This window comes from Streptomyces sp. 3MP-14 (genome assembly GCF_006334905.2).
GTDB lineage: Bacteria > Actinomycetota > Actinomycetes > Streptomycetales > Streptomycetaceae > Streptomyces > Streptomyces triticirhizae.
Genome location: NZ_VDLZ02000004.1, coordinates 1 through 111,741, shown reverse-complemented (window position 1 = coordinate 111,741; position 111,741 = coordinate 1). Strand labels below are relative to the sequence as shown.

At 73.3% G+C, this 111,741-nt stretch carries 109 protein-coding genes (1 of these 109 only partly in view); 68 read left to right on the top strand and 41 right to left on the bottom strand.

Going from position 1 to position 111,741, the window contains the following annotated elements; genetic code table 11:
• Positions 1-1,047, top strand: partial view of a glucose-6-phosphate isomerase gene (pgi, locus tag FH609_RS07290; protein WP_139666562.1) — the 3' portion only. It extends 615 nt beyond the left edge of the window; 1,047 of the gene's 1,662 nt are visible here — the last part of the coding sequence; its start codon lies off the left edge, out of view; its stop codon occupies positions 1,045-1,047.
• A gap of 48 nt (positions 1,048-1,095) precedes the next feature.
• On the opposite strand, the gene pgl is transcribed toward pgi, so the two are convergent.
• The 5 genes from pgl to tkt are packed head-to-tail and all read right to left on the bottom strand — an operon-like array spanning position 1,096 to position 7,638.
• A complete protein-coding gene (gene pgl / locus FH609_RS07285; protein WP_405378862.1) occupies positions 1,096-1,803 on the bottom strand; it encodes a 6-phosphogluconolactonase in 708 nt (235 codons plus the stop codon).
• Positions 1,804-1,841: 38 nt separating this feature from the next.
• Positions 1,842-2,864, bottom strand: a complete 1,023-nt coding sequence (opcA, locus tag FH609_RS07280) for a glucose-6-phosphate dehydrogenase assembly protein OpcA (protein WP_139666564.1) — start codon at positions 2,862-2,864, stop codon at positions 1,842-1,844.
• Positions 2,861-4,396 (bottom strand): glucose-6-phosphate dehydrogenase, encoded by a 1,536-nt coding sequence (zwf, locus tag FH609_RS07275; protein WP_139666565.1) that lies wholly within the window; start codon positions 4,394-4,396, stop codon positions 2,861-2,863. Before zwf ends, opcA begins: the two co-directional genes overlap by 4 nt.
• A gap of 7 nt (positions 4,397-4,403) precedes the next feature.
• Positions 4,404-5,522: a transaldolase gene (gene tal, locus FH609_RS07270; protein ID WP_139666566.1), complete on the bottom strand. Its 1,119-nt coding sequence runs from the start codon at positions 5,520-5,522 to the stop codon at positions 4,404-4,406.
• Positions 5,523-5,559: 37 nt separating this feature from the next.
• Positions 5,560-7,638, bottom strand: coding sequence for a transketolase (gene tkt / locus FH609_RS07265; protein ID WP_139666567.1), 2,079 nt, complete (start codon positions 7,636-7,638; stop codon positions 5,560-5,562).
• 386 nt (positions 7,639-8,024) lie between these two features.
• On the opposite strand from tkt, the gene FH609_RS07260 reads away from it, so the two are divergent.
• Genes FH609_RS07260 through FH609_RS07250 form a run of 3 tightly spaced genes read left to right on the top strand, consistent with a single transcriptional unit; the run spans position 8,025 to position 9,824 of the window.
• Positions 8,025-8,966 (top strand): heme o synthase, encoded by a 942-nt coding sequence (locus FH609_RS07260; protein WP_139666568.1) that lies wholly within the window; start codon positions 8,025-8,027, stop codon positions 8,964-8,966.
• 55 nt (positions 8,967-9,021) lie between these two features.
• The gene (locus tag FH609_RS07255) at positions 9,022-9,396 is read left to right on the top strand and encodes a hypothetical protein (protein WP_226961471.1); all 375 of its coding nucleotides are present in this window, start codon (positions 9,022-9,024) and stop codon (positions 9,394-9,396) included.
• Positions 9,397-9,443: 47 nt separating this feature from the next.
• On the top strand, positions 9,444-9,824 hold the full coding sequence (locus FH609_RS07250; RefSeq protein WP_139666569.1) for a glyoxalase superfamily protein: 381 nt from the start codon (positions 9,444-9,446) through the stop codon (positions 9,822-9,824).
• A gap of 277 nt (positions 9,825-10,101) precedes the next feature.
• Here FH609_RS07250 and FH609_RS07245 read toward each other — a convergent pair whose 3' ends face one another.
• From FH609_RS07245 to FH609_RS07230, 4 genes are all read right to left on the bottom strand, one after another.
• Positions 10,102-11,085: a COX15/CtaA family protein gene (locus tag FH609_RS07245; protein WP_226961470.1), complete on the bottom strand. Its 984-nt coding sequence runs from the start codon at positions 11,083-11,085 to the stop codon at positions 10,102-10,104.
• Between the two features lie 139 nt (positions 11,086-11,224).
• Entirely contained in the window at positions 11,225-11,998 is a 774-nt protein-coding gene (locus tag FH609_RS07240) for an ABC transporter permease (RefSeq protein WP_139666570.1), read from the bottom strand.
• A complete protein-coding gene (locus FH609_RS07235) occupies positions 11,995-12,930 on the bottom strand; it encodes an ABC transporter ATP-binding protein (RefSeq protein ID WP_139666571.1) in 936 nt (311 codons plus the stop codon). The genes FH609_RS07240 and FH609_RS07235 overlap by 4 nt, the downstream gene beginning before the upstream one ends.
• A gap of 79 nt (positions 12,931-13,009) precedes the next feature.
• Complete coding sequence (locus FH609_RS07230) at positions 13,010-14,311, bottom strand: Gfo/Idh/MocA family oxidoreductase (protein WP_139666572.1); 1,302 nt, start codon at positions 14,309-14,311, stop codon at positions 13,010-13,012.
• Between the two features lie 245 nt (positions 14,312-14,556).
• Between FH609_RS07230 and FH609_RS07225 the strand changes: the two genes are divergently transcribed.
• The 9 genes from FH609_RS07225 to FH609_RS07185 all read left to right on the top strand — a co-directional run bounded on the left by FH609_RS07225 (position 14,557) and on the right by FH609_RS07185 (position 22,422).
• Positions 14,557-15,438 carry a helix-turn-helix transcriptional regulator gene (locus FH609_RS07225; protein ID WP_405378850.1) on the top strand — a complete coding sequence of 294 codons (882 nt, stop codon included), beginning with the start codon at positions 14,557-14,559 and terminating at the stop codon, positions 15,436-15,438.
• Complete coding sequence (gene sufB / locus FH609_RS07220) at positions 15,435-16,856, top strand: Fe-S cluster assembly protein SufB (protein WP_139666574.1); 1,422 nt, start codon at positions 15,435-15,437, stop codon at positions 16,854-16,856. The genes FH609_RS07225 and sufB overlap by 4 nt, the downstream gene beginning before the upstream one ends.
• Positions 16,857-16,952: 96 nt before the next feature.
• Complete coding sequence (sufD, locus tag FH609_RS07215; protein ID WP_139666575.1) at positions 16,953-18,134, top strand: Fe-S cluster assembly protein SufD; 1,182 nt, start codon at positions 16,953-16,955, stop codon at positions 18,132-18,134.
• Positions 18,131-18,469 (top strand): non-heme iron oxygenase ferredoxin subunit, encoded by a 339-nt coding sequence (locus tag FH609_RS07210; RefSeq protein ID WP_139666576.1) that lies wholly within the window; start codon positions 18,131-18,133, stop codon positions 18,467-18,469. Before sufD ends, FH609_RS07210 begins: the two co-directional genes overlap by 4 nt.
• A 9-nt stretch (positions 18,470-18,478) precedes the next feature.
• Entirely contained in the window at positions 18,479-19,240 is a 762-nt protein-coding gene (sufC, locus tag FH609_RS07205; protein ID WP_139666577.1) for a Fe-S cluster assembly ATPase SufC, read from the top strand.
• 23 nt (positions 19,241-19,263) lie between these two features.
• Positions 19,264-20,520: a cysteine desulfurase gene (locus tag FH609_RS07200; RefSeq protein WP_139666688.1), complete on the top strand. Its 1,257-nt coding sequence runs from the start codon at positions 19,264-19,266 to the stop codon at positions 20,518-20,520.
• A 66-nt stretch (positions 20,521-20,586) separates the two neighbouring features.
• A complete protein-coding gene (sufU, locus tag FH609_RS07195) occupies positions 20,587-21,069 on the top strand; it encodes a Fe-S cluster assembly sulfur transfer protein SufU (protein WP_139666578.1) in 483 nt (160 codons plus the stop codon).
• A 31-nt stretch (positions 21,070-21,100) separates the two neighbouring features.
• A complete protein-coding gene (locus tag FH609_RS07190; protein WP_122181794.1) occupies positions 21,101-21,436 on the top strand; it encodes a metal-sulfur cluster assembly factor in 336 nt (111 codons plus the stop codon).
• Between the two features lie 155 nt (positions 21,437-21,591).
• Positions 21,592-22,422, top strand: coding sequence for a DUF1206 domain-containing protein (locus FH609_RS07185; protein WP_139666579.1), 831 nt, complete (start codon positions 21,592-21,594; stop codon positions 22,420-22,422).
• 131 nt (positions 22,423-22,553) lie between these two features.
• On the opposite strand, the gene FH609_RS07180 is transcribed toward FH609_RS07185, so the two are convergent.
• Positions 22,554-22,790 (bottom strand): hypothetical protein, encoded by a 237-nt coding sequence (locus FH609_RS07180; protein WP_139666580.1) that lies wholly within the window; start codon positions 22,788-22,790, stop codon positions 22,554-22,556.
• Between the two features lie 182 nt (positions 22,791-22,972).
• On the opposite strand from FH609_RS07180, the gene FH609_RS07175 reads away from it, so the two are divergent.
• The 3 genes from FH609_RS07175 to dapD are packed head-to-tail and all read left to right on the top strand — an operon-like array spanning position 22,973 to position 24,895.
• Positions 22,973-23,293 carry a DMT family transporter gene (locus FH609_RS07175; protein ID WP_139666581.1) on the top strand — a complete coding sequence of 107 codons (321 nt, stop codon included), beginning with the start codon at positions 22,973-22,975 and terminating at the stop codon, positions 23,291-23,293.
• Complete coding sequence (locus FH609_RS07170) at positions 23,293-23,895, top strand: TetR/AcrR family transcriptional regulator (RefSeq protein WP_139666582.1); 603 nt, start codon at positions 23,293-23,295, stop codon at positions 23,893-23,895. Before FH609_RS07175 ends, FH609_RS07170 begins: the two co-directional genes overlap by 1 nt.
• 10 nt (positions 23,896-23,905) lie before the next feature.
• On the top strand, positions 23,906-24,895 hold the full coding sequence (dapD, locus tag FH609_RS07165; RefSeq protein ID WP_139666583.1) for a 2,3,4,5-tetrahydropyridine-2,6-dicarboxylate N-succinyltransferase: 990 nt from the start codon (positions 23,906-23,908) through the stop codon (positions 24,893-24,895).
• Positions 24,896-27,078: 2,183 nt separating this feature from the next.
• Here the strand turns inward: dapD and FH609_RS32375 are convergent.
• Entirely contained in the window at positions 27,079-28,458 is a 1,380-nt protein-coding gene (locus FH609_RS32375; RefSeq protein ID WP_139666585.1) for a serine/threonine-protein kinase, read from the bottom strand.
• A gap of 117 nt (positions 28,459-28,575) precedes the next feature.
• Between FH609_RS32375 and FH609_RS07145 the strand changes: the two genes are divergently transcribed.
• Positions 28,576-29,691 carry a MerR family transcriptional regulator gene (locus tag FH609_RS07145; RefSeq protein WP_226961469.1) on the top strand — a complete coding sequence of 372 codons (1,116 nt, stop codon included), beginning with the start codon at positions 28,576-28,578 and terminating at the stop codon, positions 29,689-29,691.
• A gap of 23 nt (positions 29,692-29,714) precedes the next feature.
• On the opposite strand, the gene dapA is transcribed toward FH609_RS07145, so the two are convergent.
• Together dapA and FH609_RS07135 are read right to left on the bottom strand one after the other, a co-directional pair.
• A complete protein-coding gene (dapA, locus tag FH609_RS07140) occupies positions 29,715-30,611 on the bottom strand; it encodes a 4-hydroxy-tetrahydrodipicolinate synthase (protein ID WP_139666587.1) in 897 nt (298 codons plus the stop codon).
• Positions 30,612-30,729: 118 nt separating this feature from the next.
• Complete coding sequence (locus tag FH609_RS07135) at positions 30,730-32,604, bottom strand: endonuclease/exonuclease/phosphatase family protein (RefSeq protein ID WP_139666588.1); 1,875 nt, start codon at positions 32,602-32,604, stop codon at positions 30,730-30,732.
• Positions 32,605-33,029: 425 nt separating this feature from the next.
• Between FH609_RS07135 and FH609_RS07130 the strand changes: the two genes are divergently transcribed.
• Positions 33,030-34,637, top strand: coding sequence for a hypothetical protein (locus FH609_RS07130; protein WP_139666589.1), 1,608 nt, complete (start codon positions 33,030-33,032; stop codon positions 34,635-34,637).
• Positions 34,638-34,828: 191 nt separating this feature from the next.
• The gene (locus FH609_RS07125) at positions 34,829-35,830 is read left to right on the top strand and encodes an ArsR/SmtB family transcription factor (RefSeq protein ID WP_139666590.1); all 1,002 of its coding nucleotides are present in this window, start codon (positions 34,829-34,831) and stop codon (positions 35,828-35,830) included.
• On the opposite strand, the gene FH609_RS07120 is transcribed toward FH609_RS07125, so the two are convergent.
• Positions 35,805-36,338 (bottom strand): nitroreductase family deazaflavin-dependent oxidoreductase, encoded by a 534-nt coding sequence (locus FH609_RS07120; protein WP_139666591.1) that lies wholly within the window; start codon positions 36,336-36,338, stop codon positions 35,805-35,807. The two genes, FH609_RS07125 and FH609_RS07120, sit on opposite strands and share 26 nt — an antisense overlap.
• 150 nt (positions 36,339-36,488) lie before the next feature.
• Between FH609_RS07120 and FH609_RS07115 the strand changes: the two genes are divergently transcribed.
• Positions 36,489-36,923, top strand: coding sequence for a MarR family winged helix-turn-helix transcriptional regulator (locus FH609_RS07115; protein WP_139666592.1), 435 nt, complete (start codon positions 36,489-36,491; stop codon positions 36,921-36,923).
• Between the two features lie 71 nt (positions 36,924-36,994).
• Here the strand turns inward: FH609_RS07115 and FH609_RS07110 are convergent, their stop codons facing one another.
• On the bottom strand, positions 36,995-37,609 hold the full coding sequence (locus FH609_RS07110; protein ID WP_139666593.1) for a TetR/AcrR family transcriptional regulator: 615 nt from the start codon (positions 37,607-37,609) through the stop codon (positions 36,995-36,997).
• A 432-nt stretch (positions 37,610-38,041) separates the two neighbouring features.
• Here FH609_RS07110 and FH609_RS07100 point away from each other — a divergent pair, with 432 nt between their 5' ends.
• Together FH609_RS07100 and FH609_RS07095 are read left to right on the top strand one after the other, a co-directional pair.
• Positions 38,042-38,395: an ArsR/SmtB family transcription factor gene (locus FH609_RS07100; protein ID WP_139666595.1), complete on the top strand. Its 354-nt coding sequence runs from the start codon at positions 38,042-38,044 to the stop codon at positions 38,393-38,395.
• Positions 38,379-39,017: an SRPBCC family protein gene (locus tag FH609_RS07095; protein WP_139666596.1), complete on the top strand. Its 639-nt coding sequence runs from the start codon at positions 38,379-38,381 to the stop codon at positions 39,015-39,017. The genes FH609_RS07100 and FH609_RS07095 overlap by 17 nt, the downstream gene beginning before the upstream one ends.
• A gap of 107 nt (positions 39,018-39,124) precedes the next feature.
• On the opposite strand, the gene FH609_RS07090 is transcribed toward FH609_RS07095, so the two are convergent.
• The gene (locus tag FH609_RS07090) at positions 39,125-39,547 is read right to left on the bottom strand and encodes an Hsp20/alpha crystallin family protein (RefSeq protein ID WP_139666689.1); all 423 of its coding nucleotides are present in this window, start codon (positions 39,545-39,547) and stop codon (positions 39,125-39,127) included.
• A gap of 253 nt (positions 39,548-39,800) precedes the next feature.
• On the opposite strand from FH609_RS07090, the gene FH609_RS07085 reads away from it, so the two are divergent.
• Entirely contained in the window at positions 39,801-40,769 is a 969-nt protein-coding gene (locus FH609_RS07085; RefSeq protein WP_226961468.1) for an aminoglycoside phosphotransferase family protein, read from the top strand.
• 45 nt (positions 40,770-40,814) lie between these two features.
• Here the strand turns inward: FH609_RS07085 and FH609_RS07080 are convergent, their stop codons facing one another.
• Complete coding sequence (locus tag FH609_RS07080) at positions 40,815-41,696, bottom strand: sigma-70 family RNA polymerase sigma factor (RefSeq protein WP_139666597.1); 882 nt, start codon at positions 41,694-41,696, stop codon at positions 40,815-40,817.
• Between the two features lie 283 nt (positions 41,697-41,979).
• Between FH609_RS07080 and FH609_RS07075 the strand changes: the two genes are divergently transcribed.
• The 9 genes from FH609_RS07075 to FH609_RS07035 all read left to right on the top strand — a co-directional run bounded on the left by FH609_RS07075 (position 41,980) and on the right by FH609_RS07035 (position 52,493).
• Positions 41,980-42,696 carry a GntR family transcriptional regulator gene (locus tag FH609_RS07075; RefSeq protein ID WP_139666598.1) on the top strand — a complete coding sequence of 239 codons (717 nt, stop codon included), beginning with the start codon at positions 41,980-41,982 and terminating at the stop codon, positions 42,694-42,696.
• Positions 42,693-43,610, top strand: a complete 918-nt coding sequence (locus FH609_RS07070; protein ID WP_139666599.1) for a dihydrodipicolinate synthase family protein — start codon at positions 42,693-42,695, stop codon at positions 43,608-43,610. Before FH609_RS07075 ends, FH609_RS07070 begins: the two co-directional genes overlap by 4 nt.
• Before the next feature lie 35 nt (positions 43,611-43,645).
• Positions 43,646-45,415: an L-arabinonate dehydratase gene (gene araD, locus FH609_RS07065; RefSeq protein ID WP_264372757.1), complete on the top strand. Its 1,770-nt coding sequence runs from the start codon at positions 43,646-43,648 to the stop codon at positions 45,413-45,415.
• Between the two features lie 117 nt (positions 45,416-45,532).
• Complete coding sequence (locus FH609_RS07060) at positions 45,533-46,459, top strand: carbohydrate ABC transporter permease (protein WP_139666601.1); 927 nt, start codon at positions 45,533-45,535, stop codon at positions 46,457-46,459.
• The gene (locus tag FH609_RS07055; protein ID WP_139666602.1) at positions 46,456-47,349 is read left to right on the top strand and encodes a carbohydrate ABC transporter permease; all 894 of its coding nucleotides are present in this window, start codon (positions 46,456-46,458) and stop codon (positions 47,347-47,349) included. The genes FH609_RS07060 and FH609_RS07055 overlap by 4 nt, the downstream gene beginning before the upstream one ends.
• Complete coding sequence (locus tag FH609_RS07050) at positions 47,346-48,503, top strand: Gfo/Idh/MocA family protein (RefSeq protein WP_226961467.1); 1,158 nt, start codon at positions 47,346-47,348, stop codon at positions 48,501-48,503. The genes FH609_RS07055 and FH609_RS07050 overlap by 4 nt, the downstream gene beginning before the upstream one ends.
• A gap of 89 nt (positions 48,504-48,592) precedes the next feature.
• Entirely contained in the window at positions 48,593-49,921 is a 1,329-nt protein-coding gene (locus FH609_RS07045; protein ID WP_139666603.1) for an ABC transporter substrate-binding protein, read from the top strand.
• Between the two features lie 56 nt (positions 49,922-49,977).
• Entirely contained in the window at positions 49,978-51,330 is a 1,353-nt protein-coding gene (locus tag FH609_RS07040) for a polysaccharide lyase family 1 protein (protein WP_139666604.1), read from the top strand.
• 29 nt (positions 51,331-51,359) lie between these two features.
• Positions 51,360-52,493, top strand: coding sequence for a serine hydrolase domain-containing protein (locus tag FH609_RS07035; protein WP_139666605.1), 1,134 nt, complete (start codon positions 51,360-51,362; stop codon positions 52,491-52,493).
• A gap of 82 nt (positions 52,494-52,575) precedes the next feature.
• Here FH609_RS07035 and FH609_RS07030 read toward each other — a convergent pair whose 3' ends face one another.
• A complete protein-coding gene (locus tag FH609_RS07030; protein WP_139666606.1) occupies positions 52,576-53,532 on the bottom strand; it encodes a hypothetical protein in 957 nt (318 codons plus the stop codon).
• A gap of 142 nt (positions 53,533-53,674) precedes the next feature.
• Here FH609_RS07030 and FH609_RS07025 point away from each other — a divergent pair, with 142 nt between their 5' ends.
• The gene (locus FH609_RS07025) at positions 53,675-54,292 is read left to right on the top strand and encodes a DUF1349 domain-containing protein (RefSeq protein WP_405378865.1); all 618 of its coding nucleotides are present in this window, start codon (positions 53,675-53,677) and stop codon (positions 54,290-54,292) included.
• A gap of 44 nt (positions 54,293-54,336) precedes the next feature.
• On the opposite strand, the gene FH609_RS07020 is transcribed toward FH609_RS07025, so the two are convergent.
• Positions 54,337-54,762: a nuclear transport factor 2 family protein gene (locus FH609_RS07020; RefSeq protein ID WP_139666608.1), complete on the bottom strand. Its 426-nt coding sequence runs from the start codon at positions 54,760-54,762 to the stop codon at positions 54,337-54,339.
• An 89-nt stretch (positions 54,763-54,851) separates the two neighbouring features.
• Here FH609_RS07020 and FH609_RS07015 point away from each other — a divergent pair, with 89 nt between their 5' ends.
• A complete protein-coding gene (locus FH609_RS07015) occupies positions 54,852-55,643 on the top strand; it encodes a helix-turn-helix domain-containing protein (RefSeq protein ID WP_139666609.1) in 792 nt (263 codons plus the stop codon).
• Here FH609_RS07015 and FH609_RS07010 read toward each other — a convergent pair.
• A complete protein-coding gene (locus tag FH609_RS07010) occupies positions 55,640-56,608 on the bottom strand; it encodes a threonine/serine dehydratase (RefSeq protein WP_139666610.1) in 969 nt (322 codons plus the stop codon). The genes FH609_RS07015 and FH609_RS07010 overlap by 4 nt on opposite strands.
• Positions 56,609-56,679: 71 nt before the next feature.
• Between FH609_RS07010 and FH609_RS07005 the strand changes: the two genes are divergently transcribed.
• The gene (locus FH609_RS07005) at positions 56,680-57,174 is read left to right on the top strand and encodes an Lrp/AsnC family transcriptional regulator (RefSeq protein ID WP_226961466.1); all 495 of its coding nucleotides are present in this window, start codon (positions 56,680-56,682) and stop codon (positions 57,172-57,174) included.
• A gap of 891 nt (positions 57,175-58,065) precedes the next feature.
• Here the strand turns inward: FH609_RS07005 and FH609_RS07000 are convergent.
• Positions 58,066-58,902: an NAD-dependent epimerase/dehydratase family protein gene (locus FH609_RS07000; RefSeq protein WP_139666611.1), complete on the bottom strand. Its 837-nt coding sequence runs from the start codon at positions 58,900-58,902 to the stop codon at positions 58,066-58,068.
• A gap of 185 nt (positions 58,903-59,087) precedes the next feature.
• On the opposite strand from FH609_RS07000, the gene FH609_RS06995 reads away from it, so the two are divergent.
• The 3 genes from FH609_RS06995 (at position 59,088) to FH609_RS06985 (ending at position 62,868) form a co-directional block, all read left to right on the top strand.
• Positions 59,088-60,026 (top strand): 5-dehydro-4-deoxyglucarate dehydratase, encoded by a 939-nt coding sequence (locus tag FH609_RS06995; RefSeq protein ID WP_139666612.1) that lies wholly within the window; start codon positions 59,088-59,090, stop codon positions 60,024-60,026.
• Positions 60,026-61,246 carry a hypothetical protein gene (locus tag FH609_RS06990; protein ID WP_139666613.1) on the top strand — a complete coding sequence of 407 codons (1,221 nt, stop codon included), beginning with the start codon at positions 60,026-60,028 and terminating at the stop codon, positions 61,244-61,246. The genes FH609_RS06995 and FH609_RS06990 overlap by 1 nt, the downstream gene beginning before the upstream one ends.
• A gap of 170 nt (positions 61,247-61,416) precedes the next feature.
• A complete protein-coding gene (locus FH609_RS06985) occupies positions 61,417-62,868 on the top strand; it encodes an NCS2 family permease (protein ID WP_139666614.1) in 1,452 nt (483 codons plus the stop codon).
• A gap of 54 nt (positions 62,869-62,922) precedes the next feature.
• On the opposite strand, the gene FH609_RS06980 is transcribed toward FH609_RS06985, so the two are convergent.
• Genes FH609_RS06980 through FH609_RS06965 form a run of 4 tightly spaced genes read right to left on the bottom strand, consistent with a single transcriptional unit; the run spans position 62,923 to position 65,649 of the window.
• The gene (locus FH609_RS06980; RefSeq protein ID WP_152311266.1) at positions 62,923-63,558 is read right to left on the bottom strand and encodes a hypothetical protein; all 636 of its coding nucleotides are present in this window, start codon (positions 63,556-63,558) and stop codon (positions 62,923-62,925) included.
• Positions 63,558-64,130, bottom strand: coding sequence for a hypothetical protein (locus tag FH609_RS06975; protein ID WP_139666616.1), 573 nt, complete (start codon positions 64,128-64,130; stop codon positions 63,558-63,560). The genes FH609_RS06980 and FH609_RS06975 overlap by 1 nt, the downstream gene beginning before the upstream one ends.
• Positions 64,127-65,326 (bottom strand): hypothetical protein, encoded by a 1,200-nt coding sequence (locus FH609_RS06970; RefSeq protein ID WP_139666617.1) that lies wholly within the window; start codon positions 65,324-65,326, stop codon positions 64,127-64,129. The genes FH609_RS06975 and FH609_RS06970 overlap by 4 nt, the downstream gene beginning before the upstream one ends.
• Positions 65,323-65,649, bottom strand: a complete 327-nt coding sequence (locus FH609_RS06965) for a hypothetical protein (protein ID WP_139666618.1) — start codon at positions 65,647-65,649, stop codon at positions 65,323-65,325. The genes FH609_RS06970 and FH609_RS06965 overlap by 4 nt, the downstream gene beginning before the upstream one ends.
• 180 nt (positions 65,650-65,829) lie before the next feature.
• Between FH609_RS06965 and FH609_RS06960 the strand changes: the two genes are divergently transcribed.
• Positions 65,830-66,315, top strand: a complete 486-nt coding sequence (locus FH609_RS06960; protein ID WP_139666619.1) for an NUDIX hydrolase — start codon at positions 65,830-65,832, stop codon at positions 66,313-66,315.
• Between the two features lie 25 nt (positions 66,316-66,340).
• Here the strand turns inward: FH609_RS06960 and FH609_RS06955 are convergent, their stop codons facing one another.
• Positions 66,341-66,943 carry a TetR/AcrR family transcriptional regulator gene (locus tag FH609_RS06955; RefSeq protein WP_139666620.1) on the bottom strand — a complete coding sequence of 201 codons (603 nt, stop codon included), beginning with the start codon at positions 66,941-66,943 and terminating at the stop codon, positions 66,341-66,343.
• 112 nt (positions 66,944-67,055) lie between these two features.
• On the opposite strand from FH609_RS06955, the gene FH609_RS06950 reads away from it, so the two are divergent.
• Positions 67,056-68,012: an NmrA/HSCARG family protein gene (locus FH609_RS06950; RefSeq protein ID WP_139666621.1), complete on the top strand. Its 957-nt coding sequence runs from the start codon at positions 67,056-67,058 to the stop codon at positions 68,010-68,012.
• 81 nt (positions 68,013-68,093) lie between these two features.
• Here FH609_RS06950 and FH609_RS06945 read toward each other — a convergent pair whose 3' ends face one another.
• Positions 68,094-68,864, bottom strand: coding sequence for an IclR family transcriptional regulator (locus tag FH609_RS06945; protein WP_139666622.1), 771 nt, complete (start codon positions 68,862-68,864; stop codon positions 68,094-68,096).
• 164 nt (positions 68,865-69,028) lie between these two features.
• On the opposite strand from FH609_RS06945, the gene FH609_RS06940 reads away from it, so the two are divergent.
• The 4 genes from FH609_RS06940 to FH609_RS06930 all read left to right on the top strand — a co-directional run bounded on the left by FH609_RS06940 (position 69,029) and on the right by FH609_RS06930 (position 74,404).
• Positions 69,029-70,558 (top strand): aldehyde dehydrogenase (NADP(+)), encoded by a 1,530-nt coding sequence (locus FH609_RS06940; protein ID WP_226961465.1) that lies wholly within the window; start codon positions 69,029-69,031, stop codon positions 70,556-70,558.
• Positions 70,559-70,842: 284 nt separating this feature from the next.
• Entirely contained in the window at positions 70,843-72,819 is a 1,977-nt protein-coding gene (locus tag FH609_RS06935) for a PhoX family protein (protein ID WP_139666624.1), read from the top strand.
• A 251-nt stretch (positions 72,820-73,070) separates the two neighbouring features.
• A complete protein-coding gene (locus tag FH609_RS32090) occupies positions 73,071-73,199 on the top strand; it encodes a hypothetical protein (protein WP_264372755.1) in 129 nt (42 codons plus the stop codon).
• Positions 73,196-74,404 carry a methyltransferase domain-containing protein gene (locus FH609_RS06930; protein ID WP_193317810.1) on the top strand — a complete coding sequence of 403 codons (1,209 nt, stop codon included), beginning with the start codon at positions 73,196-73,198 and terminating at the stop codon, positions 74,402-74,404. The genes FH609_RS32090 and FH609_RS06930 overlap by 4 nt, the downstream gene beginning before the upstream one ends.
• A 1,328-nt stretch (positions 74,405-75,732) precedes the next feature.
• Here the strand turns inward: FH609_RS06930 and tnpA are convergent.
• Positions 75,733-76,164, bottom strand: a complete 432-nt coding sequence (gene tnpA, locus FH609_RS06925; protein ID WP_139666625.1) for an IS200/IS605 family transposase — start codon at positions 76,162-76,164, stop codon at positions 75,733-75,735.
• Between the two features lie 25 nt (positions 76,165-76,189).
• Here tnpA and FH609_RS06920 point away from each other — a divergent pair, with 25 nt between their 5' ends.
• The 3 genes from FH609_RS06920 (at position 76,190) to FH609_RS06910 (ending at position 78,494) form a co-directional block, all read left to right on the top strand.
• Entirely contained in the window at positions 76,190-77,398 is a 1,209-nt protein-coding gene (locus FH609_RS06920) for an RNA-guided endonuclease InsQ/TnpB family protein (RefSeq protein ID WP_139666626.1), read from the top strand.
• A 142-nt stretch (positions 77,399-77,540) separates the two neighbouring features.
• Complete coding sequence (amcA, locus tag FH609_RS06915; RefSeq protein ID WP_139666627.1) at positions 77,541-77,732, top strand: multiple cyclophane-containing RiPP AmcA; 192 nt, start codon at positions 77,541-77,543, stop codon at positions 77,730-77,732.
• 75 nt (positions 77,733-77,807) lie between these two features.
• On the top strand, positions 77,808-78,494 hold the full coding sequence (locus tag FH609_RS06910; protein ID WP_139666628.1) for a pentapeptide repeat-containing protein: 687 nt from the start codon (positions 77,808-77,810) through the stop codon (positions 78,492-78,494).
• Positions 78,495-78,567: 73 nt separating this feature from the next.
• On the opposite strand, the gene FH609_RS06905 is transcribed toward FH609_RS06910, so the two are convergent.
• The 3 genes from FH609_RS06905 to FH609_RS06895 form a co-directional block, all read right to left on the bottom strand.
• A complete protein-coding gene (locus FH609_RS06905) occupies positions 78,568-79,815 on the bottom strand; it encodes a hypothetical protein (protein WP_139666629.1) in 1,248 nt (415 codons plus the stop codon).
• Positions 79,816-80,047: 232 nt separating this feature from the next.
• Entirely contained in the window at positions 80,048-80,227 is a 180-nt protein-coding gene (locus FH609_RS06900; RefSeq protein ID WP_139666630.1) for a DUF397 domain-containing protein, read from the bottom strand.
• Positions 80,220-81,014 carry a helix-turn-helix domain-containing protein gene (locus FH609_RS06895; protein WP_139666631.1) on the bottom strand — a complete coding sequence of 265 codons (795 nt, stop codon included), beginning with the start codon at positions 81,012-81,014 and terminating at the stop codon, positions 80,220-80,222. The genes FH609_RS06900 and FH609_RS06895 overlap by 8 nt, the downstream gene beginning before the upstream one ends.
• 168 nt (positions 81,015-81,182) lie before the next feature.
• Between FH609_RS06895 and FH609_RS06890 the strand changes: the two genes are divergently transcribed.
• Complete coding sequence (locus FH609_RS06890; RefSeq protein ID WP_139666632.1) at positions 81,183-81,401, top strand: hypothetical protein; 219 nt, start codon at positions 81,183-81,185, stop codon at positions 81,399-81,401.
• A gap of 60 nt (positions 81,402-81,461) precedes the next feature.
• Here FH609_RS06890 and FH609_RS06885 read toward each other — a convergent pair whose 3' ends face one another.
• Positions 81,462-82,208, bottom strand: coding sequence for an SAM-dependent methyltransferase (locus FH609_RS06885; RefSeq protein WP_139666633.1), 747 nt, complete (start codon positions 82,206-82,208; stop codon positions 81,462-81,464).
• Between the two features lie 225 nt (positions 82,209-82,433).
• Positions 82,434-82,832, bottom strand: coding sequence for a hypothetical protein (locus FH609_RS06880; protein WP_139666634.1), 399 nt, complete (start codon positions 82,830-82,832; stop codon positions 82,434-82,436).
• Between the two features lie 121 nt (positions 82,833-82,953).
• Between FH609_RS06880 and FH609_RS06875 the strand changes: the two genes are divergently transcribed.
• A complete protein-coding gene (locus FH609_RS06875) occupies positions 82,954-83,538 on the top strand; it encodes a DinB family protein (protein WP_139666635.1) in 585 nt (194 codons plus the stop codon).
• Between the two features lie 121 nt (positions 83,539-83,659).
• Here FH609_RS06875 and FH609_RS06870 read toward each other — a convergent pair whose 3' ends face one another.
• The 4 genes from FH609_RS06870 to FH609_RS06855 all read right to left on the bottom strand — a co-directional run bounded on the left by FH609_RS06870 (position 83,660) and on the right by FH609_RS06855 (position 87,932).
• Positions 83,660-84,685: a LacI family DNA-binding transcriptional regulator gene (locus tag FH609_RS06870; protein WP_139666636.1), complete on the bottom strand. Its 1,026-nt coding sequence runs from the start codon at positions 84,683-84,685 to the stop codon at positions 83,660-83,662.
• Positions 84,686-84,688: 3 nt separating this feature from the next.
• Positions 84,689-85,606, bottom strand: a complete 918-nt coding sequence (locus FH609_RS06865; RefSeq protein ID WP_139666637.1) for a carbohydrate ABC transporter permease — start codon at positions 85,604-85,606, stop codon at positions 84,689-84,691.
• A complete protein-coding gene (locus FH609_RS06860; RefSeq protein ID WP_226961506.1) occupies positions 85,603-86,493 on the bottom strand; it encodes a carbohydrate ABC transporter permease in 891 nt (296 codons plus the stop codon). The genes FH609_RS06865 and FH609_RS06860 overlap by 4 nt, the downstream gene beginning before the upstream one ends.
• A gap of 158 nt (positions 86,494-86,651) precedes the next feature.
• Positions 86,652-87,932 (bottom strand): extracellular solute-binding protein, encoded by a 1,281-nt coding sequence (locus FH609_RS06855; RefSeq protein WP_139666638.1) that lies wholly within the window; start codon positions 87,930-87,932, stop codon positions 86,652-86,654.
• Between the two features lie 205 nt (positions 87,933-88,137).
• Here FH609_RS06855 and FH609_RS06850 point away from each other — a divergent pair, with 205 nt between their 5' ends.
• Both FH609_RS06850 and FH609_RS06845 read left to right on the top strand, forming a co-directional pair.
• On the top strand, positions 88,138-90,198 hold the full coding sequence (locus FH609_RS06850; RefSeq protein ID WP_139666639.1) for a beta-galactosidase: 2,061 nt from the start codon (positions 88,138-88,140) through the stop codon (positions 90,196-90,198).
• Positions 90,199-90,279: 81 nt separating this feature from the next.
• Positions 90,280-91,452 carry an arabinogalactan endo-1,4-beta-galactosidase gene (locus FH609_RS06845; protein WP_319789581.1) on the top strand — a complete coding sequence of 391 codons (1,173 nt, stop codon included), beginning with the start codon at positions 90,280-90,282 and terminating at the stop codon, positions 91,450-91,452.
• Positions 91,453-91,481: 29 nt separating this feature from the next.
• On the opposite strand, the gene FH609_RS06840 is transcribed toward FH609_RS06845, so the two are convergent.
• Entirely contained in the window at positions 91,482-92,492 is a 1,011-nt protein-coding gene (locus tag FH609_RS06840) for a DUF6745 domain-containing protein (RefSeq protein ID WP_139666695.1), read from the bottom strand.
• Between the two features lie 86 nt (positions 92,493-92,578).
• Entirely contained in the window at positions 92,579-92,905 is a 327-nt protein-coding gene (locus FH609_RS06835) for a hypothetical protein (protein WP_139666641.1), read from the bottom strand.
• A gap of 199 nt (positions 92,906-93,104) precedes the next feature.
• On the opposite strand from FH609_RS06835, the gene FH609_RS06830 reads away from it, so the two are divergent.
• The 5 genes from FH609_RS06830 to FH609_RS06810 all read left to right on the top strand — a co-directional run bounded on the left by FH609_RS06830 (position 93,105) and on the right by FH609_RS06810 (position 98,496).
• Complete coding sequence (locus tag FH609_RS06830) at positions 93,105-94,073, top strand: STM4015 family protein (protein ID WP_139666642.1); 969 nt, start codon at positions 93,105-93,107, stop codon at positions 94,071-94,073.
• Positions 94,066-95,259, top strand: coding sequence for an STM4014 family protein (locus FH609_RS06825; RefSeq protein ID WP_193317811.1), 1,194 nt, complete (start codon positions 94,066-94,068; stop codon positions 95,257-95,259). Before FH609_RS06830 ends, FH609_RS06825 begins: the two co-directional genes overlap by 8 nt.
• Before the next feature lie 97 nt (positions 95,260-95,356).
• Positions 95,357-96,208 carry an STM4013/SEN3800 family hydrolase gene (locus FH609_RS06820; protein ID WP_139666696.1) on the top strand — a complete coding sequence of 284 codons (852 nt, stop codon included), beginning with the start codon at positions 95,357-95,359 and terminating at the stop codon, positions 96,206-96,208.
• Positions 96,205-97,560, top strand: coding sequence for an STM4012 family radical SAM protein (locus FH609_RS06815; RefSeq protein WP_139666643.1), 1,356 nt, complete (start codon positions 96,205-96,207; stop codon positions 97,558-97,560). Before FH609_RS06820 ends, FH609_RS06815 begins: the two co-directional genes overlap by 4 nt.
• Before the next feature lie 36 nt (positions 97,561-97,596).
• Complete coding sequence (locus FH609_RS06810) at positions 97,597-98,496, top strand: STM4011 family radical SAM protein (protein ID WP_139666644.1); 900 nt, start codon at positions 97,597-97,599, stop codon at positions 98,494-98,496.
• A gap of 1,248 nt (positions 98,497-99,744) precedes the next feature.
• Here FH609_RS06810 and FH609_RS06805 read toward each other — a convergent pair.
• Positions 99,745-100,908: a PP2C family protein-serine/threonine phosphatase gene (locus FH609_RS06805; RefSeq protein WP_226961464.1), complete on the bottom strand. Its 1,164-nt coding sequence runs from the start codon at positions 100,906-100,908 to the stop codon at positions 99,745-99,747.
• Between the two features lie 172 nt (positions 100,909-101,080).
• On the opposite strand from FH609_RS06805, the gene FH609_RS06800 reads away from it, so the two are divergent.
• The 8 genes from FH609_RS06800 (at position 101,081) to FH609_RS32260 (ending at position 107,270) form a co-directional block, all read left to right on the top strand.
• Positions 101,081-101,614: a MarR family winged helix-turn-helix transcriptional regulator gene (locus FH609_RS06800; protein ID WP_139666645.1), complete on the top strand. Its 534-nt coding sequence runs from the start codon at positions 101,081-101,083 to the stop codon at positions 101,612-101,614.
• A gap of 251 nt (positions 101,615-101,865) precedes the next feature.
• Positions 101,866-102,750, top strand: a complete 885-nt coding sequence (locus FH609_RS06795) for an STAS domain-containing protein (RefSeq protein WP_139666646.1) — start codon at positions 101,866-101,868, stop codon at positions 102,748-102,750.
• Positions 102,747-103,157: an STAS domain-containing protein gene (locus FH609_RS06790; RefSeq protein WP_139666647.1), complete on the top strand. Its 411-nt coding sequence runs from the start codon at positions 102,747-102,749 to the stop codon at positions 103,155-103,157. Before FH609_RS06795 ends, FH609_RS06790 begins: the two co-directional genes overlap by 4 nt.
• Complete coding sequence (locus FH609_RS06785) at positions 103,138-103,608, top strand: anti-sigma regulatory factor (protein WP_226961462.1); 471 nt, start codon at positions 103,138-103,140, stop codon at positions 103,606-103,608. The genes FH609_RS06790 and FH609_RS06785 overlap by 20 nt, the downstream gene beginning before the upstream one ends.
• Positions 103,609-103,613: 5 nt before the next feature.
• Positions 103,614-104,684, top strand: coding sequence for an ATP-binding protein (locus tag FH609_RS06780; RefSeq protein ID WP_139666648.1), 1,071 nt, complete (start codon positions 103,614-103,616; stop codon positions 104,682-104,684).
• A gap of 42 nt (positions 104,685-104,726) precedes the next feature.
• Positions 104,727-106,001, top strand: coding sequence for a PP2C family protein-serine/threonine phosphatase (locus tag FH609_RS06775; RefSeq protein WP_139666649.1), 1,275 nt, complete (start codon positions 104,727-104,729; stop codon positions 105,999-106,001).
• Positions 105,988-106,773 carry a RibD family protein gene (locus FH609_RS32265; RefSeq protein ID WP_139666650.1) on the top strand — a complete coding sequence of 262 codons (786 nt, stop codon included), beginning with the start codon at positions 105,988-105,990 and terminating at the stop codon, positions 106,771-106,773. Before FH609_RS06775 ends, FH609_RS32265 begins: the two co-directional genes overlap by 14 nt.
• Positions 106,770-107,270 carry a deaminase gene (locus FH609_RS32260; protein WP_139666651.1) on the top strand — a complete coding sequence of 167 codons (501 nt, stop codon included), beginning with the start codon at positions 106,770-106,772 and terminating at the stop codon, positions 107,268-107,270. The genes FH609_RS32265 and FH609_RS32260 overlap by 4 nt, the downstream gene beginning before the upstream one ends.
• Before the next feature lie 90 nt (positions 107,271-107,360).
• On the opposite strand, the gene FH609_RS06760 is transcribed toward FH609_RS32260, so the two are convergent.
• Positions 107,361-108,131, bottom strand: coding sequence for a TioE family transcriptional regulator (locus FH609_RS06760; protein ID WP_226961461.1), 771 nt, complete (start codon positions 108,129-108,131; stop codon positions 107,361-107,363).
• 69 nt (positions 108,132-108,200) lie between these two features.
• On the opposite strand from FH609_RS06760, the gene FH609_RS06755 reads away from it, so the two are divergent.
• From FH609_RS06755 to FH609_RS06740, 4 genes are all read left to right on the top strand, one after another.
• Positions 108,201-109,427: an erythromycin esterase family protein gene (locus FH609_RS06755; protein WP_139666653.1), complete on the top strand. Its 1,227-nt coding sequence runs from the start codon at positions 108,201-108,203 to the stop codon at positions 109,425-109,427.
• 68 nt (positions 109,428-109,495) lie between these two features.
• The gene (locus FH609_RS06750) at positions 109,496-109,972 is read left to right on the top strand and encodes a DUF6153 family protein (protein ID WP_139666654.1); all 477 of its coding nucleotides are present in this window, start codon (positions 109,496-109,498) and stop codon (positions 109,970-109,972) included.
• A gap of 114 nt (positions 109,973-110,086) precedes the next feature.
• Positions 110,087-110,731 (top strand): DUF305 domain-containing protein, encoded by a 645-nt coding sequence (locus FH609_RS06745; RefSeq protein WP_139666655.1) that lies wholly within the window; start codon positions 110,087-110,089, stop codon positions 110,729-110,731.
• 170 nt (positions 110,732-110,901) lie between these two features.
• The gene (locus FH609_RS06740; RefSeq protein ID WP_139666656.1) at positions 110,902-111,486 is read left to right on the top strand and encodes a hypothetical protein; all 585 of its coding nucleotides are present in this window, start codon (positions 110,902-110,904) and stop codon (positions 111,484-111,486) included.
• Positions 111,487-111,741 lie beyond the last annotated feature (255 nt).

Genomic DNA, 111,741 nt, shown 5'->3' with positions numbered 1-111,741 from the left:
ACGACGCTGTTCATCGTCGCCTCCAAGACGTTCACCACCATCGAGACCATCACCAACGCCACCTCGGCCCGGAAGTGGCTGCTCGACGGGCTCGGCGGCGACGCCTCGGCCGTCGCCCGGCACTTCGTCGCCGTGTCGACCAACGCCGAGAAGGTCGCGGCCTTCGGCATCGACACGGCCAACATGTTCGAGTTCTGGGACTGGGTCGGCGGCCGGTACTCCTACGACTCGGCCATCGGCCTGTCGCTGCTGATCGCCATCGGCCCCGAGCGGTTCCGGGAGATGCTCGACGGCTTCCGGTTGATGGACGAGCACTTCCGCACGGCGCCCGCCGAGGAGAACGCGCCCCTGCTGCTGGGCCTGTTGGGCATCTGGTACGGCGCGTTCTTCGACGCCCAGGCGCACGCGGTGCTGCCCTACAGCCACTACCTCTCGCAGTTCACCGCCTATCTCCAGCAGTTGGACATGGAGTCCAACGGCAAGCGCGTCGACCGGAGCGGAGTGCCCGTCACCTGGCAGACCGGGCCCGTGGTCTGGGGCACCCCCGGCACCAACGGGCAGCACGCGTACTACCAGCTGCTCCACCAGGGCACCAGGCTGATCCCGGCCGACCTGATCGGCTTCGCCCGCCCGGTCGCGGAGCTGGCGCCCGAACTCGCCGCGCAGCACGACCTGTTGATGGCCAACCTCTTCGCGCAGGGCCAGGCGTTGGCGTTCGGCAAGACGCCGGACGAGGTGCGGGCCGAGGGCGTCGCCGAGGAGCTGGTGCCGCACCGGACGTTCCCCGGGAACCGGCCGACGACCACCATCCTGGCGGACGAGCTGTCGCCGTCGGTGCTGGGCCAGCTGGTGGCGCTCTACGAGCACAAGGTGTTCGTGCAGGGCGCGGTGTGGGACATCGACTCGTTCGACCAGTGGGGCGTCGAGCTGGGCAAGGTGCTCGCCAAGCGGGTCGAGCCGGCGCTGACCGAGGGCGCCGAGGTGCCGGGCCTGGACGGGTCGACCGCCGGGCTGGTCGCCCGCTACCGCGCGCTGCGCGGCAGGTGAGCGACGGCCCCCGGCGGTCTCCGGTCGGTCCGGTTGTGCGCTCGCGCGTCAGCCGGCCGCCGCCGCCGGGGGCAGCTCGACGGCCGCCGCCTGGTCGACGAGCAGCAGGGTCCGGTCGGTGCCCCGGGCGCCGGCGGCCGGGGTCTGGACCGGGTCGGTGGCGGTCAGCGCTGCGGCCGCCGCCTTCGCCTTGTCGGCGCCGGCCGCCAGCAGCCAGACCTGGCGCGCCGCGTTGATCGCCGGCAGGGTCAGGCTCAGCCGGGTGGGCGGCGGCTTCGGCGCCTCGCGCACCGCCACCACCGTCGCCGACGCCTCGCCCACCCCGGGCAGCCCGGGGAAGAGCGAGGCCACATGGCCGTCCGGGCCGACGCCCAGCAGCACCACGTCGAACGGGTCGGTGGCGCCGGCCAGTTCGGCGGCGTACGCCTCGGCCGCCGCCTCGGCGTCCGCGCCGTAGGGCCCGTCGGAGGCCGGCATCACATGGACTCGGCCGGGCTCGACCGGCACCGCGTCCAGCAGGGCCTGGCCGGCCTGGGTGTGGTTGCGGTCCGGGTCGCCCGCCGGCAGGAACCGCTCGTCGCCCCACCACAGGTCGAGCCGCGCCCAGTCGACGGCCTCCCTGGCCGGGGCGGCGGCCAGCGCGGCCAGCAGGCCGTTGCCGTTCCGCCCCCCGGTCAGCACCACGGACGCCGCGCCACGGGTGGCCTGGGCGTCCTGGATCGTGGTGATCAGCCGCGCCGCCGTGGCCTCGGCCATGAGCCGCTGGTCCCGGTGGACCAGCAGCCTCGGCGCGGTCACGAGGCGGCCTTGGCCGAGGCGCCCGCCTTCTTGCCCCTTGACCGGCCGCCGTTCCCCGAACTCCCGTCCGAGGCGCCGGCGTTGGCCCGTTCCCCGGCGGTGGCCGGCTCGCGCGGGGCGCGCACGGCCTGCGCGTATGCCTCGTCCGGGTCGAGACGGCGCAGCTCCTCGGCGAGCAGCTCCGAGGTGGCGCGCCGGTTGAGGGCCACATGCCGGTCGGGCTGGCCCGGCACGGCCAGGGTGGCCAGCGAGCCGTCGGGCCGGTCCAGGCAGATCTGCCCGTCCTCGACGGTCAGCCGCACGGCGGTGATCCCCGGGCCCTGGGCCGCGACCCGGGTGACGGGGACGCCGAGCCGACTGCCCAGCCAGAGCGCCAACAGCTCGGTGCTCGGGTTGTGTTCCTCGCCCTCGACCTCGGCGCCGGTGATCGGCGTGTGCTTCTGGTCCAGCGCCGCCGCCAGCACGCTGCGCCACGGCGTGATCCTGGTCCAGGCCAGGTCCGTGTCGCCCGGCGAGTACACCTCGGCGCGGCGGGCCAGCTCGGCCGCCGGGTCCTCGGCGGCCGCCGCGTCGGTGATCCGCCGCTGCGCCAGCGCGCCCAACGGGTCGTCCGACGGGTGCGCCGGCGCGTCCTCGGGCCACCACACCACCACCGGGGCGTCCGGGAGCAGCAGCGGCAGGACCGCGCTGTGCGCGTGCCCGGCCAACTCGCCGTGCAGCCGCAGCAGCACCGTCTCCCCGATGCCGGTGTCCCCGCCGACCCGCACCTCGGCGTCCAGCCGGGCCGAGGCCCGCTCGCGCGCGGAACGGCCCGGCCGCCCGATGACGACCAGGGTCCGCGAGGGGTGCTCCTTGGACGCCTCGTTGGCGGCCTTGAGCGCGTCGTAGTGGTTGCCCTCGTCGGTCACGATGACCATGGTCAGCACCATGCCGACCGCCGGCGAGCCGGTGGTCCTGCGGGCCCTGATCAGCGTGGAGTTGATCTGGCTCGACGTGGTGTCCGTGAGATCGATGTTCATGGCCGCCGCCAGCTCCGTCCGTCGCGCGCCAGCATGTCGTCCGCCGCCTTGGGGCCCCAGGTGCCGGCGGTGTACGGCTCCGGCTTGCCGTGGCTCGCCCAGAACTCCTCGACCGGGTCGAGGATCTCCCAGGAACGCTCCACCTCCTGGTGCCGGGGGAAGAGGTTGGCGTCGCCGAGCAGCAGGTCCAGCAGGAGCCGCTCGTACGCCTCCGGGCTGGACTCGGTGAAGGACTCGCCGTAGGCGAAGTCCATCGTCACGTCCCGGATCTCCATCTGGGTGCCGGGCACCTTGGAGCCGAAGCGGACCGTGATGCCCTCGTCCGGCTGCACCCGGATCACCAGGGCGTTGTGGCCCAACTCCTGGGTGTCCGTGGTGTTGAACGGCGAGTACGGCGCGCGCTGGAAGACCACCGCGATCTCCGTGACCCGCCGGCCGAGCCGCTTGCCGGTCCGCAGGTAGAACGGGACGCCGGCCCAGCGGCGGTTGTCGATCTCCAGCTTTATGGCCGCGTAGGTGTCGGTGACCGACGCCGGGTCGATCCCCTCCTCCTCCAGATAGCCCGCGACCTTCTCGCCGCCCTGCCAGCCCGCCGCGTACTGCCCGCGCACCGTGTGGGCGCCCAGGTCGGCCGGCAGCTTCACGGCGTTCAACACCTTGAGCTTCTCGGTGACCAGGGTGTCGGCGTCGAACGAGGAGGGCTCCTCCATGGCCGTCAGCGCGAGGAGTTGGAGCAGGTGGTTCTGGATGACGTCCCTGGCCGAGCCGATCCCGTCGTAGTACCCGGCCCGGCCGCCGATGCCGATGTCCTCGGCCATCGTGATCTGGACATGGTCCACGAACGAGCGGTTCCACAGCGGCTCGAACATGGTGTTGGCGAAGCGCAGCGCCAGGATGTTCTGGACCGTCTCCTTGCCCAGGTAGTGGTCGATCCGGAACACCTCGTGCGCCGGGAAGACGTCGTGCACCACCCGGTTCAGCTCCTGCGCCGAGGCCAGGTCGTGCCCGAAGGGCTTCTCGATGACCGCCCGCCGCCAGCTGTCGCCCGAGCCCTCGGAGAGCTGGTGCTTCTTCAACTGCCGCACCACCGTGGGGAAGAACTTCGGCGGCACCGACAGGTAGAACGCGAAGTTCCCCCCGGTACCCCGCGCCTTGTCCAACTCGTCGATGGTGCCCCGCAGTCGGACGAACGCGTCATCGTCGTCGAACGTCCCCTGGACGAAGCGCATCCCCTCCGACAGCTGCCGCCAGACCTCCTCCCGGAACGGCGTCCTGGCGTGCTGCTTGACCGAGTCGTGCACCACCCGGGCGAAGTCCTCGTCCGCCCAGTCCCTGCGGGCGAAACCCACCAGGGAGAACCCCGGCGGCAACAGCCCCCGGTTGGACAGGTCGTAGACGGCCGGCATCAGCTTCTTGCGGGAGAGGTCGCCGGTGACCCCGAAGATGACCAGGCCCGACGGCCCCGCGATGCGGGGCAGTCGGCGGTCCTGGGCGTCGCGTAGCGGGTTTGTCTGGTTCCCGTCACCGCTCACCGGGGTCTCAACCCTCCTCGCCCACCAGGCGCTCCAGCTCCGCCTTGGTGGACTCGAGAAGACCGACCCAGGCGGTCTCGAACTTCTCCACGCCCTCGTCCTCCAGCACCTGGACCACGTCGTCGTAGTCCACGCCGACCTTGGCCAGCGCGTCCAGGTCGGCGCGCGCCTGCTCGTAGGTGCCGGCGACGGTGTTGCCGGTGATCTCGCCGTGGTCCTCGGTGGCCTTCAGGGTGGCCTCCGGCATGGTGTTGACGGTGCCGGGCGCGACCAGCTCGGTGACGTAGAGGGTGTCCGGCAGGTTCGGGTCCTTCACGCCGGTCGAGGCCCACAGCGGACGCTGCACATTGGCCCCGGCCCGCTCCAGCGCCTGCCAGCGGTCGGCGGCGACGACCTCCTCGAACGCCTGGAACGCCAGCCGCGCGTTGGCCAGCGCCGCCCGGCCGCGCAGCTCGCGGGCCTCGTCGGTGCCGATGGCGTCCAGCCGCTTGTCGATCTCGGTGTCCACCCGGGAGACGAAGAACGAGGCCACCGAGTAGATCTTGTCCAGTTCGAGGCCACGGGCCTTCGCCTGCTCAAGACCCTTCTGATAGGCGTCCATCACCTCGCGGTAGCGCTCCAGCGAGAAGATCAGCGTCACGTTGACGCTGATGCCCCGCCCGATCGTCTCGGTGATGGCCGGCAGCCCGGCCCTGGTCGCCGGGATCTTGATGAACGTGTTGGGCCGGTCGACCAGCCAGGCCAGCTGCTTGGCCTCGGCGGCGGTCGCGCGGGTGTTGTGCGCCAGGCGCGGGTCCACCTCGATCGAGACCCGGCCGTCCCGGCCTTCGGTCGCCTCGTGCACCGGGCGCAGCACGTCGGCCGCGTCCCGCACGTCGGCGGTGGTGATCATGCGCACCGCCTCCTCGACCGTGACCCGGCGGGCCGCCAGGTCGGCCAACTGCTCCTCGTAGCCGTCGCCCTGGGAGATGGCCTTCTGGAAGATGGTCGGGTTGGTCGTCACGCCCACCACATGCTGCTGGTCGAGCAGCTCGGCGAGGTCGCCGGACGAGATCCGCTTGCGGGACAGGTCGTCCAGCCAGATCGCGACACCCTCCTCGGAGAGGCGCTTCAGTGCGTCAGTCATGGAATTTCGCGTCTCCTGCGTTTCGTGTGTGTCGGTGTCAGCGCTCGGCGGCGGCCAGGGATTCCCGGGCCGCCTGGGCGACGGCCTCCGGGGTGATGCCGAACTCCCGGTAGAGGGTCTGGTAGTCGGCCGAGGCACCGAAGTGCTCCAGCGAGACCACCCGACCCGCCTGTCCGACGTAGCGGTGCCAGGTGAGGCCGACCCCCGCCTCGACCGCGACCCTGGCGTGCACGCCGGGCAACAGCACATGATCCCGGTACGCCTGGTCCTGCTCCTCGAACCACTCGGCGCACGGCATCGACACCACCCGAGTGGGCACCCCCTCGGCCTGGAGGGCCTCCCGGGCGGCGACCGCCAGGTGCACCTCGGAGCCGGTGGCGATCAGAATCACCCGGGGCGCACCGCCCTCGGCCTCGGTGTGGACGTAGCCGCCCCTGGCGGCCTCCTCGTTGGGCGCGTAGGTCGGCACGTTCTGCCGGGTCAGGGCCAGGCCGTGCGGCGCGGGCGCGCTGCCGTGGCGGCGCAGGATCTCCCGCCAGGCGATGGTGGTCTCGTTGGCGTCGGCCGGGCGCACGATGTTGAGCCCGGGGATGGCGCGCAGCGCCGCCAGGTGCTCGACCGGCTGGTGCGTCGGGCCGTCCTCGCCCAGCCCGATCGAGTCGTGCGTCCACACGTAGGTGACCGGCAGCCTCATCAGGGCGGCCAGCCGCACGGCCGGGCGCATGTAGTCCGAGAAGACCAGGAAGGTGCCGCCGTAGATCCGGGTGTTGCCGTGCAGCGCCACGCCGTTCATCGCCGAGCCCATCGCGTGCTCGCGGATGCCGAAGTGCACGGTGCGGCCGTACGGTTGGGCCTCGCTCAGCGGGTTGCCGGCCGGCAGGAACGACGAGGTGGCGTCGATCGTCGTGTTGTTGGAGCCGGCCAGGTCGGCGGAGCCGCCCCACAGCTCGGGCAGCACGCCGCCCAGGCGCTTGAGCACCTGGCCGGACGCCTTGCGGGTGGCGACGTCGGTGCCCGCGTCGAAGGTGGGCAGCGCGTCCTCCCAGCCGTCGGGCAGCTCGCCCGCGCTGACCCGGTCGAAGAGCGCGGCCCGCTCCGGGTTGGCCTCGCGCCAGTCGACCAGCCGCTTCTCCCAGTCGGCGCGCGCGGTCTGGCCGCGCTCGACGGCCGCCCTGCCGTGCGCGAGCACCTCGGGCTCCACGGCGAAGTGCGCCTCGGGGTCGAAGCCCAGCACCTTCTTGGTGGCGGCGACCTCCTCGGCGCCGAGCGCCGAGCCGTGCGCGGCCTCGGTGTTCTGCGCGTTGGGCGCCGGCCAGGCGATGATCGAACGCGCCGCGATGATCGACGGCCGGTCGTCGACGGCCCGCGCGGCGAGGAACGCCTCGTGCAGCGCCGCCGGGTCCAGGTCCCCGTTCTCCCGGGGCGCGACCCGCTGGACGTGCCAGCCGTAGGACTCGAAGCGGCCCAGCACGTCCTCGGAGAACGCGGTCTGGGTGTCGCCCTCGATGGAGATGTGGTTGTCGTCGTAGAGCAGGACCAGGTTCCCCAGCTTCTGGTGCCCGGCCAGTGAGGCGGCCTCGGCGGCCACGCCCTCCTGGAGGCAGCCGTCGCCGGCGATGGCCCAGATCGTGTGGTCGAACGGGGAGGTGCCGGGGGCCGCCTCGGGGTCGAAGAGGCCACGCTCGTAACGGGCGGCCATCGCCATGCCCACCGCGTTCGCCACGCCCTGGCCCAGCGGACCCGTGGTGGTCTCCACGCCGACCGTGTGCCCGTACTCGGGGTGGCCGGGGGTGCGGGAGCCCCAGGTGCGGAACGACTTCAGGTCGTCCAGCTCCAGCCCGTAGCCGGCGAGGTACAGCTGGATGTAGAGGGTCAGGCTGGAGTGGCCGACGGACAGCACGAAGCGGTCCCTGCCGGCCCAGTCGGGGGTGGACGGGTCGTGCCGCATCAGCTTCTGGAAGAGCAGATAGGCGGCGGGCGCCAGGCTCATGGCCGTGCCGGGATGGCCGTTGCCGACCTTCTGCACGGAGTCCATGGCCAGGACGCGGGCGGTGTCAACGGCCCGTTGGTCCAGTTCGGTCCATTCGAGATCTGAGGTCGTCGGCTTGCTGCTCACCCTGCGTCAGGGCTCCTCTCCGGCAATGTGTAGCTGGTGACATGACGTTTCCGCCTGGCGGCGGAGTCGGCTCACCCGGCCGAGTCGAGCCTACCTCTGGCCAAGGGGCCGCCTCCGGGCGCTGACGGCATCCGGCTGACAGCTTCCGGAGGTGTGCCGCCGCCGTGGGGGCGTCCCCGTCGACGGCGGGCTGGGGCGGCGGCGCCAACACGGCACCCCCCGGGGCGGGCGGCGGGAGACGGGCGACTAGAGTGACGCGGTATGTGCGGACCTCACCGTCCGGCCCGGCGCCGACCGAGGCCCGCCCAGCCCGCCCCCGGCTCCACCTGCCCGCACGGGTGGGCGGATGCCCTTCGATCGCTGATGTCGCACATTCAGAGGTGCCCGTGACGGCCGTTGATTCCCGCCCTGTGGCAGGGTCCGCTTCGGGCTCCGACCCCTGGTCGGCGGGAGACCGGGTCAAGGCGTTCGTCGCGCTGACGAAGCCCCGCATCATCGAGCTGCTGCTGATCACCACCGTGCCGGTGATGTTCCTCGCGGCCGGCGACGTGCCGGACCTGTGGCTGGTCCTGGCCACCTGCGTCGGCGGATATCTCTCGGCCGGCGGCGCCAACGCGTTGAACATGTGGTTCGACCGGGACATCGACGCCCTGATGGAGCGCACCCGCAACCGCCCGCTGGTGACGGGCATCGTCTCGCCGGGGGAGTGCCTCACCTTCGGTCTGGTGCTGGCCGTGGTCTCGACCGCCTGGCTCGGCGTGACGGTCAACTGGGTCTCCGCCTGGCTGGCGTTGGGCGCGCTGCTGTTCTATGTGCTGGTCTACACGATGCTGTTGAAGCGGCGGACCAGGCAGAACATCGTCTGGGGCGGCATCGCCGGCTGTATGCCGGTGCTGATCGGCTGGTCCTCGGTGACCGGCGAGGTCTCCTGGGCGGCCGTGATCCTCTTCCTGGTGATGTTCTTCTGGACGCCGCCGCACTACTGGCCGCTGTCGATGAAGGTCAAGGACGACTACGCCCGGGTCGGCGTCCCGATGCTGCCCGTCGTCGCGGGGAACCGCGCGGTGGCCCGGCAGATCGTCGTCTACAGCTGGGTGATGGTCGCGGTCTCGCTGCTGCTGTGGCCGCTGGGCTACACCGGCTGGTTCTACCCGGTGGTGGCCGTGCTGGCCGGCGGCTGGTGGCTCTGGGAGGCGCACGCGCTGCACGCGCGCGCCCGGGCCGGGGTGACGGGCGCGAAGCTCAAGGAGATGCGGCTCTTCCACTGGTCCATCACCTATGTCTCGTTGCTCTTCCTCGCGGTGGCCATCGATCCCTTCCTCCGCTGAGGCCCCCTCCCGGTGCCCCGGCTTCCGGGGCTTACCGGCGGGTAGCATACGGGGCATGACTGACACCGCAGAGAACGCCGAGAACGGTTCGGTCCCCGAGGATGTCGTCCAGGACCGCGCGACCGAGCGCCGGACCGCGCGGGTGACCCGTCGACTGCGCGGCTTCGTCGCCCGCCACGGGGCGGAGACCGAGGGGCAGATCAGCTATCTGGGGGAGCGCGGCTACCGGCTGGTGCTGGTCGGTCGGGACGGCGCCTTCGGCGACCAGGTCGCGCCGGGCCGGGAGATCCTCGTCCGGGCGGCGGAGCGGGCCGGGATCACGCTGCGGGAGTCCTTCGACGGGGAGCTGGCGGCCCGGGTGCGCACCGGGCCCTACGAGTGGTCCCGGATGGCCGGCCTCCAGATCGGCGGCCCGTCGAACGGGGGCTGACCTGCGGCTTCGGCCGACTGTCAGTGGCATGGGCCATGATGCCCGGCATGAACGAGAACGTCGCCGTCGAGGAGGCCATCCCGATCCTGCGGGTGCGGGAGGTGGCCGCCGCGCTCGGCTGGTATCTGCGGCTGGGGTTCGGGCTGCGCTGGGAGCACCGCTTCGAGCCGGGCTTCCCGGTCTTCGCCGAGGTCGCGCGGGGCGCGCTGCGGCTCTTTCTCTCCGAGCACGAGGGGGACGCGCGTCCGGGCGGGCTGGTGTACCTGCGGCTGGCCGATCTGGACGCGGTGGCCGAGGAGTTCGGCGTCACGCCGAGGGACGAGCCCTGGGGCCGGGAGATCGAGCTGACCGACCCCGACGGCAACCGCCTGCGGATCTCGGACGCCCTCTCCGAGGGTTCCGGGGAGGGGGTCCGTCCGCAGAGGTGACCGGGGGTCTCCCCTCGGGGAGGGGCCTCCGGGGCCGTGAGGCTCCCGAGGAGGCGGCCCGTTGGGTCCGGGGGACGGCACGTCGGACCGGGGCGCGCTCCCGGTGCCCGGGCGGCGGTCCGCCGGGATCGGCGGAAGATCCGGCGGGGCCCGGCCGGTGCGGGAGGTCGCTGGGAGTCGTGATGACGCCCCTCGGGCGGGGGCCGGCTCGACGGCTGGGCGCCGCCCCGGCGCCCTCGGCCCGCGAAGCGCGGCGGGTGAGGCCGGGCCCGGCCGGTCAGGAGACTGTGGTCAGCGGCGGGGGCGCGGGGGCCGGCGGATCGTCCGTGGGGGGCGCGCCCTCGCGCTCCCGCGTGGAGAGCAGCAGCCGCAGCGTGGCGATCCAGACCAGGGTGGCGCCCAACAGGTGCATCCCGACCAGGAGTTCCGGCTCGTCGAGGAAGTACTGGACATAGCCGATCACGCCCTGGGCGAGCAGCACCAGCAGCAGGTCCCGCGCCCTGGCCAGCACCGCCGGCGGGGCGTCCACCACCCGCAGGCCCAGCCAGATGGCCAGGGTGCCCAGCACCACCAGCCAGGCCAGGGCCGAGTGAATCCGGGTGATGGTGTCCCAGTCGAACGGCATCCGCTCGATCTCGCTGTCGTCCCCGGCGTGCTTGCCCGAGCCGGTCACCCCGGTGCCCACGATCACCAGCGCGGCGGCCAGCAGCGTCAGCCCGGCGACCGCGCGGCGGACCGGGACGCCCACCAGCGGGCGGGGCGGCCCGTCGCCCTCGCGGGCGCGGACCCAGCTCACCGTGGTCACGGTCAACAGCGCCATGGCGGCGAGGAAGTGGGAGGCGACGATGAACGGGTTCAGCTCGGTGAGCACGGTGATCCCGCCGAGCACCCCGTTGAAGGCGATCACCCAGAACTGGGCCCAGCCCAGCCTGGTCAGCGAGCGGCGCCGGGGCTTGACCGACCTGGCCGCGACGATGAACCAGCCGGCGGCCGCCGAGACCACATAGGCCATCAGCCGGTTGCCGAACTCTATGGCGCCGTGGAAGCCCATCTCCGAGGTGGCGACCAGGCTCTCGTCGCTGCACTTGGGCCAGGTGTCGCAGCCGAGGCCCGATCCGGTCAGCCGGACCGCGCCCCCGGTCACCACGATGACCACGCTCATCACCAGCGCGGCCAGCGCCGCGCGCCGCACGGTCTCGGGCCGGGGCGTCCAGCGGGCGGCGACGGAGGCGAGGGGGTTTCGCACGACTTCCTTGAGCACCCGCTCATCGTAGGCCCCCGCTTGTGCGCGGATTCACGAGCCCCCGCCCCACGGGCCGTGGAGCGCGTCACTCCCGGCGGGGCGGGGCCCCTTGCGGCGGCCCTCCCTGGCTCCCGGCGGGCGGGGCCCTCGCGCCCGATCACTCCCAGCGGAAGAAGCGGGCCGCCAGGCCCAGGCCCGCCACCGCCCAGCCGGCCAGCACCGCCACGTCCGAGCCCGCCGGCCAGCCGCCCTCGCGCAGCACCTCCCGCAGCCCGTCCGCCAGCGCCGGCACCGGCAGCAGCTCCAACACCGATCGCACCCCGTCCGGATACTCGGTCAGCGGCACGATCACCCCGCCGAAGAACAGCAGCAGCACGAAGACCAGGTTGGCGGCGGCCAGCGTCGCCTCGGCCCGCAGGGTGCCGGCCATCAGCAGCCCGAGCCCGGAGAGCGCGGCCGTGCCCAGCAGCATCAGTCCGGCCACGGCCAGCGGGTTGCCCCTCGGCGACCAGCCCAGCGCCAGCGCGACCGCCACCAGCAGCACGGTCTGGAACACGAGCGTGACCAGCACCGCGCCCGTCTTCCCGACCAGCAGCGCCCAGCGCGGCAACGGCGAGACGCCCAGCCGCTTGAGCACGCCGTACCGCCGCTCGTAGCCGGTGGCGATGGCCTGCCCGGTGAACGCGGTGGAGAGCACGGCCAGCGCCAGCACCCCCGGCGCCAGGAAGTCGACCCGCTCGCCCGGGCCGGTGTCGATCACGTCGACCGAGCTGAAGAGGGCCAGCAGCAGCGCCGGAATGATCATGGTGAGCAGCAGCTGCTCCCCGTGCCGCAGCAGCATCCGCGCCTCCAGCGCGGTCTGCGCGGCGATCATGCGCGGCAGCGGGGCGGCGCCGGGAGCGGGGGCGTAGCGGCCGGTGGCGGCGGTCATGCGCGTAGTTCCCTGCCCGTCAGTTCGAGGAAGACGTCCTCCAGCGTGTGGCGCCGGGTGGTGATCCGGTCGGCCAGCACGCCGTGTTGGGCGCACCAGGCGGTCACGGTCGCCAGCAGCCTGGGGCCGACGTCGCCGGTGATCCGGTAGTTCCCGGGCGTCGGCTCCGTGACCTCGGCGTCGGCGGGCAGCGCGGCGCGCAGCGAGGCCAGGTCGAGCCCGGGCCGCCCGGCGAAGCGCAGCACGTCCGCGCCGCCGCCCCGGCACAGCTCGGCCGGGCTGCCGTCGGCGATCACCCGCCCGCCGTCCAGGATGGCGACGCGGTCCGCCAACTCCTCGGCCTCGTCCATCAGATGGGTGCTCAGCACGACGGTGACCCCGTCGTTCCGCAGCTCCCGCACCAGCTCCCAGGTCGCCTGGCGGGCCTGCGGGTCGAGCCCGGCGGTCGGCTCGTCGAGGAAGACCAGCTCGGGTCGGCCGACCACGGCCATGGCGAGGGCCAGCCGCTGCCGCTGCCCGCCGGAGAGCCGCCGGTAGGGCGTCCGCCCGCAGGAGCCGAGCCCCAGGCGTTCGCCGAGCGCGGTCACGTCGAGGGGGTGCGCGTAGAGGCTCGCCACATGGCGGAGCATCTCCCCGGCGCGCGCGCCCGGGTACACGCCCCCCTCCTGCAACATCACACCGATCCGCGAGCTGAGCCGTCGGCCGTCCGCGACCGGGTCGAGCCCGAGCACCCGCAGCCGCCCGGCGTCCATCCGGCGGTAGCCCTCGCAGGCCTCGATGGTGGTGGTCTTGCCGGCGCCGTTGGGCCCGAGCACGGCGGTCACCTGGTGCGCGGGAACGGTGAGGTCGAGGCCGTCCACGGCGATCCGTTCGCCGTACCGCTTGACCAGGCCGACCGCCTCGACCGCCGGTGGAACCCCCGCGCTGCGCATGGGGCGAGTCTAGGTCGGCCGGCGCGCCGGGCCGCCGCCCGGGTGCGCCGGCCGACCCTCGTCCGGGCCGGGGCCCCGGTCAGTCGGCCAGCCTGGTGCCCCCGTCGAGCAGCCGCACCGGCAGCCCGGTGCGGGCCGACTCGTTGCCGGCGACCCCGGTCAGCACGCTGCGGATGCCGGCCAGGTAGCCGGCCTGCCGGCGCAGCGGGTCCTCGCTCGCGCCCCGGAAGACGTCGTCCAGCAGCAGCCGGTCGCCGCCGCCGTGCCCGCCGGTGCCCTGCGCGATGGGCACCTCCTCCGGCGGCTGCCAGTGCCGGTGCAGGGTGAGGCGCTCCGCGTAGCCGTCGTCGTCGCCGTGCCCCCTGGCGCTGGGGTCGATCGCCGCCTCCCTGGACGCCCAGGCCCGCTCGGTCACCGCCAGCTCCAGCCGCCCGCCGGTGCCGTTGAACACCACCCGGTATCCCTCCCAGGGGGCGTAGGCGTGCAGCGCGTAGGTGAGTTGGGTCCCGTTGTCGTAGCGGACCAGCAGCGACATGGTGTCGGCGATGTCGATGCCGGGGCCGAAGACGTCCCGGTCGCGCAGGTAGCCGTCCTCGTGCTCGGCGTCCAGGTAGAGCGCCTTGAGGGTGGGGTCGGCGGCCAGGTCCAGCAGGAACGGGTCGCTGCCGAGGCCCGGCGCGCCCCGGCCGCGCTCCGGGCGCGGGCCCAGCTCGGCCGCCGGCGGGTTGGCGTCCCCGTAGAAGCGCAGCCCCTGCTGGGCGAAGACCAGCTCGGGGCCGGCGTCCAGCCACCAGTTGACCAGGTCGAAGTGGTGGGTGGACTTGTGGACCAGCAGCCCGCCGGAGTTGCGCGCCTCCCGGTGCCAGCGGCGGAAGTAGTCGGCGCCGTGCAGGGTGTCGAGCGCCCACTCGAAGTGCACGGCGGTCACCCGCCCGATGGCGCCCTCGGCGAGCACCCGGCGGACGGCTGAGTTGCGGGGCGAGTAGCGGTAGTTGAACGTCACGACCAGCCGTCCCGGGCCGCGCTCGGCGGCCTCGGCGATGGCGGCGCAGCCGGCGGCGTCGGTGGTCATCGGCTTCTCGACCACCACGTCGCGGCCGGCCCCAAGCGCCGCCACCACATAGCGGGCGTGGGTGGCGTCCACGGTGGTGACGATCACGGCGTCGGCCAGCGCGAGCACCCGGTCGAACGCGTCCGGGTGGAAGGTGGGAACGGGCGGCAGGCCGGCGGCCTCGATCCGCGCGTTGTGGTGGTTCATCCGGGTCTGGTTGGTGTCGCAGAGGGCGACGATCTCTCCTGCGTCGCGCCAGTCGCCGAGCAGCGCGTCCGCGTAGAGGTGGGCGCGGCTGCCGAGGCCGACCAGGGCGTAGCGGCGTGTCATGGAAGTTCTCCCGTGAGGGGGGCGGGGCCGTGCGGGCGCGCGGGACCACCGCTCAGAAAGCGCTTACCCCCGCGCCCGGTCCACCCTTTCCCGTCGCCCGATGCGCGTCAAGTGGCCGTCGGGGGGTGGTCGGCCGCGAGCGGGAGCCCCGGCGCGAGGTTAGGTTCGCCTTACGTGATGTACTGCATCCCGGCTGGTCAGAACGCGGCTTGCTCGGCTCGCCGGAATTACGCAACAATGACGTTGTGAAAAACGGGAGCGACCGGAACGAGACGCCGACGGCCCACCGGGCCACCGGTGTGTCCGCCCTGCCGCACGCCCCCGACGAGCAGTCGAACACGCGCCGTCGGGTCGCCCGTTCCATCCTCGACCACGGCCCCTCCACGGCCGCGCAGCTGGCCGACCGGCTGGGCCTGACGCAGGCCGCCGTCCGGCGCCACCTGGACGCGCTGGTGGCCGACGCGCTGGTGGAGCCCCGCGAGAAGCGGGTCTACGGCTCGCGCGGCCGGGGCCGCCCCGCCAAGGTCTTCGCGATCACCGACCTCGGCCGGGACGCCTTCGACCAGGCGTACGACGAGCTGGCCGTCGAGGCGCTGCGCTGGATCGAGCGCGCCGCCGGCGGCGGGGATCGCGGCGCCGCCGCCGTCCTGGACTTCGCCAGGGCGCGGGCCGCCGCCCAGGCCGAGCGGTATCGTTCGCTGGTGGAGCGGGTGCCTCCCGAGGAGCGGGCCAGGGCGCTGGCCGAGGCGCTGTCGCGGGACGGCTACGCCGCCGCCGCGCGCGGTGTCGCGGCGCCCGCCGGGCAGCAGCTGTGCCAGCACCACTGTCCGGTCGCGCACGCGGCGGCGTCCTTCCCCCAGCTCTGCGAGGCGGAGACCGAGGTCTTCTCCGAGCTGCTGGGCAGCCATGTGCAGCGGCTGGCGACCATCGCGCACGGCGATGGCGTCTGCACCACCTTCGTCCCCGACGCCTCGGCCGCCGCCCCGGCGGACGGTGGGGCGGAGAGCCGGCGGCCGGCCGGCGGTCCCCGACCACGGGGCACACCGGCCGACGGCACGCACCGCAGCACCGTCACACCCCCCAAGACCACCGCACAAGCACGCACCGCCGGGAGGAACCCCGCATGACGTCCCCTACGGAGACCGCCCACCCCGAGCTGGATGGCCTGGGCACCTACGAGTACGGCTGGGCCGACCCGGACGCCGCAGGCGCCGCCGCCAGGCGTGGCCTGTCCGAGGATGTCGTCCGCGACATCTCGGCCAAGAAGTCCGAGCCCGAGTGGATGCTGCGGATGCGGCTGAAGGCGCTGAAGCTCTTCGGCAAGAAGCCCATGCCCACCTGGGGCTCCGACCTCAGCGGCATCGACTTCGACAACATCAAGTACTTCGTGCGCTCCACCGAGAAGCAGGCCCAGAGCTGGGAGGACCTGCCGGAGGACATCAAGAACACCTACGACAGGCTGGGCATCCCCGAGGCGGAGAAGCAGCGGCTGGTCGCGGGCGTCGCCGCGCAGTACGAGTCGGAGGTCGTGTACCACCAGATCCGTGAGGACCTGGAGAAGCAGGGCGTGATCTTCCTGGACACGGACACCGCGCTGCGCGAGCACCCGGAGATCTTCCAGGAGCACTTCGGCACCGTGATCCCGTCCGGCGACAACAAGTTCGCCGCGCTCAACACGGCCGTCTGGTCCGGCGGATCGTTCATCTACGTCCCGCCGGGCGTGCATGTCGACATCCCGCTCCAGGCCTACTTCCGGATCAACACGGAGAACATGGGCCAGTTCGAGCGGACGCTGATCATCGTCGACGAGAACGCCTACGTGCACTACGTCGAGGGCTGCACCGCGCCGATCTACCAGTCGGACTCGCTGCACTCGGCGGTCGTGGAGATCATCGTCAAGAAGGGCGGCCGCTGCCGCTACACGACCATCCAGAACTGGTCGAACAACGTGTACAACCTGGTGACCAAGCGCGCCGTCGCGCACGAGGGCGCCACCATGGAGTGGGTCGACGGCAACATCGGCTCCAAGGTCACCATGAAGTACCCGGCGATCTACCTGATGGGCGAGCACGCCAAGGGCGAGACGCTGTCCATCGCCTTCGCCGGCGAGGGCCAGCACCAGGACGCCGGCGCCAAGATGGTGCACATGGCGCCCAGGACCTCCTCCAACATCGTCTCCAAGTCGGTGGCCAGGGGCGGCGGTCGGACCTCCTACCGCGGCCTGATCGAGATCGCCGAGGGCGCCGAGGGCTCGAAGTCCAACGTGCTGTGCGACGCGCTGCTCGTCGACACGATCTCCCGCTCCGACACCTACCCGTACACGGACGTCCGGGAGGACGACGTGACCATGGGCCACGAGGCGACGGTCTCCAAGGTGAGCGACGACCAGCTGTTCTACCTGATGAGCCGGGGCCTGTCGGAGGACGAGGCGATGGCGATGATCGTGCGCGGCTTCGTCGAGCCGATCGCCAAGGAGCTGCCGATGGAGTACGCCCTGGAGCTGAACCGGCTGATCGAGCTTCAGATGGAGGGCGCGGTCGGCTGACCGCCCGCCCCCGACCGAGCCACCCGACGTGGCCTGGTGTCGTGCGTCTTCCACGGCCCCGGCCCTGAACCCAAGAGAGCGAGCACGACGAGACCCATGGCTGAGGCCCAGAGTATGCCCGGCGCCGACAGTGCGGGGGAGGCGGTCGCGGCGGCCGTCGAGTCCTCCGTGGTCACCCGCACCAGCGCCCCGCCGTCGTTCGACGTGGCGGACTTCCCGGTGCCGCACGGCCGCGAGGAGGAGTGGCGGTTCACCCCGCTGGACCGGCTGCGCGGCCTGCACGACGGCACGGCGGCTGCGGACGGCTCGATGAAGGTCGAGCTGTCCGCGCCCGAGGGCGTCACCGTCGAGACCGTCGGCCTGGACGACCCCAGGGTCGGCCGCGCCGGCACGCCGGTGGACCGGGTCGCGGCGCAGGCGTTCAGCTCGGTGGAGAAGGCCACCGTGGTCGCGGTGCCCAGGGACGCGGTGCTGCCCGAGCCGGTGCGGCTGAGCCTGCACGGCGAGGGCGGCGTCACCTTCGGGCACACGATCTTCGACATCGGCGCCTTCGCCGAGGCGGTCCTCGTGCTGGACCACACCGGCGACACCGTCCGGGGCGCCAACGTCGAGTTCCTGGTCGGTGACGGCGCCAAGCTCACCGTGGTCTCGGTCCAGGACTGGGACGACACGGCCGTCCATGTCACCCAGCACAACGTGCTGGTCGGCCGGGACGCCTCGGTCAAGTCGATCGTCGTCACCTTCGGCGGCGACGTGGTCCGCGTGCACCCCCGGGTCAGCTACGCGGGCCCCGGCGGCGAGGCCGAGCTGTACGGGCTGTACTTCACCGACGAGGGCCAGCACCACGAGCACCGGCTGCTCGTCGACCACAACGCCCCCAACTGCCGCAGCAACGTGGCCTACAAGGGCGCGCTCCAGGGCGAGACGGCCCGCGCGGTGTGGATCGGCGACGTGGTGATCCGCGCCCAGGCCACCGGCACCGACACCTACGAGCTGAACCGGAACCTGGTCCTCACCGACGGCGCCCGGGTCCACTCGGTGCCGAACCTGGAGATCGAGACCGGCGAGATCCAGGGCGCCGGCCACGCCTCGGCGACCGGCCGCTTCGAGGACGAGCAGCTGTTCTACCTGATGGCCAGGGGCATCCCGGCCGAGGAGGCCCGTCGCCTGGTGGTGCGCGGCTTCTTCGCCGAGCTGGTCCAGCAGATTGGCGTCACGGACGTCGAGGAGCGGCTGCTGGCCAAGCTGGAGGCCGAGCTGGCGGAGTCCATCGCATGAGCGCGGAGAGCTTCCGGCCGGCCTGCGCGCTGGGCGACCTGGCCGAGGACACCCCGCACCGGGTCGAGATCGACGGCACCCCGGTCGCCGTGGTCCGCACCGAGGGCGAGGTGTTCGCGGTCAACGACATCTGTTCGCACGCGAACGTCTCGCTCTCCGAGGGCGAGGTCGACAACTGCCAGATCGAGTGCTGGCTGCACGGCTCCAGCTTCGACCTGCGCACCGGCAAGCCCTCGGGCCCGCCGGCCACCCGTCCCATCCCCACCTACCCCGTCAAGATCGAAGGAGAGGGCCCGGCGGCGACCGTGCTCGTCTCCCTCACCCAGGAGTCCTGAGGCATCCCCATGGCAACGCTTGAGATCCACGACCTGCACGTCTCCGTCGAGACCGAGACCGGCTCCACCGAGATCCTGCGCGGTGTCGACCTGACCGTGAAGCAGGGCGAGACGCACGCCATCATGGGCCCCAACGGCTCCGGCAAGTCCACCCTCGCCTACTCGCTCGCGGGCCACCCCAAGTACACCGTCACCGGCGGCACCGTGACGCTCGACGGCGAGGACGTCCTGGAGATGTCCGTCGACGAGCGCGCCAGGGCCGGCGTCTTCCTCGCCATGCAGTACCCGGTTGAGGTCCCCGGCGTCTCCGTCTCCAACTTCCTGCGCACCTCGGCCACCGCGATCAGGGGCGAGGCGCCGCGCCTGCGCACCTGGGTCAAGGAGGTCAAGGAGGCGATGGAGCGGCTGGAGATGGACGCGTCCTTCGCCGACCGCAACGTCAACGAGGGCTTCTCCGGCGGCGAGAAGAAGCGCCACGAGATCCTCCAGCTGGAGCTGCTCCGCCCCAAGATCGCGATCCTCGACGAGACCGACTCGGGCCTGGACATCGACGCGCTGCGGATCGTCTCCTCCGGCGTCAACCGGGTCCGCGAGACCGGCGAGGTCGGCACCCTGCTGATCACCCACTACACGCGCATCCTGCGCTACATCAAGCCCGACCACGTGCATGTCTTCGCCGGCGGCCGGATCGTCGAGTCCGGCGGCGCCGAGCTGGCCGACAAGCTGGAGGCCGAGGGCTACGAGCAGTACACCAAGGGGGCTGCCTCATGACCGAAGGGCACCCGGTGTCCGACGTGTCCGGCCTGCCGGGCCTGTTGGACACCGAAGCCATCCGCAAGGACTTCCCGATCCTGGACCGCACCGTCCACGAGGGCAGGCCGCTGGTCTACCTGGACAACGCGGCCAGCTCGCAGAAGCCCCGGCAGGTGCTGGACGCGCTCGCCGACTACTACGAGCGCCACCACGCCAACGTCCACCGGGGCGTCCACGTCCTGGCCGAGGAGGCCACCGCGCTCTACGAGGGCGCCAGGGACAAGGTCGCGGCGTTCATCAACGCGCCCAGCCGGGACGAGGTGGTGTTCACCAAGAACGCCTCCGAGTCGCTCAACCTGGTCGCCAACATGCTGGGCCTGGCCGACGAGCCCTACCGGGTGGACTCCGGGACCGAGATCGTCATCACGGAGATGGAGCACCACTCCAACATCGTGCCCTGGCAGCTGCTGGCGCAGCGCACCGGCGCGAAGCTGAAGTGGTTCGGGCTCACCGACGAGGGCCGGCTCGACCTGTCCCGGATCGACGAGGTGATCACCGAGCGCACCAAGATCGTCTCGTTCGTCCTGGTCTCCAACGTGCTCGGCACGCACAACCCGGTCGAGGCCATCGTGCGCCGCGCCCAGCAGGTCGGCGCGCTGGTGCTGATCGACGCCTCGCAGGCGGCGCCGCACATGCCGCTGGACGTGCAGTCGTTGCAGGCGGACTTCGTGGCGTTCACCGGCCACAAGATGTGCGGGCCCACCGGGATCGGCGTGCTGTGGGGCCGGCAGGAGCTGCTGGAGGACCTCCCGCCGTTCCTCGGCGGCGGCGAGATGATCGAGACCGTCACCATGAGTTCGTCCACCTACGCGCCGGCGCCGCACAAGTTCGAGGCCGGCACCCCGCCGATCGCTCAGGCGGTCGGCCTGGGCGCGGCCGTGGACTACCTCAGCGCCATCGGCATGGAGCGGATCGCCGCCCACGAGCAGGCCATCACCGGCTACGCGCTGGAGCGGCTCTGCCGGGTGGAGGGGCTGCGGATCATCGGCCCGGTGACCCCGGAGGACCGGGGCGCGACGATCTCGTTCACGCTCGGCGACATACACCCGCACGACGTGGGCCAGGTGCTGGACGAGCAGGGCATCGCGGTCCGGGTCGGCCACCACTGCGCGCGGCCGGTCTGTCTGCGGTACGGAATTCCGGCGACCACGCGGGCGTCGTTCTATCTGTACTCCACGCCGGCCGAGGTGGACGCCCTCGCCGACGGGCTTGAGTACGTGCGTGGCTTCTTCGGGTGACCGGCCGGGTGCGGTCGGGCGGCCGGGGATGAGAATCGCGACGGGTCAGACGGAACGGACGAAGGTGTGCAGCTGCAATCGATGTACCAGGAAGTGATCCTGGACCACTACAAGAACCCGCACGGCCACGGCCTGCGCGCGGGCGACGCCGAGGTCCACCACGTCAATCCGACCTGCGGTGACGAGATCACCCTGCGGGTGCGGTACGACGGGGAGCGGATCGCGGACGTCTCCTACGAGGGACAGGGCTGCTCGATCAGCCAGGCCAGCGCCTCGGTGCTCAACGAGCTGCTGGTGGGCAGGGAGCTGCCCGAGGCCCTGGAGATCCAGCGGACGTTCCTGGAGCTGATGCAGTCCCGCGGCCAGCTCACCCCGGACGACGCGATGGAGGAGCTGCTGGAGGACGCGGTCGCGTTCGCCGGCGTCTCCAAGTACCCGGCGCGGGTCAAGTGCGCCCTGCTGAGCTGGATGGCCTGGAAGGACGCCACGGCGCAGGCGTTGGGCGACGCGACGGTGGGGAACGCCACGGCGCGGGGCGGGCAGTCATGACAGGCGAGGCGAACGAGAGAGGTGCTGTCGCATGAGCGAGACCGAGACGGTCGCCAGCCCGGCGAGCGAGGAGGAGATCCGCGAGGCCATGATGGACGTGGTCGACCCCGAGCTGGGGATCGACGTGGTCAACCTTGGCCTCATCTACGGCGTGCACGTCGACGAGAGCAATGTGGCGACCGTCGACATGACGCTGACCTCGGCGGCCTGTCCGCTGACGGACGTCATCGAGGACCAGGCGAAGTCGGCCACCGAGGGGCTGGTCAGCGAGCTGAAGATCAACTGGGTCTGGATGCCGCCGTGGGGCCCCGACAAGATCACGGACGACGGGCGTGACCAGCTGCGCGCGCTGGGGTTCAACGTCTGACCGGTGCGGGCCTGGTCGTTGGGGCCCGATCGGCTGGGGCCTGATCGTTCTTCGCGGCAGGGGGCGTCCGGAGCGGGCGCCCCCTTCGTGCTGCCGTTTTCGGGCCCGCCCTCCGGGCAGGCGAGGACCCACGTCCACCTCGGGAGGGCTGAACGATGGGTACCTCGGCCGCGATACCTGGCCGCCGCGCCGCGCGCAGGGCCGCCAACAGCTCCGCGATGGAGCTGGCGGCGCGCTGGGGGCATGTGGCCAGGGGGCTGCTCTATCTGCTGATCGGGCTGTTGGCGCTCCAGCTGGCGTTCGACGGCGGCGGCGAGCAGGCCGACAACGGCGGCGCACTGCGGGAGTTGGCGGAGCGGCCGTTCGGCGGGGCGGTGATCTGGGGCGTCGGCGTCGGCCTGGCGTGCATGGCGGTGTGGCGGCTGTCGGAGGCGGCGTTCGGGGCCTCGGGCCCGGACGGGCACCGGGCGAGCAGGCGCGGGCTGAGCGGCGCGCGGTCCGTCTTCTACGCGGTCTCCGCGTTCTCCGTGCTGTCCTTCGCGGCCGGCGCGGGGTCCGGTGGTTCGACGGACGAGCAGTCCCGGGACGCGACGGCGGAGGCGCTGGGGCTGCCGCTGGGCCGCTGGCTGGTGGGCGGCGTGGGCCTGGCGGTGCTCGCCGCCGGCGTCTGGATCGCCGGGCGTGCGCTGCTGCGGACGTACCACGAGCATCTGGCGCTGGGCCGGATGTCGCGGGCGACCCGGCGGGCGGTCGACGTGCTGGGGGTGGCCGGCGGGGTGGCGCGCGGCGCGCTCTTCGCCGGGCTCGGGGTGTTCGCGGCGCGCGCCGCCTGGGACTTCGACCCGGACGAGGCCAAGGGGATGGACGACACCCTGCGGTCGTTCGCCGAGACCCCGGCCGGGCCCTGGCTGCTGGTGGCGATCGCGGTGGGTCTGGTGCTGTTCGGCCTGTTCTCGCTGGCGATGGCCCGCTGGCGTCGGGTCTGACCCCGGTTCTTCGGCGGGGCTGAGCCGCTCCGTCGTCGGGGCGGCTCGGTCCTTCGGCGGGGCTGATGCGTTCCCTCGGCGGGCGGGCCGCCGGCCCCCGGGGTGCCTGCTCCCCGGGGGCCGGTGAACGGTCAGCCGTGATCGACCAGTTGGGCGTGTCCCTGGGTGCGGGCGCAGTGGGCGCAGCAGTAGAACTGGCCCTCCTCGGTCTCCAGACCGTGGCCCAGGATGCGGCACTGACAGTTCTCGCAGATCGGGGCCATGCGCTGGGCCGCGCACTCCAGGCTGTCGAAGACGTGGACCTGGCCGGCGGCCCGCACCTCGAAGGCCATGCGGTAGTCGTTGCCGCAGACCTCACACTGAGCCATCTCGTTGCTTCCTCTCGTTTGTCCGACAAGCCGTCCGGATCACCCTCCCCGCAGCGGCGTCCCGGCGGTCCACGGCTCCCCGGGCGGGCGGCCGGGCTCACCCGTCCGGAGCCGCGCCGGGGTCCGCCGGACGCCGCCACCTATGTGTACGGGCGTCCAGAACGTTGTGTACGCTCGTCCATATGGCCTATCTGATCCTGGCCGGCGCGATCCTGCTGGAGATCGCGGCGACCACCCTGATGAAGTTCAGCGACGGCTACAGCAAGCTGTGGCCCACGGTCGGCTCGTTGACCGGCTACGTCCTGGCGTTCGCGCTGCTCGCCCAGGCGCTGAAGACCCTCGACGTGGGCACCGCCTACGCGATCTGGGCCGGCGTCGGGACCGCGCTCGTCGCCGCCATCGGCATGGTCTTCCTCGACGAGCCGGCGACCCTCGCCAGGATCGCCGGGGTGCTGCTGGTGGTCGCCGGCGTGGTGGTGCTCAACGTCGGCGGAGCCCACTGATGGCGCGCCGCCACGACCCCGAGCGGCGGGAGCGGATCGTGGCCGCCGCCGTGCGGGTGCTGGAGCGACGCGGCGTCAACGGGCTGACCCACCGCGCGGTGGCCGCCGAGGCCGATGTCCCGCTCGGCTCCACGACGTACCACTTCGACAGCGGGGACGCGCTGCTGGTCGCGGCGCTGGAACGGGTGAACGACCGGTGGCTCGCGTCGTTCGGGGACTGGGTCGCTGAGGCCGTCGCGGGCGACTCGGATGCCGGCTCGGGCGGTGCGGCGGCCTCGCTCGGCGACCGGGTGGTGGAGCTGGTCGACGAGTGGCTCGGCCCGCGCAGGGCGACGACCGAACTGCTCTACGGGCTCTACTTCGCCGGCCTCGACCGCCCCGTGCTCCGGCCGCTGGCCGCCCACTGCCTCGACGAAATGGTGCGGCTGGTACGGCCGTTGACCGGCGACACCGCCACCGCGCGGGCGGCGGTCGCGCTGCTCGACGGGCTGCTCATCCAACTGCTGCTCACCGGCCGGCCGCACCGCCCCGAGGAGACCAGGGCCGCGCTCGCGCGCCTGCTGGTCGAGACGGGTTCGCAGCCGGGGCCCGGCACCGGTTAGCGTCGGAACCATGACCGACGAGACCCCTCGCACCGCAACCGGCGCCGTCGCCGCCGGGCTCGCCACCCTGGCCGCCGACGGCACCGTGCTCGACACCTGGTTCCCCAACCCCGAGCTGACCGAGGAGCCCGGCCCCGCCGGCACCGAACGCCTCACCCCCGAGCGCGCCGCCGTGCTGCTCGGCCCCGACACCCCCGAAGCGCTGGGCGCCGACCCGCGCCGGAACGTCGAGGTGATCGCGGTGCGCACGGTCATCTCCTCGATCGACGACAAGCCGCTCGACGCCCACGACGTCTACCTGCGGCTCCACCTCCTCAGCCACCGGCTGGTCCGGCCGCACGGCCTCAACCTGGACGGGATCTTCGCCCTGTTGGCCAACGTCGCCTGGACCACCATCGGCCCGGTCCCGGCCGCCGAGGTCGGCCGCGCGCAGCTCGCCGCCCGGGCCGCCGGGCAGACGTTCTCCGTGACCAGCGTCGACAAGTTCCCCCGGATGACCGACTACGTGGTGCCCGCCGGCGTCCGCATCGGCGACGCCGACCGGGTCCGGCTCGGCGCCCACCTCGCCGCCGGCACCACCGTGATGCACGAGGGCTTCTGCAACTTCAACGCCGGCACCCTCGGCTCCTCCATGGTGGAGGGCCGGATCAGCGCGGGCGTCGTCGTCGGCGACGGCTCCGACGTCGGCGGCGGCGCCTCGATCATGGGCACCCTCTCCGGCGGCGGCAAGCAGACCATCTCCATCGGGGAACGCTGCCTGCTCGGCGCGCAGGCCGGCCTCGGCATCTCGCTCGGGAACGACTGCGTCGTGGAGGCCGGCCTTTACCTCACGGCCGGCACCCGGGTCACGCTGCCCGACGGCGACGTGGTCAAGGCGCTGGAACTTTCCGGCGCGCACAACCTGCTGTTCCGGCGCCACTCCACGACCGGCACGGTCCAGGCGTTGACCCGCACCGGCAGTTGGGGTGGGTTGAACGCGGCGCTGCACTCCCACAACTGACCACGCTCCGCTGGGTTCCGGACGCGCCCCGCGCCCCGGTTCAGAGCGCCTCCGGCGCTTCGAACCGGGGCGCGGGCGCGGGGTGGGTGGTGCGGGTTGTGGTTGGGGGGATGGTTGGGGGTGGGGAGTGTTTGGCAAAGTGAGTCAAATCCGGTCGAGTTGAGGGTGGAACCGCAGGTCACGAACTCTCTTCCCCGCACGCGCGGGGATGGTTCCCGCAGGGGTGGGGGCTGTCTTTTGGATCTTCGTGGGGCGGTGAGGGGTGAACGGGGTGGGGTGGGTGCGGGGTTTGTCTGCGGGCCGGTGGCCGGTGCGGGGCAGCCCGACTGGTCGTTTGTTGGTCGACGAGGCTCGTTGCAGGGGGTTGGGGATGTGGCGCGGGCTACGACGCCGGGCCTAGATGGCGCACGGTCGGCCGGGTGCGGGCGTAACGAATGCCGGCAGGAGGCTGGCTGGGAAGGGGGGCGCGGCTTCCGGGAGGTGGGGTTCGTTGCCGCCAGGGGTGGTCGGGAATGGCGGTGCGTGCCTTCCGGGCGCGGGGACTGCGGCTTGTTCGGGGGTCGGCCGGCGGCTGGGGGCGTGCGTGGCGCGCACCGGCTTCGCCGGCCTGCCCCGGCATGTCGCCCGTCTCGGACGTGGCGGATCGTCGGGCGACTCACGGGGGCGGTGGCAGTCCTGTGGCGAACGGGCGGTGGGTGGGGGGTTTGGTCAATGACCACGCTGCCGCGCGAACAACGCCTGCCGGCAAGGTAGTCCGCGCGCCGCCAACTCCCGAGCGGCCGGGGGGTCGGGGACTCTTTTTCTAGGTGCCCGTCTGGAAGCAAACAGATCGTTCAACCACCCAGGCCCGCACGGATCTACGAGGACGACACCCTCGTGACACAGGTGTACGCCTCACGGCAGGCGGCCCGGTCCTCCGGCCGGGCAGGTCTCGTTCATGCCGACCCGCCCTCATCTCCCGACTCCCGAAGGCGACGCGGTGGTGGCAGAACTGAGTGCGGACTGGACCGCTCGGTTGGCGCAGTTCGCGGTACCGCGCGCAGCGGCTGACGTTGGAACGCGACGGTCCCCCGGAAACGTCCTGCCGAGGCGTGGACCGTCGTCTTCCGAACAGCGCGTCCATGGGGCGAGACCTCCGAGTACGTCAAGCAGTGGTAGAGAGCCGGCAGCCCGCCTCACCTGGGCGTGACCGTTGAACGATCTGTTTGCTTTCAGACGGGCACCTATAAAAAAGGTCCCCCACCCCCCGCGCGCCCGCCTTCGGGAGTCGACGGCGTGCGGACTATCAAGACGGCAGGCGATGTTCGCGCGGCAGCGTGGTCGTTGACCGAACCCCACGAAGCGCCGCACCCGAAACGACGACTGGCACGGCCCCGTTGAGTCGTCCGACGATCGGTCATGTCCGAGACGGGCGACATGCCGGGGCAGGCCGGCGAAGCCGGTGCGCGCTACGCACGCCCCCAGCGGCCAACCGACCCCCGAACAAGCCGCAGTCCCCGCGCCCGGAAGGCACGCACCGCCATTCCCGACCACCCCTGGCGGCAACGAACTCCACCTCCCGGAAGCCGCGCCCCCCTTCCCAGCCAGCCTCCTGCCGGCATTCGTTACGCCCGCACCCGGCCGATCGTCCGCCATCTAGGCCCGGCGTAGTAGCCCGCGCCAGAACCCCCACCACACCCCAGAGTCTCGTCGACCAACAAACGACCAGTCGGGCTGCCCCGCACCGGCCACCGGCCCGCAGACAAACCCCGCACCCACCCCGATATCGTGGTTAGCGGCAGGCAGTTGGGCGCACCGGGAAGGGTTCTTGTCCATGATGCCGGTTTCCGTGAAAGTAAGTAAAACCCGCCCACCCCGCCGATAGAACCCCAGGTCATTTGCGCTGCTCCCCGCGCACGCGGGGATGTTCCCCAGAGGCCGGTGTACTGCCGGCGGTAGCGCTCCTGCTCCCCGCGCACGCGGGGATGTTCCCATCCGGGTCGGTGGGCCACCGCTCTGCGCCCTGTTTTCCCCGCATGTGCGGATATGGTCCCCCGGCGCGAGGCCGAGGAAGCCGAGCATGAAGTCCGCTCCCGGCGCGCGCTGCGGCGTTGCCGCACACCGTCGCACCCGCAGGGGATTTCCGGCCTGGCCCCGCCAGGGGGTTCGTTGCCGCTGGCCGCCAGGGCCAGCGGCTCCGGTGGTCAGGGTGCGCGCCAGAGGGTCAGGGTGAGGGTGATGTGGGAGGCGGGGGCGGGGTCAGGGTCGGTGAGGGTGATCAGGGCCACGTGGCCCGGTTGGGTGCGGACGCAGAGCCGGTCGCCTGGGGTGAGGGAAGCCAGCGGCAGCGCCTCCGTCGGGGAGTCCTGTGCGCGGCAGGACTCCGCCGTGGGGGCGGCGTCGGCGGGGAGGCGGACCAGTTCGTTGCCCTCGGCGGTGCGGAGCAGCGGCTCGTCGCCGCCGGTGAAGTAGCGCAGGTCGATCTGGTGCGCGTTGGCGGCGTTGGACGCGCGGGGCGTCACGGGGTCCTCGCCGAGGAAGAGGTGGTCGCCGGCGGGGAGTTCGATCGGGCCGTACTCCTCGCCGGCCGGCGGTCCCTCGTCGTGCGGGAGCAGCACGGTGGCCAGGGCGCCGAGGGCCAGGAGGACGGCCAGCGCGCCGCCGAGGAGGGCGAGTTGGCGGCGGCGGGGCCGGCGCGGGGTGGGTGGCGTCGGGGGCAGCCAGTCGGGGCCCCGGGTCAGGGGGTCCGTTCCGGGGGTGAGTTCCTGGCAGGCAACGATGACCTCGGCCGGCGTGGGTCGGGCCGCCGGGTCCTTGGCCAGGCAGCGTTCCACCAGGGGCAGCAGCGGTTCGGGAACGCCGTCCAGGGACGGCTGTTCGTGAACGATCCGGTAGAGCACCCCGTGCGCGGTGCCCTCCCCGAACGCCGGCCGCCCGGTGGCCGCGAAGACCGTCAGCTGGCCGAGCGAGAAGACGTCGCTGGCCGCCACCACCGGCCTGCCCAACGCCTGTTCGGGCGCCATGAAGGTGGGCGTGCCGACCATCAGGCCGCCGCGCGTCAGCGCCGTCGCTTCGGTGGCCCTGGCGATTCCGAAGTCGATCACGCAGGGCCCGTCGGCGGAGAGCAGGACGTTGGCCGGCTTGAGGTCGCGGTGCACGACGCCCGCGCCGTGGATCGCGCCCAGCGCCTCCGCCACCCCGGCCACCAGCAACAGCAGCGGCCGGAACGGGAGTCCGCCGTCCCGGCCCACCGCGTCGGCCAGCGAGGTTCCCGGGACGTAGGCCGTCGCCAGCCAGGGCGTCGCCGCGTCGGGGTCGGCGTCGACGACCGGCGCCGTGCACAGCGCCGGCACCCGTCGGGCCGCCGCCACCTCGTGTCGGAACCGCTCCCGGAACGCCGGGTCCTCGGCGAACTCCGCGCGGATCACCTTGACCGCCACCGGGCGGCCGGCCGGCGTGTGGGAGAGGTACACCCGCCCCATCCCGCCCGAGCCGAGCCGGGCGATCAGCCGGTACCCGCCCACCGTCGCCGGGTCGCCCGGCCCCAGCGGCCGGCCGACCCCGTCGAACTCCGCACCCCGCATGGCGTTCACCGTTCCCCCGCTTCGCGTATGGCGGCCTGGACCCTACCCGAAGTGCCGCGGTCCCCGTTGGGGCGCTGGCTTGACCCTCGACCTGGTTCAGGGCGCAGAGTGAGCGGCGTGGAGAGACAGTTGGGGATCGGCGAGGTCGCCCGGACGAGTGGGTTGCCGGTGAGCGCGCTGCGGTTCTACGACGGCGCCGGCGTGCTGGTGCCGGCGGTGGTCGACCGGGTGACCGGCTACCGGCGCTATGACCGCGAGCAGGTGGCGGAGGCGCGGCTGGTGGCGGTGCTGCGCCGGGTGGGGATGCCGCTGGCCGACATCAGGTTGGCTCTGGCCGGCCGGTCCGGCGGCGATCCGACGCTGCCGGTGCGGCTGCTCGCGGCCCATGTCCGCCGCCTGGAACGGGGCGTGGCCGAGGCCAGGTCGGAACTCTCCCGACTGCGCGACACCGTCGAGGACATCGAGAAGAACGGGCAGAAGGAGAACGTCATGAGCGTGGACCGATCCCGGGAGTTGACCCTCACGCTGGCGGGCACTGAGCTGGCCGCCGCGTTGGACGCGGTGCGGTTCGCCGTCGGGCACGATCCGGAACTCCCGGCGCTGGCCGGGGTGTTGTTCGACGTCGAGGACGGCACGCTGCGGCTGGTCGCCACCGACCGCTACCGGCTGGCCTTGGCCGGGGTGCCGCTGTCGGCGCGCGGCGACCGGGCGCGGGTGCTGGTGGCGACGCCGGTGGTGGACGCGATGCGGGCGCTGCTCACGGATGTCGCCTGGCCGGCGCGGCTGACGGTGCGGCCCGGCGAGGTCGCGCTGGAGGTCGGAGGCCGGGTGGCCTCGGGCCCCGCCGTCGACGAGACGTATCCCGACTACCGCCGGCTGGTCGGCGGGACCGCCGGCCGCAGGGTGGTCGTGGACGCGGCGGCGCTGCGCGCCGAGGTCGCGGCGGGCCCGGTGCGGGAGGAGCGGCGCGGAACGGACGGCGCGCGCCGCGCGGTGAGCGTGCTCACCCTCACGGACGACGGCGCGCTGCGGCCGGGGGATGGCGAGGGGCAACGGGTCGCCGTGGACCGGGAGTTCCTCACCGAGGCGCTGGCCGCGCTGGCCTCCGAGCGGGCCGAGGTCGAGATCGCAGGCCCCACCGCGCCGCTGACCTTCCGCCCGGGTGGCGAGGAAAACGGCCGGGCCGAGCGGATGTCGCTGCTGATGCCGGTGGCGTTGGAGGGGCTGGACTGACTTCCCCCGGCCGCCCGGGCGGTTCAGCCCTCGGCGACCGCCGTCCGGAGCGCGCCGGCCAGCAGGGTGGTCAACTCCGGGTCGGCCGGCAGCAGGGGCGGGCGGACCGGGCCGCCGGGGAGGCCGGCGGCCCGGAAGAGGGCCTTGACCGCGACCGTGCCGGGCCCGTGCCCGGTCAGCGCAGCGACCAGCGGCAGCAGCGCCCGGTGGCGGCGGCCGGCCGTCTCCAACTCGCCGGCGGCGCACGCGTCGAGCACCGCCCTGACCTGCGGGCCCACCACGTTGGCCGCCGTGCTGACCACCCCGCTGGCGCCGATGGACAGCAGCGGCAGGTTCAGCTCGTCGCTGCCCGCGTAGTAGGCGAGGTCCGTCTCGGCGAGCGCCCGGCCGGCCTTGAGGAGGTCGAACGAGCAGTCCTTGACGGCGACGATCCTGGGGTGTTCGGCCAGCCGGCGCAGGGTGTCGAGGGTCAACGCGGTGCCCTCGCCGGTCCGCGCGGGGATGTCGTAGAGCATCACCGGCAGTTCGGTGGCGTCGGCGACGGTCAGCAGATGCCGGGCGATCGCCTCCTGGGTGGGCCGCGAGTAGTAGGGCGTGACCACCAACAGGCCGTCGGCGCCGGCCTGTTGGGCGGAGCGCGCCCGTTCGACCGTGTGCCGGGTGTCGGCCGTTCCGACGCCGGCCACCAGCAGCGCATCGGCGCCGACCGCGCCCCTGACCGCCCGGATCAGCTGCGTCTTCTCGGCGTCGCTGGTGGTCGGCGACTCGCCGGTGGTGCCGTTGACCACCAGGGCGTCGCAGCCGCCCCGGCGGACCAGATGGGCGGCCAGCCGCTCGGCGCCCGCCGGGTCGAGGGCGCCGTCCTCGGTGAAGGGTGTGATCATCGCCGCCGCACAGCGGCCCAGGGGTCCCGAACGCATGGCACGGAGTCTGAGCCCCCGGGCCCCCTCCGGTCCACTTCGATGTTCTGCGCGACACCGTTCAGCGTTGCTTACCGTTCAGCGTTGCTTACCGGTCGGCGCGGGAGGCGGCGGGGGCTCAGGGGCGGAAGCGCAGCACCTGCGGGTCGTGGTCGCTGGCCTGGTCGGCGAACTCGGCGTTGATGTGCACGATGTCCAGCTCGTAGCGGCGGATCGCCGGCGAGACCAGCGTCTGGTCCAGCACCTGCGACTGCCCGTCGAAGACATAGGTGTAACGCTCCCGCGCCGGCAGCGAGTTCAGCGCGTTCGTGAGCAGCCCGTCGGCGGTCAGCGCCCCGGCCGTGGCCGAGAACGTGAAGTCGTTGAGGTCGCCCAGCACCACCACGTTCGCCGGCCGCCGCACGCCCCGCGCGTCACGGGTCTCCCGGACGAAGTCCGCGACCGCCCGCGCCTGCGCCACGCGCTGTTCCTCCGAACTGCGGTTCGGCGGCTGAAAACGGCCGTGGGTCGGCTGATCGCCGCCCTTGGAGGCGAAGTGGTTGGCCACCACCAGCACCGTCTCGCCCCGGAACCTGAACTCCCCGACCAGTGGCTTGCGGCTGTCCGTCCAGGCCGCGTCGTCCGGCGCGATCCGCCCGGGGGAGTGGCTCACCGTGGCCTCCCCGCGCCGCGCCACCACCTCGGTCGCCGTGGTCGCGTCCCCGCCGGGCCGGTCGACGAAGGAGACCCGTTCCGGGTTGAAGAGCAGCACGGTGCGGATGTTGCCGCCCGGCTGCCCGCCGTCGGCGCCGTCGACGGGGTCGATTCCGCGCCACTCGTAGGCCGGCCCGCCGGCGGCGACCACGGCCTCGGTGAACAGCCGCAACGTCTCCTCGGCGGACACCGTCCCGTCGTCCGTCGGCCCGCTGTCGTCCTGGATCTCCTCGACCGCCAGGATGTCGGGCGCCGCCAGGTTCTCGACCACGGCCGTCGCCAGCCGCTCGAACTTCTCCGCCGGGTCGCCGGGGTTGAGATTCTCGACGTTGTACGCCGCCACCGCCAGCTCCCCGCGCCGCTGGGGCCGGGTCGACTCCCGCTCCAGGCCGCCGTCGACGACCTCGCCCAACTCCCGTGCGGCCAGCGTGTATCCGCCGAACTCGTCGTAGTCCAACGGGCCCGTGGTGCGCCCGCCGAGCAGGTCGCCCACGTTCGCCTCGGGGAACGGCCGCTCGGCGAACGGGATCAGTGACTCGACCTTCAGGCGCCCCGGGTTGTGCGCCTCGTAGGAGGCGTAGCGGGTGCCGCCGCGCGGCGTCGGGTGGTCCTGCGGCCGCAGGGTCACCCACAGTTCGCCGTACTCGGTGCTCGGGCCCACGACCGGCGCGTCGGCGACCGAGACCGCCATGCCCTCCAGCGACTCGTAGCGGTCCAGCACCTGGCGGCGCGGGTTCAGCGGCAGTCCCTCGATGCTGCCTCCGGCCGCCTCCTCGCCGGTCGGCGCATAGCGGCGCGGCAGCGCGTCGCCGGTCAACTCCACCGGCGCCGGCAGCTCGTTGCCCGAGGAGACCACCGTCACCTCGGGATCGGTCAGCTGGGTGACCGACTGGCCGCCGCGCTCAGAGCCGCCCGGGTAGTACTCGCCGACGGTGCCGGCGACCTCCACCGCGTCGCCGAGCGCGACCGTCGGCACCTCGCCGGTGTAGACGAAGAGCCCCTCGCTGGTCGCCGGGTTGCCGTCGCCGACCGGGTCCTGGAGCCAGAACCCGCGCGAGCCGAACGCCCGCACCCCGGTGACCACGCCGCCGACCCCGGCCACCCGCTCGCCGACCAGCGGCGAGAGACGGGTGTCGCCCTGGATCTCGGCCACCCGCACCCCGTCGGAGCCGGCCGCCGAACTCGGCCAGGCCAGCAGCGGAACGCACAGCCCGCCCGCCACGGCGGCGGCCAACACGACGGCGCCGCGCGGCGGTTGGCGGAACGGACGGTCGCGGTCTGCTGGTCGGGTGGACTCCACGGGGACCCTCCTGGGACGGGAACGGTAGCGGAAACGGGAACGGGGAACGGGGAACGCGAACGGCGCCGGCGACGGCCGTGGTAGCGGCGCGGCGGCCCGGCGGCAGGCCCACGCTACGCGGGTAACGCCGTGTGGGGCAGGGCTCTTGCCACACGTCAACCAACTGTTAACCCACGGGTGAGTACGGCGCAGGCACGGTGACCCCGACGCCCTGCCGCGTTCGCCGAACCGTTCCGACGACGGTGGAACGTTCAGGTGAACGTCCGGGGAGCCGCGCGGGGGAGACGGCCGGGAGAACGTCGGGGTAAAGGCGTGGAACCCGCCGGATGCGCCACGGCCGGCCGCCGATCCCGTCTACGCTGGTGGCCTGCCCGACCGCCCCGACCGCCGGCGGGAAGCCACCCGCCCGAGGAGTCTGTTTCGTCATGTCGCTCGACCCCAAGGACGACCGTCCCGTGATGCCGCCCGTACGGCTGCCGTCCGAGGCCGAGTTGGCCCGGCAGGCGCTCGCCGCGCCGCTGCTCTCCCGCGCCGTGCGGCTCGCCGGCTGGGCTGGCGATGGCGTTCCGGTGGGCGCCGGCGGCGAGTTGCTGAGCCCCCGCCTTGCCGAGGCGATCGAGGAACTCGGCCTGGGCGACGAACCGGAGGGCGAGGCGGAGACCGTCGAGGCGTGGAACTTCGCGGTGGACTCCGGCCTGGTCGCCGTCACCGAGACCGAGGACGACGAGGACGACGAGGGAGGCACCGGGGACGCCGGGGCCGACTCCGACGACGCGGCCGAGGCCGACGACGACGAGCCCCTGGCGCTCGCGGACGACGCGGCCGTCGGCGTGGCGGCGCGCGAGCCGGAGTTGGCCGACCTCGCCGAGTGCGACCCCGAGGACGTCCTCGACGTGTGGGGCGACGGCCTGGAGGCGGTCCTCGCCGACGTGGCCACGCCCAGCTTCGAGGAGTTGCTGGGCGAGGACCTCGCCGGGCTCTTCGACGAGAACGGCCAACTCGCCCCCGACGCCATCGACCTGGACGCCCTGGAGTGGGACGCGGAGGCCGAGTCCGGGCTGCTGGACAGCGTGCTCGGCCACCTCTATCTGCTGGGCGTCACCGACGAGGAGGGCCAGGGCGTCACCCCGCTGCCGCTGCCCATGCTGGCCGCCGCCGTGCTGCTGCCCGACGAGACCGAGGAGTTGACCGACGAGGCGCTGGCCGACGTCTCCGCGCTGGTCGTCCGGCTGGACGAGTGGTTCCGGGTGCTGGCCGGGACCGGGATCGTGGAGTACTGGCCGATCGACGACGAGGTGCTGGCGGACGACGGGGAGGACGGGGCGCCCGAGGGCATCGAGGATGTCGGCGACGCCGACCTCGACGACCTCGCCCGCTACGGCCAGGTGCGGCTGACCCCGCTCGGCTTCCACGGCGTGCGCGGCCGGATGCTGGCGGCCGGCGTCGAGGTGCCGGTGGTCGGCGACCTGGCCGGGGCGCCGGCCGGCGCGCTGCTGGACGCGCTCACCGAGCGCGCGCCATCGGACGCGACCGAGGAGGCCCAGCGCTGGCTGGCCGAGCGCGAACCGGTCGCCGCCGCACGGGAGTTGCTGGTGGCCGCGCGGGGCGACGACCCGTCGGGCCCGGCCCGGCGGCTCGGCTGCCAGCTGGCGTTGGCACTGCTGGGCACCGAGGCGGAGCCGGCGCTGCGCGAGGTGCTCGACGACGCGGAGTTGGGCGGCCTGGCCCGCGTCTGGCTGGTGGAGCGGAGCGCGGCGGACGTGCCGCCGCCGCCGGAGGAGATGGTCTTCTGGCTGACCATCGACACCCTCGCCGCCCAACTCGGCACCGAGACCGACGAGGAGAGCGTTCCCGAGCTGCGGGAGCTGGTCACCGGCCTGGTGGACCAGCACAGCGCCTTCCTCGACCGCGCCTGGCGGACCGAACACCCGGCCACCGCCGAGGTGTTGGAGGCCGTGGGGCGGATGCACCCGGACCGGCAGCTGGCCAAGCAGGCGCGCAAGGCGGCGTTCAAGGCGCGCTCCCGGGGCTGAGCCGAGGCGCTCCCGGGCCGGGCGACGCCCTGCGACGCCCCGTGGGGCAGGCCCTTCCGGTGCGGCTGGTACGGCCGGTGCGGCCGGTGCGGAAAGGTCCGTCTGGTGACGGCCTGTCCCGACCCTGGGGGGATCGACGGATTCGTGCTTCACTGGGTGGCCGTGGGTGTCGCGCATCGGGGGGTGTGCAAATGCTGCGTGTCCATTTCACGGGCGAGGATCTGGGAAGGACCCGACTGGCCGAGGCGTCGCCGCTGTGGGAGACGGTGTTGAGCCTCCACCGTTTCCAGCGCGGGGACGGCGGCCCGCTGGTGCGGTCCTGGCGGCGTCGGGTGCACGGCCGACTGCCGCCCGACTGGCGGCTGTTGGCGACGCTGGTGCCGCCGCAGGGGTACTTTCCCGACTTTCTGACCCCCTCCGTTCCGCACCGTGACATCCGGGAGGCCGTCGAGCGGGTGTCCCGCACGCCGCGCCGCGAGCTGCGGCGGGATCTTGAACTGCTCGACGCGCGCCGGGCGCGCGCGCCGTTCGCGCAGGCGCTCTGGCGGGGCGCGCCGGGCGTCGCCGCCCGGCTCGGCGCCGCGCTGACCGCCTACCACGCGGCGGCGATCGCCCCGTCCTGGGAACGGATCGAGGCACAGACGGCGGGCGACCGTTCCCGGCGCGCCTCGGCGTTGCTCGCCGACGGCGTGGAGGGACTGCTGCGCACGCTGCCGCCCGCGCTGCGCTGGCGCCCGCCGGTCCTTGAGGTGGACTACCCGGTCGACCAGGACCTGGTGTTGGGCGGCCGGGGACTGCTGCTGGTGCCCTCGTTCTTCTGCCTGGCGACCGGGATCACGCTGCTGAACGAGCACCACACCCCGACGCTGGTCTATCCCGTGGAGCACCGGCCGCCGGACGATCTCGCGGTGCCGGACGGCGAGGAGGAGTGCCACCGGGTGTCGCTGGCCGCGCTGCTCGGGCACACCAGGGCCGCCGTGCTCCAGGCGCTGGAGGTGACCGGGACGACCGGCGAACTGGCCCACCGCGTCGGGGTGTTGCCCTCGTCGGCGAGCCAGCACCTGGGCGTGCTGCGCAGGGCCGGGCTGGTGCGCACCGTGCGGCACGGGCGCACCGCGTTCCACACCCGCACGGCGATGGGTGCCGCGCTCGCCGAGCGCGGCTGGGTCAGGGAGCCGGGTCCGCCGCGCTGAGCCCGCCGGGCGCGTCCGGCCCGCCGGGCTCCCGGCGCTCCAGGACGACCAGTGGGAGCGGGCGTTCGGTGGCGTCCTGGTAGGTGTCGTAGCGCGGGAAGATCTCCGTCATCAGCGCCCAGAGCGGGGCCTTCTCCCGCTGGTCGGCGGTGCGCGCGAGGGCGGTGAAGCGCTCGGCGCCGACCTGGACGCCGACCTCGGGGTGGGCGACGAGGTTGAGATACCAGGCGGGGTGTTGCGGGGAGCCGCCGTTGGAGGCGACCAGCAGATAGCGGCCCTCGTGCTCCCCGTAGATCAGCGTGGTCCTGCGCAGCAGGCCCGAGCGGCGGCCCCGGGTGGTCAGCAGCAGGGTCGGCAAGCCCTGGTAGCGGTGGCCCCGCTGGCCGTCGGTGGCGAGATAGTCGCGCACATGCTGGGCGACCCAGCCGACGGGGCTGTCGCTGACCGGCTCGGCGGTGGGGGCGACGGGGCGTTCCGGGGTTCGCTCGGGGATTGGTTCGGGGGTCATGCTGTGCGCTCCTCGGTGCTCGGGCCGTGATCGTCCCAGGCCCTTGGTCCTGTCGATGGTTGAGTGACTCAAGTAGTTGGGAGGAGGCTAGGTCAAAAGCTTGAGTTTCTCAACAGTTGGGTTGGTGAAGGGGGCGTCTAGCATGGGGGCATGAGCCAGGAACGCGATCCGCTGACGACCGAGCTGGCGCACCTGGTGCACCAGGTCGCCGACCGGCTGCGGGCCGAGTTTCGGCGGGCCGCCGGCCGCCTCGAACTGCCGGTCACCCAGGCGGCGTTGTTGGCCAGGCTGGAGGAGCCGACGCCCATGCGCGCGCTGGCCGAGGTGCTGTCCTGCGACGCCTCCCATGTGACCGGGATCGTGGACGGCCTGGAGCGGCGCGGCCTGGTCGAACGGCGCGCCGCCCCGAAGGACCGCAGGGTCAAGCTGGTCGCGCTGACGGACGAGGGCCGCCGTCGCCGGGCCGAACTGGCCGAGATCCACCGTTCCTACACCGCGTCGGTCTTCGCCCTGCCGGAGGAGGAGCGGCGCGCGCTGCGGGAGCTGCTCGGCCGGGTGGCGGCCGGCCTCGACGCGGCGCGCTGAGGCCCCGCGCGCGCGGCGCGCGTCGCGGGACCGGCGCGCGGGGGCGCGCGGCTACCGCGCCGGGAGCGGGGTCATCGCGCCGGGAGCGCGGCGCCGACCAGCGCGCTGGCCGCCTCCGTCACGGCCCGGGCCGCGCCCGGCTCCTCCGCGATGGCGTTGCTGACGATGGCGCCCTCGTGGAGGGCCAGCAGCTGAACGGACAGGGTCCGCGCGGTCGGCTCGGCGATCCCGGCCTCGACGATCCGGTCGTGGAAGAACTCCCGCAGCCACTTCTTCTCGGTCCTGATCACCTGGTTCCCCGGGTGGTCGCGCTCGGGCAGTTCGGCGAAGGCGTTCACGAAGCTGCATCCCCGGTCGGACTCGGTCAGCCACTCGGGCAGGACGGCGAACGGCGTCAACACCCGTCGCAGCGGGTCCCCCTCCTCCTTGTCCTCCTTGGCCAGGCGGTCGGCGATGAGTTCACGCCATCGGCGGTCCCTGGTCTCCAGGTAGATGCGCAGCAGGTTGTCCTTGGAGCCGAAGCGGTTGTAGAGCGTGCGCTTGGTGACGCCCGACTCGGCGGCGATGGTGTCGACGCCGACGGCGTGGATTCCGCGCCGGTAGAACAGCTCGGAGGCCACCTCCAGGATGCGCTGCGCGCCCGGTGTCAGCTCCAGCGGGTCCACCTCGGATGAGTCCGTCGGCATGGCGTGTAATCCCCTTGCATATACAGATCTGTATACCTACTCTGGTCTTACCTTCACAGACCAGTATAGGAGGAGGCCGTGATGCGTCGCGTCATTTGGCAACTGCCCAGGTCGTTCAGGGATTTCGCGGAGGGGATGCACGCCGGGCACGGCATCCGGCACGGGGTCTCCCGGTCGCCCGGCGGGGGCCGGCCGCTCCCCGGCGTGGGGTCGGTGGCCGTGTCGTCGTCCCGGGTCGAGCGGAGTGGTGAGGTCGCCGCTTCGGTTGACGCCTGAGGCCCGTGCGCGGTGACCCACGGGGTCGCCCCCGATCGTGGGGCGGCCCCGTTTCCTCTGCCCTCGTCGCTTCGCGCTCTCGCCTCGTCTCGCCTCATCTCGTCTCGCCTAGTCTAAGGTTCGGCTTATATAAGCAGAACTTGTAGGGTGGGCGCCATGCACGCACTGGATGTGCTGGGCGACCCGGTCCGGCGGCGGATACTCGAACTCCTCGCCGACGGCGAGCGACCCGCCGGCGCCGTCACCGAGGTCGTCCGGGCCGAGTTCGGCATCTCCCAGCCGGCCGTCTCCCAACATCTCCGCGTCCTACGCGAGTCGGGCTTTGCCACCGTTCGCCCCGAGGGCGCGCGCCGGCTGTACGCGGTGGCGCCCGACCGGTTCCGCGAGGCGGACGCCTGGCTGGAACGCTTCGGCCGGTTCTGGGAGCAACGGCTGGACGCGCTGGGCACCGAGTTGGCCCGAGGCAAGCGAGACGCGAGAAGGAAGGCCGACGATGGCGGACTTCATTGACGACATCAACGCCGTCCACCGCGAGGTGGGCCGGCGCCGCATCCCCGCCGGGGACGGCCACGTGGTGGTGCTCAGCCGCCGCTACGAAGCCACCCTGGAGGACGTCTGGAACGCCTGCACCACCCCGGAACGCCTGGCGCGCTGGCTGACGCCGGTCACCGGCGACCTGCGCGAGGGCGGCAGCTACCAGCTGGAGGGGAACGCCGGCGGCAAGATCCTGGCCTGCGAACGCCCGCACCTGCTCAGGGTGACCTGGGTCTTCGGCGAGAACGTGACGGAGGCCGACGTCTCCGAGGTCACCCTCAGGTTGTCGGCCGAGGACTACGGGGCGACCCGGCTGACGCTGGAGCACGCGTCGGTCGGCGACCCGGAGTTCTGGGACCGGTACGGGCCCGGGGCCACCGGCGTCGGCTGGGACCTGTCCCTGCTGGGGCTCGCCATCCATCTGGCCGACGAGCCGCTGCCCGACAAGGAGACCTTCCACACCACGCCCGAGGGGCGGAGCTTTGTGACGGATGTCAGTCAGCGGTGGCGCGCGGCGCATGTCGCCTCGGGCGCGCCGGCGGACGCGGCCGAGCGGGCCGCCGCCGCGACGGCGGCCTTCTTCGCGCCGGAGGAATGAACGCGCCCGCTGCGTTGGTGCGTTGGCGCGGTGGTGTCCGGGCGGGCGCGGTCCCGGCGCCTCGGCGGGCGGGCCGCCGGGGCCGGCCCGCCCGGGTGGGGCCGCGCTCAGCCGCGCAGGGCCTTGGGGCGCTTCCCGCCGGAGATGGCGATCTTGCGGGGCTTGGCCTGCTCGGCCACCGGGATGCGGAGGCGGAGCACGCCGCTGTCGTAGCTGGCGTCGATCCGGTCGGTGTCCAGGGTCTCGCCGAGGAACAGCTGCCTGCTGAACGTGCCCACCGGGCGCTCGGCGATCACCGACTCGGTGCGCTCGCCGGCGCTGGGGCGCCGCTCGGCCTTAACGGTCAGCACATTGCGCTCGATGTCGAGGTCGATGGACTCCGGCTCGACCCCCGGCAGGTCCAGCTCGACGACGAAGGTGTCTCCGTCTCGGTACGCGTCCATCGGCATCGCCGCCGGCTTGGCCGTCGTCCCGAACACCTGCTGCGTGAACCGGTCCAACTCCCGGAAGGGATCGGTACGCATGAGCATCATCGGTCACTCCTCCCGTATCGACAGGGTGTGTGTCGCGTCCCTTCTTATATAGCCGATCGGCAGCAAAGTTGCCAAGTCTCGGCTCAACTTTCCTGACCGAGGGGAGGGGCGGCGGGGAGGCGGGGCGCCGAGGGGCGCGGATCGGTGACTGTCAGTGGTGGCCTCTAGGGTGTGGGCTGACGGTGGGGGCGGGCGGACGGCCGGGCGGCCAGGGCGGTCCGACGAACAACGAGACGGAGGGGAGCGGCGGTTGACCGGGACGAAGGGTGGGGCGGGCGGCGAGGGGGGCGAGGTCGGTCCGGTGCCCGAGCGCTTTCCCGCCGACGAGGGGCTGGTGCGGCGGCTGCTGGCCGCCCAGTTCCCCGAGTGGGCGGCGCTGCCGGTGCGCCGGGTCGCGGACGAGGGCTGGGACAACCGCACGTTCCGGCTGGGCGAGGAGCTGGTGGTGCGGCTGCCGAGCGCCGCGCCCTACGCGCTCGCCGTCGCCAAGGAGCACCGCTGGCTGCCGGTGCTGGCGCCACGGCTGCCGCAGCCGGTGCCCGTCCCGCTGGCCAGGGGCGGTCCCGGCGAGGGGTATCCGCACCCGTGGTCGGTCTACCGCTGGTTGCCGGGGGAGCCGGCGATCCGCTCGGCGCCGGCGGACCCGACGCGGTTCGCCGTCGATCTCGCCGCCTTCCTGGCCGCGCTGCGCGCGGTCGATCCGGCCGGCGGGCCGGCCCCGGGGCGGCACAACTGGTTCCGGGGCGGCCCGTTGACCACCTACGACGGCCAGGTGCGGGGCGCCCTCCGCGCCCTGGCCGGGCGGCCGGCCGGCGGGCGGCTGCCGGTCGGGGAGGTGGAACGGGCCTGGCGGGCGGCGCTCGACGCCGCCTGGGACGGGCGGCCCGTCTGGTTCCACGGCGATGTCGCCCCGGGGAACCTGCTGCTGGCCGACGGCGCGCTCGCCGGCGTGATCGACTTCGGCACCTGCGGCGTCGGGGACCCGGCCTGCGATCTGGCCATCGCCTGGACCCTGTTCTCCGGGGAGTCGCGCGCCGCGTTCCGCGCTCGGCTGGGGCCCGCCGCCACCGACGACGCCTGGGCACGCGGGCGCGGCTGGGCCCTGTGGAAGGCGCTGGTCGGCCACGCCTCGGCGCTCGCCGGGGGCGACGAGCGCGGCGCGGCCGGGACAAGGGGGGTGATCGAGGCGGTCGTTGACGACTACCGGCACCCCGCGTGACGCGGCCGGCCGAGGGCGCCGCCCCCGGCGGCCCCCGCGTTCCTCCTAGACCGGCCGCAGTCCCAGGGCCTCGATCCGCTCGGGGTCGGCCAGGACGGTCATCGCCACGATCCGGCCGCCGGCCACGGTGAACGACGCGACGGAGGTCACCCGGCCACCGGCCACGCCGATCGCGCCGGGCCCGCCGTTGACCAGCAGCGGATGGTTGCCGCTGGTCATCCGGGCGTAGGCCACCGCCCCGCCGGCCACCACGCGCGCCCCGCGCAGCACGGTGCCGGGCCGCCCCGGGCCGTCGTCCGACCTGAGCACCACGTGCGGGGCCAACACGGTCAGCAGCCCGGCGATGTCCCCGCCGGCGGCGGCGGTCAGAAAGGCGTCCACGACGCGGCACCGGGTGGGCAGGTCGGCGTCCGTGGGCGGCTCGGCGCCCCGGACCCGCCGCCTGGCCCGGCTGGCCAGCTGCCGGGTCGCCGGGACGCCCCGGCCGACGAGCGGGGCGATGTCCTCGAAGGGCAGCGAGAGCAGGTCGTGCAGGACGAACGCCAACCGCTCGGCCGGGCTGACCGTCTCCAGCGCCGCCAGCAGGGCGAGGCTGGCGGATTCGGCGAGCCTCGCGCGTTCCTCGGGGTAGCCGGTGCCCATGCCGTCGGGCCCGTCCACCACCGGGTCGGGCACATGGACGTCGGGCGGCTGCTCGCCGCGCCGGGGCCGCGAGCGCAGCATGGACAGGCAGACCCGCCCGACGACCGTGGTCAGCCAGCCGCCGAGGTCGTCCACGCCGTCCCGCCCGGTGCGGCCGAGCTTCAGCCATGTCTCCCGCACGGCGTCGTCCGCCTCGCTCAGGGAGCCCAACATCCGGTAGGCCACGGCCCGCAGCCGGGGCCGGTGCTCCTCGAACCGCTCGGCCAGAAACTCGCGTTCGTTCATGGGGGACTTCTTCTCTCGCTGACGGGGGTCACTGGCATGACGTGGCGGAGCGCCCCGCTGTGACACGCCGGGCCGCCGGGCCGGCCCCGCCCGCCCGGGCGGCCGGCCGTCCGCCGCCCGGAACCGGTTCCGAACTCCTCGTTCCGTCCGACCCGTTGACGCCGGCCCGGTCGGGTCCTACCGTTCGTCGGACCGCGCGTCGTACGCCATATGTCATATACGAGATGCCATATGCGAGCGTTCGATCCCGAGATGAGACCCGAGAACCGAGGGCCAAACCCGCATGAAAGCACCACTGTCCGGCGCCGCCCCGGTGCCCATTCCCTCCCGGACGCAGTTCGTCCTGGAGCACCTGACGCACGCGATCCTGACCGGCGGGCTGGCGCCGGGGACCGCGCTGGTCGAGACCGAACTGGCCGCGCGGTTCGGGGTGTCGAAGACCCCGGTGCGGGAGGCGCTGAAGACGCTGGCCGGTCGTGGGCTGGTGGTGATGAGCGAGTACCGGGGCGCGGCGGTGCGGGCGGTGGACGCGGACATGGCGCGCGCCGTCTACGACGTGCGGCTGCTCCTGGAGCCGGAGGCGCTGCGGCGCACCGTGCGGGACGGCGCCGCGCTGGCCGCCGCGCACACCGCGCTGGGCCGGGCCGACGAGGCCGGGGACAGCGCCGAACGGTCCCTGGCGAACCGGGACTTCCACCGGGCGCTCTATCTGCCGTGCGGCAACCCGCTGTTGGTGCGGATGCTGGACGACCTGCGGGACCAGGCCGCGCTGGTGTCGTCGTTCGTCTGGCAGACGCTGCCCAGTTGGGAGCGGGAGGCCGAGGAGCACCGGCTGATCCTGGCCGCCGCCGAGGGCGGCGAGGCGGACCGGGCGGGGGAGTTGCTGGCCGGGCACATCAGGGGCTTCGTCGAGCGGGCGTTCCCCGAGGCGCGGGCGGCGGAAGCCGGCGACGAGACGACCGGCACGGGCGAGAGCGACGAGAGGGAGGCGTCGGCATGACCGACTTCGCGCCGCAGCGAGCGGCGTTGGCGGATGTGGTGGCGATTCCGGTCACACCGTTTGCCGAGAATGACCAACTGGATCAGGAGAGTTACCGCGCGCTGATCCGTCGTCTTCTCGCGTCCGGCGTGCAAGCGCTTACCCCCAACGGCAACACCAGCGAGTTCTACGCCCTCACCCCCGAGGAGCGGCGGATCGAGGTCGAGTTGACGCTCGCCGAGGTCGCCGCCGCCGGCTCCGAGGCGCAGATCCTCGTCGGGGTCGGCCAGGACGTGCCGTCGGCCGTCGCCTCGGCGCTGGAGGCGCGCGCCGCCGGCGCGCGGATGGTGATGGTGCACCAACCCGTCCATCCCTATGTGTCGTTGGACGGCTGGGTGGACTACCACCGTGCGATCGCCGAGGCCGTGCCCGACCTGGGCGTGGTGCCGTATCTGCGGAACCCGGCGATCGACGGCGCCGCCATCGCCCGGCTGGGCGCCGCCTGCCCCAACGTGATCGGCGTCAAGTACGCGGTGCCCGACGTGGTGCGCTTCGCCTCGGTGGCCAGGGACGCCGGCCTCGACCGCTTCGTCTGGGTGGCCGGGCTGGCAGAGCTGTGGGCGCCGAGCTACTTCGCCTCGGGCGCCACCGGCTTCACCTCCGGGCTGGTCAACGTGGCGCCCGAGGTGTCCCTGGCGATGCGGGACGCGCTGCGGGCCGGCGACTACCCGGCCGCGATGCGGGTGTGGGAGCTGATCCGCCCGTTCGAGGAGCTGCGCGCCGAGCGGCAGTCGGCCAACAACGTGACGGTGGTCAAGGAGGCGCTGGCCGCGCTGGGCCTGTGCCGCCGCGACATCCGCCCGCCCAGCACGGTGCTGCCGCCGGCCGAACGGGAGCGGGTCGCGACGATGGTGAAGGGATGGGAGCTGCCGTGACCGAAAAACACCCGACGGGCTCCACGCCGGAGCCGATCACCGGGCAGGGCGGGACGGCCGACCCGGGCGCGGGCCGTGAACGGCGGCTGACGAGCGAGGAGTTGCGCAGCCACCGCTGGTGGGGCACCGAGGGGCTGCGCTCGTTCAGCCACCGGGCGCGGACCCGGCAGCTCGGCTACCTCCCCGAGGAGCACATCGGCAAGCCGGTGATCGCGATCGTGAACACCTGGTCCGATATCAACCCCTGCCACCAGCACCTGCGGGAGCGGGCCGAGGCCGTGAAGCGCGGGGTGTGGCAGGCCGGCGGGTTCCCGTTGGAGTTCCCGGTCGCGACGCTCTCGGAGACGTTCCAGAAGCCGACCCCGATGCTCTACCGCAACCTGCTGTCGATGGAGACCGAGGAGCTGCTGCGGTCCTATCCGGTGGACGGCGCCGTGCTGTTGGGCGGCTGCGACAAGACGACGCCCGCGCTGCTGATGGGCGCGGCCAGCGCCGACGTGCCGGCGGTCTTCGTGCCGGCCGGGCCGATGCTGCGCGGCCACTGGCGCGGGGAGACCCTGGGCTCCGGCACCGACATGTGGAAGTACTGGGACGAGCGGCGGGCCGGCCGGATCGGCGACGCGGAGCTGGCCGAACTGGAGTGCGGCCTGGCGCGTTCCCCCGGCACCTGCATGACGATGGGCACCGCCTCCACCATGGCCTCGGTCGCCGAGGTGCTGGGCGTGACCATGCCGGGCGCCGCCGCCATCCCGGCCGTTGACTCCTCGCACAGCAGGATGGCGGCCGCCGCGGGACGGCGGATCGTCGAACTGGTGTGGACCGACGCCCGGTTGTCCCGCTTCCTGACCGCCGAGGCGTACCGGGACGCGGTGGCCACCGTGCTGGCGCTGGGCGGCTCGACCAACGCCGTCATCCATCTGATCGCGATGGCCGGCCGCTCCCGGGTGCCGCTGGAGCTGGCCGACTTCGACCGGATCGCCCGCGAGGTGCCGGTGCTCGCCGACATCAGGCCGGGCGGCCGGTTCCTGATGGAGGACTTCTACTACGCCGGCGGCCTGCCCGCGCTGCTGGCCCGGCTCGACGAGGACCATCTCCACCTGGACCGGCCCACGGTGGCGCACGCCACGCTCCGCGAGCAGCTGGCCGGCGCGGCCACCCACGACACCGAGGTGATCCGCACCCCGGACCAACCCCTCGCCGAACAGGGCGGGTTGGCGGTCCTGCGGGGCAACCTGGCGCCCGACGGCGCGGTGATCAAGCACATCTCGGCCGAGCCCAGGCTGCTGAAGCACACCGGCCCGGCCGTGGTCTTCGACGACTACCGCACCATGCAGGCCACCATCAACGAGCCGGCCCTGGAGATCACCCCGGACAGCGTGCTGGTGCTGCGCGGCGCCGGCCCGCTGGGCGGCCCCGGGATGCCCGAGTACGGGATGCTGCCCATCCCCGACTACCTGTTGAAGCAGGGCGTCACCGACATGGTGCGGCTCTCCGACGCCCGGATGAGCGGCACCAGCTACGGCGCCTGCGTGCTGCACATCGCCCCCGAGTCCCATGTCGGCGGCCCCCTCGCGCTGGTCAACGACGGCGACCTGATCACCCTCGACGTCGCCGCGCGCACCCTGCGCCTGGAGGTCGACGACGCCGAGCTGGCACGCCGCCGCGCCGCCTGGCGCCCGCCCGAGCCGCGCTACGGCCGGGGCTTCGGCGCCCTCTACCAGGAGCACATCACCCAGGCCGACACCGGCTGCGACTTCGCCTTCCTCTCCCGCGAGGGAGAGGTCCCCGAGCCCCACGCGGGCTGAGTGGCCTCCGGATCGTCCCGATCCGCGCCAGTTTCCAACCGACCCGGGGTCTCCCCGACCCCCTCGCGGGAGCGCTTCCACACCGCGCGCCCGCCCGTCGAGAACGGAGAAGCGGTCATGGCCGACGCCGCGACGGAACGGACCCGGCCGAGGCGCCGCCGCGCCGGACGTTCCCCACGTTCGCTGCCCTATGTGCTGCTCGCGCCCGCCGGGCTGTTGATGCTGGGATTCATCGCGTATCCCATGTTCAGCGTCCTCTACTACAGCCTCCAGGACTACAACGTCACCAAACCCTGGCGGAACGGCTTCGCCGGCCTGGAGAACTTCCGGGAGATCTTCACCGACGACCCGTTCTTCTGGGAGACGCTGGCCTTCAGCGCGCAGTGGGTCTTTGTCGAGGTCTCGCTCCAGCTGGTCTTCGGACTGGCGCTGGCGCTGATCATCAACCAGACCTTTGTCGGCAGGGCCGCCGCCCGCGCCCTGGTGTTCTCGCCCTGGGCGGTTTCCGGGGTGCTCACCAGCACCATCTGGATTCTGCTCTACAACCCCTCGACCGGTCTGAGCCGTTATCTCGCGGACGCCGGAATAGGCGAGTACGGAACGTCGGTGCTGTCCGACACCGGAACCGTGTTCTGGGGCGCGGTGATCGCCGAACTCTGGCGCGGCGTGCCGTTCTTCGCGATTCTGATCCTCGCCGACCTCCAGTCCGTCTCCAAGGACCTCTACGAGGCGGCCTCGGTCGACGGCGCCAGCCGGGTGCGGCAGTTCTTCCACATCACCCTGCCGCACCTGCGGGACGCCATCGTGCTCTCCACGCTGCTGCGCGCCGTCTGGGAGTTCAACAACGTCGACCTGCTCTACACGTTGACCAACGGCGGCCCGGCCGGCCAGACCACCACGCTGCCGCTCTATGTCGCGCAGACCGGAATTCACGGCAACGAGTTCGGCTATGCGGCGGCGCTCACCACGGTGGCGTTCGTGATCCTGCTGTTCTGCTCCATTCTCTATCTGCGCCTGAGCAAGTTCGGAGGCGACGACAAGTGACCGCCGCACTCACCACGCCGCAGCCGGCGCTCGACGCGCCCCCCGCACCGCCCGGCGCGTCCCGGAAGCGTCGCCGTTCCTACGACGAGCCGCCGCGCTGGCAGATCTACGTTCCGCTCGGCGTGTATCTGCTGTTCACGCTGGTCCCGTTCTACTGGATGCTGCTGTTCGCGCTCCGCGAGCCCGGCTCCGACTCGCTGGTGCCCTGGCCGATCACCGGCGAGCACTTCGCCAAGGTGTGGAACGAACGCGGCTTCGACACCTACTTCGTCAACAGCATGTATGTCGGCATCGCCTCGATGCTGATGACGCTGCTGGTCGCGCTCTCCGGCGGCTATGCGCTGGCCCGGTTCAAGTTCCGGATGAAGATGCCGTTCATGCTGGCGCTGCTGTGCTCGCAGTTCATTCCCGGGGCGCTGATGCTGGTGCCGCTCTTCGAGATCTTCCGGGAACTCCAGCTGCTCAACTCGCTGTGGTCGGTGATCCTCGCCGAGACCGTCTTCCAGCTGCCGCTTTCGATGATCCTGATCAGCGGCTTCATCCGGAACGTGCCGCCCAGCCTGGAGGAGCAGGCGTGGGTGGACGGCTGCACCCGGCTGCGGGCGTTCCTCGCGGTGGTGCTGCCGCTGCTGCGCCCCGGGCTGGTCGCCGTCGGCTCGTTCGCGTTCGTGCACAGCTGGAACCACTTCCTGTTCGCGCTGATGTTCCTCAACTCCCAGGACAAGCAGACGATTCCGGTCGGCCTCAACACCCTCCTCGGCTCCGACAGCGTGGATCTGGGGGCGCTGGCGGCCGGCGGCGTGGTGGCCGCCGTGCCGGTGGTGATCGTCTTCGCGTTCATCCAGCGCTGGTTGATCACCGGCTTCAGCGCGGGGGCGGTGAAGGGGTGAACGAGCCCGTCACGGTGGTGCTGGCCGGCGCCAGGGGGCACGGCCACTGGCACCTGGCCAACCTCCGCCGGCTCACGGCGGCCGGACTGGTGCGGCTGGTCGGCGTCTGCGAGCTGACCCCGCTGGCCGAGGAGGAGCTGGCCGGGCTGGGGACGCCCGAGCAGTCGCCCGACCTGCCCGCCCTGCTGGAGCGCACCGGCGCCGAGGTCGCCATCGTCTGCACCCCCATCCACACCCACGCCGAGCTGGGCCTGGCCGCCGCCGCGCGGGGCGTCCACCTGCTGCTGGAGAAGCCGCCGACGCCCTCGCTGGCCGCGTTCCGACAGCTCACCGACGGCATCCAACGGGCCGGCACCGCCTGCCAGATCGGCTTCCAGTCGCTGGGCTCGGGCGCCATCGAGCACATCAGGCAGCTGGTGCGGGACGGCGTCGTCGGCCGGGTCACCGGCCTGGGCGCCGCCGGCGCGTGGGTGCGCGACGAGGCGTACTGGGGGCGCGCGCCCTGGGGCGGGCTGCGCCGGCTCGACGGGCGCGACGTGGTGGACGGCGTGCTGACCAACCCGCTGGCGCACGCCGTCGCCACCGCCCTGCGCATCGCCGGCGCCGACCGCGCCGAGGACCTGGCCGCGATCGACCTAGAGCTGTACCGGGTCAACGCCATCGACGCCGACGACACCTCCTGTGCCCGGCTGCGCACCGCCGACGGCACCGAGCTGGTCACCGCCGTGACGCTCTGCGCCGAACGGCCGGGCGAGCCCTATGTGGTGGTGCACGGCGAGGCCGGCCGGATCACGTTCTGGTACAAGGAGGACCGGGTGCGGCTGGAGCGCCCGGGCCGCGACCCGGTGGTCACCGAGCACCCGCGCACCGACCTGCTGGCCAACCTGGTCGCCCATCTCCGGGACGGCGCCGAGCTGTTGGTGCCGCCCGAGCGCACCGGCGGCTTCATGCGGCTGGTCGAGGCGGTGCGCACCGCGCCCGACCCGGTGGCCCTCTCTCCCGCGCACTGGCACGAGGAGCGCACCGCCGCCGGCGTGCGCCGGGTGCTGCGCGGCATCGACCGGCTGACCGCCGAGGGCGCCGAGCGGCTGGCCCTCTACTCCGAGCTGGGCGCCCCCTGGGCCGCAGCCTCCGGCCCCCGGCGCCGCACCTGAGGGCGGCGACGGCCTCGGGCCACCCGCCGGCCCCCCTCAGCACCCCCATGAACAACCGCATCAGCAACCCACTTCACCGAGGAGCACCGATGAGAACACAGCGGACCCGGGGCGCCATCGTCGCCGCCACCGGGCTTGTCCTGGCCCTGACCGCGACCGCGTGCGGGGACGACGGCACCTCCTCCGGAGCCGAGGGCGACGGCACCGGAAAGATCGTCTTCTGGGACAACAACGGCGGCGCCCGCACCGAGATCTGGAACGAGATCATCGACGCCTTCCACGAGGAGCACCCCGACATCGAGGTGCAGTACGTGGGCGTCCCGATCGCCGACGTCCAGTCCAAGTACGACGCCGCCATCCAGGGCGGCGGCGACGGCCTGCCCGACGTGGGCGGCGTCTCCACCTCCTACCTGGCCAACCTCGTCGCCCAGGGCGCCCTCGACCCGGTGGACGAGCGCCTCGCCGAGAGCGGCCTGGAGGAACAGCTCATCCCCAACATGCTGGAGAGCGTGCGCTCCACCGTCGGCGACGGCGAGGAGGCGTACTCCGTGCCGACCTCCGCCAACCAGGGCGTGCTCTGGTACCGCACCGACCTCTTCGACGAGGCCGGGCTGGAACCCCCCACCACCTGGGAGAACTTCTTCACCGCCGCCGAGACCCTGACCGACCGGGCCAACAACGCGTTCGGCTTCACCCTCAGGGGCGGTGAGGGCTCCATCGCCCAGGCCCTGGACATGATGTACGCCCAGTCCGGCATCGACAGCTTCTGGGACGGCGACCAGACCACCGTCAACGACCCGGCCAACGTCGAGGCGTTGCAGAACTACGTGGACCTGTACAACCGCGTCACGCCCGAGGCCGACCTCAACAGCGACTTCACCAACATGGTCGCCACGTTCACCGGCGGCACCGTCGGGATGCTCCAGCACAACCTGGGCTCCTACGCCGACCACACCGCCGCCTTCGGCGAGGGCGTCGTCGACGGGCTGCCGATGCCGACGGCCGAGGAGGGCGGCGGCCACACCTTCGTCTCCAACCCGGTGGACGGCCTGGGCCTCTTCCGCTCCAGCGACAACAAGGAGGCGGCCTGGACGTTCATCGAGTTCGCCCTCTCGCACGAGATGAACAGCCGCTGGAACGAGTCCGCCGGCCAGATACCGTCCAACACCGCCGTGCTGGACGACCCGTGGATCGCGGAGGCGCCGCCCACCCGGGCCGCCGTCGAGGCGCTCAACGACGAGAACACCACCATCGTGCAGCTGCCCTACTACCTGCCCGACTGGAACGACATCACCAAGGCCGGCAGCGAGCCCAACTTCCAGCGGCTGCTGCTGGGCGAGATGACCGCCCAGGAGTTCGCGGACGACCTGGCCGAGCAGCTCAACGAGGCGCAGGCGGAGTGGCTGGAACAGCGCTGACCCGACCGCCCGCCCCGCCTGGAACCCCAACCCGAGCCCGAACCCCTGGAGTCGCCATGTCCCTCGTCAGCCTCCGCACGTCCAGACCCCGGGCGGTCGCAGGAGTCGCCCTCGCCGGCTGCGCCGCCCTCGCCCTCACCACCCTGCCCGCCCAGCCGTCGGCCTCGGCGGCGGCCCCCGCCGGGAAACCGGGCCGGCTCGACCACGCCACCCTGCCCGCCGGCGACGGCTGGGGCTCCGCCGAGGGCGGCGTCACCGGCGGCTCGGGCGCCGCGCCCGAGCGCGTCACCACGGTCACCGACCGCGCCGAACTCGCCGCCGCCCTGGCCGCGCCGGGCGACGAGCCCCGCGTGATCCGCGTCGCCGGCGCGATCGACGCCAACGCCGACGACGCCGGCAACCCGCTGGACTGCGCCGACTACGCCAGGGACGGCTACACCCTGGACGGCTACCTCGACACCTACGACCCCGAGACCTGGGGCTGGGAGGCCGAGCCCAGCGGGCCGCTGGAGGACGCCAGGATCGCCTCGGCCGAGGCGCAGCGGGAACGGGTGCTGCTGTCCGTTCCCTCCAACACCACGGTCGTGGGCGTCGGTTCGGACGCCACGCTGCTCGGCGCCACCCTGGACATCAGGGGCGTGGAGAACGTGATCGTCCGCAACCTCACCTTCGAGGACACCTTCGACTGCTTCCCGCAGTGGGACCCGACCGACGGCGACACCGGCAACTGGAACTCGGAGTACGACAGCGTCGTCGTGTACGGCTCCCGCCATGTGTGGGTGGATCACAACACGTTCACCGACGGCCGCCGCCCGGACGCCGAGCAGCCCGAGTACTTCGGGATGCTGTTCCAGCAGCACGACGGCCAGCTGGACATCGTGCGCGGCGCCGACCTGGTGACGGTCAGCTGGAACGTCTTCACCGACCACGACAAGACGATCCTGCTCGGCAACAGCGACTCCGCCTCGGCCGACGACCGGGGGAAGCTGCGGACGACGTTCCACCACAACCTGTTCCACAACGTCAACGAGCGCGCGCCGCGCGTCCGTTACGGGCAGGTGGACGCCTACAACAACCACTACCGGCAGGACGCCGGCGCCCGCTACGGCTACAGCTGGGGCATCGGCATCGAGTCGGCGCTGGTCGCCGAGTACAACGCGATCACCCTGCCGCGCGGGATCACCCCGGACCGGGTGATCCACCAGTGGACGGCGGACACCGCGATGACCGAGCGCGGGAACCTGGTCAACGGCCGGCCCGTCGACCTGCTGGACGCCTTCCACGCGGCCAACCCGTCCAACACCCTGGGGGACGACGCCGGTTGGGTGCCGACGCTCCGCCGTGAGCTGCACCACCCGCTGCTGATCCCGCTGCTGCTGGACCTGCGCGCCGGCGCCGGACGGCTGTGAACACCGCTGACCGAGAGGCGAGTTGAGAGATGACCCACGAGGAGACGACGCCGGCGGCGCGGGGCACGGCGAGCGAGGCGTTCGCCGCGCTGCGCGCGGAGTTCGACGCGGTGCTGGCCGCCGACCCCGAGCACGCCGCCCAGCTGGCGGTCTACCGGGACGGCCGGCTGGAGGTCGACCTCTGGGGCGGGCCGGAGTTCGACGGGTCCACGCTGACCGGCGTCTTCTCCTCGTCCAAGGGTGCCGCGTTCCTGGTGGTGGCCCTGCTGGTGAGCCGGGGCGAGCTGGACGTGGACCGCGAGGTCCGGCACTACTGGCCGGAGTTCGCCGCCCACGGCAAGGGCGCGGTCACCGTGCACCAGCTGCTCAACCACCAGGCCGGGGCGATCGGCGTCGCCGAGGGCTTCCCGCCCGAGGAGCTGGCCGACGACGCGGCGATCGCCGAACGACTCGCCGGCCACCCGCCGTACTGGCGGCCCGGCGCGGCGTTCGGCTACCACGCGGTGACGGTCGGCGCGCTGGCCGGTGAACTGGTCCGCCGCGTCAGCGGGTTGACGCTGCGGGAGGCGTACGAACGCTGGATACGCGGGCCGCTGGACGTGGACTTCCACCTGGGGCTGCCGGAGGCGGAGGAGCCCAGGCTCCGCTCGATCCTGCCGCCGCGCCCGGCTCGGGCGGACCCGGACGCGCTGCCGGAGGCGCCGGACAGCCTGGGCGGCATCGCGGGCAACCGGCACTGTCGCGCGGCGCCCGTCGTGCTCCACGAGCTGCCCAACTCCCGGCTGATGCGGGCCGGCGGCCAGTCCTCCGTCGCCGGCGTCGCCTCGGCGCGCGGGCTGGCGCGGCTGTACGCCGCCGCGATCAGCGGCGTGGACGGCGGCGCGCCGCTGCTGGACCGGGACACGGTCCGGCTGGCCGGGGCGCCGCACACCACGGGCCATGACCTGGTGCTGGGGATGCGACGGGCCCACGGCCTGGGCTTCCTGCTGCCCGGCGGCCATCTGCCGGCCGGCACGTTCGGGCACGACGGGGCCGGCGGGTCGGTGGCGTTCGCCGCGCCGTCGGCCGGGATCGCCTTCGGCTACACCCGCCGCCGGTTCGCCGGCGGGTCGGCGCCGGAGGCGGACCGGCTGGCCGCGGTGGCCCTGCGGGCGGCCCGCTGACGGGGCGGGGGCGATGACGGGGCGGGGGCGATGACGGGCGTGTTCGGGAACGGGCCGGCGCCCGCCGGGTGTTCAGCGGTGGTCAGCGGCGGCGGCGGAACCAGCGGCGCCGCCGGCCCGAGCCGGCCCCGGCGCTGCCCCCGATCCCGTCCCCGTTCTCGCTGTCCTCGTCGTCGGAGAGCAGGTACCGGACCGGGCCCGACAGTTGGGACGCCGGGCCGGTCTCGGGCGCGGCGGTGACCAGCACCAGCCGCCTCCCGTGGCCCGGCGACATGATCGGCACCACCCGGGTGCGCTCCAGCAGCCCGCCCTCGCTGATCTGCCCGAGCCGCTCGTAGAGGCCGACCAGCACCAGGCCCATCCGCCGTTCCGACGTCTCCCCGTCCCGTTCGTCCGCCTGGTTCACCTGGGACCTGACGACGATGCCCGCCCGGTCCTGCCAGGTGCACGCCAGGTCCACCAGGAACTCCGCCTCCTCCCGGTCCACCGGGGTGTTCCGCCAGAGGATCAGCACATGCTCCAGCTTCTCGGTGAACGGGTTGGCGGGGCTGCCCTGCGGCCGCCCGGTCGGCAGCACCGGCACCCCCAACGTGCCGCGGCAGCCCGGCTCGGGGCAGCGCGCGTCGGCCGGGTCGTAGCAGGCGCGGCACAGCGAGTAGCGGCAGCTCTGGCACTGCACCCCGATCGGGTTGGCGACGTTCAGCCGCACGTTCGCGAGGGCCGGGTGGCTGGAGAACCAGAAGCGGGCGCAGGCGGCGCACTCCGTGGCGACGGGCGCGAAGTAGGGGTTCGAGCGCCGCTCCCGTGGGACCGGCTCGGCGACGTCGGGGCCGGTGGCGTGCTGCGTGGTGAACAGCAGCGTCGTGGCCCAGAAGAACGCGTCCTCCGACGGCCCCACGTCCCGCAGCTGCCGCAGCACCAGGTCGAGCGCGGTGGCGTACCGGCCCTCCTCGTGCAGCCGCCGCACCGCGTCGCCCAACTCCGTTGCCGGCTGGTCGTGTTCGGTCGCGTGAAACGCCTCCGCGTCGTGCCTGGCCACGGCCGTCCCCTCTCGACTCGGTGCCGGCCACGGTAGCGGCGACCGCCCGGGACGGGTCCCGGGGAGCGGCGGGACCGCCTATCCTCGCGGGCAGCCCGCCCCGCCCGCCGCGCCGTCACCCGAGGAGCCAGGAACCGTGACCCTGACCGTGCCCGGAGTCCCCTTCCCGTTGGCCCCCTCCGACGCCACGCCCTGGAGCGTCGACCCCGACGCCGGCCGGCTCACCGTGACGGCCGGCCCGCGCACCGACATCTTCGTCGACCCGGCCGCCGCCCGTGGCGCCGAGGCGGCGGGCACGCTCAACGCGCCCCGGCTGCTCGGCCGGCCGCCCGAGGGCGACTTCCGGCTCAGCGCCCGGGTCGGCGTCGCGTTCGCCTCGACCTTCGACGCGGGCGTGCTGCTGCTCTGGCACGACGAGCGGCACTGGGCCAAGCTCTGCTTCGAGTACTCCCCGGACGGCGAGCCCATGGTGGTCTCCGTCGTCAACCGCGAGGTGTCCGACGACGCCAACGGCCCTGTGGTGTCGGGCCGTTCGGTGTGGCTGCGGGTCTCCCGCACCGGCGGCGTCCTCGGCTACCACGCCTCGTCGGACGGGCAACGCTGGCAGCTCGTCCGGCTGTTCGCGCTGGACGCCCCGCCGGACGCGGCGTTGACCGTGGGCTTCGAGGGGCAGTCGCCCACCGGCGAGGGCTGTGTGGCGACGTTCGAGGACATCACGTTCCTGACCACCGGCCTCGCCGACCCACGCGACGGCAGCTGACCGGCCGGCGGCTGACCGGCCGGCGGCGGCCGGGCTCCCGGGGGTCAGGAGGCCGGCCGCCACCACTCCCAGTGCGCCGCCGCGTCCGCGACCGGCTCGATGACCTCCCAGCCCTCCACGATCACCCCGTCCTCAAGCCGCCAGATGTCGACCCCCAGAATCCCCGGTCCGCCGCCGTCCAGCCAGCGCCGCGAGTGCATGACCACCAGGTCGCCCTCGGCGACCACGTGCGTGATCTCGACCCGCAGCGTGGCCAGCGGCAGCGCGCCCACGCCGGCCAGCCACTCGTCCTTCGTCCGCGCGGGGGCCTCGGGCCGGTGGTGCGCGAAGTCGTCGCGCAGCAGCGGCGCGAGCGCCCCGACGTCCCCGGTCGTGACCAGCCCCGCCAACGCCCGCTCCACGACGGCCCGGTTCTCCCGGGCGGTGTTGTTCTCCTGGGCGGTGTTCTCGTCTGTCCTGGGTTCGCTCATGGGCGGCAGTGTTCCCGGCGCCGGCCGCGCCTGTCGATGAACTGGGATGTCATGGCCGCCGGCCCGCCGGGCGGCTACGCTCGCCGCTCGTGCACACCGTTGGGGAGTTGTTGCGACAGTGGCGCCACCGCCGGCGGCTCAGCCAGCTCGACCTGGCGATCGCCGCCGACGTCTCGGCGCGGCATGTCAGCCTCGTCGAGACCGGCCGGTCCCGCCCCAGCGCCGAGATGGTGCTGCGGCTCGCGGCACAGCTCGACGTTCCGCTGCGGGAGCGCAACCGGCTGCTGCTCGCCGCCGGGTTCGCGCCCCGGTTCCCGGAACGGCCGCTCGGCGCCGACGCGTTGAGCACCGCGCGGGACGCGGTCGCCCGGGTCCTGCGCGCCCACGAGCCCTACCCGGCGCTGGTGATCGACCGCCACTGGAACATCGTGCTCACCAACCGGGCCGTCGGCCCGTTCCTCGCCGACGTCGCGCCCGAACTGCTGCGCCCGCCCGTCAACATGCTGCGGCTCGGCCTCGACCCGCGCGGGCTCGCGCCCTGGCTGGTCAACCTCGCCGACGTGCGGTCCGTGCTGCGCGCCCGCGTCGGGCGCCAGCTGGCGGCCGCGCCGGACGGCCGGCTCACCGCGCTCTACGAGGAGCTGCTGGCGCCGGCCGAGGGCGAGGAGGCGACGGCCCCGCCGGCGGACTCCGACGTCACGATCACGATGACCTTCCGCTTCGACGGGCGCGAGCTGCGGCTGTTCTCGACGATCACGACGTTCGGCACGCCGCTGGACATCACGCTGGACGAGGTGGCGATCGAGTCCTACTACCCGGCCGACGCCGAGACCGCCGCCTACTTCACGGACGGCGGGGGCGCCGAAGGACGCGCGGCCTAGGTGAGCGGGTTCGGGTTGGCGCCCGTCACGACGGTGGCGACCCGTTCGCCGGCCACCCGACCGGCGGCGATCGCCGCGATCCCCGCCGCGCCGGCCGGCTCCGCGAGCACGGACAGCTGGCGGGCGACGAGGCCCATCGCGTCGCGGAGTTCGCGCTCGTCCACCAGGACAATGTCGTCCACCAGGGCGCGCACCCGCTCGACCGACTCCGGGTGCGGCCGGGGGATCGCGATCCCCTCGGCGAAGCCGCTGGTGGGCCGCGCGGTGACGGGCTCGCCCGCCTGCCAGCTGCGCAGCATGGCGGGGGCCTCCGCCGGGTTGACGCCGACGATGCGGGTGTGCGGCGCGTGCCCGCGCATCCAGAGCGCGAGCCCGCTGATCAGGCTGCCGTCCCCGATCGGCGCGACGAGGGTGTCGAACGTTCCGGCGCGGGTCAGTTCCTCGGCCATGGTGGCCGCGCCCTCGGCGATCTCGGGCGGCACGCCGTCGACGATCAGGTGCGCGCCCCGTTCCTCGGCCGCCGCCGAGGCCGCCGCGCCCGCGTCCCCCGTGCCCTCGTCGACCTCGATCACCTGGGCGCCGAAGGCCGTCATGCGGGCGCGCTTCACCGGGTTGACCGGGGCCGGGGCATAGACGACCACCTTCAGCCCGCGTGACCGACCGATATAGGCAACGGCCTGACCGAAGTTGCCCGAGGAGGCACAGACCACGGTCTCCCCGGCCGGGACCTCGCCGAGCGCGAAGCCGACGCCACGGCCCTTGAAGCTCCGGATCGGGTTGGCCGTCTCCAGCTTGACCGTGACGCGGCGTCCCAGGGCGGCGTTGAGCAGGTCGTCCTCGTACTGCGGGGTGTCGAGAAAGCACGCCGGGATGACGGTGCGCGCCCGCAGCACCTGGCTCAGCCGAAGGTCAGTGAACTCCGCGCGCTCGACGGCCGCTTCGGGCCGCTGTGAGGTGTTCTCCATGGAACGGACGCTACGCAAAGCCGTACGAGAGCCGCTTGCGTAGTTTGCGCGGTCACGCGAGATTGTTGCGTGTGCGCAAGGTGAACCCGAGACAGCGGCCGTGGGACGAGATCGACACCCGGCTGTTGGACCTGCTCCAGGCCGACGCGGACCAGACGCTGCGCGCCCTGGGCGACCAGGTCGGGCTCTCGCCGAGCGCCGTGCAGCGCCGCATCGCCGGGTACAAGGCGGCCGGCGTGCTGCGCACCGTCGCCGTGGTCGACGCCGAGGCCGCGCCGGCCCTGGCGCAGGCGCTGGTGCTGCTGGCGCTGGTCGAGGAGTCGTTCGAGCACCACCGGCGCCTCGCCGACCGGCTCCGGGCTCACCCGGCGGTCCAGCAGTGCCACGCCCTGTCCGGCGCCTGGGACTACGCCGTCCTGCTCACGGCCCGCTCGATCGGGGACCTGCGGGACCTCGGCAACGAGTTGTTCAAGGGGGACGACAACATTCGCCGGTACGACACGATGTTCGTTCTCGACACGGTGAAGAGCGGGGCGGCTCTGCCGGGCGAGCTGCTGCTGGGCTGAGGCGGGGGCCGGGGCCGGGGCTGGCCGGGCCTTCGGGTGTGGGCTCGGGGGCGCCGGGGTCCTGGGGGCCCCGAGCGCTCCCGGGGCCCCCGGCCTTCGGGTGCGGGCCGGTGGCCGGTGCGGGGCAGCCCGACTGGTCGTTTGTTGGTCGACGAGGCTCGTTGCGGGGGTTGTGGCTCTGGCGCGGGCTACTACGCCGGGCCTACGTGGCGCACGTTCGGCCGGGTGCGGGCGTAACGAATGACCGCAAGGGGCTGGCTGGGAGGGGGGCGCGGCTTCCGGGGGGTTGGGTTTGTTGCCGCCGGGGGTGGTGGGTGATGGCGACCGTGCCTTCCGGGCGCGGGGACTGCGGCTTGTTCGGGGGTCGTTTGGTGGGTGGGGGCGTGCGTGGCGCGCACCGGCTTCGCCGGCCTGCCCCGGCATGTCGCCCGTCTCGGACGTGACCGATCGTCGGGCGTCTCGCGGACCGGTTGCGGTTGTTCTGGCCAGCCGGCGGTGGGTGGGGTGTTCGGTTCACGACCACGCTGCCGCGCGAACATCGCCTGCCGTCCTGGTAGTCCGCGCGCCGTCGACTCCCGGGGGGTGGGGGACTCTTTTTCTAGGTGCCCGTCGAGAGTTGAACAGTTCGTTCAACGACCGGGGCGCGCATGGTCCCTGCGCGGACGTCGTCGCAACGGGCCAGCCCGGTCAGGACCCGCGCGGGAGCGCTGTCCGCGCCGGCGCACCGGCCTCGGCGAAGGAGCGCTGCGCACCGACCGAGTCGCCGTCAGCCGGCGAGCCCGTCCGGCCGGGGACCGCGCCCTGCGCAGCAGCCATCATCGGTGAACGCCCGCCCGGCCAGGGCACGGTGCCGGGGCAGCCGGCCTCCCCGGACGCCCGCGCGGCCAGCGCTCAGTGGGGCCAGATCGGCGGGTCCGTCAGGAAGTGGCCGCCCAGCTGGGCCTGTTCCGGTCGGGTCGGGTCCAACTCGCCTTCCTTCGCGATCAGTTCCGCCGCGAAGATCTCCGAGTCGTCCTGCGGGGCGTACCCGAGCGCCCGTGCCGGTTCCAGGTCCCAGACGGTTCTCGTGTTGGCCGACGAGCCGTAGACCACGGTGTGGCCCACGTCCCGCGCGCTGAGCGCCGAGTGGAAGAGGCGCGCGCCGTCCGCGGGGCTCAGCCAGACGGACAGCATCCGAACGGAAGTGGCCTTCGGGAAGCAGGAACCGATCCGGATGGAGACCGTCTCGATCCCGTGCTTGTCCCAGTAGTACTGCGCGAGGTCCTCGCCGAAGCACTTGGAGAGGCCGTAGAACGTGTCGGGCCGGTGCGGCGTGTCCACCGGGATCGGCGGGTCACCCGGTCCGGGCCAGGGTGTGGCGCCCACGGCATGATTGCTGGAGGCGAAGACGATCCGGCGCACACCCTCCTCGCGGGCCGCCTCGTAGAGGCGGTACGTGCCCTCGATGTTGGCGCGCAGGATCTTCTCGAAGGTGGACTCCAGGGAGATGCCAGCGAGATGGAGAATCGCGTCCGTGCCGCGCACCGCCGCCCGCAGCGCCTCGTGGTCGGCGAGGTCCGCGACCACGGCGTCTGGTTCATCCGCGATGGGCACCATGTCCAGGGAACGCAGCCGGTAGCCGTGCGCCGGCAACAACTCGCGCATCAACGTCCCGACGCCCCCGGCCGCCCCGGTGAGCAGCACCAGCGGCGTCGCGGTGTCTCGTTCAGCGGGCTGATCTGCCGGCATCGGGGCTCCCTGAGGGTGAAGAACCGTGGAGGGGTGGACGTTTCGGGGTCACCGTAGGCGGTGGCCTGGTCGCCGTCAACGGCGGGGGCAACGGCGGGTTGACCTGGAAATCGCCGCTGAACTAGCGTGGTTGTTCAGAAACATGGACAATGGTCATCATCGTGTACGGCCCGGGGAGTAGAGACATGACCGACGCCACACTCGGCCAGCGCCTGGACGGCCTGCTGTTCTTTCCGGTGACCGCGTACGGTCCCGACGGCTCGCTCAACCTCGACGCCTACCGCGCCCACCTCCGCGCCGGCATCGACGCGGGCGCCGGCGCGGTCTTCGCGTGCTGTGGCACCGGGGAGTTCCACGCCCTGGCCCCCGAGGAGTTCGAGCGGTGCGTGGCCGCCGCCGTCGAGGAGACGGCCGGCGCCGTTCCGGTGCTGGCCGGCGCCGGCTACGGCACCGTGCTCGCCGTCGACTTCGCCCGCCGCGCCGAACGCGCCGGCGCCGACGGCCTGTTGGCCATGCCGCCCTACCTCGTCGTCGCCGACCAGCGCGGCCTGCTGCGGCACTTCACCGAACTGGCCGCCGCCACCTCCCTCGACGTGATCGTCTACCAGCGCGACAACGTGGTGCTCGCCCCCGAGACCGTCGTCGAACTCGCCGCCACGCCCGGCATCGTGGGCCTCAAGGACGGCCTGGGCGACCTCGACCTCCTCCAGCGCACCATCTCCGCCGTCCGCACCGCCCACCCGGACCGCCCGTTCCGCTACTTCAACGGGCTGCCCACCGCCGAGCTGACCGGCCTGGCCTACCGGGGCCTGGGCGTCACGCTCTACTCCTCGGCCGTCTTCGCGTTCCTCCCCGAGGTGGCCCTCGCCTTCCACGCCGCGCTCGCCGGCGACACCCCCGAGGACCGGGCGACGGTCCAGCGGCTGCTCGACGGCTTCTACCGGCCGCTGGTCGAACTCCGCAACCAGGGCAGGGGCTACGCCGTCTCGCTGGTCAAGGCGGGCGTGCGGCTGCGCGGCCTCGACGTCGGCGAGGTGCGCGCGCCGCTCTCCGAGCCGCTGCCCGAACACCTCGACCGGCTGGCCGAGTTGATCGAGACCGGCCTGGGCCTGGTGAAGGGCTGATGCGCGCCGCCGCCTTCGTCTACCCGTGGGACGTCGTCGGCGACCCGGCCGCCGCCGAGCGGATCGCCGCGCTCGGCGTGCGCCAGGTCACCCTCGCCGCCGCCTACCACTCCACCCGCGCCCTCACCCCGCGCCACCCGGCGCACCGGGTGGTCACCGCCCGGCACTCCGCCGTCTACTACCCGCCGGACGAGGCACGTTGGGCCGGCCGCGCGCCGCGCCCGCACCGCCAGGAGTGGCTGCCCGATAACGACCCCTACGGCCTGGCCGCCGAGGCGCTCGGCACCGCCGGCCTCGACGTCCACTCCTGGGTGATCCTGGCGCACAACTCCCGGCTGGGGGAGGAGCATCAGGCCAGCACGGTGGTCAACGCGTTCGGCGACCGCTACCCGTGGGCGCCGTGCGTGGCGCGGCCCGAGGTGCGCGCCTACGCCGAGGCCCTGGCGGCCGAGGCGGCCGTCCGGCCGGGCACGGCCGGCGTCGAGCTGGAGTCCTGCGGCTGGTACGGCCTGGACCATCTGCACGCGCACGACAAGATCGGCGGCGCCGCGCTGGGCGGGGTCGGCAGCTTCCTGATGTCGCTCTGCTTCTGCGCGGTCTGCGCCGAGGGCTACGCCGCCTCCGGCGCCGACCCGGGCCGGCTCGCCGCCGCCGTGCGCGAGGCGCTGGCGCCGCGCTGGGCGGGCGCGCCGCCGGAGCCCGTCGGGAGCGGGGACGCCCGGGACGCCGAGTGGGCGGGGATCGTGGCCGCGTTGGGCGAGGAGTTGGCGGCGGCCGTCGCCGCCTGGCGGTTCGGCGTCGCCGACGCCTTCCAACGGGCGGCCGTCGCCGCCGTCCGCGCCCGCGCCGCCGAGGCCGGGCGGCCGGACTTCCGGGTGCTGCTGCACGCCGACCCGGCCCCGCACCGCTGCGGCGCCAACGTCGGCGTCCGCCCGGCCGAGGTGCTCTCGCACGCCGACGGCGTGGTGGTGCCGGCCGCCGGCGGCCCGGCCGCCCGCGCGGCGGCGCTGACCCCGTTCACGGAGGCGAACCTCGCCGGCCGCACCGTCGCCGCCAACCTGCCCGTGGTCGCCGGCATGGGTGGCTCGCCCGCGACGCTGGCCGCCGACGCCGCGCACGCCGCCGAGCTGGGCGCGACCGAACTCCGGCTCTACCACGCCGGGTTGGCCAACGACGCCGACCTGGCAGCGGTGACCGAGGCGCTGGCCACCCTGGCGTGAGGCCCGGCGCCCGGCCCCGCCCCGGGCGCCGGGGCGGGGCCGGGCGGGGTTCCCCCAACAGGACGCAATTCCGTAACGTTGCCGGCCTTTGTTACCTGCACAAAACCCACACACCCGATGGACCAGGCAGAATCCACGAGTCCCGATCCCGCTCAGTCAAGGATTCAACAATGCCGGTCAATCGGCTGACCAAGGGTGACAACCCGCCCCCCGGCGACGGCGCGGCCTCCTCCGCGCTGGACCGCTTCTTCCAGCTCAGCGCGCGTGGTTCCACCCTGGCCCGCGAGGTGCGCGGCGGCGTCGCCACCTTCTTCACCATGGCCTACATCCTGGTGCTCAACCCGATCATCCTCAGCGGCGCCCAGGATGTGCACGGCAACCAGCTCTCCATCGAGCAGCTGCTCACCGTGACGGCCCTGGTGGCCGGCATCATGACCATCCTCATGGGGCTGACCGCCAACCTGCCGCTGGCGCTGGCGGCCGGCCTCGGCATCAACGCGATGGTCGCCTTCCAGATCGCGCCCCGGATGAGCTGGCCCGACGCGATGGGCCTGGTGGTCCTGGAGGGACTGCTGCTCTGCGTGATCTCGGCCACCGGCTTCCGCGAGGCCGTGATGAACGCCATCCCCATGGCGCTCAAGCAGGCCATCGGCGTGGGCATCGGGCTCTTCATCGCCCTGATCGGCTTTGTCAACGCGGGCTTTACCGTCGGCCACGAGGGCTCACCGCCCCTCGGCCTCGGCGCGCACGGGGAACTCACCGGCTGGCCGGTCCTCGTCTTCTGCCTCGGCCTGCTGCTGACCCTCGCCCTGCTGGCGCGCAAGGTGAAGGGCGCGATCCTGATCAGCATCGTGGCGATGACCCTCTTCGCGATGATCGTCAACGCGATCGCCGACATCCCGGACGCCGCCTGGGGGTTGACCGTTCCCAGCTGGCCCGACGCCCTGGTGGCCGCCCCCGACTTCCACCTGGTCGGCGAGTTCAGCCTCTTCGGCGCCTTCGGCGAGATCAGCGCCATCACCGTGGTGCTGATCATCTTCACCCTCTTCCTGACCGACTTCTTCGACACCATGGGCACCGCCGTCGGCGTCACCAGCGAGGCCGGACTGCTCGACGAGAACGGCCGGGTGCCCCGGCTCGGCCGGCTGCTCTTCGTCGACGGCCTGGCGGCGGCGGCCGGCGGCGCGGCCTCCGCCTCCTCCAACACCTCCTATGTCGAGTCGGCGGCCGGCGTCGGCGAGGGCGCGCGGACCGGCCTGGCCAACGTCGTGACCGGCGCCCTCTTCGGCCTGGCCCTCTTCCTCTCCCCGATCGCCACCGTGGTCCCCGCCCAGGCCGCCTCGCCCGCGCTGGTCGCGGTCGGCTTCCTGATGATGGTCCAGGTGGCGCGGATCGACTGGGCCGACCACACGCTGGCCATCCCGGCGTTCGTCACCATCGCCGTCATGCCGTTCACCTTCTCCATCACCAACGGCATCGGCGCCGGCTTCATCGCCTATGTGGTCCTCAAGTGCGTCACCGGCCGGTTCCGCGAGATCAACTGGCTGCTGTGGATCACGGCCGCGCTCTTCCTGGTCTACTTCGCGATCGACCCGATCCGCCAACTCCTCGGCGTGAACTGACCGTTCCCGACCGGAGACCGCCCCCGGGTGCGGCACCGCCGCACCCGGGGCCGCTCAGGCCCCCGCGCCCCCGTCCCCGTCCCCGTTCTCGGGCGTGGCGCTGAAGGTGAGGCTGCGCAGCAGCCCCGTCACCAGCGGCATATAGGTCTCCCAGTGCGCCGCCGCCGGCGTGCTGAACGAGACGGTCAGCATCGCCTGCCGGGGCAACGACGGGTCGTCGGGAACGGGGACGAACGCCTGGAGTTCGGAGAACGGCACCGCCGAGGGGTCCGCCCCGGACAGCTGGTAGACGCGCCGGCCCATGACCACCGCCGCCGGCTGCCCGCACGGCAGCGGATACACCGCGCCCGTCCAGCCCGCGCCCCTGGCCGCGACCACCGACTGCATGGCGCCCTCGGCCGCCGTCTCCGCGCTGTCCCCGTAGGTCAGTTCGCTCGCCGCCACCTGGAGCGTGGCCATCGAGTAGCTGCCGTCGATCGTTCCCACGGCGACGCCGGAGAACAGGGTGCCGAGGCTCCGCAGCGTCCGTGACAGCGCGTGGAGTTGGGTCGCCTGCCGCGTCGTGTCGTCCGTCGTGCCGGCCACCCCGGCCCGTTCACGCCGCGCGACGATGTGCTCGACGGACTCCTCCGGCGACAGCCCGACGGGAACGGGATCGAACGCGACCGGAACGTCGAAGTAGGCGTACATCACGGCCCCCCAGGCTGCCCGGGGGACGCGTACACCCGCTGGCGCTCGAACTGCTCCAGTTTCGCCAGATGTCGGGGCAGCGCGTTCTTCGCCCTCCGGTGGGCCCAGGCCACGCCCCAGCCGCCCAGTCCGGCGACGCCGACCAGGAGCAGCGCCGCCAGCGGCGTCGAGACGCCGGCCAGCGGGACGGCCCCAGCGACGGCCAGGGTCAGCAGAATGCCGTAGGCGGTGAGAGGTTGGGTCAGCGGAGCCTCCCGCTGCTGGTGAACGGCGATGCGGTAGGCCGCCGCCTTCCGTGGCGGGATGCCCGTCGGCGTCGGCCAACAGGCCGCCCACCAGGCGCCGTTGGTGCGGTAGTGGTAGTCCGCCCAGGCCGCCCGGAGCCGCGCCTCCTCCCGACCGTCCCGGACGAAGTTCATCCTGATCCGGATGGGCTTCGCCGACATGTGGTACTCGGTGAGCACGTAGCCGTACTCGTGGGCGATGGCGGCCACCCGGCTGGGATCTTCGGACAGGGTGAACGAGACGCGCTCCTGCCCGCCGAGCCGCCGGATCACCTCGTCGTCCCTCACCCCTCGCCCCCTGCCCGCCAGGCGTTCTCGAAGGCGACGAGCAGGGGACCGCCCGGCGCGAACATCTCGGCGCCCTGACGGCCGTCGCGGGGAATGAAGTAGGTCAGCGCCTCGGGGTTCTCGAAGATCGACGTGACGCTGTCCACCGTCCCCCACTGGGAAACGTCGTTGTCCGCGAGGACATCGACGATCCGGCCTCCCTGCCGGACCCTGCCCACCAGCGGAAGCGCCCCGAGCACATCCTGGGTGAACGTGCGGCCCGAGACATCCGCACCGGCGAGCCGGGCGGTCCCGTGCGCGACGAGCGCACCCGCCGCGAATCCGGCGGAGACGGCCTGGGCGACCCCGGAGGCTCCCGCCAGGGCCGCGGCCACCGGGGGTGCCCACACGGTCAGGCCGGCGGCCAGCAGCAGTCCCGAGGAGATGAGGCCGGTCAGGGTGCTCATCACCGCCAGCGCGTCGCCGACCGCCGCGATGCGCTCGGCGTTCCTGGAGATCCAGGAGGCGATCTCCTGAAGGTTTCCCACGGTGGCGCGGGCGAGTTCCTCGGCGAGGCCGCCCAGCCAGTCGCCGAAGCTGGAGAGCCAACCCGGCTCGTTGGGCGCGATGTTCATCGCGTGCCACAGGCGGCCGGCGATTCGTGCGCCGTGTTCGCGGTAGTCCTCGGCCAGCGCCTCGGCCTCCCGGCGGATGGCCTCCAGGTCCGCCGTGGCGCGGTCGAGATCGTTTCGCTCGCGCTCGGCGCGCTCCATGGCCTCCTGGCGCTCCGAGCCCGCCTGGGTGTCGAAGAGGATCTCCTGGAGGTTCGCCGGCTCGGGTAACCCGGAGAGGCGGGCCTCTGCCTCGTGGGCCAGGCCCTCCAGCCGGAGCGCCTCCTCCTGGGCCGAAGGCATGTGTTGGGCCCACTCCTCCAGCGCGCGGGCGGCGATGCGGAAGGACTCGTGCGCGTCCTCGACCTTCGGCGTGAAGTCGTCCTCCCAGCGCTCGCGCCAGGCCTCGGCCGACCGGCCGCGCCACTCGCCGCCACGGGTGCCGCGCAGGAGGGCGACGACATCCTCCAGCGCGGTGGCGGTCTGGCGTACCTGAAAGGCCACGTGGCCGGCGGTGCCGGGATCGCCGGGGCAGGGCACGAACCCGAGCGAGGGGTACTCCGCCTGCTGGGCCGGGCTGGGGGCGACGGGAATCGAGATGTTCATGAGGCCGGGGGACCGCTCTCGACGGCCCTGGCCGGCTCCGGCACGGCGCGGGACAGCTCGTCGTCGATGGACTGGAAGGACCGGAGGATCTCGTCCAGCCCGTCGGCGGCGGCCTCGGCGAACTCGGCCAGCTGGGAGATCTCGTACTCCCACTCCTCGCCGAAGTCGTCCATCCGACCCACCAACAGCGCGACCCCCATCGAGGAGCCGTCGACCTCGGCCATCGCCCGGCACGGCTGCTCCATGATGCCCGCGATGTTGCGAATGGTGTCGCGGTTCTCGCGTAACCGCTCGTAGTCCAGGTACAGGTCGCTCTGGCTCATCGATCCCCCCCAGGGAACGCAGAGTACGGTCATCACCACGGTAATCGATCATTTGCGCGATGTCAGGTGAATGCGGTACATGATCGCATCGACCGGGTGCTGTGGGGCGCGGGGAACGCAGCGTCCGAACTCCGGCATGATGGCCGGTCGTTGCGGCGTCTCGGCCGCTGAGGAGGAACGATGGGGCGTCGGCGCAGGAGCGCGCGGGTGCTGTTGGTGGACGACCGGGACCGGCTGCTGCTGTTCCGGTCCGAGGGGGAGAACGGCGCCCCGACGCTGTGGATGACGCCGGGCGGCGGGGTGCGGCGCTTGGAGCCGCTGCCGCGCGCCGCCGCGCGCGAGCTGTGGGAGGAGACCGGGCTGCGGGTCGCGCCGGCCGCGCTGGGGGAGCGGGTCGCCTGGACCGGCGGCCACGCCGATCTCGGCTGGCTGGACGGCGAGTTCGAGGACAGCTTCTTCTTCCACCGGGTCGCCGAGCACACCGTCGACGCCAGCCACTGGGAGGCCCACGAGGCCCGCACCATCAGCGAGCACCGCTGGTGGTCGGTGGCCGAGCTGGCCGCGACGGAGGAGTTCGTCGTTCCACTGGGCCTGGTCCCGCTGCTGACCGACCTCGTCGCCGGCCGCCGCCCGGCCGCCCCGGTCCGCCTCCCCTGGCACCACTAGCGCGGCGCGGCGCGGCGTTCGCGGCTCAGCGTTCGGGGCTCAGCCCCGCCACCGCCAGCCCGAAGAGGCGGTGCGCCCGCGCCGCCGGGTCGGCGTGGTGCTCGGTGGCCAACGCGATGCCCACGATCAGCGTGATCAGGTCGGGCATGGTCACGTCCGCCGCCACCGCGCCCGCCCGCGTCGCGCGGCGCAGCAGCGGCGCGCCCGCCTCCTCCAGCGCCGACGAGCACGCGTTCTCGTGCGGGGCCCGGGCCGTCTCGGGCTCGGCGCCGTCCAGCGCCAGCGCCGGGGCCAGCCCGCGCGCGGCGGCGCAGTAGGCGACGACCTCTCCCAGCCACTCCAGCAGCGCGTCCCTGGCGTTCCGCCCGTTCGCCGTCTCGTCCGTCAACTCCCGGGCGCGGGCGCACAGCGCGTCGATCCGCGTCCGGGACACCGCCTCCAACAGCGCCCGCCGGGTGGGGAAGTGGCGCCGCACGGTCGCCGAGCCGACCCCCGCGACCCGGGCGATCCGCTCCAGCGACGCCCCGGCGCCGTGCGCCGCGACCTCGCGCTCGGCGACGGCGAGGATGCGCGCGTGGTTGCGTCGGGCGTCCGCGCGCTGCCGCGCGGGGGAGGGGGCGGCTGGCATGGCGTCGACCTCCGGGGTGACCAAGTGGCGGGGCCCGCCGTATTCTAGCGAGAACATAAACGGCGGGCCCCGCCGTTTATGCCTCGCCGCCCTGCCCACCCCGAGGAGCAGCATGTCCCCCGCACCCGCACCCGCACCCGCATCCGCATCCGCATCCCCGCCCGCACCCGTCCTCGTCACCGGTGCCACCGGCAAGCAGGGCGGCGCCACCGCTCGTGCCCTGCTGGCCGCCGGCCTCCCCGTGCGCGCCCTGGTGCGCGATCCGGACGCCGCCCCCGCCCGGGAGATCGCGGCCCGTGGCGCCCAACTCGTCGTCGGCGACCTGAACGACCGCGCCTCCCTGGCCCCCGCCGTCGAGGGCGCCCGAGGCGTCTTCTCCGTGCAGCTGCCGCCGTTCGTCGATGGCGCCTTCGACTTCGGGGCGGAGGTGGCGCAGGGCGTCAACCTCGTCACGGCCGCGCGGGCGGCCGGCGTGCCGCAGTTCGTGCACACCTCGGTCTCCGGCGCCGGCCAGCACCGGGAGGTGCCCGGCTGGGCCGAGGGGCGCTGGGCCGCGATGGAGGCCACGCTGGAGGCCAAGGCCGCGCTCCAGGACCGGGTGCGGGCGGCCGGCTTTCCCTGCTGGACGCTGCTCAAGCCGGCCTTCTTCATGGAGAACCTCCTGCCATCGGCGGGCTATCTGTTCCCGCGCGGCGTCGAGGGCGGCCTGGTGACCACGCTCCGGCCCGGCACCCGGCTCTCCCTGGTGGCGTCGGCGGACATCGGCCGCGCCGCCGCGGCGGCCTTCGTCGCCCCCGACCGGTTCCACGGCGTCGAGCTGGAGCTGGCCAGCGACTACCGGTCGATGACGGAGGTCGCCGCGGTCCTCTCCCGCGCCCTGGGAACGGAGTTGGCCGCGCCGGAGATGACCGAGGAGGAGGCGTTCGCCGCCGGGATGCCGGGCATGGGCGTCTCCCACGCGTGGCTGAACGTGGCCGGCCAGCCCGCCAGGCCGGAGTTCGCGCGGGAGTTGGGCATCCCTCTCACCGGCTTCGAGGAGTGGGCCGGCGAGCACCTGCCCGAAGCCTGAACGCGGCGGACGCGAGCCTGAACGCGGCGGGCGCGAGCCTGAACGCGGTGGGCGCACCGGCGGTCCCGGCGCGCGCTCGGCTCACAGATGCCGGGTGGCCAGGCTCAGCCGGTCCCGCGCGTCGAACAGCGCCTCCCTGATCAACTGCTCGTGCGCCTCGGTCAGTCGGGCCACCGGCACCGAGCAGCTGATCGCGTCCCGCGCCGGCTGGCGGTAGGGGATGGCGATGCCGAAGCAGCGCAGCCCCAGCGTGTTCTCCTCGCGGTCGATCGCGTAGCCGCGCTCCCGGACCACCGCCAACTCCTCGATCAGCGCCTCGCGGTCGGTGATCGTGTGCTCGGTCAGCCCCTCCAGCTTCTCCGGCAGCAGCTCCCGCACCTTCTCGTCCGGGTGGGTCGCCAGCAGCGCCTTGCCCAGCGAGGTGGAGTGCGCCGGCAGCCGGCGGCCGACCCGGGTGAACGGGCGCAGGTAGTGCTCGGACTGGCGGGTGGCGAGATAGACCACGTTGGTGCCGTCGAGCCGGGCGAGGTGGATGGTCTCGCCGGTGTCGTCGGCGAGCCGGTCCAGCGTGGGCCGGGCGGCGGCCACCACCTCGTCGCCGTCGATGTAGGAGGTGCCAACGAGCAGCGCCCGCACGCCGATTCCGTAGCGGGTGCCGGTGGCGTCCGTCTCGATCCAGCCCAGATCCACCAGGGTCCGCAGCAGCATATAGAGGCTGGACTTGGGGTACCCGACGGCCGACTGCACGGCGGCGAGGGTGTGCATTCCCGGTCGTCCGGCGAAGAACTCCAGCAGCTCCACCGTGCGGACCGCCGACTTGACCTGCGCGTTGCCCATCTCACCGGCAGCCATCGACCTTGACCCCCTCGTTTCATGCCCTATAGAGTCCCAACAGAAATTCACATATCGGGACGATGTTCAAAATCTCGAACGGTACTATAGCGAACCTCGTCCCGCCGGGAGCAGGACCGTTCGGCAGGTCCGTTCAGCAGCACCGCTCAGGAGGATCGATTCCGGTGGCAGTACCAGTGTGGAGTGTGGACCCGCGAACGGGAAACCAGCGTGAGCGGGTGGCCGCCGAGGCCACCGCGGGCGAGGTGGACGGAGCCGTCCGCGCCGCCCACGCGGTGCGGGGCGCGCTCGCCGACCGGCAGGTCAGGATCGCCCTGCTGCGCGCCGCCGCCGACGAGTTGACGGCCGACGGCGCGCGGATCATCGCGACCGCCGACGCCGAGACCGCGCTGGGCGAGGCCCGGCTCACCGGCGAACTCGGCCGCACCACCGGCCAGTTGCGCGCCTTCGCCGCCGAGATCGAGGACGGCGGCTACCTCGACGTGATCATCGACCGCGCCGACGACTCCCTCACCCCGCCCCGCCCCGACCTGCGCCGCTACAAGATCCCGGTGGGCGTGGTCGCGGTCTACGCCGCCTCCAACTTCCCGCTCGCCTTCTCCGTGCCCGGTGGCGACACCGCCAGCGCGCTGGCCGCCGGCAACCCGGTCGTGGTCAAGGCGCACCCCGACCACCCGGCCACCTCCGAGCTGGCCGGCGCCGCGCTGCGCCGCGCGGCCGCGAAGGTCGGGCTGCCGGAGGACGTCGTCACCGTGCTGCACGGCTTCGATGCGGGCGTCGAGCTGATCAAGCACCCGCTGGTCGCCGCCGCCGGCTTCACCGGCTCGGTGCGCGGCGGGCGCGCGCTCTTCGACGCCGCCGCCGCCCGGCCGCAACCCATCCCGTTCCACGGCGAGTTGGGCAGCCTCAACCCGGTGGTGGTCACCGAGGCCGCCGCCGGCGAGAAGGCCGCCGAGATCGGCGCCGGGCTGGCCGGCTCGATGACGCAGGGCGTCGGCCAGTTCTGCACCAAGCCGGGGCTGGTGCTGGTCCCGGCCGGCGAGGCCGGCGAGCAGCTGGTCGCGACCCTCGCCAAGCAGCTCGCCGACGTCGCCCCCGGGGTCCTCCTCGACGGCCGGATGCGGGACGCGTTCCTGGCCGGCGTGGACGCCCGCACCCGGCTCGACGGGGTCGCCGCCCCGGTCGCCGCCGGCGAGGGCGAGGGCCGCACGGTCGCCGCCGGCTTCCTCACCGTGGACGGCGAGCGGCTGCTGACCGGCGGCGAGCACGACCTCCTCCTGGAGGAGTGCTTCGGCCCGGTCACGGTGATCGTCCGCTACGCGGACACCGCGCAACTCACCGCGCTGCTCGCCCGGTTCCCCGGCAACCTCACCGCGACCCTGCACCTGGGCGCGGCCGAGGCCGAGGACCCGAACGGCCGGGGCGCGGCGCTGCTCGCCGAGCTGACGCCGCTGGCCGGCCGCGTGCTGGTGGGCGGCTGGCCCACCGGCGTCGCGGTCACCCCGGCCCAGCACCACGGGGGCCCGTACCCGGCCTCCACCTCCAGCTCCACCTCGGTCGGCGCCACCGCCATCGAGCGGTGGCTGCGGCCGGTCAGTTACCAGAACGCACCCGAGGCGCTGCTCCCGCCGGAGCTGCGCGACGACAACCCGCTGGGAGTCCCCCGCCGGGTCAACGGGACCCGGCAGGTCTGACAGCTCGGACGGAGAGGTCCGACCGCCGAGAAACGCACAACAGAATCCGGGAACGATCGGGAACGATCGGGAACGATCGGGAACGCGCGGCCATCGCCGGCGCCCCGGTCACCACCAAGGGCCCATGACCAGGTACCCACGGTTGGGTGAACCGGCACGGTGAATCAGCCGTATGGGCGGCGGTGGCCGCGCGTTCACCTTGGTGGTCACTTTGCGCCACTGTTGACTCCTAGCCTCACCCGGAACCGAAAACGTTCCGCCACATCAGTACGTGAGGACTCGCGATGTCAGCACAGCACCCGGTCTTTCCCCAGGTGGACCCGGACGACGTCAGTTCCAACCGTTCCGACAACCCCTCCTTCGGCGAGGTGGTGCAGCGCCGAATGTCGCGGCGCGGCGCGCTGTTGGGCGGCACGGCCGCTGCCGCCGCCTTCCTCGTCGGGCCCGGCGCCGGCAGCGGCGCGGCCACCACCTCGACCACCGGGCCGCACCCCGGCACCGGCCACGGCCACGGCCACGGCCGGCCGGGCGGGGGCGGCCGGCGGCTGCTCGGCTTCGAGCCCGTTCCGACCTCGGACGCCGACGAGTTCGTCGTCCCCGAGGGCTACCGCGCCCAGGTGCTGATCCCCTGGGGCACCCCGATCCGCCCCGGCGGCCCCGAGTGGCGCGAGGACGCCGGCAACACCGCCGAGGAGCAGGCCGAACAGGTCGGCATGAACCACGACGGGATGCACTTCTTCCCGCTCGGCCACGGCCGCGAGGGCAACCAGCGCGGGCTGCTCGTCCTCAACCACGAGTACATCGACCAGGAGTTGCTCTTCCCGGACGGCGCCGAGGAGATGACCGAGGAGAAGGTCCGCAAGGGCCTGGCCGCGCACGGCGTCTCCGTCGTCGAGATCGAGCGCCGCCGCGACGGCCGTTGGGAGCGGGTCGACTCCCGCTACGCCCGCCGCGTCACCGGCGACACGCCCGTGACGTTCTCCGGCCCGGTCGGCCCCCGCCACCCCGCGCTCCAGGCCGCGGAAGGACCGCGCGGCACGCTCAACAACTGTTCCAACGGCGTGACGCCCTGGGGCACCTACCTCGCCTGCGAGGAGAACTGGAACAACTACTTCGGCACCACCGACGAGAGCTGGGAGCCGACCCCCTCGCAGGAACGTTACGGCGTCTCGGCGGCCGGCGGTGGCTTCGACTGGCACCTGGCCGACTCCCGCTTCGACCTCGCCGCCAACCCCAACGAGATCAACCGCTTCGGCTGGATCGTCGAGATCGACCCCAAGCGCCCCGACGCCAAGCCCGTCAAGCGCACCGCGCTCGGCCGCGTCAAGCACGAGGGCTGCACGGTCACCGAGTCCCGGGGCCGCGTCGTCGCCTACACCGGCGACGACCAGGACGGCGACTACATCTACAAGTTCGTCGGCGAGGGCAACTGGCGGCTGCAACGCGCCCTGGGCCGCAGCCCGTTGGACCACGGCACGCTCTATGTCGCCAGCTTCCGCGACGACGGCAGCGGCGAGTGGCTGCCCCTGGTCCACGGCCGGGGCCCGCTGACCCGCGCCAACGGCTGGGCCGACCAGGCCGACGTGCTGCTGCGCACCCGCGAGGCGGCCGACGCGGTGGGCGCCACCAAGATGGACCGCCCCGAGTGGATCACCATCAACCCCAAGAACAACGACGTCTACTGCACCCTCACCAACGGCAGCGGCTGGGACTCGGCGGTCTCCCCGCGCGACCCCAACCCCTACGGCCACATCGTCCGTTGGACCGAGAAGCGCCGCGACCACACCGCGACCACCTTCGAGTGGGACATCTTCGTCCTGGCCGGCGACCCGGCCTACGACCCGCAGGTCGACCTCGACGAGACCAACGTCTTCGGCTCGCCCGACGGCGTGTGGTTCGACAACGACGGGCGGCTGTGGATTCAGACCGACATCTCCAACGGCAGCCAGCACCTGGCCGAGAAGGGCTACGACAACATCGGCAACAACCAGATGCTGGCCGCCGACCCCGAGACCGGCGAGATCCGCCGCTTCCTCACCGGCCCGCGCGGCTGCGAGATCACCGGCGCCACCGCGACGCCCGACCAGCGGACGCTCTTCGTCAACGTCCAGCACCCCGGCGAGACCACCGACCACTGGGGCGAGGCCACGGCCGAGGACCCGAGGGCGGTCAGCAACTGGCCCGACTTCCGGCCCAACGGCCGGCCCCGCTCGGCGACGGTCGCGATCACGCGGGTGGACGGCGGCAAGATCGGGGCGTGAGCGGGTGAGCGCGTAGCGCTGCCCGCGCGGGTCTCGGGGGGCGGCCGCGCCGGCGCGCCCGGCACGCGGGCCCGTCAACGGCCGGGGTCCCGGGGCGAGTTGCCCCGGGACCCCGGCCGTCGCGCGTGCGGCGGCTTCCCCGTTGGGGTGAACGGGGGCACGCCCGTGCATGGGGTCGGTCGGCGCGGCCAGGGTTTCCCCGACGTCAACGCACGACGGCGGATGGACCCGTCAGCAGCGGAGGGGACACCATGGGGAAGCACGAAAAGCCCGACAACGACAACGAGTCCGGCGACTCGCTGCCTGGTCAGCCCTGGAACCCGCAGGAGCCGCCGCCGGACAGCAAGTTGCCGGAAGGCGGCGGGGAGCACCGGAAGTGACGATCGAGTCCCAGCACGCGGGGAACCGCGTCGGCCCCCACACGGAGCTGACGCGGTTCCTCCGCGATCGAGGCCAGTTGACCGACGACTGGGTTCCGGCGTTCGAGGCGGTGCCGCGCGCGGCGTTTCTGCCCGAACTGATCTGGCCATACGACAGCACCACTGGCGACAGTCACTCGGTGGACCGGCGGGATGATCCCGCCGGATGGGAACGAGCGGCCTATGCCGACACCCCGGTGACCACCCAGTGGGACGACGGCGCGCACGAGGGCCCCGATCCCGGGCGGGTGCCGACCAGTTCGGCGAGTATGCCGTCCGTCGTCACGCGGATGCTGGCCGCCCTGGAGGTCTTCCCCGGTGCCCGCGTGCTGGAGATCGGCACCGGAACCGGGTGGAACGCCGGTCTGCTGGCCGCGCGTCTCGGCGACGAGCGCGTGGTGACGGTCGAGATCGACGAGGACGTGGCCACCCGGGCGCGCGCGGCCCTCCAGGGTGCCGGCCTGCACTCCGAGGTCATCTGTTGCGACGGCAGGGACGGCTGGCCGAAGGGCGCGCCCTATGACCGGATCATCGCCACGGCCGGCGTGCGGGAGGTCCCCGTCGCCTGGCTGGAACAGACCCGTCCCGGCGGCCTGATCGTTGCCCCCTGGGGTACCCACTTCGGCCACGAGGACGCCCTGGTGCGGCTGACCGTCGCCGAGGACGGCGGTGCCAGCGGCCCGTTCCTGAGCGCCGTGGGCTTCATGAAACTCCGGGCCCAGCGGCTGGACTGGGACCTGTTCGACCACCACGTTGGCGCCTACCCCGGGGACGCCGAGGAGTCCACCACATCGACGGCTTGGGCCGAGTTGGGCGAGAGGAGGCTCTACGGTGGGACGGCGTTCATCCTGGGCCTGCTGGTGCCCGACTGCACCCATCTGGTCAACGAACGCGACGGGGTCACCACCGTCTGGTTCTTCGACCGGACCGCCGGCTCGCGGGCCTGGGCCTCGGTCGTCTTCCGGCCCGATGGGGAGCGGGCCACCGTCTACCAGTCGGGGGCGCGCCGGCTGTGGGAGGAGGTCGTGCGCGCGCTGGAGTGGTGGCGGGCGGCCGGCTCGCCGCCGTTGACCTCGTTCGGCCTGACCGTGACGGCGGACGGGGCGCAGCGGCCCTGGCTGGGCGATCCCGCGCACCCCGTTCCCGCCGTCACCGTCCGGGAGTGACCTCCCGGGGCGTGAACTCCCGCCCGCTCAGGCGTCGTTGTCGGCCCCGCTGGCGGACTCCGCCACCGGGTCGAACGGGGTCGGCGTCGCGCCCGTGAACGCGCGTCGGCAGTAGACGAGTTGGGTACGGTCCGACCGGCGGACCGGGCGTTCGGCGGCGGAGGCGAATCGTGAAGAGTGCGCACGTGGGGCTCGCGGCGTTCGAGACCAGAGCGGGAGAGGCTGCCCGGACCCTGCTGCGCCACCAGGGGTACGACGGCGGGTGGGGCCTCACCCTGACCTCGGTTTCGTCGATCGTCAACACCAGCGAGGTCCTGTCGATTCTGCGGGCCGCCGGCATCGCCGGACAGCCGGTTCGCCAGGGGCTCGACTTCCTCACCGGCGCCATCCCGGAGCACTCGCGGCCCCGGCCGAAAGGCGGTCGTGGTGAGCACACCCGGTTCATCGCCTTCGGACTGGCCGGACTGCTGTCCCACCCTCGCTTCTTCCACCACGACGGCGTCGCGGAGACCGCGACCTGGTGCGTCGGCTGGCTGGAAGAGCACCGGGTCGACCACGGCTGGCCCGAAGTCCTCGGGCTCGACGACACCTCGCTGCACCAGACCGCCTTGGTGGTGCACCGTCTCGCCGAGTTCAGAGATGCCCTCCATGACTTCGGCCCCGGACTCCTCCTACCCGGTGGGGTCGAGACCAGCACCCTGCTGGAGCGCGTCGAACCGCTGATCGACCACGGGGTGCACGGCCTGCTCTACCACCGCCGCCCCAGCGGAGCATGGGGGTGGCGTACATACGTTGACACCGGCCCGAGCCCGAGCAAGACCGCGCTGTGCCTGCTCGCGCTGTCGGCCGTCCGTGCCGGAGCCGGGCCGGGTGGTGAGCCCTCCTATGGGGACGGCCCTCGGGAGGCGGGCGGGGTGCACGGCCCAGTGTTGCGGAAGCGACTGTCCGACGTGGTCGTCGAGGCCGGCCAGTGGCTGCTGCACAACCACCACCGGTGGGAGCAGTTCGTCGAGGATGACAAGGACGTGCAGGGTACGGCCTGGGAGCACATGGCGTACGCGCTGTGCACCCAGGCCGCCATCCGGGCCGGCGCGAGCCCGCGCGATCCCCGCCTCACCAAGGCGTGGAAAGTGATGAACGACCTGTGGGACCCGGAGGCCGGACTGTGGAACGAGCCGGGTGCCTCGGGCAAGCGCGCCACCATCAGGGCCGCGTACTACACGGTGTCGGCCTACCGGGACTGTTCGCAGTGCACCGGGCTTCAGCCTGGTGGTGGTGCGAATCTGAGGACTGCTCTGACCTCAGCTGTGTGCACGGATTCGCACTGTTCACCTCAACCCGGGTCGGAGCGGCTGGTTCTGCTGCTCGATGTACTGCTTCACGATGTTGAGTGGTGCGCCGCCGACGGAACCGGCGAAGTACGAGCCGGACCACAGGCGTTGTGCCCGCCAGTAGTGGTGGACGAGTTCGGGGAACTCCTGGCGGAGGCGCCGGGAGGACACGCCCTTGAGGGAGTTCACCAGCTTGGACACGGCGACCTTCGGCGGGAAGTGCACGAGGAGGTGGACGTGGTTGTTCTCGCCGTTGAACTCGACCAGCTCGGCCTCGAAGTCCTCGCACACGGCCCGCATGATCTCCTCGCACCGCGTCAGGTGCCGGTCGGCGAAGACTTTGTGCCGGTACTTCGTCACGAAAACCAAGTGGACATGCATCCGGAAGATGCAGTGCCGACCTGTGCGAACGTTCTCATCGATACTCATAAACCAACTGTGTATCATGATCGGTGTGCAGCTTCGGTACAGCTTCCGCTTGTACCCGAGCGTCGGTCAGCGCAGCGCGTTGGCGAGGGCGTTCGGGTGTGCGCGGGTGGTCTACAACGACGCGCTCCGCGCTCGGGAGACCGCCCGCAGCGAGGGGCTGCCGTTCCCCAGGACCGGGGACCTGTCGAAGGCGCTCATCACCGAGGCGAAGAACACTCCGGAGCGGGCCTGGCTCGGCGAGGTCTCGGCGGTCGTCCTCCAGCAGTCCCTCCGCGACCTGGACACCGCGTACAAGAACTTCTTCGACGGCCTGAAGGGCAAGCGCCCGCGCATGGGTGCGCCCCGGTACAAGTCGAAGCGGGACACCCGGCAGTCCGTGCGGTTCACGGCGAATGCCCGCTGGTCGATCACGCCGGGCGGGAAGCTGCGTCTGCCGAAGATCGGCGACCTCATGGTCAAGTGGTCCCGCAGCCTGCCCTCCACCCCGTCCACGGTGACCGTGGTCAAGGACAGTGCGGGCCGGTACTTCGCGAGCTTCGTCGTTGAGACCGGCCCCGAGGAACTGCTGCCGCAGACGACGCCCGAGGTGGGCATCGACCTCGGGCTGGGGCACTTCGCGGTCCTCTCGGATGGGACGAAGATCGACAGCCCGCGTTTCCTGCGCCGGGCCGAGAAGCGCCTGAAGAAGGCCCAGCGCGCACTCTCCCGCAAGGAGAAGGGCAGCAAGAACAGGGACAAGGCCAGGGTCTGCGTCGCACGGGCACACGCCCGGGTCGCGGACGCGCGCCGCGAGTTCCACCACCAGCTCTCCACCAGGCTGATCCGTGAGAACCAAGCGGTCGCCGTGGAGGACCTGTCGGTGAAGGGTCTCGCCCGCACGCGCCTGGCCAAGTCCGTGCACGACGCCGGATGGTCGGCGTTCGTGAGCATGTTGGAGTACAAGGCCGCACGGTACGGGCGCACCTTCGTCCGCATCGGCCGCTTCGAGCCCAGCTCTCAGGTGTGCTCGCAGTGCGGCGTGAAGGACGGCCCCAAGCCCCTGCGCGTCCGTGTGTGGACCTGCGGGGCCTGCGGGGCTGTCCTGGACCGGGACATCAACGCGGCGGTCAACGTCGCCAAGGCGGCCGGACTGGCCGTGTCAGCCTGTGGAGCGCAGGTAAGACCAGGACTCGTCCCGGCACCGCGCGGCGAAGCAGGAACCCACTCGACACCGCAGCCCGCAACGGCGCGGTAGGTGAGAATCGCCGTCCTTCAGGGCGGCGAGGATGTCAATTCGAGAACGGCGACCTCACGACCACCGAGACCAACCACTGCCGGGTCTCCCGGCAGGGCCTGGTCACGGCTCTGTCCACGCTCGCGGCCAAGGAGGCTGCCGCATGAAGATCCTGGACCGACTCGCCACATCCAACGCCCCCGTCGTGATGGAGTTGATAGCCACGCACGACGCCCCGGCCCCGATGATCGTTGAAGCGGCGTGGGACAACAGGCCCACGTGGGACAACTGGGCGAAGACCCCGGCCCCCTTCGACAACCGCCCGACCTGGGACAACTGGAACAAGAGGAAGTAGGCCGCGCCGCCGCTGGCCCGCCCCGGGGCGGGCCAGCACCACCGGCGACCGAGCCACCGCGCTGAAAGGCTGTTGATGGACACCCGCACGATCCGCCGTACGAGCGTCCTGCTCCCTGTCCTGAACGAGCCGGGCCTCTACCTCTCCCACGTCACCTCACTGGAGGGCGGCCGTGGTCGGGTGACGGATTTCCACTACGCCGACGCCGACCAGCGGGACCTCGACCTGGCCGACACCCACCTGATGGACGGTCGGATCACCGGCCTCAAGGCCCAGCGCACCCGCCTGGAGAGGCTCCGCGTCGACTCAGTGGAGTTCACCGGGTGCGACCTTTCCTCCCTGCGGTGGACCGACAGCAAGATCTCCCGAGCCGTCTTCCGCGACTGCAAACTGATGGGCGCCGCGTTCGAAGACGTCATGCTCGACAACGTCCTGTTCGAGAACTGCAAGCTCGACTACAGCACCCTCACCCGCGTCCGGACCACCGGGCCCGTGATCTTCGCCAAGTGCTCGCTGCGCGAGACCACCTTCGCCGCCGCTGACCTCGGCGCCACCCTGATCGATGACTGCGATCTGCGGCTGACCGAGTTCGACGGCGGGAAGTACCGGGGCCTGGACCTCCGGGGCAACGACCTCTCCCAGCTCCGCGGCCTGGCCTCGCTCAAGCAGATCGTGATCGACCAGGCCCAGACACTCCAGCTGGCCGAGGCCCTCACCGCCGAGCTGGACGTCACCTTCGGCGAAGACCTCGACGACAAGTAGTCCCGCACCCACCCCGGGGAGGCACGGCCATGGGCCCGCGACTCGTCAGGTGTCGCTGCTCAGAAGGTGCCTCTCAGATGTCGTCGGACCCGGCCACCGGGTCGAACGGGGTCGGCGTCGCGCCCGTCCAGCGGTAGAGGTGGATCTCGCCCTCCTGCAACGGCCCGTCCTCGCCCGGGACCGAGCGGCCCTCGGCGCCGTAGTAGTAGCCGTCGCCAAGCGACTCCAGGCCGTAGGAGCCGTCGAAGTCCCAGCCCCAGGTGTCCGTCGCCTCGTCGTACTGGCCCTGCGGCAGCAGGCTCAGCAGCGTGCCCCGCTCGTGCTCGGGCTGGCCGACGATCTCGCCGCGCCGGGGCCGCTCGCCGCCGTCCACCATGAACAGCGGGTAGTTGGGGAACTCCGCCTTGGTGCCCGGGTAGACCGCCATCAGCCAGTTGCCGGTGTGCCGGTCGTACTCCAGGTTCTGCACGCCGTAGGTGGTGTTGCCGGTGTAGAGGAAGTACTTGTCGTCGACCCGGCGCGGCCCGCTGCGGTGCGGCTCGGCCTCCGACAGCGGCCGCTCGTAGCGCCGCCAGTCGCGGATGTCGTACTCCAGGATCACCTGGTGATCGTTGTCGGTCCGTTCGGTGTTGGCGTAGACGCCGTACGCGACCATCAACTTCTGTCGGCTGTCCGCACGCGCCCCGAACGACGGGCCGAACGACACCCCGTCGATCCCGCTGCACCCGTAGCGGTGGTCCGGGGTGTCCCCGGTGTCGCCGTCGAAGACGCCGTCCCCGTTCATGTCGGCGGTGAAGTCCTCGACCACCTCGGCGAGATGGACGGTGGTCAGCACGCCGTCCTCCTCCGCGTCCATCCCGATCCGGTCCACCCGGGAGACGTCCACGATGGCGATGTAGAACGCCTCCTCGTCCTTGTACTCCAGGGAGCCGTAGACCCGCCCGTCGCGCGGGTTGAGGTCGATGTCGCCGAGGTGACCGGTGATGCCCTCAACCGTTCCGATGACGTTGCCGTCCAGATCGGTCTTGACCAACATCTGCGTGAACGACCAGTAGACGAAGCCGTTCTCCTGGTCCACCACCACGCCCTGGACGTGACTCGTCGGCCAGGCGCCGCCGTTGACGTACTCCGGCCAGCGCGGCGGGTGCGGCCCGTCCAGGCCGTCCGGGGTCTCCTGCTCCAGCGTGGTGCGGGGCGTGGTGCTGCTGCTGCTCTCCGGGGTCTCGCCCGGTGCGGCCTGTGCGGTGGGCGCCGCCGCGACGGCCAGCCCGGCGGCGGCGAGGGCGGCGACAACGATCAACCTGGCCTGAGACACGCGCATTCTCCCATGGTGTGACGGCACGAACCGGCGCGAAGACGAGCCACGGGAACGGTAGGAAGCGCGCGTTATCGGTTCCCCCGCCCCGGACGACCAGCGGACGACGACGTCGTGAACGCGCCGTTATCGTAACCGAGTTGTTAGGAAACTGGAACCGGTGGGGTGGGAGGGGCGGGTGTGCGCGACGGGCCGTCGCCCCGTGGTGGGGTGACGGCCCGTCGGGTGTCGGGGTGGTTCAGTGCTTGATGTGGTGCAGGAAGGAGGTCCAGGCGTCGGCACCGATGGTGAGGGTGTCGCCGTTCTGTACCTTGCTGTCGCGGACGGGGACGATGCCCGGGGTGTCGTCCCGGACTTCGAGGCAGTTCCCGCCCTGGTTGTCCGAGTAGGTGGACTTGCGCCAGCCGTTGTCAGCCATGTACTTCCTTCGCGATTCTCTGGATGAGCCCGATGGACTCCCGGGGGCTCAGGGCCTCGGCCCGCAGCAGGTCAAACGCCCTGCGGCAGGACGATACACGCTCCTCGTCCTCGCTCAACTGCCCGCCGAGCGCGGTGTCCGTGTAGACCACGGAGCGGCCGGTGGGCAGTTCCAGCAGCGCGAACGGATGGATCGCCGGCGGGGCGCCCACCTCGAACGGCAGCACCTGGAGCTTCACCGAGGGCATCTCCGTCGCCCGCACCAGAAATTCCAACTGCTCCCGCATCACGGCCTGACCCCCGACGGCGGGATGCAACGCACCCTCGTGGATGATCGCCCACAGATGCGCGGGATTGCTGTCCTCCAGGGTGGCCCGCCGGGCCATCCGGTTGCGGACCCGCAGTTCGATCCACTCCTCGCTCTGGTGCGGATGGCCGGCTTGGAAGAGCGCCCGGGCGTACTCCTCCGTCTGCAACAGGCCCGGCAGAGTCCACAGTTCGTAGTTGAGGATCTCCTCGGCCTCGGCCTCCATCTTGGCGTAGGGCGCGAACCAGCTCGGGTGGCCCCGTTCGAGGAGCCGCTTCCGCATTCGCTGGAACATCCCGTCCGTCCCGAGGACGAGATCGCACTTCTTCGCGTACTCGGCCGAGGGCACGATCACGCCCAACTCGACCTTCGAGACATAGCTCTGCGAGAAACCGGTGGCCTGGCTGAACCTCCGCTGCGTCAGGTTCCGCTTCATCCGGGCCTCCCGGAGTTCACCACCGAGGTATTCGAGATCGTTCATCGGCCTCTGGTCCGACGGTTCGTCCGGGCCGTTTGACCTGCGCTTCTTCTGTCTGGGCACGCTGTCTCCGCAGGTAGTTCCTATGACGGTGCCCTCTTCGTACTCCCATGACCCCCGCCGTGTCTGGTGTTCTGTCGGGAAACCACCCCAACGAGGAGGCGGAAGCCCGTGATGATCTATCTGCACGACGACGACGTGGACTTGGCCTACGACGGAGACGACCCACTGGGCCTGGTGGGGGAGTTGGCGAAGGTCGCCGGCCCGCACAACATCAGGGTGGTCGACGTCGGCCTCAACCCGACGTTCCTGGACGTCCTGACGGGCGCCTTCCGTGGCAACCGACTTCCCGACCCGAAGCCCGCCACCACGGACCTCCCGACGTCCTGAAGCAGCCGGCCACCGGCCGGGCGGCCACCTGGGCCGCCCGGCCGGGCCTCCGGTCGGCCCTCAGCGGGCCATCAGCGCGAAGACTCCCCAGCCCAGGTACTCGCGTTGGTACCGCGTGTACCGCGCCGGCTCGGCGGTGAGTTCGGCCCGCACCTCGGCGGCCAGCTCGTCTTCGGGGTGGGCGTCGAGCCAGCGGCGCATGGTGAGCCACTGCGCCGCCTGGTACCGGTCCCAGCTGTCCTGGTCGGCCAGCACCATCTCCACGACGCCGTACCCGAGTTCGCCGAACCGCTCGACCAGCTCCGGCAGGAGCAGGAAGTCGTTCGCGCCGCCGCCGAGGCAGCCCTCCAGGGTCTCCTGGTCCGGCACCTCCCGGCGCCAGTACGGCTCGCCGATCAGCGTCAGCCCGCCGGGCTTCAGGCTCCTGGCCAGCAGTTCGACGGTGCCGGCCACGCCGTTCCCGATCCAGGTGGCGCCGACGCACGCGGCGAGATCGACCGGCTCGTCCGCGACATGGCCGGCGGCGTCGCCGTGGACGAAGGTGACCCGGTCGGCGACCCCGAGTTCGACGGCGCGGGCGCGGGCCGTCTCGGTGAACATGGTGCTGATGTCCACCCCGGTCCCGGTGATCCCGTGGTCGCGGGCCCAGGTGCACAGCATCTCGCCCGAGCCGCTGGCGAGGTCGAGCACGCGGGCCCCGGGCGCCAGCCGCAGCGCCTCGCCGAGGTCGGCGAGCTTGCCGGGGGTGAACGGATTGTGGATGCGGTGGTTACTTTCGCGAATGGTGAAGATGCGTGGCAGATCCACGAGCGGTGTTCCTTGCGTTTGATGAGGTCATGGCGTCTTGGAGGGCCAGCCGACCGAAGCCGACCGCCGTTGCGCGGACCGTCATCAAATACACCTCTTCTGTGAAATTCTGCGCACGCATGGTCTGAACCCCGGAACCCTAGACCGTTCGGGGCTACCTCTCCACCGGATATCCCCGCGCGTACCCCGCCCCCGCTTCCCCTGGCCCGGCGACGACCGGCTGGCTCAGCCGCTGTTGATCGAGCCGTCGATGTCGTCGTTGATCGACCCGTCGATCTCGTTGTTGGTCTCGTCGGGGCAGTTGATGTTGGTCTTGAAGTCCGGCCACGCCGCCTCGCAGATGACGACGGACAGCCCCTCGTCGCGGTAGACGGTGATGATGACGTCCGTCGAGGCGTCGAGGCCGGCGGCGTAGTGGCCGATGGCGGCCATCGCGTGCGGCGGGCCGGCGTCGTCCATGAGGAGGTCCACCCGGCCGGCGTCTAACTCCTCGTTGGCCACCGAGTACTGAAGTACTTCTCTTGTCTCGTCGCTGTTGTCCCCGTCGTCGCCGCCACAGGAGACCAGCGCCAGCGTGAGCGCGCCGGCGGTGAGGGCGACGGGGATGCTCTGTCCACGCGTCATCCGTCCACTGTGGCATCGGGAGGAGCCGCACCGCCAGGCTGCTGCCGACCGCCCGGCCCGGTCGGCGCCACGGGCCAAACCCGTTGGCGGCGGCGGGCGTTGCCGGAGGAGCATGGCGGACATGGCAACGACGGAACGTGACCCCGAGCGGCGGGCGCCCACGCGGTGGACGCGCGCGACCGTGTACCCGGACATGTGGGTGGACCCGGCGGACGACCCGCGCAATACCGACGGGTCGGCGCCGGACGGCGAACTCCCCACCCTGCGCGAGTTTCTCGCCGACTACCGCACCACGCTGCTGATGAAGTGCGACGGGCTCGATCCCGAGCAGCTGGCCCGCCGTTCGGTGCCGCCGTCCACGATGTCGCTGCTCGGGCTCGTCCGACACCTCGCCGAGGCGGAACGGGACTGGCGCGACTGGATCAGCGAGGGGGAGCCGTTGCCCAAACTGTACGGCGGGCGGGACGCCGACTTCGACGGCGCGGCGGGCGAACAGGCCCTGGTGGACGCGGCGCTCGCCGACCTCGCGCGTGAGCAGGCGGCGACGGACGCGGCGCTGGCCCAACACCCGGACCTGGGAACGCGGTTGGGGAAGGACCGCACCTCGGTCCGCGAGCTGATGGTGCACCGGATCGAGGAGTACGCCCGCCACTGCGGGCACGCCGACCTGCTACGCGAGTGCATCGACGGGCGGGTCGGCCAGTAGCCGGGGAGGGCGGGTCGGCCGGTGGTCGAGCGGCCGTGCGGCGTGAACGGCCGGCCGTTCGCCGGAACGGGGGGTCGGCCGCCCGCACCCCCGTCGGCCGGCCGCCGCCGCGCCGCGCCGCTCACGCCGTGTCGCGGACGACCAGCTCCGTCGGGAGGATCACCGCCGAGGTGTCCTCGCCCGCGATGCGGGCGAGGAGCACGCGGACCATCTCCTGGCTGATGCGGTCCCACGGCTGCCGCACCGTCGTCAGCGCCGGCGCCGAGGCCAGCGCGGCGGCCGAGTCGTCGAAGCCGCCGACCGCCACCTGGTCGGGAACGGACCGCCCGGCGCCGGCCAGCGCCTCCAGCGCGCCGCGCGCCATCAGGTCGGACGCGACGAACAGGCCGTCCAGGTCCGGGTGCCGGGCCAGCAGCGCCCGCGCGCCGGCCGCGCCGCTGGCCCGGCCGTAGTCGCCGGTCTCCACCAGCGACTCGTCGAACGGCAGCCCCGCCTCGGCCAGCACCTCGCGGAAGCCGGCCAGCCGGTCGACGCCGCCCGGGGTGTCCTGCGGCCCGGCGATGGTGCCGATCCGGCGCCGGCCAGCGGCCAGCAGATGCCGCACCATCTCCCGCGCGCCCTCCCGGTCGTCGGCCGCGACATGCGCCAGCCGCCCGGCGCGCGGGTCCATCGGCTTGCCGCAGGCGACCACCGGGATGCCGGCGCGGGCGAGTTGCGCGGCCACCGGGTCGCCCGTGTGGCTGGACACCAGCAGCACCCCGTCCACATGCCCGGCCGTGACATAGCGCACGATCCGCCGCTGCTCGTCCCGCGAGCCGGCGATCATCAGCAGCAGCGGGATGTCGTGCGCGGCCAGCGCCTGCGTGCAGCCGCGCAGCAGCACGTTGAAGTTGGGGTCCTCGAAGAACCGCTCCTGCGGCTCGGTCAGCAGGAACGCGGCCGAGCCCGACCGGCCGGTGATCAACGAGCGGGCGTGCCGGTTGACCACATAACCCGTCCTGCGGATGGCGGAGTTGACCGCCTCGGCGGCGGCCGGGCTGACATGGTGCCCGCCGTTGAGCACCCGCGAGACCGTGCCGCGCGAGACGCCGGCCTCCCGCGCCACATCGTGGATCGTGGGGCGCCGGCGTCGAACGGGGTTGCTCATGGTTCACGACTTTACGGCCCCCGACAGCAGGTCGAGGCTCCAGAAGCGCTGCACGAGGAGGAAGAGCGCGATCAGCGGCAGCACCGCCAGCAGCGCGCCGGTGATCACCAACGTGTAGAGCGCGGGCGTCGTCGAGCCCTGGTTGAGGAGGGTGAACAGGCCCAGCGTCAACGGGAACTTCTCGTCGTCGCTCAGCATGATGTACGGCAGTAGGAAGTTGTTCCAGATCGCCACGAACTGGAAGAGGAACACCGTCACCAGCCCGGGCAGCATCATCGGCAGCGCGATCGAGCGGAAGATCCGCCACTCGCCCGAGCCGTCCATCCGCGCCGCCTCCACCACGTCGGCCGGCACCGCGGCCGCCGCGTAGATCCGCGCCAGATAGATGCCGTAGGGGGAGAGCAACACCGGCAGCAGCACGGCCAGTCGGCTGTCGGTGAGGTCCACCTCGGCCAGCAGCAGGTACTGCGGCACCGCCAGGATCACCGGCGGCATCAGCACGCCGGCCAGCAGCACGTTGAAGATCGTCTCCCGGCCCGGGAAGCGGTAGAGCGCCAGCGCGTAGCCGCCCAGCGCCGAGACCGCGCACGACAGCAGCGCGCCAAGGCCCGCGTAGAGCGCCGAGTTGGCCATCCAGCGCCAGTAGATCCCGTCCCGGTAGCCGTGCAGGTCGGCGACGTTCTCCCACAGGCCGCTGCCGGGCGCGAAGGTGAACGTCGAGAACAGCTCGTCGCCCGCCTTGGTCGCCGCGATCGCGACCCAGGCCACCGGCAGCAGGCAGTAGAGCGCGCCCAGCAGCAGCGCGGCGGTCGGCAGCGGCGCGAAGCGGCGCCGGCGACGGGCGCCGGCGCCGTCGGATGTCGGCCGGCCGTGCACGGGATGCGCGGGATTCAGGGGGGTGGCGGGGTTCGCGGTGCTCATCGGGCGTTCTCCTCGCGGCGGTCGCGGGCGGTGGCCAGCCGCAGGAAGCCGAACGAGAGCACCAGCGTGACCAGGGCGATCACCACGGCGGTCGCGGCGGCGGCGTGGATGTCGCCGCCGGTGAACGCGTCCTCGTAGACCTTCATCAGCGGGGACCAGGTGGTGGACAGGCTGTTGGTCAACGGCCGCAGCGTCGTCGGCTCGTTGAACACCTGGAGGGTGGCGATGATCGAGAAGAAGAAGGTGAGCACCAGCGAGGGCAGCACCATCGGGATCTTGATGCGCAGCGCGGTCTGGAGCGGGGTGCAGCCGTCCAGCCGCGCCGCCTCGTGCACCTCGGCGGGGATGGCGCGCAGCGCGGTGTAGATCACGATCATGTTGAAACCGGTGCCGCCCCAGATCGCGATGTTCGCCAGCGCGCCGAACAGCGGCGCCCCGTCGAGCAGGTCGGGCGCCGGCAGGCCCACCGCCTCCAGCGCGTCGGTGAGCGGGCTGACCGAGGGCAGATAGAGGAAGCCCCACAGCAGCGCGGCGATCACGCCCGGCACGGCGTACGGCAGGAAGATCGTCAGCCGGCCGAACCGCCGCCCGCGCACCCGCTCGTCGTCCAGCAGCAGCGCGAAGAACAGCGCGAGCCCCAGCATCACCGGCACCACGATCGCGCCGTAGCCCAGCACCCGCAGCGCGCCGGCCAGCAGCTCGGAATCGGTCAGCGCGCGGCGGTAGTTGGCGAGTCCGGCCCACACCTCCTCCCGGCCGTCGGGGCCCAGGCCGAGGCCGACGATCTGGACCTTCCGGACGCTGAGGTACAGCGCGTAGCCGATGGGCAGCGCGAAGAACAGCGCGAACAGCGCGGCGGTGGGCGCCAGGAAGCCGTAGGGCGCCAGGCGCGCGGAGGTGGCGCGGGCGCGCGCCGGGGTGTGTTCGCGCCGGCGGGCGGCGCCGCTCCCGATGCGCCGGCGGGCGGTCTCGCTCCCGATGCGCCGGCGGGCGGCCTCGCTCCCCGGGCGCTTCCGGGCGCCGGCGGGCGTGCGCCCCGGCGCGCTCACTGGACTACCTCGAAGCCGAGCCGGTCCATGTCGTCGAAGGTGGTCTGTTGCATCTCGGCCAGGGCCTCCTCGAAACCGGCGCGGCGGCCGGCCGCCGCGCCGAAGGCGTTGTTGAACGCGCTGTAGGCGACGGTGACGTTCGGCCCCCAGGCGGCGGGCGCCGCGCCCTCCGCCACCTCGGCGACGGTCTCGTAGAACGCGGGCTGGTTGGCGAGGAACGGCGGCGGCTCGGCGAGGGCTTCGCCGGTCTGCGCCGCCGTCGCCGCCGGATAGATCCCGCAGGTCTGGACGAGGGCGGTCAGCGCCTCGGGGTCGGTGTTGAGCCAGACCGCGAACTCGGCGGCCTCGGCCCGGTGTTCGGAGTCGGTGGTGACGGCCGTGGTGGAGCCGCCCCAGCTGCCGGTGACGTTGGCGCCCGGCTCCCACTGCGGCAGCGGCGCCGCCTCCCAGGTGCCCTCGGTGTCGGGGGCGGCCGTGGCCAGGGTGCCGGGCGCCCAGACGCCGCTGATCCAGGCGATCTGCCGGCCCTCGTTGAGGGCCTGGTTCCAGGCCGGGGTGTACATCGGCTGGTTGTCGACCAGCTCCTCGGCGACCAGTTCCTCCCAGAACGCGCTCACCCGGCGGCCCGCCGCGTCGTCGATGGCGACCCGCCAGCGGTCGGTCTCGGTGGTCCACCACTGGGCGCCGGCCTGCTGGGCCAGGCCGGCGAAGAGGCCGGCGTCGTTGGCGGAGAACGTGGTCAGCCGGCGGTCCGGATCGATCTCGCGCAGCGCGCGGGCGGTGTCGGCGAACTCGTCCCAGGTCTCCGGCACGCTCAGCCCGAACTCCTCGAAGAGGTCGGCGCGGTAGAAGAACAGCAGCGGCCCCGAGTCCTGCGGCAGCGCGTAGACGGCGTCGGTGCCGAGGGTGACCTGCTGCCAGACGGCCGGGGTGAACGCGTCCTCGACGCCGGCGACCTCGGCGGAGATGTCGGCGGTGACGTTGTTGCTGGCCAGCGTCGGCAGCGCCTGGTACTCAGCCTGCACCAGATCGGGCGCGGTGCCCGCCTGGGCGGCGGTGACCGTCTTGGTCACCAACTCATCGCCGCTGGCCTGCTTCTTGACCGTGACCTGAACGTCCGGGTTCGCCTCGTTCCAGAGTTCGACCACCTCCTCCATCCCGGGCGCCCAGGCCCAGTAGGTGAGGTGCACGGCCCCGTCGTCGGCCGCGCCGCAGCCCCCGAGCGCGGCGGCCGTCAGCAGCGTCGCGACGCAGGTGGCGGTCGCGCGGTGACGCATGGTCCCTCCCGAGGGGTGGTGCGCGCGGCGGGCGCCGCCTGGCGCGGCCGCCGTGCGGCAAAGCTGAGATGATGGTGGGCATGACTGTGAACGTGCACAGTGAAGAAATGTTTCGGCCACTTGTCAACCGTTGGGTACTTGAGGTTTCGTGGAGCAGCACGGTGAGCCATGCTGTGCACGTTCACATGAAGCGGGAGAGGAATCCATGCCGCACGCCACCCCCAGAGGGCTGGGCCGACTCGCCTTCGGCGGCGACTACAACCCGGAACAGTGGCCGGAGGAGGTGTGGCACGAGGACATCGCCCTGATGCGGCAGGCCGGGGTGAACCTGGTCAGCCTCGGCATCTTCAGCTGGGCCCGCCTCGAACCCAGGCCCGGCGACTTCGACTTCGGCTGGCTGGACCGGGTGATCGAGCTGCTGCACGCGGCGGAGATCAGGATCGACCTGGCCACGCCGACGGTGGTGCCGCCCGCCTGGTTCTACCGCGAACACCCGGAGGCGCTGCCGGTCAGCCGCGACGGCACCCGCTGGGCCTTCGGCTCACGCGGCGCGATCTGCCACAGCTCACCCGCGTACCGGGAGGCGATCACCGGCATCGTCACCGCGCTCGGCGAACGGTACGGGCGCCACCCGGCGTTGGCGATGTGGCACGTGCACAACGAGTACGGGGTGCCGGTGCTGGAGTGCTACTGCGACGTCTCGGCCGCGCACTTCCGCCGCTGGCTCGCCGAGCGGTACGGGGGCCTGGACGCGCTCAACGACGCCTGGGGCACGGCGTTCTGGGGGCAGGGCTACGGCGACTGGGACGAGATCCAGCCACCCCGGCTCACCCCGACCGTCGCCAACCCGGCGCAGCGGCTGGACTTCGCGCGGTTCGCCAGCGACAGCGCGCTGGCCAACTTCCGGCACGAGCGCGAGCTGCTGCGCGCGCTGTCCCCGGGGACGCCGGTGACCACCAACTTCATGGTCTCACCGACCCAGTGCGACTCCATGGACTACTGGTCCTGGGGCCGGGAGGTGGACCTGGTCACCAACGACCACTACCTGGTCGCCGAGGAGGACCGCAACCACATCAACCTCGCCATGGCCGCCGACCTCAGCCGCTCGGTGGGCGGCGGCCGGCCCTGGCTGCTGCTGGAGCACTCCACGAGCGGGGTCAACTGGCAGCGGCGCGGCATCGCCAAGCGGCCGGGGGAGATGGCCCGCAACAGCCTGGCGCATGTGGCGCGCGGCTCGGATGGCGCGCTGTTCTTCCAGTGGCGGGCCTCGCGCTCGGGCGCGGAGAAGTTCCACTCGGCGATGGTGCCGCACGCCGGCACGGACAGCAGGATCTGGCGCGAGGTCGTCCAACTCGGCGCCGACCTGGGCCGGTTGGCCGAGGTGCGCGGCAGCGAGACGGTCGCCGACGCGGCCGTGGTGTGGGACTGGCAGTCGTGGTGGGCGCAGAAGCTGGAGTGGCGGCCCAGCGAGGACCTGGACACCCGCGAGCGCGCCGAGGCGTGCTACGCGGCGCTCTACGACCGGCATCTGACGGTCGACTTCGTCCCGCCGGAGGGCGGGGCGTCGGGGGACGGGGCACTGGACGCCGGCGGTCTTGACCGGTACCCGCTGGTGGTCGTGCCGGCGCTCTATCTGGCGAGCGCGCGGGCGGGGGAGCGGCTGCGCCGCTATGTGGAGGGCGGCGGAACGCTGCTGGTCTCCTACTTCTCCGGGATCGTCGACGAGCACGACGCCGTGCACCCGGGGCCGCATCCGGGGGCGCTGCGCGGGGTGTTGGGGCTGACCGTCGAGGAGTTCCAGCCGCTGCACGCGGGGCGCGCGGTGCGGCTGACCGGCCCGGAGGGCGTCCCCGACCTGTCCGCCGACACCTGGGCGGAGACGGTGGTGACCCGGGGCGCCGAGCCGGTCTGGCGGTATGCCGACGGGCCGGCGGCCGGCGGGCCGGCCGTGACCCGGCACCGGCTGGGCGAGGGCACCGCCTGGTATGTCTCGGCGCGGCTGGGGCGGGACGGGCTGGACGCGGTGCTGGCGTTGGCGCTGGCTGACGCCGGGCTGCCGGACCGGGACGAGCTGCCGCGCGACCTGGAGGTGGTGCGCCGCCGGGGCGAGAGCGGCGACGTCTACCTGTTCGCGATCAACCACAACGACGCCGAGGTCACCCTGCCGCTGCCCGGCGCGGGCGTCGAGCTGCTGACCGGGGCGGACGTCGCCGGGAAGCTCGGCGTCCCGGGCGGCGGGGTGCGGGTGGTGCGCCTGGCCGGGTGAACGGCGGCGGCAGGGAGGCGGCGGGGGCCGGCCCCGGGCGCCGCGCAGACGGAACGACTCGATCGGACAAGGGAGTTCATGATGGGTACGTCCAGCACGTCGCACACGTTCGGCGCGGGCGAGGGGAAGGCCGGGAGCGGGGGCGTCGGCAGGCGGGCGGTGCTGCGCGGTGCCGGCGCCGCGCTGGCCGCGCCGTTGGCCTGGCCGCTGCTGGCCGGCGGGGTCGCCCGGGCCGCCGAAGGGCCGATCCGGGGCGTCGACGTCTCCTCGCTGCCCAAGGCGGAGGACCTGGGCGCGGTCTTCCGCCGGGCCGACGGCAGCGCGGCCGACGCGCTGACCATCCTCGCCGAGAACGGCGCCAACTGGGTGCGGCTGAAGGTCTGGGTCAACTCCCCGGACGGCTACCACGACACCACCCGGATCGCCGCGCTGGCCCGCCGGGCCGCCGCGCTGGGGATGGAGATCCTCGTCGACTTCCACTACTCGGACAGCTGGGCCGACCCGGGCCAGCAGCACAAGCCGGCCGCCTGGGCCGGGCTGGACGCGGCCGGCCTGGAACGGGCCGTCGCCGAGCACACCTCGGCCGTGCTGGGCGCGTTGGTCGAGCAGGGCACCCCGGCCGGCCTGGTGCAGATCGGCAACGAGATCAACGCCGGGATGCTCTGGCCGGACGGCTCGACGGACGACTTCGACCGGCTGGCCGCGCTGCTGACCGCCGGCGCCGAGGCCGCCGCCGACGCCTCGCCCGGCACCCGCAGGGCGCTGCACCTGGCCGAGGGCGGCGACAACGCGCTCTTCCGCTGGTGGTTCGACAACGCCACGGCCCGCGCGGTGCCGTTCGAGGTGATCGCGCTGTCCTTCTACGGCTACTGGCACGGCACCCTGCCGGAACTCCAGGCCAACCTCCATGACCTGGTGGCCCGTTACGACCGCGACGTGGTGGTGGTCGAGACCGCCTACCCGTTCACGCTGGGCAGCGACGACGACCACCAGGACATCATCGGCGAGGAGTCCCAACTGGTCGCCGGCTACCCGGCCACCCCGGAGGGCCAGCGGCGGTGGGTGCGGGACATCACCTCCGTGGTCGCCGGCGTGCCGGGCGGGCGCGGCCTCGGCGTCTTCTACTGGGAGCCGGCCTGGACGGCCGTGCCCGGCAACGGCTGGGACCCGGCCGACCCGGCCTCCGGCAACGCCTGGGAGAACCAGGCCGTCTTCGACTACCAGGGCACGGTGCTGCCGGCCGCCGGCTGGTAGCCGGGACGGCCCGCCGGGGCGCGGGCCGCTCAGGTCTGCCGGAGCGGCGCGTAGGCGTCCGCGTCCAGGCCGAACGTCCATGCCACCCCCTCCCGCGCGGTCCGTGTGCCGGGCGGCACCCGCAGCCAGTAGACGCGGCTGGTGCCGTCCGGCTCGGGCGTGGAGTTGACCACCTCGACCATGGCCACGTCCTCGTCCCCGGGCAGCGCGATCCGCCACAGCACCCCCGTCTCGTCCCGGTGCACCGGCCGGGCGCCGGACTCGGCCAAGTAACGGTCGTAGCCGTAGTGTTCGAGCATCACGCGGCGCAGCTCCGCGTTCTCCTCCGCCCTGATCCGCTCGGGCGTCAGCGCGTCCAGCCGGTCAAGGAACTCGCCCGGCACGGGCAGCCCGCGCCAGGCGTGCAGCGCGAAGCCGTCCGGGTAGGCGAGGGCCGGGCCGTCCGCCCGGTCCAGCCGGCCGGCCTCGTCCCGGTGCAGCTCGGTCGGCCGCTCGGCGATCACCGCGATCCGCTCGTAGGGCCACCACCAGCCGGCCGAACGGGCCACGGCCGCCAGCCCGTCGAGCCCCGAACCCTCGCCCGGTTCCAGGGCCGCCAGCCAGGCCGCGTCCTGCTGGCCGAGCACCGCGTCCAACAGCAGCACCCGCAGCGCCGGCTCCTCCCGGCGGCCCGGCGCCAGCTCGGCGAGCGCGGCCGCCCGCACCCGCTCCACCAGCGGTGTCGTCGCCTCCCACAGGTCGGCGCCGGTGGCCCGCCAGTGCGCCGACCAGCCGGAAGGCCCCAACAGGCCGTGCAGCCGCGCGCGTTGGGCGGCCACCGGCCGGTCGTGCACGGCGGCCCGCACGCTCGCGCCCCGCTCGCCGCCGGCGCCGTCCCGCAGCAGCCGCACCGCCGCGAGCGGCGACGGAACCCACACCACCGAGGCGGGCTCCGCCAGGCCCGCCCGCCGATAGGCCAGCCGAACGCCCTCCTCGGCGGTCTCCCGCTCGGCCGGCCCCGTGGCCAGGGCCACCGCCCGCCAGTCCACCCGCTCGCTCATCGCGTTCCTCCCCGTCGTCGTCCCCGTCATCGCCGAACCCCTCAACTCCCGCGTTCCCGTCTCAACTCCCGAACCGGCCGCCGCGCTCAGTCCGCCACCACCCGCACGGAGCCGGGCACGTACTCGCGCTGCCGCACCACCCGGTACCAGCCACGCGGCAGCGAGATCGCCGCGTGCTCCTCGTGCACCACCCGCGCGCCCTCCGGGACATGAAGCAGCGCCGGCCCGAACGCCCCGCCCTCGCGCACCAGTCGGCCGGGGCCGACCACCGCGTGCGCGTGTCCCGTCGCCTCGCCCAGCGCGAGGACCAGCCGCCCCCGCCCGTCGCGCGGCTCGGCGGCGGCCGTCTCCGCCCCCTGCGGCACGGCCGCCTCGTCCAACGGCACGATCAACACGTCTCCCTGCCGGTACACGGCGCTCCCTCCCGTCGTCGGCACCCGTCGTGCCACGACCACTGACAGTGATACGGACCGTAGCCGAGGGCACTGACAACGGCCGGCGCCCGCAGGTCGACGCGGGGTCACCGACCGTGTTGTCAGTGGCACTTGGTAGAACTCCCGTACCGACCCATCCACGGGACGGGCCCACACGACGACGAGGAGCGGGCGCAGCATGACCATCGGAAGCCACCTGGAAGAGTTCTACGGCCTGCCCGCCGTCGACTTCCCCGAAGAGGCCGAGGGACCCGAGGGCCCGGCCGCCCTGCCCGCAGCGGATGAGGCGGCCTGGCGGGTCGCCATCCCGTCCTGGGACGCCAAGGAGGAGTGGCCGGCCGCCTTCGCCCGCTTCCTCGCCACCGTGGACACCACCCGCGTGCGGGCGCTGATCGTCGGCTCCTGGGGCGAGTCCTACGAGAACCGCCCGACGGCCGTGATCAGCGCGATCCTGGACGCGCGCGAACGACTGCCAGCGCTGCGCGCCGTGTTCCTCGGCGACATCGTGATGGAGGAGGCCGAGATCTCCTGGATCTACCAGGGGCGGGTGAGCGATCTGCTGGAGGGCTTCCCCGAGTTGGAGGAGTTCGGCGTCCGGGGCGGCACCGAGCTGGAGTTCGCGCCGGTCCGGCACGAGCGGCTGCGGAAGCTGGTCGTGGAGACCGGCGGGATGCCGGCCGAGGCGGTGCGCGGGGTGGGGGCCAGCGAGTTCCCCGCGCTGACCCACCTCGAACTGTGGCTGGGCACCCCGGAGTACGGCGGGAACTCCGAGGTGACCGACCTGATGCCGATCCTGGCCGGCGAGCGGCTGCCGGCGTTGAAGCATCTGGCGCTGTGCAACAGCGAGATGCAGGACGCGGTCTGCGCCGCCGTCGCCTCGGCGCCCGTGGTGGCGCGGCTGGAGACGCTGGACCTGTCGATGGGCGTGCTCACCGACGACGGGGCCAGCGCGCTGCTGACCGGCCAGCCGCTGACCCATCTGACGTCGCTCGACCTCTCCTACAACTTCCTGAGCGAGGCGCTGCGCACCCGGCTGCGGGAGACCCTGGAGCCGGCCGGCGTGGAGCTGGACCTGGACGCGGACGGCGCTGAGGAGGACGAGGACGGTGACGGCGACGTCTGGCGCTTCGTCGCGGTGGGTGAGTGACCAGGCCCCGGCGGCGCGCCCCGTTCGCCTGGCCGTCGTCGGGAACCCGGAGAACCGGCGGGTGACCCACTTCCTGCGGGCGGCCGAGGCCGCCGGCTACGACCGGCCCCGGGTCGTCCCCTGGGCCCTGGTGCTGCGCGAGGGCGGCCACGCGTTCGCCGACGACGAGGTGGTGCGGCTGGACTCGCCGGGGGAGAACGCCGAGGTGGACCGGCTGCTGCGCGGGCTCGACGAGCCGACGCGGGTGGAGGGTTCGGCCGTCTGGTACGCCCGGCTGCTGGCCGCCGTGCGCTCGCTGCGCGGCGGGCTGCGGCTGGACGACCCGGACGAGCTGGCGGTGCTGTTCGACAAGCGGCTGACCCACTCCCGGCTGGCCGAGGCGGGCGTGCGGGTGCCGCCCTCGCCCACCTCGGGGGCCGCCCGGGCGGTGCGCGGCTGGGACGATGTCCTGGCGGCGGCACGGGAGTTGGGCGCCGCCCGGTTCTTCGTCAAGCCGGCGCACGGCTCCTCGGGCTCGGGCGTGCTGGCCGTCGAGACCACGGCGGCCGGCCGGGTGCGGGCGACCACCCCGGTGGAGGTGGCGCCGGACGGCCGGCTGCACAACACGCTGCGGCCCCGCCGCCTCACCGAGGAGCGCGCCGTCGCCGCCGTGGTGGACGCGCTCGCCCCTGACGGGCTGCACATCGAGCAGTGGGTGCCCAAGGCGAGCCTCGGCGGGCGGGCGACCGACCTGCGGGTGGTGGTCGTGGCCGGCCGCGCCACTCACGCGGTGGCCCGCACCAGCCGCCTGCCGCTGACCAACCTCCATCTCGGCGGCGCCCGGGGCGAGTTGGCGGCGGTGCGGGAACGCGCCGGGGAGCGCTGGGCGGAGGCGCTCGCGGTCTGCGAGCGGGCCGCCGCCCGCTTCCCCGGCACGCTCTGCGTGGGCGTCGACCTGCTGCCGGCCGCCGGCTGGCGGCGGTTCCTCGTCGGCGAGGTCAACGCCTTCGGCGACCTGCTGCCCGGGCTGACCGGGCTGCTGGGCGGTCCGGCGGAGGGACTGGACACCTATGGCGCGCAGCTCGCCGCCCTGCCGGGCGCGTTGCCCCTGTCGCCCCTGTCGCCCCTGTCGAACGACGTCAGCGAGTGGAACGAGTTGCACGAGTCGAGCGAGCGGCCGAGGAGCGCACACCATGCCGCACGCTGAGACCCCGGCGCCGCCCGTCGCCCCCGACGCCGGGGCCGGCCCCGCCACGCCGGAGGCCCGTTCCGCCGCGCCGGCGGCCGGCCCCGCCGACCCCGACATGAACGCCGTCGTCGGCCGCGACGACCTGCTGCTGCTCACCCTTGACACCCTCCGGCACGACGTGGCCGTCGAGTTGGCCGCCGCCGGCCGGCTGCCGAACCTCGCCGCCCACCTGCCTGGCGGCACCTGGGAGGAGCGGCACGCCCCGGCCAGCTTCACCTACGCCTCCCACCAGGCGATGTTCGCCGGCTTCCTGCCCACGCCCGCCCGGCCCGGGCCGCATCCGCGGCTGTTCGCGGCCCGGTTCGCCGGCAGCGAGACCACCGCCGACGGCACCTTCGTCTTCGACGCGCCCGACCTGCCCACCGCGCTGGCCGAGCGCGGCTACCACACGGTCTGCGTCGGCGGCGTGGGCTTCTTCAACCAACGGGGCGCGCTGGGCCGGGTGTTGCCGGGGCTGTTCGCCGAGAGCCACTGGGAGCCGGAGTTCTCCGTCGCCTCGCCCACCTCCTTCGAGGCGCAGGTCACCAGGGTGGAGGAGGTCGTGGCCCGACTGCCGGCCGCGCGGCGGCTGTTCCTTTTCCTCAACGTCTCGGCGCTGCACCAGCCCAACTGGTTCCACCTGCCCGGCGCTACGCGGGAGGCCGGCGACACCCGGGCCAGCCACGCGGCGGCCCTGGAGTACGTGGACCGTCATGTCGGCCGGCTGTTCGCCGTGCTGCGCGCTCGCCGCCGCTGCTTCGCCATCGTCACCTCCGACCACGGCACGGCCTACGGCGAGGACGGGTACACCGGCCACCGCATCGGCCACTCGGCGGTCTGGACCGTCCCCTACGGCCACTTCTTCCTGGACCCCGCGAACCCCCCGCCAGCCCCGCCACCCCCGCCGTCCCCGGAGCCGCCGGCATGACCACCACCGCAGCGCCCGTCCGCCCCTACCAGCACTACGTCTACGCCTACCCGCACAAGACCGCCTACCGCCCGCTGCCCGACCGGCCGGTGCTGGCCGACGTCTGGGCGGGCGAGGCGCGCGACGCGCTCTCGTTCTACGCCCACATCCCGTTCTGCGAGGTCCGGTGCGGCTTCTGCAACCTGTTCACCCGGGTCGGCGCGCCCGAGGGCCTGACCGGCCGCTATCTCGACGCGCTGGAGCGGCAGGCGATCGCGGTGCGGGAGGCGTTGGGCGACCGGCGGCCGGCGCGGTTCGCCAACGCCGCGTTCGGCGGCGGCACCCCGACCTTCCTCACGGCCGACGAGCTGACGCGGCTCTGCGACATCGCCGAACGGCGCATGGGCGTGGACCTGCGCGCGATACCGCTCTCCGTCGAGGCGTCCCCGGCGACCGCGACGGCCGACCGGCTTGCGGTGCTCGCCGAGCGGGGCGCGACCCGGCTCAGCCTGGGCGTGCAGTCCTTCGTCGAGGCCGAGGCGCGGGCGGCGGTGCGGCCCCAGCGGCGCGCCGACGTGGAGGCGGCGCTCGGCCGGATCAGGGACGCCGCCATCCCGGTGCTCAATATTGATCTGATCTATGGCATCGACGGTCAGACGTCGGCCAGTTGGCGCCACTCGCTGGATGTCGCGCTGGCCTGGCGCCCGGAGGAGGTCTACCTCTACCCGCTCTACGTCCGCCCGTTGACCGGCCTGGGCCGCCGCGCCGACTCCGGCACGGGCCCCGCTGCCGCCGATCTCGCCTGGGACCGCGAGCGCCTGGCGCGCTACCGGGAGGGCCGCGACCACCTGCTCGCGCACGGCTACCGGCAGCACTCGATGCGGATGTTCCGCCGGGCTGACGCGCCCGAGCAGGGCCCCGACGATTACGCCTGCCAGACCGACGGCATGATCGGCCTGGGCTGCGGCGCCCGTTCCTACACCTCGACCCTGCACTACGCCTTCGACTACGCCGTCGCCATGCCGGAGATCCGGGGCATCATCGACGCCTACGCCGCCACCACGGACTTCTCCCGCGCCCGCCACGGCCGCCGCGTCGACGAGGACGAGGCGCGCCGCCGTCATCTGCTCCAGTCCCTGCTCCAGGCGGCGGGGCTGCCCGTCGCCGAGTACCGGGAGCGGTTCGGCACCGCGCCGCAGGACGACTTCCCGGGGGAGCTGGCGGAGTTGGCGGACCGGGGCTGGCTCGCCGAGGAGGACGCCGGCCGCCTGCTGCGGCTGACCGACGAGGGGCTGGCGCATTCCGACGCGGTGGGGCCCGCGTTCTTCTCGCCCGCCGTCCGGGCGGCGATGGCCGCCCACGAGCCGCGATGACGAGACGACAGCCGCCACGACAACGGGGAGCCGGCCGTGCACCTGACCGTTCTGTACCGGGGCCCGCTGGCCTCCTGCGACTACGACTGCCCCTACTGCCCGTTCGCCAAGCGGCGCGACACCCCCGCCCAACTCCGCGCCGACCGGGCCGCGTTGGAGCGGTTCACCGGCTGGGCCACCGGGCGTCCGGAGGAGCGGCTGTCGATCCTGTTCACGCCGTGGGGCGAGGGCCTGACGCGCTCCTGGTACCGCCGCGCCCTGGTCGAGCTGTCGCACGCCCCCGGCGTCGCGCGGGTGGCGATCCAGACCAACCTCAGCTGCCGCACCGGCTGGCTCGCCGAGGCCGACCGGGACACCCTCGCCCTGTGGTGCACCTACCACCCGGGGCAGACGCCGCACGAGCGGTTCCTGGCGAAGACCCGCGAACTGGCCGCGCTGGGCGTCCGGTTCAGCGTCGGCGTCGTCGGCCTGCCCGAGCACCTGGCCGCCGCCCGGCGGCTGCGCGCCGAGCTGCCCGGGCACGTCTACCTCTGGGTGAACGCCGCCGAGGGCCACCGCTACCGGGACGCCGAGGCCGCCGAGTGGACGGCGATCGACCCGCTCTTCCCGTTCAGCCGCGACCCGCACCGCTCCGCCGGCCGGCCCTGCCGCACCGGCTCAAGCGTGGTCTCGGTCGACGGCGAGGGCACCGTCCGCCGCTGCCACTTCGTCCGCGACATGCTGGGCAACCTCTACGACGGCTCCTACCGCGCCGCGCTCGCTCCGCGCCCCTGCCCGCTGGCCGTCTGCGACTGCCACATCGGCTATGTCCACCTGGAGACGCTGCCGCTCTACGACGCCTTCGCCGGCGGCGTCCTGGAACGCGTCCCGACGGCCGAGGCGCTCGCCGACCCCGGTGTTTTCCTGGGGCTCCCCGTCAGAACGACCGCGACCTGACCGCGACCTGCCCGCCCGCCTCCGGCCAGGGCGGCCGGGCCCATGGTCTCTCTCTGGGGTCTTCGTGGATCAGTGAACGGGGTGGGGTGGGTGCGGGGTTTGTCTGCGGGCCGGTGGCCGGTGCGGGGCAGCCCGACTGGTCGTTTGTTGGTCGACGAGGCTCGTTGCGGGGCTTGGGGTTCTGGCGCGGGCCACGACGCCGGGCCTAGATGGCGCACGTTCGGCCGGGTGCGGGCGTAACGAATGCCGGCAGGAGGCTGGCTGGGAAGGGGGGCGCGGCTTCCGGGAGGTGGAGTTCGTTGCCGCCGGGGTGGTCGGGAGTGCGGTGCGTGCCCTCCGGGCGCGGGGACTGCGGCTTGTTCGAGGGTCGGCCGGCGGCTGGGGGCGTGCGTAGCGCGCACCGGCTTCGCCGGCCTGCCCCGGCATGTCGCCCGTCTCGGACGTGGCCGATCGTCGGGCGACTGGAGGGGCCCGTACCGGTCGTCGTTTCGAAGTGCGGGGCTTCGTCGAGTTCGGTCAACGACCACGCTGCCGCGCGAACATCGCCTGCTGTCCTGGTAGTCAGCGGGCCGTCGACTCCCGAGGGCGGGCAGGCCGGGGGGTGGGGGACCTTTTTTATAGGTGCCCGTTTGGAAGTGAACAGATCGTTCAACTCTAGACGGGCACCTACAGAAAGAGACCCCCACCCCCCCCTGCCCGGAAGCGGACAAGGCGCGGACTATCCAACCGGCAGGCGATGTTCGCGCGGCAGCGTGGTCGTTGACCCGACCCCACCACCCACCCACCCCTCAACGACCGACCGGCACCGCCCGTCTTCAGTCGTCCGACGATCGGTCACGTTCGAGACGGACGACATGCCGGGGCAGGCCGGCGAAGCCGGTGCGCGCTACGCACGCCCCCACCCACCAATCGACCCCCGAACAAGCCGCAGTCCCCGCGCCCGTGGGGCACGGTCGCCATTCCCGACCACCCCTGGCGGCAACGAACCCCACCTCCCGGAAGCCGCGCCCCCCTTCCCAGCCAGCCTCCTGCCGGCATTCGTTACGCCCGCACCCGGCCGATCGTGCGCCATCTAGGCCCGGCGTCGTGGTCCGCGCCAGAACCCCAACCACACCGCAGAGTCTCGTCAACCAACAGAACGACCAGTCGGGCTGCCCCGCACCGGCCACCGGCCCGCAGACAAACCCCGCACCCAACACACCACCCGCACCCAACACACCACCCGCACCCACCCGCACCACCCCACCCCTACCCGTGCCAGTCCAGGCAGACCACCATCGCGTCGTCCTCCGGCCGGCCCAGCCCGTGGTGGCTGGCCAGCTCGGACAGCACCGCGCGCGGCACCTGGGCCGGTGGCAGCAGCCGGCTGCTGGTCAACGCCCTGGCCAGCGCCCGCTCGCCGTACCGTTCCCCGCTCGGGTTGGCCGCGTCATAGACGCCGTCGCTGACGAAGAACAGCCGGTCCTCCGGCAGCACCCGGAACTCCTGCACCCGGTAGTACGTGTCCTCGAACATGCCCAGCGGCAGCTGCGCCTCGAACTCCCGGCACTCCGCCGTGCCCTGCCGCAGCCGCCACATTCGCGGCGATCCCGCGTCGATCACCGCCACCCGCCCGGTCGCCAGCTCGAACCGCAGCAGCAGCGCCGAGACATGGGCCGTTCCCCGGTACCGGCCGTAGACGGCCTGGTCGGCGAGGTGCGCCTGGTCCGCGAGTGGCAGCCCGGCGCGGCGCGCGTTGCGCAGCGCGTTGACCGCGAGATGGGTCAGCAGCGCGGCCTCTATCCCCTCGCCCATCCCGTTGACCACGGTGAGGGTGAGGTCCTCTGCCGAGGTCGACCAGTCGAAGTTGTCCCCGTGCACGGCGTAGGCCGGCTCCAGCTGCCCGCCCAGGTCGAACTCGCGGTGCGAGCAGGACCGGCCCGGCAGCAGCTGCCACTGCATCTCGGCGGCCAGGGTGAGCCGTTCGGAGCGGCGCGCCCGCACGAAGAGGTCGGTGTCGCGCTCGGCCACCACCAGCTCGTGGCCAAGCACGTCGGCTATCTCCGCCAGTTCGGCCAGCACCCCGCTGGAGAACCGCGCCTCGGGCAGCCGCACGGTGAGCACCCCCAGGCAGTCGCCGCGCACGGTCACCGGCAGATGCGCGGTGACGGTCTCCACGCCCTCCGGCCTGGGCTCGACGAACGGCCGCTGCGAGCCGAACGCCCGCCCGTGCGGCCCGATGTGGGCGGGCGCCGGGCCCGCGTCCGCGTGGTCGGACGGCAGCGGGCGCAGCGCGGTCATGCCGTAGTCGGCGACCCGCAGTTCGAGCTGGGCGACGGAGTAGTGCCGTCGCAGCGCCGAGCCGAGGTCACTCAGCAGCTGATGGGGGGCCGCCGTCCGCAGGGCGCGGTGCGCGGCCACGAGTCTGTCCACCGGGGAGGGTCCGCCTTCGCTGAATGGTCCGTGGTCACGGGAGATGTGGTGCCGGGGTGGCGTGCGTGCGGCGCGTGCGGGTGGCGTTGGTCACGTTCCGCCCGGTCCGCCGCCCCTTCCGCCGCCGCGAGCGGGCGTTCAGGGCGGAACCGGTACACCCGATGACAACCGGATGACAAAGGGCGAGCACCGATGCCAGAGTAAGACCGTGACACCCCCGCCCCCGCACTCCGTCCCGGACGCCGCCCACGCGGCCGCCGAGGTGATCGAGCTGCTGGAGGTGCTCTGGGAACGCGGCCGGGACGCCGCCTCGCCCGCGCCCGTCTCCGCCTCCCAACTGCGGGTCCTCTATGTCCTGGAGCGTGACGAGGGGATCAACCTGCGTGCGCTGGGCGAGGTGTTGGGCTCGGCGCCCTCCTCGGTCAGCCGGCTCTGCGACCGGCTCCAGGCGGTCGGCTTCGTCGAGCGCGAGCCGAGCCCCGCCAGCCGCCGCGAGCTGCGGCTGGCGCTGACGCCGAGCGGGCGCCGCTTCCTGGCCGAGCTGCGCGCCCGCAGGGAACAGGAGTTGAACGCGGCCGTCGCCGCCATGCCGCCAGGCGCGCGCCGCGCCCTGGTCGAGGGGCTGGCCGGGTTCCGGGCCGCCGTGGAGCGGACGACGCCCGCCCTCGGGGCGCGGGCCGAGGACCGACCGGCCAGGTCGGCGTAGTCTCGGCGTGATGCGCATCAACACTCCCTGGCCGGGCGGCGAAGGAACGACTCCCTCGCTGGTGGTCGGTCGGCTTCCGACCGTGGTGGGAGGAACGCTAACATTTGCCGAACGGCAACAATCGGCATGTGTGCGGTTCCCGAAGGAGTTCCCGCAGAGGTTCCTGAAGTCGGCGACGCGCCAAGACGCCCCACGGGGAGAGCGATCCTCCGGTGCGCCCGGAGCGACGACCCGGTACGAGAGGGTTTGATGTGAGTGCCATCGAGTCGGCGGGACGGGAACGCGTCGTTCGCGCCCTGCGCGACCACGAAGCGGAGATCGCCGAGAACTGGGTCCGACTCCAGATAGACCAGGGCGTGCTGGTCGCCGGCATCGGCGAGCACGAACTGCGCGGCGAGGCCGAGCAGCTGGTCTCCGCCCTGCTCGCCGGGCTGGCCACCGACGAGCTGCCGGCCGCCAAACTCGCCACCGAGCACGCCGAGCTGCGCGAGACCCTGGCCGACCTCTCGCTCCGCCGCGCGCGCGGCGGAGCCACCCCGACCGCGACCTCGCTCGCCGTGCTGGCGTTCAAGGACGTGGTGCTGGAGATCCTCCAGCGCTCCACGCGGAACGCCACCGAGCTGTTCGAGGCGGCGGTGCTCCTCAACAGGGTGCTCGACGCCGCCGGCGTCCTCGCCTTCGACCAGTATGTGGCGACCCGCGAGGAGATCATCAGCCGCCAGAGCCGGCAGCTGATGGAGCTGTCCACGCCCGTGGTCAGGCTCTGGCGCCGGGTGTTGGCCGTGCCGCTGATCGGCACGCTGGACACCAGCCGCACCCAGGTCGTGATGGAGAGCCTGCTCCAGGCCATCAGGGACGACGAGGCGCAGGTCGCGATCATCGACATCACCGGCGTCGCCGCCGTCGACACCTCCGTGGCGCACCACCTGATGCAGACCGTCGCCGCCGTGCGGCTGATGGGCGCCGACTGCGTGATCAGCGGCATCCGCCCGGCGACCGCCCAGACCATCGCCCAGCTCGGCATCGACCTGTCCACCATCCTCACCCGGGCCACCCTCGCCGACGCGCTCGCCGCCGCCCTGCGCATCACCGGCGACGCCCCGGCGCCGGCCGCCGCCCTCGGGGCCGCCTCGTGACCGCCGTCCGCGCGGCCGGGGTGCCGATCCTGCGGCTCGGCGACGTGCTGGTCACCGGCCTGCTGGAGGAGCTGGACGACCGCTCGGCCATGGCGTTCCTGACGGAACTGACCGAACGCATCGCCGCCGAGGGCGCGACCGGGGTGCTCATCGACATCTCCCGGCTGACCGTCATCGACTCCTTCGTGGCGCGCACCCTGAGCGAACTCACCACCACCGCACGGCTGCTGGGCACCCGCGTGATCGTCGCCGGGATGCGTCCCTCCGTCGCCATCACCCTCGTGGAACTCGGCCTGCGCCTCGACGGCGTGGAGACCGCGCTGACCGCCGAACGTGGAATGGCCGCCCTGGGCTGGTTCCGCACCGCATCTTCCCAGGAGGCCGGACATGGTGACGATGCCGGATGAGCCGGTGGTGCGGCTGGCCAGCCGCCAGCCGGCGGCGGACGGAACGGTGACCAGCCGCACCGAGCTGCCGGTGCGCGTCGAGGAGGACCTGCTGGAGGCCCGGCACGCGGTGCGGGCCGCCGCACTCGCCGTCGACCTGGGTTTGGTGGACCAGACCCGGGTGGTCACCGCCGCCAGCGAACTCGTCCGCAACGCCTATATCCACGGCGGGGGCGGCACCCTGCTGATCGAGCAACTCGACCGGCGCGGCCGGCTCGGCATCCGGCTCACCGTCACCGACCAGGGGCCCGGCATCCCCGACCTCGACGCCGCGCTCGACGACGGCTTCAGCACCGGCGCCGGGCTCGGCCACGGCCTGGGCGGCGCCCGGCGGCTCATGCACGAGTTCGAGGTGGACAGCCCGCCCGAGGGCGGCACCACGGTCCGGGCCACCCGCTGGGCGGCCGGGTAGCGCGGGTGACCGCCGCCACCCCGCCCCGGCTCACCCGCCAGGTGCGGATCGACCACCACTCGGCCACCCACCTCGCGCTGGTCGCCGCCCGCGAACTGGCCCACGCGCTCCGGCTGCCGGGCGCCGGGCCCGAACGGGCGGCGGTCCTCGCCAGCGAGTTGGCGACCAACCTGGACAAACACGCCCATGACGGGGCGCTCTACCTCCAGCCGCTGCCGCTGGGCGGCGGGCTCGAACTGGTCGCCGTCGACCGGGGACCCGGCATCCCCGACGTCCACGCCGCGCTCGCCGACGGGTTCAGCACCAGCGGCACCCTCGGCGGCGGCCTGGGCGCGGTGCGCCGGATCGCCGACCAGCTGACCATCCACTCCGACCCCGGCGGCACCCTGGTCCGGGCCACCCTCGCCGCGCCCGACGCCGGGCCGGACACCGCGCCGCCGCCCGGCGCCGTCTGCCTGCCCACCGGCGCGGAGGGCGCGGACGGCGCCGACCCCGCCGCCTGCGGCGACGCGTTCGCCGTCCGCGACACCCCCGCCGGCCGCACGGTGGCCGTCATCGACGCGCTGGGCCACGGGCCCGAGGCGGAACGGGCGGCGCTGGCCGCGCTCGCCGCGTTCGACGCCGACCCGGCGCTGCCGCTGCGCACGCTGCTGGAGCGGCAACACCGCGCGCTGCGCCGCACCCGAGGCGCCGCGATCGCGCTGCTCCGACTCACCGAGCGGGCGGCCGAGTTCGCCGCCGTCGGCAACGTCAGACTGGTCCGCTTCGGGCTCGGCCGCCCGCGGGCCGGGCCGCCGGGCCCGCCCGGCATCGTCGGCTACACACTGCCGCGCCTCACCGTTCACCGCCTGCCGCGCGTGCCGGGGGAGACCCTCCTCCTGCACACCGACGGCATCCACCCCGACTGGTCGGGCCACCCCGCCCGGCTCGACCCACCCGCCGAGCCCCCCACGTCACCGGTTCCACTCCCACCCACGTCCCCGGTTCCACTCCCACCCGCCCTGTTGGCACCGTTCCTCGCCCACCGCCACCGACGCCCCCGCGATGACGCCACCGCCGTCGCGATCCCCACCTGAAGGCCCCCCCACGATGACCAGCCCAGCGAACCCGACGAGCCCATGACCAGCCACGACAGCCACCGTTTCACCAGCCTCGCCGAACTGCGCCGCGCCGTGCGGCAGATCGCCCGGCGCCACGGCCTGCCCGTCGACCTCCGCGCCCGGCTGGTCGTCTCGGTCAGCGCCGTCGCCGGCGTGGAACTGGCCGCCGGCCGCCCCGTCGTGCTGGCGAGCGCCCTGCGGCGCGCCGCCGCGCGCCCCCCGCTGCTGACCGTCGCCTGCCGCTGGACGGACCGCGACGCCGTGCCCGACCTGGCCGAACTCCCGCTGCCCGCCGAGGTGTTGGCCGACGGCTCGGTCCGCTGGGAGATGCCGGTCACCTGGTCGGGCCGCCCCCAGCAGGAGGGCTCCGAGGACGAGGCGCTGGAGCACGAACTCCAGCACGCGCTGGCCAGGGCCGACGCGCTGGCCGCCGACCACCGCCGGCTCCAGCACGAACTCTCCGAGACCAACAGCGGGGTGCTCGCCCTCTATGTCCAACTGGAGGAACGCGACGAGCGGCTGCGGCGCGCCCACGGCCAGATCCTGCGCGAGCTGGAGGACGCCCTGCGGCCCCCGCCGGTCGAGGTCGAGGGCGTGGAGATGGCCGTGCACTACGCGCCGGCCGGCACCGACGCCCCCACCGGCGGCGACCTCTACGACTGGTTCACCCTGCCCGACGGCTCGATCCACATCACCGTCGTCGACGCCCTCGGCCACGGCGTCGCCAGCACCCGCTCCGCGCTCAACGTCACCCACGCCGTGCGCACCCTGGTCCTCGAAGGGCACCGCCTCGACCGGGTGGTGGAGCGCACCGACGAGGTGCTGCTGCCGTTCGACCCGGCGCTGATGGCCACGCTGCTGCTGGTGCGGATCGACCCGGCCAGCGGCGCGGTCACCCTCGCCAACGGCAGCCACCCGCCGGCGCTGCTGCTGCGCGGCGACGGGCGACACGGCTATCTGGAGCTGAAGGGGCGCGGGATCGGCTTCCCCATGGCCGGCAGCGACGAGATGCTCAACACCCGCCTTGACCCCGGTGACCTGCTCCTTCTCTATACCGACGGGCTCACCGAGAGCCGCAAGAACCCGCTGGAGGGCGAGGCCAGGCTGGTCGAGGCCGCCGCCCGCAACGCGCGGCGGCCGATCGCCGAGATCCCCGGCCGGCTCGCCGAGGAGATGCACACCGTGATCCTGCACCCGGACGACACCCTGGCGTTGGCGATCCGCCGCACCGCGCCGCCGGGCGCGGACCCCGGCGACACGGGCGGCTACGGTGAGCGCGATGGACACCCCTGAACCGCACGCCGCACCGTTCGCCGCACCACCCGCCGGCCCGCCCGAGGCCGCCGGCCGGCCCCGGGTGCTGCTGTCCTGCGCCGCCTCCCTCGACGGCTTCATCGACGACCGCACCGAACGCCGGCTGATCCTGTCCAACGCCGAGGACCTGGACCGGGTCGACGCGGTGCGGGCCGCCTCGGACGCGATCCTGGTCGGCGCGGCCACCGTCCGCGCCGACGACCCCCGGCTGCTGGTCCGCTCCGCCGAGCGCCGCGCCGCCCGCGAGGCGGCCGGGCTGCCGGCCGACCCGGCCCGGGTCGTGCTCACCGCCGGCGGCCAACTCGACCCGCACGCCCGGGTGTTCACCGTGGGCGCCGAACGGCCGCTGGTCTACTGCCCGGGCGAACGCGTCCCGGCCACGGCGGCCCGGCTCGGCGAGGCCGCGACCGTGGTCGGCGCCGGCGACCCGCTCGACCTGCGGCGCGTCCTGGCCGACCTGCGCGGACGCGGGGTGTGCCGGCTGATGGTGGAGGGCGGCAGCACGGTCCACACCGCGTTCCTGGCCGCCGGCCTCGTCGACGAACTGCACCTGGTCATCGCGCCGTTCCTGCTGGGCGCCGTCGGCTCGCCCCGCTTCACCGCGCCGGCCGACTTCCCGCAGGGCCCGGAGCGGCCCCTGCGGCTGGCCGAGGCCAGGCCGCTGGGCGACTGCGTGCTGCTGCGCTATCTGGTCCCACCGGCGCGCGGAACGGCCCAACCCACGCCGGACACGGAAGGAACCCCCGCATGAACGACCCCGGTTCTTCAGGCCCCCGCGTCCCCGAACTGCCCCCGCTCGACGAGCAGCTGCGCCGGCTCGGCCAGACCGTCGACCTCGCCCGCCGCTGCCCGCCCAGCCCGACCGCCTTCGCCGTCGGCGCGGTGATCGTGGCCGCCGACGGAACCGAACTGGCCACCGGGTACTCGCGGGAGACCCACCCCACCGACCACGCCGAGGAGGCCGCGCTCGCCAAGCTCGCCCCCGGCGACCCGCGCCTGGCGACCGCCGTCCTCTACAGCTCCCTCGAACCGTGCGGCGAGCGCGCCTCCCGCCCCACCACCTGCGCCGAACTGATCATCGCCGCCGGCATTCCCACCGTGGTCTACGCCTGGCGCGAGCCGCCGCTCTTCGTCGCCAGGGCCGGCGCCGCCCGCCTCAGCGCGGCCGGCGTCACGGTCGTCGAACGGCCCGAACTCGCCGCCGAGGCCCGGGAGGTCAACCGGAACCTGCTCGACGGCGGCGCCTGACCGGGGACCCCTGGCGCCCGGCCCGTTCAGCACGCCCCGGCCCGTTCAGCACGCCCCGGCTCGTTCCGCACGCCCCGGCGCGTGCGCCGGTCACTCGCGCGCCCGGAGATACCCCTCCAGCTCGGCGGCCCCGTTCAGCATCGCCCGCGCCCGGGCGGTCAGCCGGCCGCGCCAGTCGTTCAGCGCGCCCTCCAGCGGCTCCACCCCGCCCGCCGCCCGCACCCGCTCGATCAGCGGGGCGATCCGCGCCAACGGGTAGCCGCCCCTGCGGAGTTGGTGGGTCAGCCGGGCGTCCCGCACGGCGGCCTCGTCATAGACCCGGTACCCGGTGCGCGGGTCGCGGCGGGGCCGCACCAGCCCGGCGCGCTCCCAGGCGCGCAGCGTCGCCGGCCGGATGCCGAGCCGGCCCGCCAGCGTCCCGATGAACAGCCCGCCCGACCCGCCGCCCACCCCCGACCCGGACCGCGACGCCCCGGAGGCCGGGTGCGGCGCCAGGTCGCGGAGGGCGCCCGCCACCGCCTGGAGCGTCCGCCGGTCGTCGAGGAGTTGGGCGTGGCTCTCGTCGATGAGCCGGAACGCCTCATCGAGGTCCCCCTCGTTCACCTCCCGCAGCACGGCGGTCGCCGTCCGGTGCCCGTGGGCGGGCAGCAGCGCGAGGAAGGCGCGCAACGCCCGCGCGTGCAGCGGCGTGTAGACGCGGTAGCCGTGCGGCGTGCGGGCGGCGGCCGGCAGGACGCCGGCCTCCTCGTAGTTCCGCACCGCCTGGGTGGACAGCCCGTGCCGGCGCGCCAGATCGACCGGCCGCAGCCGCTCGGCCGGCTCCGGGCCCGGTTGAGGGCTCGTTTGAGGGTTTCCGCCCACGATTCCGCCTCCAACTGGCCCGGAACAAGCAGAAGTTTCCACCGAACCTTCAACGATAGCGTTGAAGGCATGGTCACAGGAACCGAAGACCTCGCCCATGCCGTCGAGGCGGCGGCCGTCATGAACCTGCTCCCGAACCGCCCCCGGCTGCTCGCCCTCGGCGAGCCAACCCACGGCGACGGCACGCTGCTCGACGTGCGCAACGCGCTCTTCCGGCAGCTGGTCGAGGACGAGGGCTACCGGACGATCGCCCTGGAGAGCGACTGCCTGGCCGGCCTGCTCGTCGACGACCACATCACCACCGGCCGGGGCAGCCTGGACGACGTGCTGGCGCGCGGTCTCAGCCACGGCTGGGGCGCGTGGGAGGGCAACCGCGCCCTCGTGCGCTGGATGCGCGCCCACAACGCCCGCGCCGAACGGGAGGGCAGGCCCGCCTCGGAACGGCTCCGGTTCGCCGGCATCGACGGCCCGCTGGAGATCACCCACGCCGCCAGCCCCCGGGCGGCCCTCACCGAACTCCACCGCTGGCTCGCGGCCGGGGTGGCCCCGCATCTGCTGCCCAGCACCGAGGAGACCCTCGACCGCCTGCTGGGCGCCGACGAGCGGTGGACCGAGCCCGCCGCGATGCGGGACCCGGCCCGGTCCTTCGGCCGCTCGGCCGAGGCCCGCGAACTGCGCCTGTACGCGGACGAGTTGGTGGCGCTGCTCGACGAACGCACGCCCGAGCTGATCGCCGCGTCCTCCGCCGAGGAGTGGGAACGCGCCCGCCTGTACGGGCGGACCGCCGTCGGCCTGCTGCGCTACCACCACTGGATGGCCGACCGCTCGCCGGCCCGCATGACGCGGCTGGTGGGGCTGCGGGACCAGCTGATGGCCCAGAACCTCCTCGCCCTCGCCCGGCGCGGCCCGACGTTGGTCGGTTCCCACAACGGTCACCTCCAGCGGTCCCGCAGCACGATGCGGATGGACGACGGGCAGGTGGCCTGGTGGAGCGCCGGCGCGCTGGCCGGCGCGCGGCTGGGCGAGGACTACGCGTTCCTGGCCACGGCGATCGGCACGCTCCGGGACCGGGGCGTGGAGGCGCCGCCCCGGAACACCGTGGAGGGCCTGCTCCACGCGCTGCCCGGGGACCGTTCCCTCGTCGACGCCCGCCGGCTGGTCGCCGCCCTCGCCGACCGGCCGCCGGCCGCCCGGGTCTCGCCCTGGTTCGGCTACGCCCCGCTCGACCCGGCCCACCTGTCCGAGCTGGACGGGATCGTCTACGTCCGCGACGTCCGGGAGGCTGGGCTTGGGTGACGGGCGCGGGTGACGGGCGCCCGCCGGCGCCCTGGGGAGTGTCACAACGGGCGCCTACGATGGGGGACATGGCCATCCGGCAGCCGTCGCCCGCCCCGCCGCACCGCGCGGCGCCCCGGCTCGCGCTGCTGGTCGGCCTGGTGTTGGCGGGGCTGCTGGCGATGCACGGCCTGACGGCGCCGGCCCACCCGGCCGCCGCCGAGCGGCCACCCACGAGCCACGGCCACGGCCACGAACGCGCCGCCGCCGAGCGGCCGTTGCCCGGCCACGGCGCCCAGCCGGCGGCCGCCGTCTCGCCCCACGGCCCGGCGGCCTCGCCGGCCGACGCCGCCTGCGCCCACCCCGACGAGGGCGGCGCGCACGCCGGCCACGCCGACACGGTCTGCGCCGCCGCCTCCCTCGGCGGCGCCCCGGCCTGGCCCGGCCCCACCCCGGCGCCGGCCGTCACCCCCGACGGGGCGGACGCCGTTCATCTCGCCACGCCCGCCACGCCGTTCGAGCGCGGCCCGCCCGACCTCAGCCACCTGCGCGTGCTGCGGATATAGGAGCGCCCGCGCGGCCCGACCGGCCGCGCCCGCGCCACCTCGACCTGCCGGGAAACGCCGGCCGGACGAGGCACCTATCCGTGCACACTCCGCGCAGAAGGCAGTGACCTCACCATGTTCGTCACCCGATTCCCCCGGCGCGCCCGCGCCGCCGCCACGCTGGCCGGGGCCGCCGCGCTCGCCGCGTTCACCCTCACCGCCTGCGGCGAGGACGAAGGCGCCGCCGAGCCCACCTCCGAGCCCACCTCCGAGACGTCCGCGCCAGCGGCCGACGCCCCCAACGCCTCCGATGTGGCCTTCGCCCAGGGCATGATTCCGCATCACCAACAGGCCCTGGACATGGCGGAGTTGGCCGCCGACCGGGCCGCCGACCCCGAGGTGCGGGCGCTGGCCGAGGAGATCAGCGCCGCCCAGGGGCCCGAGATCGCGACACTGACCGGCTGGCTTGAGGAGTGGGGCGCCGAACCGGCGCCGGACGACAACCACTCCGGCCACGGCGGCGGCCATGAGGAACACCAGGGAATGAGCGGCATGATGAGCGAGGACCAACGGGCCGCGCTCGCCGCCGCCGAGGGCCCGGCGTTCGACGCCCTCTTCCTCGACCTGATGATCGAACACCACGAGGGCGCCGTAGCGATGGCCGAGAACCAGCTGGCCGAGGGCGCCCACCCGGACGCCCTGGAACTGGCCGAGGCCATCGTCGCCGACCAGCGCGCCGAGATCGACCGCATGGCCGAACTGCTCCTCGCCGAAGACTGACCCCGGCACCACCCGCGTTCCGCCCCGAGCCGCCCGGCCCGGGGCGGGGCTATCCTCGGAGCCCCCACGGTCAAGTGACGGGAGCGCCCCGCGACATGGAACCGGCGTCCGCTGGACCCGAGTCCGACCCGAACCCGCGCGACCTTCGCCCCACCGGGCGGGGCGCCGCGATGACCGACGATCCCGCCGCGCCCGGCGCGTGCTCTCCCTGGTTGAGCTGGGCGCTTGCTGCCCAACCGGCCGTGCTCACCGGGGAGTTGGCCGCCGGCCGGCCGGCGCCGGGGGCACTGCCGCGCGCGGAGTGGCAGACGGTGGTGCAACTGGTCAGGCCGTTGGTCGTCAACCGCGACTCGTCGGCGAGGTCGGTGCCGTCTTGGGCGACCAGCGCCGCAGCGCTGGAGTACGTGCTGGTCGCGGCCGTCGAGGCCGGCGCGATGCGTCGGCGGGACGCCGTGGTCAGCCGGCTGCACGCCAGCCGCGCGCTGCTGCGAACGTGCCCGCCCCGGCCGGGCGTTCCCCTGCTCGACCCGCGCCACCAGGTGGAACTCGCCCTCGCCGAGCTGCCGTTGACCGAGGACGAGGCGCGCGCGGGCGCGGCGAACTGGCGGGCCGAGCGGGACATCGCGACGATGCGCCGGCTGCGGGGCGCCAAGCTGCTGCTCACCCCGCTGCTGGCGCTGCTGTCGGACGCCGGCCCCGAGTGGTGGGACGAACGCCTGACCGCCTGGGCCGTGTTGCTGCCCGACCTGCCCTGACCCGTGGCGCGCGGGAGGGCTTGGCGGAGTGGGGTCGGATGTCTGTGTCAGATCGGTCGCACGTCAGCATAGTGTCGCCGCGCCATGCCTCGTACGGTGAGGGAGGAGTCACTATGTGGCAGATCTGAGGGGGAGGGCAGTGGGATGGCGCGTCCGAGTGACTGGTCGCCGGTGGATATGGATCGGGACCCGACGCCGGGGGACCCGGATGAGGTGCGGGATCTGGCGGATGATCTCCAGGAGTTCGCCGATGAT

Excerpts from the sequence above, each read along its gene's own strand:
- FH609_RS06950 (WP_139666621.1), top strand. The coding sequence starts at position 67,056 with ATGTCCCCCGCACCCGCACCCGCACCCGCATCCGCATCCGCATCCCCG.
- FH609_RS06740 (WP_139666656.1), top strand. The coding sequence starts at position 110,902 with ATGACCGACGATCCCGCCGCGCCCGGCGCGTGCTCTCCCTGGTTGAGC.
- sufC (WP_139666577.1), top strand. The coding sequence starts at position 18,479 with ATGGCAACGCTTGAGATCCACGACCTGCACGTCTCCGTCGAGACCGAG.
- FH609_RS06895 (WP_139666631.1), bottom strand. The coding sequence starts at position 81,014 with ATGAACGATCTCGAATACCTCGGTGGTGAACTCCGGGAGGCCCGGATG.
- dapD (WP_139666583.1), top strand. The coding sequence starts at position 23,906 with ATGACCGACGAGACCCCTCGCACCGCAACCGGCGCCGTCGCCGCCGGG.
- FH609_RS32375 (WP_139666585.1), bottom strand. The coding sequence starts at position 28,458 with ATGCGGGGTGCGGAGTTCGACGGGGTCGGCCGGCCGCTGGGGCCGGGC.
- FH609_RS07175 (WP_139666581.1), top strand. The coding sequence starts at position 22,973 with ATGGCCTATCTGATCCTGGCCGGCGCGATCCTGCTGGAGATCGCGGCG.
- FH609_RS06750 (WP_139666654.1), top strand. The coding sequence starts at position 109,496 with ATGGCCATCCGGCAGCCGTCGCCCGCCCCGCCGCACCGCGCGGCGCCC.
- FH609_RS07090 (WP_139666689.1), bottom strand. The coding sequence starts at position 39,547 with ATGCTCATGCGTACCGATCCCTTCCGGGAGTTGGACCGGTTCACGCAG.
- FH609_RS07170 (WP_139666582.1), top strand. The coding sequence starts at position 23,293 with ATGGCGCGCCGCCACGACCCCGAGCGGCGGGAGCGGATCGTGGCCGCC.
- FH609_RS06865 (WP_139666637.1), bottom strand. The coding sequence starts at position 85,606 with ATGAGCACCGCGAACCCCGCCACCCCCCTGAATCCCGCGCATCCCGTG.
- FH609_RS07075 (WP_139666598.1), top strand. The coding sequence starts at position 41,980 with ATGAAAGCACCACTGTCCGGCGCCGCCCCGGTGCCCATTCCCTCCCGG.
- FH609_RS07060 (WP_139666601.1), top strand. The coding sequence starts at position 45,533 with ATGGCCGACGCCGCGACGGAACGGACCCGGCCGAGGCGCCGCCGCGCC.
- FH609_RS07100 (WP_139666595.1), top strand. The coding sequence starts at position 38,042 with ATGCACGCACTGGATGTGCTGGGCGACCCGGTCCGGCGGCGGATACTC.
- FH609_RS07080 (WP_139666597.1), bottom strand. The coding sequence starts at position 41,696 with ATGAACGAACGCGAGTTTCTGGCCGAGCGGTTCGAGGAGCACCGGCCC.
- FH609_RS06910 (WP_139666628.1), top strand. The coding sequence starts at position 77,808 with ATGGACACCCGCACGATCCGCCGTACGAGCGTCCTGCTCCCTGTCCTG.
- FH609_RS07250 (WP_139666569.1), top strand. The coding sequence starts at position 9,444 with ATGAACGAGAACGTCGCCGTCGAGGAGGCCATCCCGATCCTGCGGGTG.
- dapA (WP_139666587.1), bottom strand. The coding sequence starts at position 30,611 with ATGCGTTCGGGACCCCTGGGCCGCTGTGCGGCGGCGATGATCACACCC.
- opcA (WP_139666564.1), bottom strand. The coding sequence starts at position 2,864 with ATGAACATCGATCTCACGGACACCACGTCGAGCCAGATCAACTCCACG.
- FH609_RS32090 (WP_264372755.1), top strand. The coding sequence starts at position 73,071 with ATGGGGAAGCACGAAAAGCCCGACAACGACAACGAGTCCGGCGACTCG.
- tal (WP_139666566.1), bottom strand. The coding sequence starts at position 5,522 with ATGACTGACGCACTGAAGCGCCTCTCCGAGGAGGGTGTCGCGATCTGG.
- FH609_RS07125 (WP_139666590.1), top strand. The coding sequence starts at position 34,829 with ATGCTGCGTGTCCATTTCACGGGCGAGGATCTGGGAAGGACCCGACTG.
- FH609_RS06820 (WP_139666696.1), top strand. The coding sequence starts at position 95,357 with ATGAACGCCGTCGTCGGCCGCGACGACCTGCTGCTGCTCACCCTTGAC.
- FH609_RS07240 (WP_139666570.1), bottom strand. The coding sequence starts at position 11,998 with ATGACCGCCGCCACCGGCCGCTACGCCCCCGCTCCCGGCGCCGCCCCG.
- FH609_RS07110 (WP_139666593.1), bottom strand. The coding sequence starts at position 37,609 with ATGCCGACGGACTCATCCGAGGTGGACCCGCTGGAGCTGACACCGGGC.
- FH609_RS06745 (WP_139666655.1), top strand. The coding sequence starts at position 110,087 with ATGTTCGTCACCCGATTCCCCCGGCGCGCCCGCGCCGCCGCCACGCTG.
- FH609_RS06980 (WP_152311266.1), bottom strand. The coding sequence starts at position 63,558 with ATGTACGCCTACTTCGACGTTCCGGTCGCGTTCGATCCCGTTCCCGTC.
- FH609_RS06755 (WP_139666653.1), top strand. The coding sequence starts at position 108,201 with ATGGTCACAGGAACCGAAGACCTCGCCCATGCCGTCGAGGCGGCGGCC.
- FH609_RS07230 (WP_139666572.1), bottom strand. The coding sequence starts at position 14,311 with ATGACACGCCGCTACGCCCTGGTCGGCCTCGGCAGCCGCGCCCACCTC.
- sufB (WP_139666574.1), top strand. The coding sequence starts at position 15,435 with ATGACGTCCCCTACGGAGACCGCCCACCCCGAGCTGGATGGCCTGGGC.
- FH609_RS06900 (WP_139666630.1), bottom strand. The coding sequence starts at position 80,227 with ATGGCTGACAACGGCTGGCGCAAGTCCACCTACTCGGACAACCAGGGC.
- FH609_RS06875 (WP_139666635.1), top strand. The coding sequence starts at position 82,954 with ATGGCAACGACGGAACGTGACCCCGAGCGGCGGGCGCCCACGCGGTGG.
- FH609_RS06880 (WP_139666634.1), bottom strand. The coding sequence starts at position 82,832 with ATGACGCGTGGACAGAGCATCCCCGTCGCCCTCACCGCCGGCGCGCTC.
- FH609_RS07095 (WP_139666596.1), top strand. The coding sequence starts at position 38,379 with ATGGCGGACTTCATTGACGACATCAACGCCGTCCACCGCGAGGTGGGC.
- FH609_RS06945 (WP_139666622.1), bottom strand. The coding sequence starts at position 68,864 with ATGGCTGCCGGTGAGATGGGCAACGCGCAGGTCAAGTCGGCGGTCCGC.
- FH609_RS07035 (WP_139666605.1), top strand. The coding sequence starts at position 51,360 with ATGACCCACGAGGAGACGACGCCGGCGGCGCGGGGCACGGCGAGCGAG.
- FH609_RS06855 (WP_139666638.1), bottom strand. The coding sequence starts at position 87,932 with ATGCGTCACCGCGCGACCGCCACCTGCGTCGCGACGCTGCTGACGGCC.
- FH609_RS07190 (WP_122181794.1), top strand. The coding sequence starts at position 21,101 with ATGAGCGAGACCGAGACGGTCGCCAGCCCGGCGAGCGAGGAGGAGATC.
- FH609_RS07120 (WP_139666591.1), bottom strand. The coding sequence starts at position 36,338 with ATGACCCCCGAACCAATCCCCGAGCGAACCCCGGAACGCCCCGTCGCC.
- FH609_RS06840 (WP_139666695.1), bottom strand. The coding sequence starts at position 92,492 with ATGAGCGAGCGGGTGGACTGGCGGGCGGTGGCCCTGGCCACGGGGCCG.
- FH609_RS07180 (WP_139666580.1), bottom strand. The coding sequence starts at position 22,790 with ATGGCTCAGTGTGAGGTCTGCGGCAACGACTACCGCATGGCCTTCGAG.
- FH609_RS07045 (WP_139666603.1), top strand. The coding sequence starts at position 48,593 with ATGAGAACACAGCGGACCCGGGGCGCCATCGTCGCCGCCACCGGGCTT.
- FH609_RS06935 (WP_139666624.1), top strand. The coding sequence starts at position 70,843 with ATGTCAGCACAGCACCCGGTCTTTCCCCAGGTGGACCCGGACGACGTC.
- FH609_RS06990 (WP_139666613.1), top strand. The coding sequence starts at position 60,026 with ATGCGCGCCGCCGCCTTCGTCTACCCGTGGGACGTCGTCGGCGACCCG.
- tnpA (WP_139666625.1), bottom strand. The coding sequence starts at position 76,164 with ATGAGTATCGATGAGAACGTTCGCACAGGTCGGCACTGCATCTTCCGG.
- FH609_RS06995 (WP_139666612.1), top strand. The coding sequence starts at position 59,088 with ATGACCGACGCCACACTCGGCCAGCGCCTGGACGGCCTGCTGTTCTTT.
- FH609_RS07020 (WP_139666608.1), bottom strand. The coding sequence starts at position 54,762 with ATGAGCGAACCCAGGACAGACGAGAACACCGCCCAGGAGAACAACACC.
- FH609_RS06830 (WP_139666642.1), top strand. The coding sequence starts at position 93,105 with ATGACCATCGGAAGCCACCTGGAAGAGTTCTACGGCCTGCCCGCCGTC.
- FH609_RS07115 (WP_139666592.1), top strand. The coding sequence starts at position 36,489 with ATGAGCCAGGAACGCGATCCGCTGACGACCGAGCTGGCGCACCTGGTG.
- sufD (WP_139666575.1), top strand. The coding sequence starts at position 16,953 with ATGGCTGAGGCCCAGAGTATGCCCGGCGCCGACAGTGCGGGGGAGGCG.
- FH609_RS06800 (WP_139666645.1), top strand. The coding sequence starts at position 101,081 with ATGACAAAGGGCGAGCACCGATGCCAGAGTAAGACCGTGACACCCCCG.
- FH609_RS07040 (WP_139666604.1), top strand. The coding sequence starts at position 49,978 with ATGTCCCTCGTCAGCCTCCGCACGTCCAGACCCCGGGCGGTCGCAGGA.
- FH609_RS32265 (WP_139666650.1), top strand. The coding sequence starts at position 105,988 with ATGGACACCCCTGAACCGCACGCCGCACCGTTCGCCGCACCACCCGCC.
- FH609_RS07185 (WP_139666579.1), top strand. The coding sequence starts at position 21,592 with ATGGGTACCTCGGCCGCGATACCTGGCCGCCGCGCCGCGCGCAGGGCC.
- FH609_RS06775 (WP_139666649.1), top strand. The coding sequence starts at position 104,727 with ATGACCAGCCACGACAGCCACCGTTTCACCAGCCTCGCCGAACTGCGC.
- FH609_RS07210 (WP_139666576.1), top strand. The coding sequence starts at position 18,131 with ATGAGCGCGGAGAGCTTCCGGCCGGCCTGCGCGCTGGGCGACCTGGCC.
- FH609_RS07130 (WP_139666589.1), top strand. The coding sequence starts at position 33,030 with ATGTCGCTCGACCCCAAGGACGACCGTCCCGTGATGCCGCCCGTACGG.
- FH609_RS07010 (WP_139666610.1), bottom strand. The coding sequence starts at position 56,608 with ATGGAGAACACCTCACAGCGGCCCGAAGCGGCCGTCGAGCGCGCGGAG.
- FH609_RS32260 (WP_139666651.1), top strand. The coding sequence starts at position 106,770 with ATGAACGACCCCGGTTCTTCAGGCCCCCGCGTCCCCGAACTGCCCCCG.
- FH609_RS06815 (WP_139666643.1), top strand. The coding sequence starts at position 96,205 with ATGACCACCACCGCAGCGCCCGTCCGCCCCTACCAGCACTACGTCTAC.
- FH609_RS06965 (WP_139666618.1), bottom strand. The coding sequence starts at position 65,649 with ATGAGCCAGAGCGACCTGTACCTGGACTACGAGCGGTTACGCGAGAAC.
- FH609_RS06960 (WP_139666619.1), top strand. The coding sequence starts at position 65,830 with ATGGGGCGTCGGCGCAGGAGCGCGCGGGTGCTGTTGGTGGACGACCGG.
- FH609_RS06905 (WP_139666629.1), bottom strand. The coding sequence starts at position 79,815 with ATGCGCGTGTCTCAGGCCAGGTTGATCGTTGTCGCCGCCCTCGCCGCC.
- amcA (WP_139666627.1), top strand. The coding sequence starts at position 77,541 with ATGAAGATCCTGGACCGACTCGCCACATCCAACGCCCCCGTCGTGATG.
- FH609_RS06985 (WP_139666614.1), top strand. The coding sequence starts at position 61,417 with ATGCCGGTCAATCGGCTGACCAAGGGTGACAACCCGCCCCCCGGCGAC.
- FH609_RS06785 (WP_226961462.1), top strand. The coding sequence starts at position 103,138 with ATGGTGACGATGCCGGATGAGCCGGTGGTGCGGCTGGCCAGCCGCCAG.
- FH609_RS07235 (WP_139666571.1), bottom strand. The coding sequence starts at position 12,930 with ATGCGCAGCGCGGGGGTTCCACCGGCGGTCGAGGCGGTCGGCCTGGTC.
- FH609_RS06850 (WP_139666639.1), top strand. The coding sequence starts at position 88,138 with ATGCCGCACGCCACCCCCAGAGGGCTGGGCCGACTCGCCTTCGGCGGC.
- pgl (WP_405378862.1), bottom strand. The coding sequence starts at position 1,803 with ATGGCCGAGGCCACGGCGGCGCGGCTGATCACCACGATCCAGGACGCC.
- FH609_RS06970 (WP_139666617.1), bottom strand. The coding sequence starts at position 65,326 with ATGAACATCTCGATTCCCGTCGCCCCCAGCCCGGCCCAGCAGGCGGAG.
- FH609_RS07070 (WP_139666599.1), top strand. The coding sequence starts at position 42,693 with ATGACCGACTTCGCGCCGCAGCGAGCGGCGTTGGCGGATGTGGTGGCG.
- FH609_RS06955 (WP_139666620.1), bottom strand. The coding sequence starts at position 66,943 with ATGCCAGCCGCCCCCTCCCCCGCGCGGCAGCGCGCGGACGCCCGACGC.
- FH609_RS07000 (WP_139666611.1), bottom strand. The coding sequence starts at position 58,902 with ATGCCGGCAGATCAGCCCGCTGAACGAGACACCGCGACGCCGCTGGTG.
- FH609_RS07255 (WP_226961471.1), top strand. The coding sequence starts at position 9,022 with ATGACTGACACCGCAGAGAACGCCGAGAACGGTTCGGTCCCCGAGGAT.
- FH609_RS06845 (WP_319789581.1), top strand. The coding sequence starts at position 90,280 with ATGGGTACGTCCAGCACGTCGCACACGTTCGGCGCGGGCGAGGGGAAG.
- FH609_RS06870 (WP_139666636.1), bottom strand. The coding sequence starts at position 84,685 with ATGAGCAACCCCGTTCGACGCCGGCGCCCCACGATCCACGATGTGGCG.